This is a genomic window from Polaromonas sp., from assembly GCF_029945925.1.
Lineage (GTDB): Bacteria > Pseudomonadota > Gammaproteobacteria > Burkholderiales > Burkholderiaceae_C > Polaromonas.
In genome coordinates, this window is sequence record NZ_JAQSDN010000061.1 from 1 (window position 1) to 112,066 (window position 112,066).

Here is a 112,066-nt window from a genome sequence, read left to right on the forward strand (position 1 = left end):
AGGGTGCTGCAGCGGCAAAAAGGACGTGAGCTTCTAAGTTAGCGCTTATGGGATCGAGTCCGGGATGACATCCAAGGTGTGACTCGCCCGCGAATTTTTTTCGGCGGCTTGCCTTATTCCTTCGCGACCCGCAGCACCAGCTTGCCGAAGTTCTCGCCGTTGAAGAGCTTGAGCAGGGTTTCCGGGAAGTTCTCCAGCCCGTCCACCACGTCTTCCTTGCTTTTCATCTTGCCTTCCTTGAGGTAGCCCGCCATCTCGGCAATCGCCTGCGGGTAACGGTCGGCGTAGTCGAACACCACGATGCCTTCCATGCGCGCGCGGTTGACCAGCAGCGACAGGTAGTTGGCCGGTCCTTTGACCGGCGTGGTGTTGTTGTACTGGCTGATGGCGCCGCAGATGATGATGCGGGCGCCGCGCGTGATGCGGGTCAGCACGGCATCCAGGATGTCGCCGCCCACGTTGTCGAAATAGATGTCCACGCCTTTGGGGCAGTGCTCTTTCAGCCCGGCCTTGACGTCGCCGGCCTTGTAGTCGATGCAGGCGTCAAAGCCCAGCTCCTGGACCACCCAGTCGCACTTGGCCTTGCCGCCGGCAATGCCGACCACGCGGCAGCCCTTGAGCCTGGCAATCTGGCCGACGGTCTGGCCGACGGCACCCGCCGCGCCGGAGACCACCACGGTTTCGCCGGGCTTGGGCTGGCCCACGTCCATCAGGCCAAAGTAGCCGGTCATGCCGGGCATGCCCAGCACGTTGAGCCAGGAGGTCAGGCCCATGCGCGCATCGATCTTGAACATGCCGCTGCGCTTGATCTGCGCTTCCGGAATCAGGCAGTACTCCTGCACGTCCAGCCCGGCGTTGACGTAGTCGCCCACGGCAAAGGCCGGGTTGTTCGAGGCGATCACCTTGCCGACGCCGCTGGCGCGCATGACCGCGCCGATTTCCACCGGGGGGATGTAGCTTTTGCCCTCGTTCATCCAGCCGCGCATGGCCGGGTCCAGGGAGAGGAAAAGGGTTTTCACCAGGACGCCGCCGGGGCCGGGCTCGGCGACCGGCTCGGAGGAGAAGCTCCAGTTTGCGCGGGTCGGCAGGCCGACCGGGCGGCTGGCCAGGCGGACCTGGTGGTTGGTGAGGGTGGTGGGGGTGCTCATGGGTGTCTCCTTGGGGTATCCGTTCGGACTGAGCTTGGCTAAGCCTTCTGCCATGTGCGCCGGCACTTCGACAGGCGCAGTGCGAACGGGGAAAAATTGACGCTGTGTAACTTCAGACCGGATGGTAGTGGCGCCTGGCTGGCGGGGCGGTCGCGCAGGCGATTGCGAACCCCGCGCTCAACCAGCGCAGTTGGAAGTAACACCAAGTGCGCGACAGTGAGGATGTATTCAACCAAGCCAGGGCCGCGGAACCGGCTTTGCCGGGCCGCAGGCGCAGCGGCCCCCTCGGGGGGCAGGGAGCGACACGAAGTGCGCGACCGTGGGGGCCATGGTTTATGCTTTCAGCCATGAAACTCCACAACTACTTCCGCTCTTCTGCGTCCTTTCGCGTGCGTATTGCGCTTGAACTCAAGGGTTTGCGCTACGAATACGTTCCCGTCCACATTGCCAGGGGCGACCACCAAAAAGAGGCCTACGCCGCGCTGTCGGCCGACACCCTGGTGCCGCTGCTCGAAGTAGATGGCGAAAAACTCTCGCAGTCCATGGCCATCATCGAATACCTCGATGAAAAACACCCGACGCCGGCGCTGCTGCCGGCCGATGCATTGGGCCGCGCGAAGGTGCGCGCGCTGGCGCAGTCGATTGCCTGCGAGATTCACCCGATCAACAACCTGCGTGTGCTCAAGTACCTGGTGCGCGAGCTCAAGGTCGATGAAGAGGCCAAAAACGCGTGGTACCGCCACTGGTGCCGCGAAGGGCTGGAAGCCTTCGAGCGCCAGCTGGCCCAGTTGCCGCCGTCCACCTACTGTTACGGCGAAACGCCCACCCTGGCCGACTGCTGCCTGGTGCCGCAGATCTTCAACGCGAAACGCTTCAACGTGAACCTGGAGGGCCTGAGCCGCACGATGGCGGCGTTTGACGCCAGCATGGCGCTGCCGGCCTTCCAGAAAGCCCAGCCTTCGGCCTGTCCGGACAACGAGCCCTGATCGCGAGATATCTTGCACCCTGACTGGCTGACTCCCGACTGGCCCGCGCCGCCCGGCGTGCGCGCGGTTTTCACCACCCGGCAGGGAGGGGTGTCCGTCGCGCCCTGGGACAGCATGAACCTCGGCGACCACGTCGGCGATGCGACCGCGCAAGTGGCCGCCAACCGGGCCGTGCTGGGCCAGGCCATGGGTGCGAAGCCGGTGTTCCTGCAGCAGGTGCACGGCACCGGCGTGCTGACCCTCGACGCCGGCACGGCGCAGGGTCAGCCGGCCGACGCCGCCGTCACCACGCAGCCTGGCGTGGCATGCACCATCATGGTGGCCGACTGTCTGCCGGTGTTGCTGAGCACGCGGGACGGGACGGTGGTGGCCGCCGCCCACGCCGGCTGGCGTGGGCTGGCAGGCACGCAGGGGCGCGGCATCCTGGAGTCGGTTTATGAGTCTTTTAGTGCCCTGGCCCTGATGGATCAAGCGCAGACAGCTACAAATACCATAGCGTGGCTGGGCCCCTGCATTGGCCCGACCGCGTTCGAGGTGGGGGCGGAGGTGAGGGCGGCGTTTGTCGAAGGCGACCCTCGGGCAGCCACTTGTTTCACGGCCCTGGCATCGGGCAAATACCTCGCCGATCTGGCCGGCTTGGCCCGCCTGCGTCTGCAGGCCTTGGGCGTCACGCAGATTTACGGCAATGACGGCACACCACCCTGGTGCACGGTGGGCAATGTCTCAAGGTTCTTTTCGCACCGGCGCGACGCTGGCGTCCAGGGCAACGGGTTTCACACCACCGGCCGCATGGCTGCCTGCATCTGGCGTGACTGAGTCCGTCGCGGACGAATCGGGCGCCATTGCGCCGGCTTCGGCCGCTTCGCGCGCCTTGATGGCCTTGCGCCTGGCCGGCGCACGCATCAGGTAAACCACCAATGCCACAGGCCCCACACCGTAGAGTACAAAGGTGACAAGGGCGCCCAGCAATGTGCCGGTGGAATGGGTGGCTTCGGCGACGCTCATCATGAGCACCACGTAGATCCAGGCGATGACAATCAAATACATAAAACGTTGAGGCCTGTCATTGGCGCGAAAGGTTTTTCCGCGATACTAGAAACGACCCATTGTGGGCACAACAGCTCGTTCAAGAGCGCAAAACACATGCCGGTCGGCAGATCGGTGAGACAAGCATGAATTCTGACGCAAACCTCGCGCAAGCAGCCCAGCAGATGCAAGAGACCTTTGCCCAGGGACTGCAGCAGGTCATGGGCGCCATGGCCGGCGCCGGCCTGGGGACTGCGCCCGGCTTTGTTCCCCTGGGCATGACGGACATGCCAACGCCACCGCCGCCCTTGCAGTTTGATCCGGCCAAACTGCAGCAGCTGCAGCAGACCTACCTCAACGACATCAGCGCCCTGTGGAACAGCGGCCTGCAATCGGGTACCGATGCCGGCACGCAGGCCGACCGGCGCTTCTCCGCGGAAGCCTGGCGCAGCAACCCCGTGGCCCGGTTTTCTGCGTCCGCCTACCTGCTTAATGCCCGCACCCTGATGGGGCTGGCCGAAGCGGTAGAGGGCGACGAAAAAACCCGGGCCCGTGTGCGTTTTGCGGTCGAGCAGGCGATGGCGGCATCGGCCCCCAGCAACTTTCTGGCACTCAATGCCGAGGCGCAGAAAAAGGCCATCGAAACACAGGGTGCCAGCATTGCCCAGGGGCTGCAGAACCTGCTGAGCGACATGCAGCAGGGCCATGTGTCCATGACCGACGAAAGTGTGTTCGAGGTCGGCAAGAACGTCGCCACCACCGAGGGTGCGGTGGTCTTCGAAAACGAATTTTTCCAGCTGCTCGAGTACAAGCCACTGACCGCCACAGTGCACGAGCGGCCCTTTCTGCTGGTGCCGCCCTGTATCAACAAGTTCTACATCCTGGACCTGCAGCCCGAGAACTCGCTGATCCGTTATGCCGTGGCCCAGGGCCACCGCACCTTTGTCGTCAGCTGGCGCAACCCCGACGAGTCCATGGCTGAAAAAACCTGGGACGACTACATCGAGAACGCGGCCATCAAGGCGATCGACGTGGTGCAGGACATCACCGGCGCCAAAACCATCAATGCGCTGGGCTTTTGTGTCGGCGGCACGATTCTCGGCACGGCGCTGGCGGTGCTGGCCGCGCGTGGCGAAAAACCGGTGGCCAGCGTCACCTTCCTGACCTCACTGCTGGACTTCAGCGACACCGGCATCCTGGACATCTTCATCGATGAGCAGTCGGTCAAGTACCGCGAGATGCAGATGGGCAAGGGCGGGCTGCTCAAGGGCCAGGACCTGGCCTCGACCTTCAGCTTCCTGCGCCCGAACGACCTGGTGTGGAACTACGTGGTCGGCAACTACCTCAAGGGCGAAACGCCGCCGCCGTTTGACCTGCTTTACTGGAACAGCGACTCGACCAACCTGCCGGGGCCGTTTTACGCCTGGTACCTGCGCAACACTTACCATGAGAACAAGCTCGTCCAGCCCGGCGGCCTGACGGTGTGCGGCGAAAAGATCGACCTGCACGCACTGGATCTGCCGGCCTACATTTACGGCTCGCGCGAAGACCACATCGTGCCCATCGGCGGGGCCTATGCCTCGACGCAGGTGTTGCCGGGCAAGAAGCGGTTTGTCATGGGCGCCTCGGGCCACATCGCCGGCGTGATCAACCCGCCCGCCAAGAAAAAGCGCAGCTACTGGACCAACGACAAGCTGCCGCAAGGCAAGTTTCCGGGGCGCCAGGCCGACTGGCTCCGGGGCGCGACGGAACACCCCGGCAGCTGGTGGACCGACTGGTCGGACTGGCTCAAGGGCCATGCCGGCAAGCAGATCACCGCACCCAAAACTTATGGCAGCCGCAAGTACAAGGCCATCGAGCCGGCGCCGGGGCGTTATGTCAAAGTGAAAGCCTGAATGGAAACCTTGTCATCCCGGGCTTGACCCGGGATCCATGCACCGGATGAAACAGCACACCGGCATGGGATGCGTAAGCTGAAACCCCGGACTTGATCCGGGGCCGCAATGGCAGATAGCTGGGGTCAATTGGAAAGACACATCATGGAAGACATCGTCATCGTTTCTGCGGCCCGCACCGCCGTCGGCAAGTTCGGCGGCAGCCTGGCCAAAATCCCCGCGACCGAGCTCGGTGCGGCCGTCATCAAGGCGGTCGCCGAGCGCGCCGGCCTGTCGGCGGACCTCATCGGCGAAGTCATAATGGGCCAGGTGCTGGCGGCCGGCGTGGGCCAGAACCCGGCGCGCCAGAGCGTGGTGAAAGCGGGTTTCCCTCACGGCATCCCCGGCCTGACCATCAACGCCGTTTGCGGCTCCGGCCTGAAGGCCGTGATGCTGGCCGCGCAGTCGGTGGCCACGGGCGACAGCGAGATCGTGATTGCCGGCGGCCAGGAGAACATGAGCGCCGCGCCGCACGTGCTCAACGGCTCGCGCGAAGGCCAGCGCATGGGCGACTGGAAAATGATCGACTCCATGATCGTCGATGGCCTGTGGGACGTCTACAACCAGTACCACATGGGCATCACCGCCGAAAACGTCGCGAAGAAATACAGCATCAGCCGCGAGATGCAGGACGAACTCGCCCTGGCCAGCCAGACCAAGGCCATGGCGGCGCAAGACGCCGGCAAGTTCAAGGATGAAATCGTGCCGTTTTCCATCCCGCAGAAAAAAGGCGACGCCGTCGTGTTTGCAGCTGATGAGTTCATCAACCGCAAGAGCAGCGCCGAAGGCCTGGCCGGCTTGCGCCCCGCCTTCGACAAGGCCGGCGGCGTGACGGCGGGCAATGCCTCGGGCATCAACGACGGCGCGGCCGCTGTCATGGTGATGACGGCCAAAAAGGCGGCGGCGCTGGGCCTCAAGCCCCTGGCCCGCATCGCCAGCTACGCGACCAGCGGGCTCGACCCGGCTTTCATGGGCATGGGCCCGGTGCCGGCGTCCACCAAGGCGCTGGCCCGCGCCGGCTGGAAGGCGCAGGACCTGGACCTGCTGGAGATCAACGAAGCCTTCGCGGCGCAGGCCTGCGCCGTCAACAAGGAAATGGGCTGGGACACCAGCAAGGTCAATGTCAACGGCGGTGCCATCGCCATCGGTCACCCGATTGGTGCATCCGGTTGCCGCATTCTGGTGACGCTGATCCACGAGATGGTCAGGCGTGATGCGAAAAAAGGCATTGCCAGCCTGTGTATCGGCGGCGGCATGGGGGTTGCCCTCACACTGGAACGGTAAATATGAGGTAAAAGAGCTTGTGACCCTTGCAGAGTGCGCGCGACCAGCTATTTATTTGATAGCAAGTCTCACCCACCGGGAAGGTCACCAAAGCTTCTTTCCAACGACTTTCAGAACCAATAAATCAAGGAGCAAGACATGGCAAAACGAATTGCATACGTGACAGGCGGCATGGGTGGCATCGGGACCGCCATCTGCCAGCGCCTGCACAAGGACGGCTTCACCGTGGTGGCCGGTTGCGGCCCGACGCGTGACTTCACCAAATGGATTGACGAGCAGAAAGCGCTGGGCTACACCTTCTACACCTCGGTCGGCAATGTCGGCGACTGGGACTCCACCGTCGCGGCCTTTGACAAGGTCAAGGCCGACCACGGCCCGGTCAGTGTGCTGGTCAACAACGCCGGCATCACGCGCGACGGCCAGTTCCGCAAGATGAGCAAGGCCGACTGGGACGCGGTGATTTCCACCAACCTCGACAGCATGTTCAATGTCACCAAGCAGGTGATCGAAGGCATGATCGAGTCGGGCTTTGGCCGCATCATCAACATCTCGTCGGTCAACGGCCAGAAGGGCCAGTTCGGCCAGGTCAACTACTCGACCGCCAAGGCCGGCCTGCACGGCTTCACCATGGCGCTGGCACAAGAGGTGGCCGCCAAGGGCGTGACCGTCAACACCGTGAGCCCGGGCTACATCGGCACCGACATGGTCAAGGCCATACGCCCCGACGTGCTGGAGAAAATCGTTGCCGGTGTGCCGGCCAAACGCCTCGGTACCCCGGAAGAAATCGCCTCCATCATTTCATGGATCGCCTCGGACGAAGGCGGTTACGCGACGGGTGCGGATTTCTCGCTCAATGGTGGCTTGCACATGGGTTGAGGCCTCCGGCCTGAAACCCTCCAAAGGAAAACCCGCTTCGGCGGGTTTTTTGTTTTCTGTTTTTATAATGAAAATGGGCTGAAAAGCCTTGAAACCCTTATTCGTTCTGCGGCAGGCGCCTGTCCTTGGCAAGTGCTCACGCAGGGTCCCTCCGCCGTCTCTCTCTGAAGGAGCCCCTCCCGCATGCCGCACAGCGTCTCCCTCATCAGCACCATTGCCGCCGGCCTGGGCCTCGCCCTGATCTTCGGTTTTATTGCCGCGCGGCTCAAGTTGCCGTCGCTGGTGGGCTACCTGCTGGCCGGGGTGCTGATCGGCCCCTTCACGCCCGGCTTCGTGGCCGATGCCGCGATTGCGAGCCAGCTGGCCGAAATCGGCGTGATGCTGCTGATGTTCGGCGTGGGCCTGCACTTCTCGCTCGACGACCTGCTGGCGGTGCGCAAGATCGCCGTGCCCGGCGCGGTGGTGCAGATGACGGTGGCCACGGCGCTCGGCATGGGCTTGGCGCACTGGTGGGGCTGGAACCTGGGCGGGGCGCTGGTGTTTGGCCTGTCGCTGTCGGTGGCCAGCACCGTCGTGCTGTTGCGCGCGCTGGAAGCCCGCGGCGTGCTGGATTCGGCCAACGGCCGTATTGCCGTCGGCTGGCTGGTGGTCGAGGACCTGGCCATGGTGCTGGTGCTGGTGTTGCTGCCGCCCCTGGCTGAGTGGCTGTCGGGCCGGGGCGAAGCCGATGTCGATTCGCTGTGGAAGTCGCTGGGGCTCACGCTGCTGCAGGTCGGTGGCTTTGTCGCGCTGATGCTGGTGGTCGGGCGTCGTTTCTTTCCCTGGGTGCTGTGGCAGGTGCAGCGCACCGGCTCGCGCGAGCTGTTCACCCTGTGTGTGGTGTCTGCGGCCGTCGGCATTGCCTTCGGCGCGACGGCGCTGTTTGGCGTGTCGTTTGCCCTCGGTGCTTTTTTTGCCGGCATGGTGATGCGCGAGTCGGAGTTCAGTCACCGCGCGGCTGAAGAATCATTGCCGCTGCGTGATGCGTTTGCCGTGCTGTTTTTTGTCTCGGTCGGCATGTTGTTCGATCCCTGGGTCATCGTCGAGCGGCCGCTGCAGGTGCTGGCCGTCGTTGCCATCATCGTGGTCGGCAAGTCGCTGGCCGCAGCGGCGCTGGTGCTGGGCTTTCGCTACCCGCTCAACACCGCACTCACGGTATCAGCCAGCCTGGCGCAGATTGGCGAGTTTTCCTTCATTCTTGTGGCCATGGGGGCCTCGCTCGGCTTGCTTCCTCCCGAGGGCCAGAGCCTGGTGCTGGCCGGCGCGCTGATCTCGATAGCGCTGAACCAGCTGGTGTTTAAAACAGTCGAACCGCTGCAGCGCTGGATCCTGGCCCGATCGCCGCTGGCCCGCAAGCTCGAGGCGCGCGACGACCCCATGGCCGAGCTGCCCGCCAGCACCGAAGAAAAATACCTGTCGCGCCAGGTCGTGCTGGTCGGTTACGGCCGGGTAGGGCGGCGCATCGCCGACGCACTGACGGCGCAGCACCTGCCCTTTGTGGTGGTCGAGCAGAACCGCGAGGTGGTCGAAAGATTGCGATCAGAGGGCCTGATGGCCGTGTCGGGTGATGCGGCGGAACCGGTGGTGCTGGTCCAGGCCCATATCGCCAACGCCCGCATGCTGGTGATCGCCACGCCCGACACCCTGAACGTGCGGCAGATGGTCAACACCGCGCGCACGCTCAACCCCGAGATCGAAATCGTGGCGCGTACCCACAGCGAGGCCGAAGCGAAATTGCTGGAGAGCGAAAACGCCGGCAAGATCTTTCTTGGCGAGGAAGAGCTGGCGCAGGCCATGACGCGTCATGTTCTGGAGCGCTCGACTTTCGCGCAACGTCACACGTGATCTCGCCCTGGACCATCTACTCCGACGGCAGCGCGGTGCCCAACCCCGGCCGCATGGGCCTGGGTGCGGTGCTGGTGGCGCCTGACGGAACGCGGCACGCGCTCTCGATGGCAACGGATGCGCGGGGCTGCAACAACGAGGCGGAGGCGCGGGCGCTGATGGCGGCGCTGCGCGACGCCCACGCGCGCGGGGCAACGGCGCTGCTGATTTACAGCGACAGCAGCTTGCTGGTGGCGCAACTGGGCGCTGTGGACGTGCCGCCTGTGCTGCGGCTGGCCGCGCTGTATGAAGAGGTGAGTGCCTTGTTGGCGACTTTCACCCACACCTCCCTGCACTGGATACCGCGGCACCGCAATGGTGAGGCGGATACGCTGGCCCGCGCTGCCTTGGGGCTCCTGCCAAAGAGGTCTGTGAAGTCTCCGAAGAAGAGGCGACGATAGGCCCCGGCAGCCTGTCCGTGCTGTCAATACGCCGGCGTCAGAGCACCTCGCTGGCGAAGTCGGCCAGGCGTGAACGTTCGCCGCGCGCCAGCGTGATGTGCCCGCCATGCGGCCAGCCCTTGAAGCGGTCCACGGCGTAGGTCATGCCGGACGAACCTTCGGTCAGGTAAGGCGTGTCGATCTGCGCGAGGTTGCCCATGCAGATGATCTTGGTACCGGGTCCGGCGCGGGTGATCAGGGTCTTCATCTGCTTGGGCGTCAGGTTTTGCGCCTCGTCGATGATCACGTACTTGTTCAAAAAGGTGCGACCGCGCATGAAGTTCATGCTCTTGACCTTGATGCGCGAGCGGATCAGTTCGTTGGTGGCCGCGCGGCCCCATTCGCCGGAGCCGCTGTCGTTTTTGCCCAGCACTTCGAGGTTGTCGTCGAGTGCGCCCATCCACGGGCCCATTTTTTCTTCCTCGGTGCCCGGCAGGAAACCGATGTCTTCACCGACGGAAACCGTCGCGCGGGTCATGATGATCTCGGTGTAGCGGCGGTCGTCCAGTACCTGGGTCAGGCCGCTGGCCAGGGCCATCAGCGTCTTGCCGGTGCCTGCCGTGCCGGCCAGCGTGACGAAGTCGACCTCCGGGTCCATCAGCAGGTTCATCGCGAAGTTCTGCTCGCGGTTGCGCGTGGTGATGCCCCAGACCGCGTTTTTCAGGTGGGTGTAGTCCTTCAGCGTCTTGAGGACGGCGGTCTTGGCGCGGATCTCGGTCACGCGCGCATACAGAGGCGGCTCGCCGGGCGCCTCGAAAAACACAAACTGGTTGATCAGCAGGCTGCCGACGATGGGGCCGGTGATGCGGTAGAAGGTGTGGCTGCCTTGCTGCCAGCTTTCGATGGTCTTGCTCTGGCGCGTCCAGAAGTCGGCCGGCAGGGCCAGCGAGCCGGCATACAGCATGTCGCCGTCTTCCAGCGTCTTGTCGTTCTGGTAGTCGTCGGTGGCCAGGCCCAAGGCCCGGGCCTTGACGCGCATGTTGATGTCCTTGGACACCAGCACCACTTCGCGGGGTGCGTATTCCTTGCGCAGCGCCTCAACCACACCGAGGATCTGGTTGTCGGCCTTGCCCTGCGGCAGGCTCATCGGCAGCGAGTAGTCCAGCGGCTTGGTCTGGAAGAACAGGCAGCCACCGGCTTCCTTGTGCCCGGTGGTGTCGAGCTTGAGGCCTTTGGCAATGTCGGCGCCGGTGGTGCCTGCCAGCGCGTCCAGGGTGCGGCTGGTCTGGCGGGCATTGCGCGCCACTTCGGTCATGCCTTTTTTGTGGCCGTCGAGCTCTTCGAGCACGATCATGGGCAGGAAGATGTCGTGTTCCTCGAAGCGGAACAGGCACATCGGGTCGTGCATCAGCACATTGGTGTCGAGCACAAACAGCTTGGCCGGGCCCGTGTGCCGAGGCTTCTTCGCCTTGGCCGCAGGTTCTGGGCGGACGGCCGCCTGCTGCTCCTTGTGGTAACTGTCGGTATCTTTCGCCTGGCGCGCGGGCTCCTTGGGCAGATAGGCTGCCGGGTGCCTGGCCTCGCCACCGCCGGAACGGCTGTCAAAAAGGTCCAGGGCCACCGTTTTGTGCGCCGGCTCGGCGTGCTCCGTCTTTCGCGTCGTCTTGGCGTGCGTACGGACCGGCGCTTCCAGGGCGTCGGCAGAGAGCAAGGCGGCACGTTTGGTCGGGGCGGGTGGCAAGGGCATGGTGCTTGAAGCTCACAGTGTTAAGGAGACGTCTGTAAATCCGGTTCTCGGGCGCATGGCAGCGTTGCGCGGTGCTCGGAATCCTCATGCACCCAGGTGCATTCCGGTTCCTGCGCTCCGTGCGCCTCGCCCTGCATCCCGACAATCGAATTTCAAGAGGCCTCCCAAGGTTCAAAAAGCGAAAAAGCCGCCTGGAGGCCAGGGCGGCTTTTTCGGTGGGCGCAGTCGCTAAGGTCAACAGCATGAAGTCACTATACACGACTCGCGTTACGGGAACACAAGCTGTTGAAGCGACTTTTTCGCGGTGTTTTCAGGCCGCCTTTTTCAGTGCCTTGACGGCCTTGAGCACATCGTCCACATGGCCGGGCACTTTCAGCCCGCGCCACTCTTCCTTGAGCATGCCGTCGGCGCCCACGAGGAAGGTGCTGCGCTCGATGCCCTTGACCTTTTTGCCGTACATGATCTTGTTCTTGACCACGCCGAACATGTGGCACATTTTTTCTTCCGTATCGGCAATCAGCTCGAAGGGCAGCTCCAGCTTGGCCTTGAACTCGTCGTGCGACTTCATGTTGTCGCGCGAGACGCCGAACACGGTGGCGCCGGCCTTGACGAAATCCTTGTAGCGATCGCGGAACTGCATGGCCTCGGTGGTGCAGCCGGGCGTGTTGTCCTTGGGGTAAAAATACAGGACGACCACATGACCCAAGTGGGTTTGGTTGGAGACTTTGACGCCGCTTGTGGCGTTGGCTTCAAATTCCGGGAGTGGTTTGTTGACGACGACTGCCATACTGCGTGGACCCCTGACAAAAGTAATTGTGATAAGTCGTTGGCTTTGACCGCAAAATTTGGGCCAAACCCCCGACGTTGCACCAAATGCAACCCTAGATTTTACCCTGAAAGCAGGTTGCTCACTGGTGGGCGCGATCTGGCGGTTCAATCAGCAGGGCGGTCAGCACGATCCGGCCTTCGCCGGCGAGGATGTTGTAGGTGCGGCAGGCTGCCAGCGTGTCCATGGTCTCGATGCCGATGCGCGCAGCCATCAGGCTGCGCAAAAAGGCCGGCGGCGCAAAACGCAGGCGGCTGCCGCTGCCGAAAATCACCAATTCGGGCCGGGTCTCGGCCAGACGTTCGAAGTGCGCTGGCGTGAGGTCTTCGAAACGGGCGCAGTCCCAGGCGAACTTTTCGCCGCGTGAGCCGATCACGATGCTCTGCTCTATTTTTTCAGCCGTCCCCTGGTTGCCCAGCCCTATCCATCCGGGCCCGTAGCCAAGAATGGATTGAACGTCGAGGCGGTCGGGCTGTAATTTCATGCGGTGTTCAGGAGGGGTGGTGGGTGCTGGCGGCCAGCAAAATCGCGGTTTTATGTGGTCAAATTATAGATTCCGTCCCAATTTCCGCTTACCCCTGCGTCCCTTGCGCCTTTGCAGGCTTTGCGTTTGCTGAAGAACGACCACAGACCATGAAATTGATCACCAAATCGGCCAAACTGGCCAATGTGCTTTATGACATCCGCGGTCCCATCATGGATGCTGCCAAGCAGATGGAGGAAGAAGGGCAAAAGCTCATCAAGCTCAACCTCGGCAATCTCGCGGTGTTCGGTTTTGACGCGCCTGAAGAAGTCCAGCAGGACATGATCCGCAACCTGCCGGCCTCGGCAGGTTATTCGGACAGCAAGGGCATTTTTGCGGCGCGCAAGGCCGTGATGCACGAAACCCAGCGGCAGGGCATCAAGGGCGTGACGCTGGACGACATCTATCTGGGCAACGGCGCGAGCGAGCTGATTTCCATGGCGACCAACGCGCTACTGGACAACGGCGACGAGCTGCTGCTGCCGTCCCCCGACTACCCCCTGTGGACGGCTTCCACCAGCCTGGCGGGCGGCACGCCGGTGCATTACTTGTGCGACGAGGCCAACGGCTGGATGCCCAACCTCGATGACATCCGCGCCAAGATCACGCCCAAGACCAAGGGCATCGTGGTCATCAACCCGAACAACCCGACCGGTGTACTGTATTCCGATGAACTGCTGCGCGGCATCATCGACATCGCGCGCGAACACGGCCTGGTGATCCTGGCCGACGAGGTGTACGACAAGGTGCTGTACGACGGTGTCAAACACACGGCGATCGCCAGCCTGTCCACCGATGTGCTGACGCTGACCTTCAACTCGCTGTCCAAGAGTTACCGCTCCTGCGGCTACCGCGCCGGCTGGCTGGTGGTGTCCGGGCCGAAAAAGCAGGCGCAGGACTACATCGAGGGTCTGAACATGCTGGCCAACATGAAGCTGTGCTCCAACGTGCCGGGCCAGTGGGCCATCCAGACGGCGCTGGGCGGTTACCAGAGCATTAACGACCTGACCGGCGAGGGCGGCCGCCTGCGCCGCCAGCGCGACCTGGCCTACGAGCTGATCACCGCGATTCCCGGCGTGAGTTGCGTCAAGCCGAGCGCGGCACTCTACATGTTCCCCCGGCTGGACCCCAAGGTCTACCCGATCACCGACGACCGCCAGTTTTTCCTGGAACTGCTCAAGGAAACCAAGGTGATGCTGGTGCAGGGCACCGGTTTCAACTGGGCGGCGCCGGACCATTTCCGCATCGTCTTTCTGCCGCATGAGGAAGACCTGCGCGAGGCGATTGGCCGCATTGCCAAATTCCTCGAAAGCCGCCGAAAAAGCATGCAGCCGGCCAGCGTGCCGGTCGCCGAATCCCTTCTGAAATGACCCGAAGCACATGACATCAACGAATCTGAAACCGATCAAGGTAGGCCTTCTGGGCATGGGCACCGTGGGCAGCGGTGTGTTCACCGTTTTGAAGCGCAACCAGGAAGAAATTTTCCGCCGCGCCGGCCGCAGCATCGAGATCGCCATGGTGGCCGACCTCGACACCGCACGCGCGCAGGCGGCCGCCGGTGCCGGCGTGACGGTGGTGGCCGATGCCAGAGCCGTGATTGCCAACCCCGAGATCGACATCATCATCGAGTTGATCGGCGGTTATGGCATTGCCCGGCAACTGGTGCTGGAGGCGATCGCGGCGGGCAAACACGTGGTCACCGCCAACAAGGCCCTGCTGGCAGTGCATGGCACCGAGATTTTTGCGGCCGCGCACCAACACGGCGTGATGGTGGCGTTCGAAGCCGCCGTCGCCGGTGGCATTCCCATCATCAAGGCGCTGCGCGAGGGCCTGACAGCCAACCGCATCGAGTGGATTGCCGGCATCATCAACGGCACGACCAATTTCATCCTCAGCGAGATGCGCGACAAGGGTCTGGACTTCGACGTCGTGCTGAAGGAAGCGCAGCGCCTCGGTTACGCCGAAGCCGACCCGACCTTCGACATCGAAGGCGTGGACGCGGCGCACAAGGCCACGCTGATGTCGGCGATTGCCTTCGGCATCCCGGTGCAATTCGACAAGGCCTACGTCGAGGGCATCACCAAGCTGGGCGCGCAGGACATCAAGTATGCCGAGCAGCTCGGTTACCGCATCAAGCTGCTGGGCATCACCAAGCGCACGGCCAAAGGGATCGAGCTGCGGGTGCACCCCAGCCTGGTGCCGGCCAAGCGCCTGATCGCCAATGTCGAGGGCGCCATGAACGCGGTGATGGTGCAGGGCGATGCCGTCGGCACCACGCTGTATTACGGCAAGGGCGCCGGCAGCGAGCCGACCGCCAGCGCAGTGATTGCCGACCTGGTGGACATCGCGCGCCTGCACGGCGCCGAGGCCGCGCAGCGCGTGCCGCACCTGGCCTTCCAGCCGCAGTCCATGAGCGACATGCCGGTGCTGCCCATGAGCGAGGTGGTCACGAGTTATTACCTGCGCCTGAACGTGGCCGACGAAGCCGGCGTGCTGGCCAAAGTCACCGGCATCCTGGCCGAAGCCGGCATCAGCATCGACGCGATGCTGCAGCGCGAAGCCGACGAGGTCGGCGGCGAGGGCTCGACCCAAACCGACCTGATCATCCTGACGCACGACTGTGTCGAGGCGAAGATGAACGAGGCGATGGCGCAGATGCAGGCGCTGCCAACCGTGCTGTCGCCCATCACGCGCATCCGCAAGGAAGAACTCGCCTGACATGAAAAGCCCCCACGTTCACTCCGTTCTCTGCCCCCCGAGGGGGCGCTCATTGCCCTACGGGCGGCCGGGCGAGCAATGAAGTACCTCTCCACCCGCGGCCATGCGGACCGCAAGCAGTTCTGCGAAATCCTGCTCGAGGGCCTGGCGCCCGACGGCGGGCTCTACCTGCCCGAAACCTACCCGCAGGTCGACACCGCCACGCTGGAGAAGTGGCGCGCCGTCTACCGCGACTCGGGGTATGCCGACCTGGCTTTTGAAGTGCTGTCGCTCTACATCGACGACATTCCTGCCGCCGACCTGAAAGCCCTCTGCCGCAAGACCTACACCGAAGAAGTTTTCGGCACGACCGAAATTGTTCCGTTGCGCCAGCTCGAGCCTGGCCTCTACCTCGAGGCCCTGTCCAACGGCCCGACCCTGGCCTTCAAGGACATGGCCATGCAGTTGCTGGGCAACTTGTTCGAGTACGAACTGGCGCGCCGCGGCGAGGAGCTCAACATCCTGGGCGCGACCAGTGGCGACACCGGCAGCGCCGCCGAATACGCGATGCGCGGCAAAAAGGGAGTGCGCGTCTTCATGACCTCGCCGCAGGGCCGCATGAGCCCCTTCCAGCAGGCCCAGATGTTCAGCCTGCAGGACGCCAACATCCACAACATTGCCATCGAAGGTGTGTTCGACGATTGCCAGGACATTGTGAAGGCCGTGTCCAACGACCTGGCCTTCAAGCGCAAGTACAAGATCGGCACCGTCAACTCGATCAACTGGGCCAGGCTGCTGGCGCAGGTCGTCTACTACTTCGCCGGTTACTTCCAGGCAACCGGCCCTCACCCCAACCCTCTCCCAGAGGGAGAGGGGGGCAAAAAAGGGGGCGCGGGCTTACTCCCTCTCCCGCCGGGAGAGGGCAGGGGTGAGGGCTCCCCGGTGCCAAAGGTCAGCTTCACCGTGCCATCAGGAAACTTCGGCAACGTCTGCGCCGGCCATGTGGCGCGCATGATGGGCCTGCCTATCGACAAGCTGGTCGTCGCGACCAACGAAAACGATGTGCTCGACGAGTTCTTCCGCACCGGCGTGTACCGCGTGCGCGCCAGCGCCGACACGCATGAAACCTCCAGCCCGTCGATGGACATTTCCAAGGCCTCGAACTTCGAGCGTTTTGTGTTCGACCTGCTGGGCCGCGACGCCACACGCGTGGCTGACCTGTTCGGTACGCAGCTGTCAACGCAGGGCCGTTTTGACCTGAGCGGCGACACCACCTACCAGTCGGCCGCCCGGCACTATGGCTTTGCCAGCGGCAAAAGCACCCACGCCGACAGGCTGCAGACGATTCGCGACACCTTTGCGCGTTTCGGCACCATGATCGACACCCACACCGCGGACGGCCTGAAGGTCGCGCGCGAACAGCTCTCGGCCGGCGTGCCCATGATCGTGCTGGAGACGGCCTTGCCGATCAAGTTTGCCGCCACCATCGAGGAGGCGCTGGGCCGGTTGCCGCCGCGGCCCGCCCGCTTTGAAGGCATCGAGGCCCTGCCCAAACGTGTGCAGCTCCTGCCGGCCGACGCGGCCGCGGTGAAGGCCTACATTGCCAGCCATGTGGACGATTGAGCGTTTCAAAACATGACCGTCGGAACGCTCCATCCCTCACCCCAGCCCTCTCCCGGAGGGCGAGGGTGAAGACAGCCGCAATCACTGTCGTGTATTCGGAAAATATCGATAGACTGGCCTCCAGCCCTTTGCTGGTGAGTGCAGGCAGCTATGGTATTGGTAGCAAACCAGGATCGGCCCAAGGCAGTTTATGAACGTTGTTGCATTTGCCGGCTATTCCGGCTCCGGCAAGACCACCCTGGTGGAGAGCCTGATTCCCGCGCTCAAGCTGCGCGGCCTGCGGGTCTCGGTCGTCAAACATGCCCACCACAGCTTCGACATCGACCAGCCGGGCAAGGACACGTACCGCCACCGGCAGGCCGGGGCCTTCGAGGTGGTGGTGGCGTCGGACAAGCGCCTGGCGCTGATCCGCGAGTTCGAGCAGCCGAGGGCACTCTCGGTGCACCACCTGATCGCCGAGCTGTACGAGGGTGTGGACTGGGTGCTGGTGGAAGGTTTCAAAAGCAGCGACCTGCTCAAGGTCGAGGTCTGGCGCGCCGACTCGGGCAAACCGGCACGTTACCCGGACGACGATTTTGTGGTCGCGATAGCCACCGACTCGCCGGACCGGCTGCCCGAAACCACCCTCAGGCCGGTGCTGGATTTGAACGACGCCGATGCCGTCGCGGACTGGTTGGTCGAGAATCACGAACGATTTGTCTATTGCGCCGAGTTGTATGCATGAATACTTCCGCCTCCATTTCCCCTTCCACGCAGCCTGCCACGCGTCCGCCGCTTAAAGCCCTCGACGAGGCGCTGGCCGAGCTGCTGGGCCGCGCCACGCCGCTGGCAGGCAGCGACACCGTGTCCACGTTTGACGCCGACGGCCGGGTGCTGGCCGAAGAGGTGGTTTCGGCGCTGCAGGTGCCGCCCGAAGACAACAGTGCCATGGACGGTTATGCCGTGCGTAGCGCCGAGTTGGCCGACGAGGGTGTGGTGCTGCGCGTGTCGCAGCGCATTGCGGCCGGCAGCAGCGGCAGCGCGCTGGAGCCCGGCACGGTCGCCCGCATTTTTACCGGCGCGCCGATCCCGGCCGGGGCCGATGCGGTGGTGATGCAGGAAGACTGCGAGCCGCTCGCGGATCGCGAAGGGTATGTCAGCGTCCGGCAGCTGCCGCGCCCCGGCCAGTGGGTACGCCGCGCCGGTGAAGACGTCACGCGCGGCGCCACCGTGCTCTCAAAAGGTGAGCGCCTCACGCCCGCTGCGCTTGGGCTGGCGGCCAGTATTGGCATTGACCGGCTGCAGGTGGCGCGGCGCCCGCGGGTGGCGCTGTTTTCCACCGGCGACGAACTGGTGATGCCCGGCGAGGTGGCCCCCGCGCAGATGCGCCCCGGCGCCATCTATAACTCCAACCGTTTCTTTCTGCGCGCCTTGCTGCTGCGTCTGGGCTGCGAGGTCAGCGACCTGGGCATCGTGCCGGACCAGCGTGAAGCCACGCTGGACGCGCTGCGCAGCGCCAGCCAGGCCCATGACCTGATCCTGACCAGCGGCGGCGTGTCGGTCGGGGAAGAGGACCACATCAAGCCGGCCGTGCAACAGCTCGGCTCACTGGACCTCTGGCAGATTGCCATGAAGCCGGGCAAGCCTTTTGCCTATGGCCGGGTCGGTGCGGCGCACTTCATGGGACTGCCGGGCAACCCGGTCTCCAGCTTCCTGACCTTTCTGTTGCTGGTGCGCCCCTTTCTGCTCAGGCTCCAGGGGGTGACTGACGTTGCTCCAAAATCAATAGCGGCTACCGCCCATTTCACCTGGCCCCGGGCCGATAAACGCCGTGAATTTTTGCGGGTGCGGCGCAACGATGCCGGCGGGCTGGACCTGTTTCCCAACCAGAGTTCGGGCGTGCTGACCTCGGCGGTCTGGGGCGACGGCGTGGTGGACAACCCGTCGGGCCAGACCATCGCGCATGGCGACACCGTGCGTTTCATCGCTTTTTCGGAATGGCTGGCATGAACATCACCGTCAGGTATTTTGCGTCCGTGCGTGAAGCCATCGGACAGGGCAGCGAGCAGGTCGACACCGCAGCAGCCAGCCTGGCCGCTCTGCGCGACGAACTGATGACGCGCGGCCCGGCCTATGCCGAGGCGCTGGCGCGCGGCAAGTCGGTGCGCATGGCACTCAACCAGGTCATGAGCGACGAATCGGCGGCGCTCACGGACGGCTGTGAAGTCGCCTTCTTTCCGCCGGTGACGGGGGGCTGAGATGACTGATCGCGTGAGCATCCAGACCGGCGACTTCAATCTCGCCGAGGAGATCGCCGCGCTGCGCGCGAACGACAAACGCGTCGGCGCCGTCTGCAGTTTCATCGGAACGGTCAGAGACCGCAATGACGGTAGTGACGTGAGCTCCATGGAGCTTGAGCACTACCCCGGCATGACCGAAAAAGCCATCGAGGCCATGATTGACGAAGCCATGGTGCGCTTCGATATTTTCGGTGCGCGCGTGATCCACCGTGTCGGGCTGCTGCAGCCGCTGGACCAGGTGGTGATGGTGGCGGTGACCTCGGCGCATCGCGGCGAGAGTTTCCAGGCCTGCGAGTTCCTGATGGACTACCTCAAGACCCAGGCCCCGTTCTGGAAAAAAGAGCAGACGCCGGACGGCGCGCGCTGGGTCGATGCGCGGGTCAGCGACGACGCGGCGCTGGCCAAGTGGGGCATCCAGGCCTCCAACGCCTAGAACAGTCCTCAGGCTTCAGGCTTGCGCTTCGTCTTCCTGGTCCGGCGGCACAAAGGCGGCGCGGGCGTCGTTTTCCAGCCCCGTCGTCAGCAGTTGCAGCAGCTCCAGCAGCTGGCCCTGTTGCGCCTTGTTCAGCGGTGCCATCAGGCGGTCATAGGCCCGGTCGGCCGGTTGCTGCGCCTGCTTGAGCAGGTCCATCCCCGCAGCTGACAGGAATACCGCCAGATTGCGCCGGCTGGCCGGCGCCGGCGCCCGTTCTATCAGGCCCCGCGTTTCCAGGCCGCGCAGCACACGCAGCACCGTCACCTTGTCGAAACCCAGCGCACGCGCCAGTGTGGACTGGTCCAGCCCCGGCGTGGCGCGCAGCACGCTGAGCACGCCGAACTGTGCCGGCGTCAGCCCCACGCTGCGGCATTCGTCCTCGAAAACCGCGGTCGAGATCTGATGCGCCCGGCGCAGCAGGAAGCCGGGGCGGGCGTAAAGTTGGGTCAGTTTGTGAAGGGCGTGCACGGCAGTTAAAAGTTCTCGTCGACTTGGGCTCTAGGGGAATTCATGGATTGTGCCTTGTCGTTTCAGACCAATAATGGTTAGCATGCAAACCAAAAAGGATGTTTGATGCAGATCAGTATTTCTTCACGCCGTCGGCTGGCGGTCAAGCTGGGGCTCCTGCTTGTCGCGGCTGGCGCCAGCGCGGGCGCCCTGGCCCAGAGCGCCCAGGCGCCGGTCCTGCCGCAGGCGCCGATTCGCCTGATCGTGCCCTTCACGCCGGGCACCGGCATTGACCTGATTGCCCGCACGCTGGGCCCCCGGCTGTCCGAGCGCCTGGGGCGGCCGGTGGTGGTGGACAACCGTGCCGGCGCGTCCGGCAACATCGGCACCGAGGCCGTGGTGCGTGCTGCGCCCAACGGCAGCACCTTGCTGGTGACGGTCAACACGCTGGTGATGAATGCCAGCCTGTACCCGCAGCTGACCTTCGACCCGGTGAAAGACCTGACCCCGGTGACGCTGACCAGCTGGGGCCAGCTGCTGCTGGTGGCCAACCCCAAGACCGGTTTCAAAAGCGCCTCGGACCTGATGGCGGCGGCGCGCCAGAAGCCCGGCCGCATCAACTACGGTTCGCCCGGGGTGGGCACGCCGCACCACCTGGCGATGGAACTGTTCAAAAGCACGGCGGGCGTGTTTGTCACGCACATCCCTTACCGCGGCACGGGGCCGGCGCTGACCGACCTGCTCGGCGGCCAGATCGAAACCATGTTCCTGCCCATTCACGTGGCCTTGCCGCATGTGAAGTCCGGCCGGCTGGTGGCGCTGGGTATCGGCAGCGACAATCGCCACGCGCTGTTGCCCGAAGTGCCGACGCTGGCCGAGGCCAAAGCCGGTAAGGTCAATGTGGACATGTGGTACGGCATCTTTGCGCCACCGGGCACCTCGCCCGACCTGGTCGCTTTGTACAACCGCGAGATCCGGGAGATGTTGCTGAGTGACGAGGTCAAAAAGGCCTTCCAGACCCAGGGCATGGACCCGAGCGGCAGCACGCCGGAAGAGTTCAAAGGCCTGGTCGAGCTTGATTCGAAGCGCTGGGCCCGGTTGATCCAGGCCCAGGGCATCACCGCGAACTGATTTGCTATTGAATAGATAGCTGGTGGCGCACGTCTGTAAAGGGCTGGCGGCCATTTTGATGTTAATTATTTATATCCCCCGTCATCCCGGACGTGATCCGGGATCCATGCTGCATGAACCGTGACTGCGGCGTGCCTGCATGGATTGCGGATCACGTCCGCAATGACAGTCCAGTTGAAACCATCGAAGAAAACACCATGAAAATTGCCATCGTCGGCGGCGGCATAGGCGGGCTGAGCCTGGCACTTGCGCTGCATCAGCGCGGCATCCAGAGCGAGGTTTTTGAAACCGTGCCTGAAGTGAAGGAACTCGGCGTCGGCATCACGCTGCTGCCGCACGCCATGCGCGAGCTGGCGGCACTGGGCCTGCAGCCGCAGCTCGAAGCCGTCGGCATCGAAAACGAGGAGAGCGTGTTTTTCAACCGCTTCGGCCAGTTCATCTACAAGGAGCCGCGCGGTCGCCATGCCGGCTACGCCTTGCCCGAGATCGGCATTCCGCGTGGCAAGCTGCACCGCCTGCTTTACGATGCTGCGCTCGAGCGCCTGAGCCCTGACGCCATCCACACCAACCGCCGCTGCGTGCGTGTGGAGCAGGACGACAGCGGCGCCACCCTGCATTTCACGCAGACCTCCAGCGGCATGAGCCTGCCGCCGGTGAAAGCCGACGTGGTGATTGCCTGCGACGGCGTCAACTCCACGCTGCGGCGCCAGTTCTACCCCGACGAAAAAGTCGCGTTTGCCGGCATCAACACCTGGCGCGGCGTGACGCGGCACAAACCCATCCTGACCGGCCGCAGCTACATGCGTGTGGGTTCCATCGACACCGGCAAGATGGTGATTTACCCCATCGTCGACAAGCTGGACGACGAGGGCCACCAGCTGATCAACTGGGTCGCCGAGATCCAGCGGGACAACGCTGCCATGAACGACTGGAACCAGAAAGGCGATCCCCAGGATTTCCAGGGCATCTTCAAGGACTGGCGTTTCCCGTGGCTGGACGTTCCCGCGCTGATCGCCAACGCCGAGCAGATCCTTGAGTACCCCATGGTCGACAAGGACCCGGTGCCGCAGTGGACCTTCGGCCGCGTGACCCTGCTCGGTGACGCGGCACACCCCATGTACCCGCGCGGCTCCAACGGTTCGGCCCAGGCCCTGATCGACGCGCGCGTGCTGGCCGAACAGCTGGCGCTGCATGCCGGCGCTGATGCACGGGCCGCGCTGCAGGCCTACGAGCAACTGCGGCTGGCCCCCACCGCGAACATCGTGCTGACGAACCGCTCGGTGCCGCCCGATTTCATCAACATCAAGGTGGACGAGCTCAGCGGCGGCAAGCCTTTTGCGGACATCGACGCGCTGATCAGCCAGCAGGAGTTGCGCGCGATATCGGACCACTACAAACAGGTGGCCGGCTTCTCGCTGGAGGCTGCCACGAAGTAGGACGGGCCGGAGCCGGAGCGGGCGCCGTCCGGAGCCCGCGAACGCATCAGTTCAGGTACTTGGGCCGCGGAAGGTCTGCGGACAGGTCGGCAGGCTCGGCGTCGGACACGGCGTCTTGCACCACGACGTCATCAGGTGCGGCCGCTGCGGCTGCCGGCACCGTGAGCCACTGCGAGAGCTTCACGCTCTGGTGCAGCAAATGCAGCAGGCCGTTGCTCAGCTGCGGTTCCATCATCACCTGGAAATCACGCACCGTGGCTTGCCCGGGCAGCTTTTCAAACAGCTGCAGGCGCAGCTGGCCGTTGCCCATCAGGGTGACCTTGACCTCGGTCAGCAGCAAGGGTTCGGGGCCCACCTCCACGTCGGCGGGCGGACCGGGCTGGTCGCGGTAAGGGGTTTCAAAATCTCCGCTGCGCAGCGTCGCTTCTTTCTGAAAGGTCGTCAGCAACTGGTCGCGCTGCTCGTCCAGGCTGGTGGCCGCTTCCGGCGGGGCCGCCACCTTGCGGGTCTGGTCGGCCGCGGTTTTATCGAGCACGGGCAGCAAGGCCAGCGCCAGGCGCCGGGTGAGCCAGGCGCGCAACTCGCCGCCGTCCCGGCCGTTGATGCGAATCATCAGGCGGTCCTGCTCCTGGACGTAACTGATCGACACCTGGTGAATGTTCATGGTTTCATTTTAGTCCGCCGCCTGTTCCCCGGGTGCTTGATCTCTGTCAAGCCGCACCCGGGCCAGGCTGTGCATAAAGGGAAGCGCTTCCAAAGGAGCCATCAACCCGGTTGTGAGCAGGGACTATTGAAAAGCCCCGGGTTCAGCCCCAGATCTTCAGCAATCCAATTCACCAAGGGACGCCATGCGCCAGGACAAACTCACCACCAAATTCCAGGAAGCGCTCAGCGACGCACAGTCGCTCGCACTGGGCAACGACAACGCCTACATCGAGCCGGTGCACCTGCTGGCCGCCATGCTGGGCCAGGAAGACGGCCCGAAAGCGCTGCTGCAGCGCGCCGGTGTCAACGTGGCGGCCTTGCAGGCCGCTGCTGACGCCGCTGTCAAAAAGCTGCCGACGGTGTCGGGCCAGGAGCAGATCCAGGTCGGCCCCGAGCTCGGCAAGCTGTTGCAGGCCACCGAAAAGGAATCCATCAAGCGCGGTGACCAGTTCATCGCCGGCGAGCTGTATTTGCTGGCGGTCGCCGACAGCAAGGCCGAGGTCGGCAAGCTCGCCAAAGAGGCGGGCCTGACCCGCAAGGCGCTGGAGGCGGCCATCGATGCCGTTCGCGGCGGCCAGGGCGTGGACAGCCCCGAAGCCGAAGGCCAGCGCGAAGCGCTCAAGAAATACACCATGGACCTGACCGAGCGCGCCCGCATGGGCAAGCTGGACCCGGTGATCGGCCGCGACGACGAGATTCGCCGCGCCATCCAGGTGCTGCAGCGCCGCACCAAGAACAACCCGGTGCTGATCGGCGAGCCGGGCGTTGGCAAGACCGCCATCGTCGAAGGCCTGGCCCAGCGTATCGTCGCCGGCGAGGTGCCGGATTCACTCAAGGGCAAACGCGTGCTGAGCCTGGACATGGCCGCGCTGCTGGCCGGTGCCAAGTTTCGCGGCGAGTTTGAGGAGCGCCTCAAAACCGTGCTGAAAGAACTGGCCAAGGACGAGGGCCAGACCATTGTGTTCATCGACGAGCTGCACACCATGGTCGGCGCCGGCAAGGCCGAAGGCGCGATGGACGCCGGCAACATGCTCAAGCCCGCGCTGGCGCGTGGCGAGCTGCATTGCGTAGGCGCGACCACACTCGACGAATACCGCAAGTACATCGAAAAAGACGCCGCGCTCGAGCGCCGTTTCCAGAAAATCCTGGTCGGCGAGCCAACGGTGGAGGCGACGATTGCCATCCTGCGCGGCCTGCAGGAAAAATACGAAGTGCACCATGGCGTGCAGATCACCGACCCGGCCATCGTGGCCGCGGCCGAACTGAGCCACCGCTACATCACCGACCGCTTCCTGCCCGACAAGGCGATCGACCTGATCGACGAGGCGGCGGCCAAGATCAAGATCGAGATGGACTCCAAGCCCGAGGTCATGGACAAGCTGGACCGCCGGCTGATCCAGCTGCAGATCGAGCGCGAGGCCGTGCGCCGCGAAAAAGACGAGTCCTCGCAGAAACGTTTCGGGCTGATCGAGGAAGAAATCACCAAGCTGCAAAAGGAAATTTCCGACCTCGATGAAATCTGGCAAGCCGAAAAGGCCCAGGCGCTCGGCTCCAAGGACGTGATGGAAGAAATCGACCGCATCCGCTTCCAGATTGAGGAGTTCACGCGCAAGGGTGACTTCAACAAGGTGGCCGAGCTGCAGTACGGCAAGCTGCCCGAGCTGGAAAAACGCCTGAAGGAAGCGCAGGACACCGAAGACAAGAAGGGCACCACCAGTGCGCCCACCTTGCTGCGCACCCAGGTCGGCGCCGAAGAGATCGCCGAGGTCGTGGCGCGCGCCACCGGCATTCCCGTCAGCAAACTGATGCAGGGCGAGCGCGACAAACTGTTGCTGATGGAAGGCAAGCTGCACGAACGGGTGGTCGGCCAGGACGAAGCCATCGGTGCGGTCGCCAACGCGATCCGCCGCTCGCGCTCGGGCCTGAGTGACCCGAACCGCCCGACCGGTTCCTTCCTGTTCCTCGGCCCCACCGGTGTCGGCAAGACCGAACTCTGCAAGGCACTGGCCGGCTTTTTGTTCGACAGCGAAGACCACCTGATTCGTGTCGACATGAGCGAGTTCATGGAAAAACACTCGGTGGCCCGCCTGATCGGCGCGCCTCCGGGTTATGTGGGTTACGAAGAGGGCGGCTACCTGACCGAAGCCGTGCGGCGCAAGCCCTACAGCGTGCTGCTGCTCGACGAGGTGGAAAAAGCCCACCCCGATGTGTTCAACGTGCTGCTGCAGGTGCTCGACGACGGCCGCCTGACCGACGGCCAGGGCCGCACCGTGGACTTCAAGAACACCGTCATCGTCATGACCAGCAACATCGGCTCACCCATCATCCAGTCCATGGTGGGCCAGCCGTATGAAGACGTCAAGGAAGCGGTGGAGGGCGAGCTGAAGAACTACTTCCGCCCCGAGTTCTTGAACCGCATCGACGAGACCGTGGTGTTCCATTCGCTCGACGCGAAAAACATCGAGTCCATCGCGCGCATCCAGCTCAAGGTGCTGATGGAGCGCCTGCAGAAGATGGACCTCACGATGGAGGTGTCGGAAGCAGCCATTGCCGAACTCGCCAAGGTCGGCTTCGACCCGGTGTTCGGTGCCCGGCCGCTCAAGCGTGCGATCCAGCAGCGGATTGAAAACCCGCTGTCCAAGCTGCTGCTCGAGGGGCGTTTCCTGCCCAAGAGCACGATTCCGGTGGATGTGGATCCGGTGCGCGAACCCGGCGTGTTCAAGTTCGACCGCGCCACGCAATGAGCCCTCACTGAGCCCCGGAAGCGGCGCAGGTTGCTATTTAATCAGTAGCAGCTTGCGCCCATCCAGTAAGGGATGAAGGCCTGTTTTATGCATGAAAACCCGCTTTTGCCTGCGCAAGAGCGGGTTTTCTTTTGGGGGAGATGTCCGCACAGTCGGCGTCCGGGTTGATTTTCCGGATCGGCGTTAAGCTCTTGGCTTTTCCGACGGGAAGGTGCGTGCGATGTTGTCGATAAGGAAAGCGGTTTCGGCCGACGAAGATGATCTCTGGCGTATCCTGGAGCCGATTATTCGCGCGGGCGAAACCTACGATTTCCCGCGGCAGACCAGCCGGCAGGATGCCCTTCTGGCCTGGCTGGCGCCCGACAACCAGTGTTTTGTGGCCTGCGAGGGCGACACGCTTCTGGGCACCTATGTGTTGCATCCCAACCGCAAGGGCGGTGGGGCGCATGTGGCGAACTGCGGCTACATGACCGCAAGCGATGCCAACGGCAAAGGGGTGGCACGCGCCATGTGCGCACACTCGCTCGAAGTCGCCCGCGCAGCAGGATTCCGCGCCATGCAGTTCAACTTCGTGATCGCCAGCAACCACCGAGCCGTCAAGCTCTGGACGGGAATGGGCTTCGAGACCGTCGGTCGCGTGCCGGAGGCTTTCCTCCACCCTGTGCACGGCTACACCGACGCGCTGGTAATGTACCGGCGCCTGTAAAGTCACGTCATGTTTCGCGGCGTCAGTCCGCACTTTTCACCGGATATATCGAAGGCGTCTGAAAAGATGTTCACCGACCCCTGGCTCAACCGATGGCTTCCCCTTGTGCTTGAGCGGGCGGACTCCGGCCCCGTGCTTGAGATTGGATGTGGCCACGGAGACGACACGGCTGTCCTCGCCGGCGCCGGGTTGAAGGTCCACGCCTTCGATCTTTCCAGTGTCTCAGCCGGCATCACGAAGGTTCGTGTGCCTGCGGCGGTGGTTGAGTGCCGAGACGTGCGAGAACCTTTCCCCGAAGTGGCAAGTGAGCTGGGGGTCGTCGTCGCCAGCCTGTCGATTCACTATTTCCCCTGGGCCGAGACGCAGGCCCTGGCAGGGCGCATCCGTTCAGCCTTGCGCCCTGGAGGTGTCTTTCTTTGCCGGCTCAACTCGGACCAGGACCACAACTTCGGCGCCAGCGGTCACCCCGAAATCGAGCCCAACTTTTTCATGGTCAAGGGTGAACCCAAACGCTTTTTCGATGAAGCCGCGATCACTTCACTTTTTGCAGAAGGCTGGAACACGCTTTCGCTTGAGCACTTTGTCACCAAGAAGTACGTCAGGTCCAAAGCGCTTTGGGAAGTGGTTCTTGAGCGTACGGATGCCTGAGCTTTCGCAGGTGCGCTTCATTGGTGGGCCGACCTGAGCGCGGGCAGGTCAATCGCCCAGAAGCTTGTGCAGGAAGTGCCTGTCGTGTAGCTTGTCGATGCCCCGGTAACCATGCAGAACACCTACTTCTTCGTATCCGACCTTCGGATAGAAATCGGGAGCCTGAAAGCTGAACGTGTTCAGCACAGCGTGCTTGCATCCTCGTTGAATGGCCTCCGACTCGGCCGCAGCCAGAATTTTTGACCCAAGGCCCGTCCCCCGATGCTCGGGTGCCACCCACAGGAAATACACGTCCAGGTAGTCCCAGTAGGTTTTGCCCGTCAGGCCACCGATGAGCGTGCCGTCATCCGCGCGCGCGAAGACGCAGAGCGTCCTGAAGACGGCTTCCGTGTGCGCGCGGTTATGTGCACGGACTTGAGCCGCGACGAGTTCCTCGTCTGCGGGTATCGGTGACTCGGTCACTTCCAGATTCATTTGCACTGATGTCTCGCTTTCAAATTGAATGTGTAGGCACGCGAAGCACGCTAGAGACCACTCGTCCGATGGGTGGATTAAGCGTCTCTCGGCACATATAGCGGAGAAACCCAGTTGTTTTCTTCCAACCACCGACGAAAGCCGTCATTCTCTCTACAGCCCAAGTTCAGGACCATCTCAATGCCGAAAATGGAGACAGCGAGGCATGCCTCTGAGGAGCGAGTAAGCAAGATGTCGAACTCATGCAGCAGTTCGAAGGACTGATTCCCGTCGCTAAAGATGGCGTTCACCGGATGCAGCGATCGAACCGTGAAAGGCCAATCCGGGCCTTCGTTGTAGCGTGCAAACCTGCGCAACTCTTCGAGGGCTGGCTGATCTACAAGCTCATTGTTCCACCCAGGCACGGATAGCGTTTTGAAAGCAAGCACTTCGAGACCTACTTTGGCCAAGAACCGTCCCATCTGCCGGTAGTCGGGTCGGTCTGTCCCATCCGTGGGCACCCAGGGAGGAATGCGACCCCGCTTGTTCGGAATCGCCATATCTGCCCGTAGAAGCCGAAACATCGGGGACTCAAGGAGCTGACGCTCTACCTTCCGCGCGAAATACTGGTTGCAGCCATCGCATACGGCTCCGACTGGTAACACATGATCAATGTTCCCCAGCGACTCTGGAATGATGTGCTCCACGGACACGCTGGTTGAGGAATCCTGTTTGCAGAAGATGCAGCGCATAGCGCTAAAGCCTAGACGCCACCATTTGGATACCTATGAATGAGTTGGAGGTATGCGCGATTCAAGAATAAAGCCAACTCAGCCATCATCGCCATCTCCTTCGCGAAGGATTCGCTGGTGAGGATCTCTTGCTCGAACAGTACATCTCCAGACTCCTCATCGACCTGAAGTTTTGAATCGCCCCGGGTTTCATGGAGGCTGTTTGGTTTAAGTCATGCCTCCACCGTGGAGACTTGACTGGCGAGTTGCCGGTAGTAGTTTGCCTCAGCTTCTGCCGGAGGGATATACCCGATGGGTCCGAGCAGCCGTTGATGGTTAAACCAGGACACCCATTCCAGCGTGGCCAGCTCCACCGACTCCCGGGTTGGCCAGGAGCGGCGGTGAATCAGCTCGGCCTTGTACAGCCCGTTGATCGTCTCGGCCAAAGCGTTGTCATAGCTGTCGCCCTTGCTGCCCACCGAAGGCTCTATGCCAGCCTCGGCCAAGCGCTCGGAGTAGCGAATGGAGACGTACTGGCTACCCCGGTCAGAATGGTGAATCAAGGCATCCTCGCGGCCCGGTTGGCGGTCGTACAGGGCCTGCTCCAGCGCATCGAGCACGAAGTCCGTGCGCATGGAGCTGCTGACCCGCCAGCCCACGATGCGCCGGGCAAACACGTCAATGACGAAGGCCACGTACAGCCAGCCCTGCCAGGTCGAGACATAGGTGAAGTCCGACACCCAAAGCTGATTGGGCCGATCAGCCAAGAACCGCCGGTTGACCCGATCCAGCGGGCACGGCGCCTTCATGTCGCTGATGGTGGTGCGCACCACCTTGCCACGGCGCACACCCTGCAAGCCCAGCCGTTTCATCAACCGCTCGACCGTGCACCGGGCAATGGCGACTCCCTCCCGATTCATCTGCTTCCAGACCTTGTCGGCGCCGTAGACACATTTGTTGGCCTGCCAGACGCGCTGGATATCTGACTTGAGGGTGTCGTCCGCCTTGGCGCGTGCACAGCGTAAATCCGGGTTGCGCTTGTGCGCGGCGTGGCGGCGGTAGCCCGAAGGGGCGATCTGCAAGACTTTGCAAATCGGCTCGACCCCGTGGGCAGCGCGATGCTGATCGATGAAGTCCCTCAGGACTTGAGTCGGCGGTCGAGCTCCGCCTGGGCAAAAAAAGCACTCGCCAGCTTCAAAATTTCGTTGGCCCGGCGCAGCTCCTTGACCTCTCGCTCCAGTTCCTTCACACGCTGCGCCTCGGCGGTAGTGACACCGTCTCGTACGCCGGTATCGACTTCTACGCGTTTGACCCATTCCAGCAACGTCTGCGGCACACAGCCGATCTTGGGGGCAATGGATTCGACCGCAGCCCACAGCGAGGGGTACTCCCCACGGTGCTCCTGCACCATCCTCACAGCGCGCTCGCGCACCTCGGGTGAAAACTTGTTTGATTTCTTCATGGCTCAATCCTCTCAGAGATTTGAGCCTCCTCAAAATCCGGGGCGATTCAGTTTCGGGTTCGATCGAAGGATACCTTGAACCTCACCTCCTGCCCGAAGTTCAATGAACGCGGAGTGCAGGATGCGATTTCTGTCACGACGCAGTTGATGCAAGAGTTTGGCTGAGGATTCGAATAGTTCCTTGAAATCGGATTCCAACTCCTGCGGTAGCTGACACTTTGGTAGGGCCTGGACGAATAGCCCGTGAACCTGGTCAATGAGCTTCTCGTTGGTTAGGTTTCGCAGGTCAGCCGGTGGCCAGTTCAAGCGAACCGGATCGAGGATGAACCATCCGATTTCACGAAGCTTGTTTTCTATCCATTGGAACGAGACGGTGAACTCGCCAATGCGCTGGTATATGAGTTCTTCGTGGTTCATAGGGTTGACTCTGAGGCGCCAAGCCGTTGCAGGCAAGTCTCCATCTCCTGGGGGCTCGGCATGTCGAGTATCACTATTGGAATATTCAAAGCTCTAGCAACGTGGGTTCCGTGTTCTTCCTCGGCCTCGCTGAATATGGCAAGCTCAGCTTCGCTCCAACTCATATCTTTTCTAGCTTGGAGGCGCTCCAGTAGCACGAGCACCGGGCAGCGAATCAACAATACTGCCGTGCAGCCGAGAGCGCGGAAAACTTCAGTGGACAGACGCTCATGGTCTCCAGCCGCACGTCGAAGAACGAAGTGCCCGTCCAGGACCAGCTTTGCGCCGCTCTCCCGAACCCGCCGCGCTGCCGAGACGAGCGCCAACTGGTTCTGCTCTACATCTGACACCACCTTTGCAGCGTCCCACGACGCCTGCCCACGTTCCTCACGGATGAGCTGGCTGGCAGTAGCGTGAATCAATCCAAGCTTCTCGCAGGCGGGTTTCGCGGCAAAGGTCTTCCCGGCGCCGTGGACGCCGGCGACGAGGATCGTCATCGCGCCTCCTCGATCAGACCAAATTGCTTGCCAACTCGACGCAGCTCGGTCGTACTCAGGTATCGGTACGACTGGGGTGGCCGGAAGCTTTTGAACAACGACTTCGGTGGAACGGGCTTGGGAGGGAGCGTCACTTCTCCCAGCAAGACTCCGTATGCCTCATCCTTTCCGGCGAAGTACTCCATGAGCTCCTTGCGCTGGAGGCCCGGACCGAGAGGAAGGCACTTGGTCCAAACCTTGGACGGTGATGCTACAAACGTGCCGTTGATGCCAACGATCCCGACGATTCGTTGGACTGGCGAGCTCGAATAGATGACAGCCAGACCTACGGGCTTCGCAGCCCATGTCCGGCGGAATTCGACCTTCTTGGCTCCCGACAGAATTAGTTCTGCAAACCGGGGCTTCACCGATAGCAGGATCGCTCTAGGACCCTCCGGCTGCAAGCACTCTTGAAAAGTTGTCATCGGAAATATTGGTAATTGATTGGATGGGGCCTGTAACGACACCATCATTCTGAAGCTGCTGGTAGGACACCGGCTTGGGCAAGTGTTTCACTAGCCTGAAGAGGATAACCTTGGTAGGTCGGGAAGCCATGCCTTCGATCTCTTTGATGCTGTACACGGTACGCCGACTGACCAGGGCTGCGATCTTAGCTGCATCGTCGAGTACTGCGAACTGGTCCACTACGCCCAGCGAGGTGACGGCTTGCTCGTCCTCTGTCCTGTAGAAGAGGAGCACGTCTCCCGGACGAATATTCTTCGCCGCCGCATGGCAGAGGTAGGCCAGCTTGATGGCATTGCCGACGCTTCCGCCGGCTACGAACAGGAGCGATTGGACCGCATCATAGTCAGGAAAGAGAATTCGATGATAGCCCTGCTGAATGGGCACCAAGAACTTGCGCACGTTGGTCCCGGCCTGGTAGTGGGGATAGAAGCGCTGGACGTACTCGTGAGGTGGTATCCCAGCATCGTCCGGAGCGGCAATGGGATGCCGCTTGACGAAAACACGGTCCGATCCGTAGTCGCCGCGGTCTTCGAAACCGAAGTCGATAAGCAGATTCACCAAGTAGTTGTGTTTATCCACGTCAGCATGGATGAAGATGTGCTCGCAGGCATTCTCTGTTCCATAGCGGAAGGCAGCCTTTAAGAAGAGCTCACCAATCTTTCGCCCTCGAACGCCCTGGCCAACCTTGAATGTGCACAGCTTCAGGGCTTTGCCGGCAAGTTTTGCACTGTTGTCGGTAATAGCTTCGTCGGTCTGAACGTCATAGATGCATATTGCGCCCAGAACTCCTGCGTCATCGCGATAGACCCACGCCTTCCTGTTCTCTCGGGCTTTCTTGCGGAACCAGTCGTCAAAACCAGCGTAGCCGTCACGTAAGCTGTTGTAGAACGCATGGGACAACTCCGGAGTCAGGCTATGCAGAGGCACATCATTGATGTTTGGCAGCGAGACATCGTGTGGCAGATGAAGCCGACGTAGCCAATCTTCTGCCGTTTGGATGTTGTAGGTGCGATTGCCAAGACCGCGCTCCCTGGCCTTGGTCAGAAGCCCTTTGTCCTCCGTGATCAACGCATGAGCCGCATCACACTCCAGCGCATACAGAATCTCGTTATCGCACGCGTCGTTTGGGCTCGTTGCGGGCGTGTTCCACGGACACTTGGCAGGTTGAACCAAGGCAGGGTATCGGCGGATGTGCTGGAGGTTTCTCACGCGCCGATCGAGGTCAGAATCCCGCTCGAAGTCAGCAATGCTTGCTGGGTGGTACCGCAATTGATGGCCGCCGACGAGCGCAAGCCGGTGGAAGCTGGCCAGATTTTCGCTGAGGACCGCATACGAGTCCTGAAGCGGAATCAGGACATTGGTATCGAGTAGAAGCGTGAGTTGCTTCGTCACCATTTTCCTCCCCTACATATTTTCGATAGCCAGTCGTGACAGAGTACAAAGAAACCATGCCTGACGCATCCTTCGAATGGAGGATGTGCGCAGTTGCCTATGCGTTTCGAAAGCGCCACGGTTAACGATGCGCACGGTGCACAACACTTGCTGCACGATATGAGCTGGAAGTTACTCGCGTTCGTTGACAAGTCCACCAGGAGTCAAGCATGACCTCCGCGCCGACACTCAGCTTCACCGTCAAGCACATTGACCACATCGTGCTTCAACATACCCACCCACGGGCCGGCTGCCGTGAACTTCGGGGCCGAGGGGGAGGGCTTGTCGCTTTACCTCTCTGACCCGGACGGCAATGCGGTTGAGTTGAAGGGCCCTGCGGAAGCCTGAAACCTCTGGGGGTTGAGCATTTGCTATTGAATCAGTAGCTGCTCGCGCCCGAATCCATTGGGCTGCAGCACGATCTGATGCGTCATTTGCAGCCGGATTGGTTAAAACTCAGGTTTTTGGATCTGCCGCCCGCCCCAGTGCAGCAACCAGGTCAGGCTGGGTGATCATGCCAACCAGCCGCTCGCCGCTGACTTCTTACTTGTAAAACGACTCGACCTTGCCCTTGAGCTTGATCATCAGCGGTTGGCCCTTGCGGTCCAGCGCCTTGCCGGCGGGCACCTTGATCCAGCGTTCGCTGATGCAGTACTCCTCGACATCGGTGCGCTCCTTGTCGTTGAAGCGGATACCGATGTCGTGTTCAAACACGGCGGCGACGTGGTGCGGGCTGCGTGGGTCCGCGGACAGGTGGTCGGGCAGAGGGGGGCGTTCAATGGTGTCGGTCATGGATATATTTTTGGTTAGCGCGAATCGTCAGCCATTTTCCCTGATTTGGGATTGGCATCCGCTTCAACCCCCCAGGCCCGCAAACACATTCTGCACATCGTCGTTGGCATCGATGGCGGCCAGGAAGGCTTCCACTTCTTCCAGATCCGCGGCGCTCAGGCTGGCCGGGTCCACAGGGTTTTTGGCCTTGTAGCCGAGCTTGGCCGATAGCACGGTAAAGCCCTGGGCCGGCAGCGCGCGGCTGACGATGTCGAGGTCGCTCGCGTCGGTCAGAAACATCGTGGTGCCTTCTTCATCGCCGGGCTCGAAGTCCTGGGCGCCCGCTTCGATGGCGGCGAGTTCGGGGTCTGCGCCCGCTGCCGTGGGTTCGGCCTCGATCATGCCGACATGGTCGAAATCCCAGGACACCGAGCCGGAGGTGCCGAGCTGCCCCTTGCGGAACAACACGCGCATTTCAGGGGCGGTGCGGTTCAGGTTGTCGGTCAGGCATTCGACCATGACGGGGACGCGGTGCGGTGCGAAACCTTCGTAAATCACGTGTTCATAATGAACCGTGTCCCCCGTGAGGCCGGCGCCTTTCTTGATGGCGCGCTCCAGGGTGTCCTTGGGCATGGACACCTTGCGGGCCTGCTCGACCACCAGCCGCAGGCGTGCGTTCGACGCTGGGTCGGCGCCGTTGCGTGCCGCGATCATGATGTCCTTGGCCAGCCGGCCAAACAGTTTGCCCTTGGCATTGGCTGCCAGTTCCTTGCCTTTTGCTTTCCACTGCGCGCCCATGCTTGAAATTCCTTGGTGTTGCGGCGCTTGCATGCGCCTGGCTGGTTCGGGGTGAGGGGGTCTGCGCGCTGTTTGAAACGCCGCGGCACATCACCCGAGGGTTCCGGTTATACACCCATCCCCGGGCGGTTCCGGCCGTTTGCGCAGGGTCAGGCGAGTACGCGACCCTTTCCCCGCCCGGTCGAGCGCTGTCTCGTCTACCATCAGAAAAAGGGAGCCAGGCCGTCATGGCCGCAACTCTCCCAACCCTGGACCAAAAAAAATGGCCATGCCCACGCCTTCACCTCACCGGCCCCAGTCCCCCAGAGGGATGCCCGAGGCATTCGCCCGCCAGGGCCTGAGTGCCAGCGAGGCCGCACGCCGCCTCGCCGATCAGGGGCCCAACCTGCTGCCCGGCAGCGAACCCAAGTCCACCGCGGCCATCGTGCGCGAAGTGGTCACCGAACCGATGTTCCTGATGCTGCTGGCCGCCGGCGGCATTTACCTGGCGCTGGGCGACCGGGGCGAGGCGCTGTTCCTGCTGAGCTTTGTGTTCGTGGTCATCGGCATCACGCTGGTGCAAGAGCGCAAAACGCAGCGCGCACTGGAGTCGCTGCGCGACCTCTCGGCCCCGCGCGCCCTGGTGATACGGGACGGGCAGGAGCAGCGCATTGCCGGACGCGAGGTGGTGCTGGGCGATCTGCTGGTGCTGCACGAGGGTGACCGCATAGCCGCCGATGCGCTGCTGGTGGACGGCCAGCTGGAGGTTGATGAATCGTTGCTCACGGGCGAGGCCGTGCCCGTGAGCAAGCTGCCCGCGACGACGGGCGAGCAGCCGTTGGCACACGAAGTGGCAAGCGTGGGGGCATCGGCCGCCAGCGCCGGGCCGCCCCAAGCAAGGCCAGCCCCCTCGGGGGGCAGCGCAGCACACGAAGTGGCAAGCGTGGGGGCCCTATTCGCCAGCACCGTGGTCACGCGCGGCGTGGGCCTGGCCGAGGTCTGCGCCATCGCCGCCCACACGGCGGTCGGGCGCATCGGCGCCGACCTGGCTGCCACCACCGAGCCGCCTTCGACGCTTCAGCAGCGTTCGCGCAAGCTGGTGCGCCAGCTCGGCGTGGCCGCACTGCTGCTGGCCAGCGCCCAGGTCCTGCTGGGCTGGTGGTGGAACGACCAGCCATTGCTGGAGAGCCTGCTCTCCGGCATTGCGCTGGCCATGGCCATCCTGCCCGAGGAGATCCCGGTCATCCTCACCGTTTTCCTGGCCCTGGGCGCGTGGCGCATCTCCCGGCACAAGGTGCTGACGCGGCGCGTCACCGCCGTCGAGGCGCTGGGCGCCATCACCGTGCTCGCGGTGGACAAGACCGGCACGCTGACGGTGAACCGCATGGCTGTGGCCGAGCTCGCCACCACTGATGCGCACTTTCAGCCGGAGGGTGCGGACCGCCTGGCTGAGGAATTTCATCCGCTGCTGGAATTTGCCATGCTGGCCACGCCCGGTGACCCGTTCGACCCGATGGAAAAGGCGATCCAGCACTTTGGCCACCACTGGCTGGCCGGCACCGAGCATGTGCACGAGGGCCGCGAGCCCGAGTTTGAGTACGCGCTGTCGGGCGAGATTCTGGCCATGACACGCGTGTTTGCCAGTGACCATCCTTCGCAACACCTGCTGGCCACCAAGGGCGCGCCTGAGGCGGTGGCCGACCTGTGCCACCTCGACGTGGCTCAGCGTGATGCCATCGGCCGGCAGGTGGAAAACATGGCAGAACGCGGTCTGCGCGTGCTCGGCGTGGCGCGTGGGCGCTGGAGCGGGCAGGCTGCCGAGCCGGCCGCGGCTCCGCCCTGGCCGCAAAGCCAGCACGACTTCGATTTCGAGTTTCTCGGCCTGGTCGCCCTGGCCGACCCGCCGCGCCCCGAGGTGCCTGCCGCGTTGGCCGAGTGCCGGCAGGCCGGCGTGCGCGTGATCATGATGACCGGCGACCACCCCGCCACGGCCCTGGCCATCGCGCGCCAGGTTGGCCTGTCGGAGCGCCCGGACGTGATCACCGGCGCCGAGATCGAGGCCCTGGACGATGCCACCCTGCGCCAGCGGCTGCGCCATGTGGACCTGTGTGCACGCCTGAAGCCCCAGCACAAGCTGCGCCTGGTGCAACTGCTGCGCGCCGATGGCGAGGTGGTGGCCATGACCGGCGACGGCGTCAACGACGCGCCCGCGCTCAAGGCCGCCGATGTGGGCATTGCCATGGGCGAGCGCGGCACCGACGTGGCGCGCGAGGCCGCCGCGCTGGTGCTGCTCGACGACAGCTTTGCCCGCATCGTGGCCGCGATCCGCCAGGGCCGGCGCATTGACGACAACATCCGCAAGGCCACGCGGTTTGTGTTTGCCGTGCACGTGCCCATCATCGCGCTGGCGCTGGTGCCCACGCTGCTGCAATGGCCCGCGTTGCTGCTGCCGGTGCATATCGTGCTGCTACAGCTATTGATCGACCCGACTTGTGCGGTGGTTCTGGAGGCTGAGCCTGAAGCCCCCGGCCTGATGGAGCGTCCGCCCCGCCCGGCGAGCGACTCCCCCTTTGCGCCGGCTGCGCTGGCCTACGCGGTGTTGCAGGGCGCGGGCATCGCGGCAGTGCTGCTTCTGTGCACCGCGTGGTTGAGCGCCCATGGCGGGAGTGCTGCGCAGATCCGGACAGTTGTGTTTGGCACGCTGATGCTGAATGTGCTGCTACTGATTTTGGCCAACCGCGACCTGGCCCGACCTGCTTTTCTGTCGGCAATGGCGCCCACGACCTGGTTATGGCGCATTGCCTTTGCGATGGTCACGCTATTGGTGGCGGTGCTCGGCCTGCCGTGGTTGCGGGAACTGATGGGCCTGGCCCTGCCGGGCGCCCGGGAGCTGACACTCGCCGCCGGGCTGGTGGCTCTGTGTCTGGTCTGGCTGGAGTTGGTACGGATGCTGGGGCAGCGCCTGGGACTTAAGCCGCGAATACCAGGAAACCTGCCAGTCGGGATGACAGGCGGGGACGTGGATGACGCCTGAAGTTGTCATTGCGGACTTGATCCGCAATCCATGCCTCGCGGGCCTGCCCGGTGGAACATGCGGCATGGATCCCGGCTCAAGGCCGGGATGACAGACTTTTTGGCTTATGTAAGTGCCATTCTCCTTAATCCTGATTCATGCCTGTGGTCTTTGCCCGCAGGCATCACGGTCATGTCCGCGCGGGAATGCCCAGGCCTTTGACAACCGCCGGCCGCGCCACAAACGTTTCCAGCACACGCAGCACGTTAGGAAAGTCGGTGATGCCGACCAGCTCACCGGCCTCATAGAACCCGATCAGGTTGCGCACCCAGCCGAAGGTGGCGATGTCGGCGATGGTGTAGTCGTCGCCCATGATCCAGGTCCGGCCGGCGAGCCGCCGTTCCAGCACCCCGAGCAGCCGTTTCGTTTCAGCCAGGTAGCGGTCGCGCGGACGCTTGTCGTCGTAGTCCTTGCCGGCGAACTTGTGGAAGAAACCGAGCTGGCCGAACATCGGGCCGATGCCGCCCATCTGGAACATCAGCCACTGGATGGTTTCATAACGGCCGGCGGCGTCGGGTGGCAGGAATTTTCCGGTTTTTTCAGCCAGGTAGATCAGGATGGCGCCGGACTCGAACAGGCCCAGCGGCTTGCCGCCCGGGCCGTTCGGGTCGAGGATGGCCGGGATCTTGTTGTTGGGGCTCAGCGAGATGAATTCCGGCGACATCTGGTCGTGGGTCTCGAAGCTCACGAGGTGCGGCTCGTAAGGCAGGCCGGTCTCTTCCAGCATGATCGAGACCTTGACGCCGTTGGGCGTGGGCAGTGAATAAAGCTGGATGCGCTCGGGATGCAGCGCAGGCCATTTCCGGGTGATGGGGAAGGCAGAGAGATCGTTCATGGCGGGGTGGTGCGGTGCGGAGTGGACGGTTGTTGGAACGGCAACTGTAGACCAAGCCCGCGGCCTGCGTATTCCGCGCGGCGGCGAGGCCGCAGGCCGACCATCACGCCGCAGTCGCCGAGCGGACGGGCCGCGAGCCGCGCGCCGGTTAGCATCCGGAATGCCTGAAACCACCTCTGCCTCTTCGTCCGCCATCCCCGATGGTTTTGTTCCTGTTCGTGTCGGTGGCCCCTTTATCGAGGTCAATGGCCCGTTCTACGCGCGGCTGGAAGGCCAGCGTCTGCTGCTGGGCTTTCGTGTCGAGGAACGGCACAGCAACCCGCTGCAGATGTGCCACGGCGGTATGCTGGCGTCGTTTGCGGACATGATGCTGCCCTGCGCGGCGATGTACCAGACCGACACCGACAGGCGTTTCCTGCCGACCATCAGCCTGCAAATCGATTACCTGGCGCCGGCCAGGCTGGGGGCGTGGGTGCAAGGCCAGGCCGACATCCTGCGCAGCACGCGCAACATTATTTTCATCCAGGGCCTGGTGACGGCCGACGGTGAGCCGGCCTTGCGCATCAGCGGCATTTTCAAGCAGGGACCGCTGATCGGCGACGGCAAAGACCACGATCCGTTTTTGCTACGAAGTTGATAGCTGCTGGCGCAAGCAGATCAAGGGCTGGAGCCGTTTTTTTCTTGAAAGTGTTCAGGCAGCCCCGGTCAGCAGACCGGCGGCACGCTGCACCTCGATGCGGATCTCTTCAGTCAGGCGCGCCTTCAACTCCATGAACACCGGCGTGGTCTTGACCGAGTAGTGGCGCGGGTGGGCAATGTCTACCTTCAGGTCGCACTTGATGCGGCCGGGGCGCGCGCTCATCACCACCACGCGGTTGCCCATGAAGATGGCCTCGTCGATGTCGTGGGTCACAAACAGCACGGTTTTGCGTTCGGCCTCCCAGATGCCCTGCAGCAGTTCCTGCATCAGCTCGCGGGTCTGGTGGTCCAGCGCGCCGAAGGGCTCGTCCATCAGCAACATGCGCGGGTTGTTGGCCAGCGCGCGCGCCAGTGCGGTGCGCTGCTGCATGCCGCCCGAGAGCTGCTTGGGGAAATGGTTCTCGAAACCCTTCAGGCCCACCTTGTTGATGAAGGGACGCGCAATCGCATGCTGTTCGGCCAGCGGCAGGCCTTTTTCGCGCAGGCCAAAACAGACGTTCTCGAGAATGCTGAGCCAGGGGAACAGGGTGTAGCTCTGGAACACCATGCCGCGGTCAGCGCCCGGACCGGTGACCGGCCGGCCGTCCAGCGTGATGCTGCCGGTGCTCGGGGTGTCCAGCCCGGCCACCATGCGCAGCAGCGTGCTTTTGCCGCAGCCCGAGGGGCCGAGGATGGTGATGAAGTCGTTCTCGGCCACACTGAGGTCGGTGGCCTGCAGTGCGACCGTGCCGCCGTTGGCGCCGGCGAATGTCTTGGAGACCTGGGAAATTTCAAGAATGGTCATGGATAAGCAATGCAGTGGGACGAGTCTGGACGCTGTCTTTTCAAGCCGGGGCCGCGGAACCGGCTTTGCCGGGCCGCAGGCGCAGCGCCCCCCCGGGGGGCAGCGCAGCACACGAAGTGGCAAGCGTGGGGGCTCACAATCTTGCCCACGGGAACAACTTTCGGTTCAGGGCTTTAAATGCAAAGTCGGTGACCAGGCCAATCACGCCGATCACGATGATGCCGAAGATGATCTGGTCGGTGGCCAGCAGCGCCTGGCTGTCGGTGATCATGTGGCCGATGCCGCTGGACGCGCCTATCAGCTCGGCGACGATCACGTAGGTCCAGGCCCAGCCCAGCACCATGCGCAGCGTTTCGGCAATCTCGGGCGCGCTGCTGGGCAGCAGCACCCGCGTGACGATGCCGCGGTCGCCCGCGCCCAGCGTGTAGGCGGCTTCGACCAGGTCGCGCCGCGTGTTGCCCACACTGACCGCGAACATCAGCACCAGCTGGAAAAACGAGCCGATAAAAATAACCGCCAGCTTTTGCGCTTCACCAATGCCGGCCCAGAGGATCAGCAGCGGAATGAAGGCCGAGGCCGGCAGGTAACGCGCAAAACTCACAAAGGGTTCAAAAAAGGCTTCGATAGGTTTGTAGGCGCCCATCAGCACACCCAGCGGCACGGCCAGCACGGCAGCGATCAGGAAGCCGCCCAGCACGCGCCACACCGTCATGCCGATGTCCTTGATGAAACCCTGGTTGACCAGCAGGTCGTAACCCGAGCGCACCATGGTCACCGGGTCGGCGAGAAAGGTTTTGGACACGTAGCCGCCGAAAGTGGCAAAGGCCCACACCGCGAAGAAGAGGACGAAGAAAGAAGTGCCCAGCGTGATGCGGACACCGGGGGCGACAGGTTGGAGAGGGCGCATCGTTGTGTGTATTTGGGGCCTATCATCCCGGACTCGATCCGGGATCCATGACCCGGGCGCCGTCAGCAACGGCGCCCGGGCATGAATGACAAGTTGGTTATTTCAGGAATCGCGTGTCAGCCAGCTTGCTCATGTCGGGCAGCGCCTTGATGACACCGGCTTCCAGCAGCAGCTCGGCGGCTTCCTTGCTGAAGGCGGCGTGTTCACCGGCAAAGAACTTCTGGTTGGCGGCGCGGTCCTGCCAGCGCAGGTACTTCTGGCTGGCCTCGAACTTGTCGGCCGGCTGCTTGACGTCGGCGCCCATGATTTCAAAACTCTTCTGCGGGTCCTTCTTGATCATCTCGAGCGCTTCGAAATAGCTGTCGGCCAGGGCCTTGGCGGCTTTCGGGTTGTCGGCCAGGAACTTGGGCGTGCAGCCCACGGTGTCCATGATCATCGGGTAGTCCAGCGTGGTGGCGATGATCTTGCCGGCTTCCGGTTTGGCACGCACGGCGCCCAGGTAAGGCTCGTAAGTCATGGCCGCGTCGATGCCGTCGGTGCCGGCAATCATCGCGTTGGCGGCGGCTTGCGGCTCGAGGTTGACGATTTTCACGTCTTTCGGGCTCAGGCCGTTTTTCTTGAGCATCCAGGCCAGGGTGAACCAGGGCGCGGTGCCGGGCGCGCTGGCAGCTACGGTTTTGCCCTTGAGGTCGCTGATCTTGCTGATGTTGGGTTTGACCACCATACCGTCGGCGCCGTAACTCTTGTCGAGCTGGAAGATCTGCGTGGTGGCGACGCCGTTGGCGTTCCAGACGATCCAGGTCTCCACCGTGGTGGCGGCGCACTGCACGTCACCGGAGGCAATGGCGAGGTGACGGTCTTTCTGCGGGATCTTCTTGATCGACACGTCCAGGCCGTTCTTCTTGAAGATGCCGGCTTCCTTGGCCAGGGTCAGCGGCGCAAAGCCGGTCCAGCCCGACATGCCCAGCGTGATTTTGGTTTCCTGGGCTTGCGCGCTTGCGCAGGCCAGGGCGACGAGGGACAGGGTCAGCAGCTTCTTCATGGGAACTCCTTGGGTTGACTTGCGAAGGGACGGGTGATCGGAGGGTATGCAGTGTTCATGCCAGGGCCATGGGGGCCGGTGCCGTATTGGCCAAACGCAGGGCATGCAGTTCCGGCATGTCCGCATCCAGTGCGCGTGCAATGTCACCACTTGCCACCAGATGGTGCACGGCCTCCATGTCGCGGGCCAGGCTGCGGTCTTCCATCATGGCCGGCGAAACGATGCGGATCAGGCGCAACACGCGCTCGAGCGGCGCAGAGCTTTTCAACGGGCGTAAAAATTCAATGCCCTGGGCCGCGGCCAGCAACTCGATGCCGACGATATGCGCCGTGTTGCGCAGCATGGGCTGCAGGCGGCGTGCCGCAAAGGTGGCCATGCTGACGTGGTCTTCCTGGTTGGCCGAGGTTGGCAGGCTGTCCACGCTGGCCGGGTGCGCCAGCGACTTGTTCTCGGAGGCCAGCGCGGCCGCCGTGACGTGCACGATCATGAAGCCGGAGTTGAGCCCGGCGTCTGGTGTGAGGAAAGGCGGCAGGCGCGACACCACGGTATCGACCAGCATGGCGATGCGGCGCTCGGTGATGGCGCCGATCTCTGCAATGGCTACGGCCAGCGCGTCGCAGGCCAACGCGACCGGCTCGGCGTGGAAATTCCCGCCGGAGAGCAGGCTGCCTGTGACCGCTCCTACCTTCGTTTCCGTTCGCCCTGAGCCTGTCGAAGGGTCTGCGGCTTCGACAGGCTCAGCCCGAACGGATGGAATGTCGGCAAACACCAGCGGGTTGTCGGTCACGGCATTGGCCTCGATCGCCAGCACCCTGGCGGCGTAACGCATCTGGTCCAGGCAGGCACCCATGACCTGCGGCTGGCAGCGCAGGCAATACGGGTCCTGTACACGGTCGTCGTTGTCCAGGTGCGAGCGGCGAATTTCGCTGCCGACCATCAGCGCGCGGTAGGCGGCCGCGCAGGTGATTTGCCCGGGCTGGCCGCGCACCGCATGGATGCGCGGGTCAAACGGGCCATCGCTGCCGCGCGCGGCGTCCAGCGTCATGGCGCCGGAGATCACCGCCGCTTCAAGCAGACGCTCGGTGGCGAACAGTGCGTCGAGCGCCAGCGCGGTTGAGACCTGCGTGCCGTTGATCAGCGCCAGGCCTTCCTTGGCCGAGAGCTGCAGGGCTTGCAGGCCGGCCTGCTTCAGCGCAGCGGCGGCCGGCAATCGCTGGTCCTTGTAGAAAACTTCGCCTTCGCCGATCAGCGGCAGACACAAATGGGCCAGCGGCGCCAGGTCGCCCGAAGCGCCCACCGAGCCCTGGCAGGGAATGACAGGACAGATGCCGTGGTTGTGCAGTGCCAGCAGGGCGTCGATGACTTCCTCGCGCACACCCGAATAACCCCGCGCCAGGCTGGCCGCCTTGAGCAGCAGGATCAGGTGCACCACGCGGCGAGACAGCGGCTCGCCAACACCGACCGCGTGCGAACGCAGCAGTTTGAGCTGCAAAATGGCCAGGTCTTCCTTTGCGATACGCGTGTTGGCCAGCTTGCCGAAGCCGGTGTTCACGCCATACACCGCCGCGCCACCGCTGGCGGCCTGGTGGACCAGCGACGCGCTGGCACGCACGCCCGGCCGGCAGGCCGCGTCCAGCCGGACGGGTGGCGGCAGGACCGCGCAAAGGCGGCGCAACTGCGCCATGGACAGCTGGCCGGGAATCAGGAGTTCTTTGTCTGGCATGGGTGCTTGCTTATCCGTTCGCCCTGAGCTTGTCGAAGGGTTCCCATGCAGTTCGGGACAGGCTTCGATCCTTCGTCAAGCTCAGGACAGCTTCGGTGGGTTCAGCCGATCATGGGCAGGTTCAAACCGTTTTCTTTCGCACTGGCGATGGCGATCTCGTAGCCGGCATCGGCATGGCGCATCACGCCGGTGGCCGGGTCGTTGAACAGAACGCGTTCGATACGCTCTGCCGCTTCGTCGGTGCCGTCGCAGACGATGACCACCCCCGAGTGCTGCGAATACCCCATGCCGACGCCGCCGCCGTGGTGCAGGCTGACCCAGGTGGCGCCGCTGGCGGTGTTGAGCAGGGCGTTGAGCAGCGGCCAGTCGCTGACCGCGTCGCTGCCGTCCTTCATGGCTTCGGTTTCGCGGTTCGGCGAGGCGACCGATCCGCTGTCGAGGTGGTCGCGGCCGATCACGATGGGTGCCTTGAGCTCGCCCGACTTCACCATCGCGTTGAAAGCCAGGCCCGCCAAATGCCGTTCGCCCAGGCCTATCCAGCAGATGCGTGCCGGCAGGCCCTGGAAGCTGATGCGTTCCTCGGCCATGTCCAGCCAGCGGTGCAGCGGCTTGTTGTCGGGGAAGAGTTCCTTCATCTTCGCGTCGGTCTTGCGGATGTCTTCGGGGTCACCACTGAGCGCCACCCAGCGGAAGGGGCCAACGCCGCGGCAGAACAGCGGCCGGATGTAGGCGGGCACAAAGCCCGGGTAGTCAAACGCGTTGGCGACGCCGAAGTCCTTGGCGACCTGGCGCAGGTTGTTGCCGTAGTCCACGGTGGGGATGCCCATGGCGTGAAATTCGAGCATGGCCTTGACATGGGTGGCGCAGGATTCGCCGGCTGCTTTCGTCAGCGCCGCATGTTGTGCCGGGTCTTTCTGCGCGGCCTGCCATTGCGCGACGCTCCAGCCCGCAGGCAGGTAGCCGTTGATGATGTCGTGCGCCGAGGTCTGGTCCGTCACCAGGTCGGGGCGCATGCCGCCGGCCGCGGCGCGGCGAGCCAGCTCGGGCACGATCTCGGCCGCGTTGCCGCACAGGGCAATCGACACCGCTTCCTTGCGGCTGGTGTGATGCTTGATCAACTCCAGCGCTTCGTCGAGGTCTTTGGCCTGCTTGTCGACGTATCGGGTGCGCAGACGGAAATCGATGCGCGACTGCTGGCACTCGATGTTGAGCGAACAGGCGCCGGCGAAGGTGGCCGCCAGCGGCTGCGCACCGCCCATGCCGCCCAGGCCGGCGGTCAGCACCCAGCGGCCGGCTAAATCTCCGTTGAAATGCTGGCGGCCGGCTTCGACAAAGGTTTCGTAGGTGCCCTGGACGATGCCCTGCGTGCCGATGTAGATCCAGCTGCCGGCTGTCATCTGGCCGTACATCATCAGGCCGGCGCGGTCGAGCTCGTTGAAGTGTTCCCAGGTAGCCCATTTGGGCACCAGGTTGGAGTTGGCGATCAGCACGCGTGGCGCGCCAGGGTGGGTGCGGAACACGCCGACCGGTTTGCCTGATTGCACCAGCAGGGTTTCGTCGGGCTTGAGTTTTCGCAGCGAGTCGAGGATGGCATCGAAAGCCGGCCAATTGCGCGCTGCCTTGCCGATGCCGCCATAGACCACGAGCTCGTCGGGGTTCTCGGCAACTTCCGGGTCCAGGTTGTTCTGGATCATGCGGTAGGCCGCTTCGATCTGCCAGTTGGCGCAGCTCAGGGTGCTGCCGCGCGGCGCACGCACCGGCCTGGCCTGGCTGTCGAGGAAAGGGGTTTGTGAAAGGTCTGACACGGCTGGCTCCTTCATGGCTGTCTTGGCGGGCCGGATGGGACACGCAAGATTCGTTCCGGCAAATCCTAGTTGTCTATACAACTTGTGTCAACTGGGGTAATCTACGGCTTATGGCAAAAACCCTGTTGCCTGCCTACGAGCAGGTCAAGGCCTTCATCAAGACGCGGATCAGCGCCGGTACCTGGAAGCCCGGCGACCCGGTGCCCAGTGAGGCGACGCTGGCGGCGCAGTTCGGCATCAGCCGCATGACGGCCAACCGTGCCCTGCGCGAGTTGACCGCCGAGGGCATGGTGACGCGTGTGCAGGGCTCCGGCACACGCGTGGCCGAGCTGCACCGCATCTCCTCCCGACTCACGATTCGCGACATTCATGAAGAAGTGGTCGAGCGCGGCCATGTGCACACCACCCGGGTGCTGATGGTGGAGGCCGAAAAGGCCAGCGCCGACCTCGCCAGGACGCTGGGCCTGCGCACGGGTGCCCGGATTTTTCACACCATGCTGGTGCATCTTGAAAACGGCGTTCCCATCCAGTACGAAGACCGCTACGTCAATCCGGCGGCGGCGCCCGATTTCCTGGAAACCGACTTCACGCTGACCACACCCACCCACCACCTGCTGCAACACGCACCGCTGACCGAGGCCAGTTATTCGATCGAGGCCTGCCTGCCCACGGCGCAGGAGGCCAGACAACTGGGCATCAAGCGCGGCGAGCCCTGCCTGGCCATGATGCGGCGCACCGTCAGCGGGGCCCATGTGGCCAGCGTGGCCCGGCTGATTTATCCCGGCACGCGTTACAGCTTTGCAGGACAATTTCAGGCATGAATGGTCACCTATTCCCAATGTGCACCCGTCAAGCGGAGGTCCCCCCATGAGCTGGCAAATCATCCCCCTGGAAGAGGTGGCGCCCACCGCCTGGCGCAACGGCGGCGGCATCACGCGCGAGCTGCTGGCCTGGCCTGTCGCGCAGGACTGGGACTGGCGCATCTCGGTGGCCGAGGTCGAAAAAAGCGGACCGTTTTCGCCTTATGAAGGGGTGCAGCGCTGGTTCGCCGTGCTGGGCGGTGCCGGCGTGCGGCTCACGCTGGACGGGCAAACGCGGGAGTTGACGCCGCAAGGTGAGCCGCTGTGTTTTGACGGCGCCCTGGCCTGCCATTGCGAACTGATCGACGGGCCCACCGAAGACTTCAACCTCATGATCAGGAAGGGGCGTGGCAGCGCGCGCCTGGTCCGCGTTCTGGGTGCGCTGGATGTGGAGGTCAAACCCGGCACACGCGTCGCCGTGTATGCCTGGGACGAGCCGGTGACCGTGCAGGTCAACAGGAAGTTTGTGACGGTGCCGCCGCACACCCTGGCCTGGCGTGTGCTGGCCGATGGGGCCTCGGTGCGCATCGAAGCAACAAGCGCGCTCTGGATGGAAATGGCCCGATGACGGTGCAGCTCTGGCGGCATTGCCGCGTGGCCACCTTGCAGCCCGCGCATCCTGCGCCTTACGGCCTGATCGAAGACGCAGCCCTGGTGCTGGAGGACGAACGCATCGCCTGGGTCGGTCCGCACCGCGAGTTGCCGGCGGACCTGGCGGCACGCTGCACGCGCGAGCATGATGCCGGCGGCGCGCTGGTCACGCCGGGCCTGATCGATTGCCACACCCATCTGGTCTACGGCGGCGACCGTGCGCAGGAATTCGAGTTGCGGCTGCAGGGCGCGAGTTACGAAGACATCGCGCGTGCCGGCGGCGGCATCGCCTCGACGGTGAAAGCCACACGTGCGGCGAGCGAGGATGAGCTGGAGGCGCAAAGCCGCAAACGCCTGTTGGCCCTGCTGGCTGAAGGTGTGACCACGCTGGAGATCAAGTCGGGGTACGGCCTCGCGCTCGAACATGAACGCAAGGCCTTGCGCGTGGCGCGTGCGCTGGGCCGCAGCCAGCCGGTCGAGGTGCGCACCACCTTTCTGGGCGCGCACGCGCTGCCGCCCGAATTCGCCGGCCGGCAGGATGCCTATGTGGACGAGGTGGTGCGCATGCTGCCGCTGCTGCATGCCGAAGGCCTGGTCGATGCGGTCGATGTATTTTGTGAACGGATTGCCTTCAACACGGCCCAGACCGAACGGGTGTTTCAGGCTGCGCATGCGCTGGGCTTGCCGGTCAAGCTGCACGCCGAGCAACTCAGCGACAGCGGCGGTGCGCAGCTCGCGGCGCGTTATGGCGCGCTCAGTTGCGATCACCTGGAGTGGCTGAGCGAGGCGGGTGCGGAGGCGATGGCCCAGGCTGGTAGCGTGGCGGTGCTGCTGCCGGGCGCGTTTTATTTCCTGCGCGAAACAAAAGTGCCGCCGGTGGCCCTGCTGCGCCAGCATGGCGTGGCGATGGCGATCTCGACCGACTGCAACCCCGGCAGCTCGCCCTGCACCTCGCTGCTGCTGATGCTCAACATGGCCTGCACGCTGTTCCGCCTGACGCCCGAGGAGGCGCTGGCCGGCGTGACACGCCACGCGGCGAAGGCGTTGGGGCTGTCCGACCGCGGCGTGCTTGCCCCCGGCTTGCGGGCCGACTTCGTGTTGTGGGATGTGGCTCATCCCGCGCAACTGGCCTATGCCATGGGCGCGAATCCGCGCCTGCAGACGGTGTTCAAGGGTGAGCTGGTATGAGTTTTGCGGCGCACCGCAGCACAAGGACGGCGTCAGGATAGTCGTGATGTCCGCCATCCTGACGGCGGACCCTGGTCACTGGATGATGAAACCGGGGTTGCGCTTTGCCAAAACTCAAAAAAGAGAGGGCTATTCCCAGCCAATGAGAAATTGTGTTTTACGCGTGCAGGCAAGAACCGGATACTGAAACGATGTCGCCTGATTCCCATGCTTCCCATGCTGTCTCCGCGGTTGATCGCGCGCTGGTGGTGCTTGCCACACTGGCGCAGCAAGGGCATCCATTGACAGCGACGGAGTTGGTGCGCAAGACGGGCCTGAGCCAGAGCACGCTTTACCGCCAGCTCCATGCCCTCAAACGCTGGGGTTTTGTTCTTGAAGTGGAGGGGCGGTACGCCCCCGGCCCGCTGAGCCTCCAACTGGCGCTGGGTTTCGACATGGCGTCCCACCTGGCCCAGCAGGCACGCCAGGACATGCAGGTGCTGGCGCAGCAGTCCCAGGAAAGTGTGGGTCTGATCGTCGCGGTGAACGGCCAGGCCATTTGCATCGAGATGGTCGAGAGCCGGCAAGCCCTGCGCTGCTCTTTTGAAAAAGGCCGCAGCGTCCCCCTGGAAAAAGGCGCTTCGGCGAAATGCCTGCTGGCGCACCTGCCCGAGGTGGCCCGGGACGCGGCTTTGGGTGCCACACGCGCCGGCCTGCCGCAGCCCGAACTGCTGGCCGAGCTGGACGCGATCCGCAAGGCCGGCTTTGCCGTCAGCCACGGGGAGGTGGATGCCGGTGTCTGGGGCGTCAGCGCACCCTTGTTCGCTATGGGACAACAAGCCGTCGGCGCCTTGACGCTCATGGCACCGAGCGTGCGCATCCAGGACAAACATTCCCCCCTGATTCAGATGACGGTGGTGACCGCCGCCCGCATTTCCCGAAGCTTGAGTACCTTGATTCATTAACCCCTGGAGAAAATCCCATGAACTTCCGCCGTCAATTTCTGCTTTCCTGCTTTGCCGTCCTTGGCCTGGGTGCTGTGAGCGCCCATGCGCAAGACGTCTTGCGCGTCGGTACCGATGCCACCTTCCCGCCCATGGAATACGTCGAGGCCGGCAAGCGCACCGGCTTCGACATCGAGCTGGTCGAGGCGGTGGGCAAGGTATTGAACAAGCGCGTCGAATGGGTCGATATCGATTTCAAGGGCCTGATCCCTGGGCTCATTTCCAAGCGTTTTGACATGGCGGTGTCAGCCATCTACATCACGGATGACCGCAAGAAGGTCGTCGATTTCACGGACTCGTACTACGCGGGTGGTCTGGTGGCCATGGTCAAGGAGGGCAACACCGGCATCAAGACGCTGGCAGACCTCAATGGCAAAAAGGTGGCCGTGCAGGTCGGCACCAAGTCGGTGTCCTACCTGGCCGCCAATCACCCGCAGGTGCAACTGGTGGAGGTTGAAAAAAACCAGGAGATGTTCAACCTGGTCGAGATCGGCCGCGCCGATGCTGCCGTGACCGGCAAGCCCGCAGCGTTCCAGTATGTGCGCACGCGCGGCGGCCAGCGCGTGCTGGAGCAACAGATCACGACCGAAGAGTACGGCATGGCGCTGCGCAAGGACAGCCCCGAGCTGACCCGGGCCGTCAACGGCGCACTGGCCAAACTCAAGGCCGATGGCACCTATGCACAGATCGTCAAAAAGTGGTTTAGCGGCACCACCAAGTAAACAGTAAGCCGTCAACCGCGGAGCGCATCAGATGGAACTTGATTTCTCCCCCGTGTGGGCTGGCTGGCGCAACCTGCTTCAGGGCGGTCTGGTCACCGTGGAAATTACCGCGGTGTCCCTGGCGCTCGGTTGCGTCATGGGGCTGCTGGTGGGGATAGGGCGTCTCAACCCGAAAAGGCGCGTGGTGTATGCGCTGTGCACCAGTTACGTGGCCGCGATTCGGGGGACGCCCTTGCTGGTGCAACTGTTCCTGCTGTTTTTCGGCTTGCCGCAGTTCGGCATCCTGCTGCCGGCCTTTGTCTGTGGCGTGATCGGCCTGGGCATTTACTCAGGCGCCTATGTGTCGGAGATCGTGCGCGGGGCCATCCAGTCGATTGACCGGGGCCAGATGGAAGCTGCGCGGTCCGTGGGCATGTCGTATGGCACGGCCATGCGCAGCATCATCCTGCCGCAGGCGCTGGTGCGCATGATTCCGCCGCTGGGCAACGAGTTCATTGCGCTGATCAAGAATTCGGCGCTGGTGTCCCTGCTGACCATTCACGACCTGATGCATGAGGGGCAGAAAATCATCAGCGTGTCCTACCGCTCGCTGGAGGTTTACCTCGCCATCGCGGTGATGTATTTTGTTCTGACCGGGCTGACCACGCTGGCGCTGCGCCACATCGAACAGCGACTGCGTGCGGGAGGCATGGTGCAATGAAAAACGAACAGGCGATTGTCAGCATACGCGGCTTGCGCAAGTCTTTTGGCGACCACGCCGTGTTGAAGGGCATCGATTTCGATGTCCAGCCCTCGCAGGTGGTGGTGGTCATCGGGCCCAGCGGGTCGGGGAAAAGCACTTTTTTGCGCTGTTGCAACGGGCTGGAGACACCCGAGCAGGGCCGTGTCGAGATCTGCGGGCGCACGCTGGTCGACGACGGCCGGATGCTAGGCGAGGTGGCGCTCAACCATTTGCGGGAAGACGTCGGCATGGTGTTCCAGTCTTTCAACCTGTTTCCCCACCTGCCGGTGATTGACAACATCACCGTCGGCCCGCGCAAGGTGCGCGGTGTTTCCAGGAAAGAGGCGGAGTCCGAAGCCATGGCGCTGCTCGAGAAGGTGGGCCTGGCCGAAAAGGCCCATGCCATGCCCGCCAGCCTGTCCGGCGGGCAAAAGCAGCGGGTGGCCATTGCCCGGGCGCTGGCCATGCAGCCCAAGGTCATGCTGTTTGACGAGCCCACTTCCGCGCTGGACCCCGAGCTGGTGGGGGAGGTGTTGCAGGTCATGAAGCTGCTGGCGAGCGAGGGCATGACGATGATGGTCGTGACCCATGAAATGGACTTTGCGCGCGAGGTGGGCGACGTCGTGGTGGTGATGGATGGCGGTGTGGTGATCGAAGCAGGGCCACCCGATATCATTTTCACCAACCCGGCGCAAACCCGAACGCGTGATTTCCTGCGTGCGGTCCTGTCCCGGAGCTGATCTTTTTTTTGTTCGTTGCCGCCCGGACTGGTTCCCTGTCGGCTTGGTGCCCTCGGTGCCCTGGGCGGCTTCGACTTGTTTTGAATGGTGAGCCTGTATGAGTTTTACCCTGCAACGCGGCAAGGTCCCCTTGCTGGTCAGCATGCCGCACACCGGTACCGACATTCCGCCGGAGCTGCAAGGCGACTACGCCGAACGCGCACTGGGCATGGAAGACACCGACTGGCATCTGCCGCGGCTGTACGACTTCCTGCCTGCGCTGGGCGCCAGCGTGATCACGCCGCGGTATTCGCGTTATGTGATTGACCTGAACCGCCCGCCCGACGATGCGCCCATGTACCCCGGTGCCTCGAACACCGAGCTGTGCCCGACGCATTTCTTCAACGGCGATCTCCTCTACAAGGAGGGCCGGGCACCCGACCCGGCCGAGCGCCTGCGCCGACGCGAAACGTACTGGCAGCCCTACCATGCGGCGCTGGCCGCAGAGCTGGCACGCCTGAAGGCGCAGCACGGTTTTGTGCTGCTGTGGGACGCACACAGCATCCGTTCCGAAATCCCCTGGCTGTTCGAGGGCCGCCTGCCGGACTTGAACATCGGCACGGCCAATGGCGCGGCGGCGGATGTATCCATCACCGACGCCGCGGCTGCCGCCTGCGCCGGGGTCGGCGGTGTGAGCAGCATCGTCAACGGCCGTTTCAAGGGCGGCTACATCACGCGGCAATACGGCCGGCCTGCCGAGCATGCGCACGCGGTCCAGCTCGAAAAATGCCAGAGCCTGTACATGCAGGAAGTGGCACCGTTTGCCTATGACGAAGCGCTGGCGCAAAAAATCCAGCCGGTGCTCAGGAACATGGTGGCGGGCAGCCTGGCCGCTGCCTGCAAGCTGTATGGCCGCTGAGGTGACACGTTATTTCGCACCCCAGGCCTGGGTGGACGGCGCCTGGACGCAGGATGTGCTGCTGGCGGTGGCGGCCGACGGCACCTGGGCCAGCATCGAGCCCAACGCGGTGGAGGAAGCGCAGCGCGGGGCGGTGCGCCTGGCCGGGCCGGTGTTGCCGGGGCTGGTCAACGCCCACAGCCATGCTTTCCAGCGCGCCATCGCCGGGCTGACCGAGCGGTCCATGGGCGGCGACGATGATTTCTGGAGTTGGCGCGACCGCATGTACAGCGCCGCGCTGCGCATCACGCCCGGGCAGCTTGAAGCCGTGGCGGCGCTGCTGTATGCCGAGCTGCTGCAGGCCGGCTACACGCAGGTCTGCGAGTTCCACTACCTGCACAACCATACCGATGGCCAGCCTTATGCCGACCCGCCGGCCATGTCGCTGGCGCTGGTGCGTGCCGCGCAGCGCGTGGGCATGGGCCTGACCCTGCTGCCCACGCTGTACATGCGTTCGGGTTTTGCGGCACACGGCCTGCGTGAGGACCAGCGGCGTTTTGCCTCCACGCCCGATTCGGTGCTGCGCCTGGCCGAGGAGGTGTTGCGCCAGGGCGGTCGCCATGTCAACACCGGCCTGGCCATCCATTCGCTGCGCGCCGTGGACGAGTCGGCGCTGCACGAGGTGGCAGCAGCGGCCCATGCACGAGGCATGGCGGTGCACATCCACATTGCCGAGCAGATGCAGGAGGTGCAGGATTGCGTCGCCGCACTGAGCGCACGGCCTGTCGAGTGGCTGCTTGCCCACGCACCGGTCGATGCACGCTGGAACCTGGTGCACGCCACCCAGTCCACCCCGGCCGAGCTGCAGGCTGTGCAAAAAAGCGGAGCGGCGATCGTGATTTGCCCCAGCACCGAGGCCAACCTGGGTGACGGTGTGTTTGACCTGCCAGCCTATGCGGCGGCGGGCGGCCACTGGTCCATAGGCTCCGACAGCCATGTCACACGCAGCTGGCAGGAAGAGCTGCGCCTGCTCGAATATTCACAGCGCCTGAGCCTGCGCCGGCGCAACATCGCGGGCCGCCTGCCGGCCAGCTCAAGCACGGCGGACAACCTGTTCAACGCTGCGCTGGCCGGCGGGCACGCCGCCACCTCGCTGCCGCTGGGCGGCATCGCGCCCGGCCAGCGTGCGGATTTTGTCGTCGTCGATACCGCGTCGCCGGCGCTGCTGGGCATTCCGGCCGATCACCTGCTGGACGCCATGGTGTTCTCCAGCCCCGATGCGCGTTTCAGCGAGGTGTTTGTGGCGGGGCGGCGCGTGGTCAGCGGCGGGCAGGTGGCCGGCTGGCCCGGGCTGGCCGCGGATTTCTCGCAGGCGATGAAGGCCTTGTGGGCTTGAGGTTTGTCATCCCGGACGCGATCAGGGATCCATGCCTGCAAACCAGAGCCGCCTGATTGTCACCATGGATTGCGGCTCAAGGCCGCAATGACAAGTCAGACAGGGTTGAGCAGCCCTTCCACCGCCGCGCCCAGCGCCAGCAGCTCGCGGTCGGCGCCGCGTTTGCCGACCAGCATGAGCCCCACCGCCAGCCCGCCGCCGCGCGGCAGCGGCAAGGTCAACGCCGGCAGGTCAAAGAAGTTGAAGACCGAGGGGTTGCGCAGCAGCAAGGCATTGGTGCGCAAAAACACGTCTTCGGCCAACACGTCGTTGATGCGCGGCGCCAGCAGCGGCACGGTGGGCAGCACCAGTGCATCGAGATCTGTCAAGCGCGCGTCGAGTGCAGGCAGCAGCGCGGCACGGGCCTGCTGGATGCCGACATAAGTCGCCGCATCCAGCGTCTGGCCGCGGCGGATGCGCCCCAGCACGATGGGGTCGTAGTCGTCGGGCTGGCTATCGACCCAGTCACGGTGAATCCACGCCGCCTCGGCGGCCACCAGGGTGCCGCGCTCCTGCAGGCGAAAGGGTTCGCCAAGCAAGTCGTCGAGGGCTTCATCGCGGACCTGGGCGCCAGCGCCCGCGAGTTGCGCCAGGGCTTGTTCCACGGCGGCCAGCACCTCGTCCTGCGCCTGGCTGAACAGAAGGCCGCGCGGTACGCCCAGGCGCAGGCCGCGTACATCGCGCTGCGGCAGGGGTTCATTCGCGATGCCGGCCAGCACGCTGTCGGTGGCGGCGGCGTCCGCCACGCTGCGGCACAGCGGTCCCAAGGTGTCCAGGGTGAAGGACAGCGGAAAAGCGCCTTCGCGCGTGACCCGCGCCTGGGTCGGCTTGAAACCCACCAGGCCGTTGAGCGCCGAGGGGATACGCACCGAGCCGCCGGTGTCCGAGCCGATGGCGATCTCGGCCATGCCGCGCGCCACCGACACGCCCGCGCCCGAGGACGAGCCGCCCGGGATTCGGCTGATGTCCAGTGCGTTGCCGGGTGTGCCGTAATGCGGGTTGATGCCGACGCCCGAGAAGGCGAACTCGGTCATGTTGGTTTTGCCGATGATGACGGCGCCGGCCGCACGCAGGCGGCTGACCACCACGGCATCTTTGGTCGCCGGCGCGGCATCGCGCAGCAGGGCCGAGCCGGCGGTGGTGGCTTCGCCGGCCACGTCGAACAAGTCCTTGATCGAGACGATGCGGCCGTCCAGCGGGCCCAGCGGCTGGCCGCTGGCGGCACGCCGGTCGGCGGCCAGCGCGGCCGTGCGGGCGGCGTCGGCGTACAGCCGCGTGTAAATGCGCCGGCCTTCATCGCCGGCGGCTGCAATTGCGGCCAGCGCCGCCTCGAGTTTCTGGGTGGAAGTGGTCGTGTTCATGGGGCCTTACCTTAACCCATTGCGGTGGTGCTTGCCGTGCGGGGCGGACTGCGCAGTACTGTCGGTTGCTATGAAAGTGATAGCTTCTAGCGTCCGTGTATACGGGGCTGGAGGCACTTTTTGCTTGCAAAAATCGGCCGCCAGCCCTGATACTGTTCATATACCGTTCGGGCTGAGCCTGTCGAAGCCTTGCAGCCCTTCGACAGGCTCAGCGTGAACGGAGCTAACTGAGCAGCATTGCTGCCAGCCGCGAAAGGGTAGATCCGGACCACCCCGGAAAGCGTATTGCGGCCTATCATCGCCGGATGAACGCCTTCACCCCCTCTGCCGCCGTCACCGAACTTTCCCTTCGTTCCCTGTTTGACGCCCAGCACCGCGCCAGCCGCGCCCAGGTCGAGGTGCCGCTGGCCTTGCGCCGGGACAGGCTGCAACGCATGCGCCGCCTGCTCGATGAGCACGGCGCGGCGCTGGCGCTGGCCGTGCAGGCCGACTTCGGCGTGCGTTCGCCGCAGCTGACCGAAATTGCCGACATGTTTGTGCTGCGCACCTTGCTGTCGCACACGCTGAAACATCTGCCGAAGTGGGTCAAGCCGGTGAAGGTGTCCACGCCGATCTACCTGCAGCCGTCGAGCGCCTGGTTGCAGCGCCAGCCCCTGGGCGTGGTCGGGGTGATCTCGCCCTGGAACTACCCGGTGCAACTGGCGCTGGCGCCGGCCATCACGGCCCTGGCGGCGGGCAACCGCGTCATGCTCAAGCCGAGCGAGCTGACGCCGCGCACCTCGGCCCTCATGGGGCAGCTGATTGGCCAGGCGTTTGCGGCCGACGAGTTCTGTGTGGTCGAGGGCGACGCCGCGCTGGCGGCGGCCTTCACCCACCTGCCTTTTGACCACTTGGTGTTCACCGGCTCCACCGCCACCGGGCGCAAGGTGGCCGAGGCCGCCGCCGCCAACCTGACGCCCACCACGCTGGAGTTGGGCGGCAAGTCGCCGTGTATCGTCGACGCGTCCAGCGACTTCGACAGCGTGGCCCTGAAAATTGCGCACGGCAAGCTGCTCAACGCCGGGCAGACCTGCATTGCGCCCGACTATGTACTGGTGCCCGAGGGCAGGGAAGCCGCTTTTGGCGAAGCCTTTGCCGGCGCCGTTGCCAGGCTGTTTCCCACCATCGCCGGCAACCCCGACTACGCGGCCATCATCAGCCCGCGCCACCACGAGCGCCTGCAGGCGCTGCTGGCCCAGGCCGAAGGCGAGGGCGCGCGGCTGCAGGTGCTGAACCCGGGCGGCGGGGTCGCCGACCAAGCCTCGCGCCAGATGGCGCCGGTGCTGGTGTTCGGCACCACACTGGCCATGAAGCTGATGGACGAGGAAATTTTCGGCCCGGTGCTGCCGGTGCTGCCGTATGCCACGCTGGACGAAGCCATCGGCTACATCAACGACCGGCCACGTCCGCTGGCCCTGTACTGGTTCGGCACCGACACGGCCGCGCGGGACGCGGTGCTGGCGCGCACCGTGAGCGGCGGCGTGACGGTCAACGACACGCTGATGCACATCGCCCATGACAACCTGCCCTTTGGCGGCGTTGGCGACAGCGGCTGGGGTGCCTACCACGGCGAAACCGGCTTCCTGCGTTTCACCCAGCAAAAACCGGTGCTGGTGTCGTCAAAGTGGGCGCGCGGCGACTTGTTCTACCCGCCGTATGGCAAACGTTTCGACCAGATCATGGGGCTGCTCAAACGCTGGTTGTAAAGCGTTCGTCGGCCCTTGTCTTTTTCGGCAGGCGGGAAGGGATAATCAAACGATGTTTCTGAAAGCGTTCATCACGACCCTGTGGCTCAGTGCCGCCATGGGCCTGGGTGGCCTGCCGGGCCGCGCGCAGGCGCAGCCCGTGATCGTGGCGGCGTCGGACCTGAAGTTCGCGCTGGAGGAAGTGGCTGTTCTGTTCGAGAAGGAAAAAAAGCACAAGCTTCGCCTGGTATTCGGCTCGTCGGGCAACTTCTATTCGCAGATCCTGCAGGGCGCGCCTTTCCAGATGTTTCTCTCGGCCGACGAGGATTTTGTGTTCAAACTGGCGGACGCCGGCAGGACGCGTGACCGCGGCAGGCTGTATGCGCTGGGCCGCATCGGTATCTTGGTGCCGCATGGTTCGGTCCTGAAGGCCGACAGTGAACTGAAGGACCTGGCGGCGGCGCTGAAAGACGGGCGGCTGCAGAAATTCGCCATCGCCAACCCCGATCACGCCCCTTATGGCGCCCGGGCCAGAGAGGCGCTGCAACACGCCGGCCTGTGGAGCCAGGTGCAGCCGCGGCTGGTGCTCGGTGAAAACATCTCCCAGGCCGCGCAGTTTGCCTCTTCGGGGGGAGCCCAGGGCGGCATCATCGCGCAGTCGCTGGCGTTGGCGCCCAGTGTGGGCAGGCTGGGCACGTTTGCGCTGATTCCCGACAGCTGGCACCAGCCGCTGCGCCAGCGCATGGTGCTGCTGAAAAATGCCGAGCCGGCCGCGCAGGCGTTTTACGACTTCATCGGCACGCCGGCCGCGCAGGCGGTGATGGGCCGCTACGGCTTTGTCATGTCCAAAGAGTAGGCATGGACTGGTCCGCCCTTTTTCTCTCGCTCAAGCTGGCGGCCGTCACGCTGGTGATCCTGCTGCCCGCCGGCGTGCTGACCGGACGCTGGCTGGCCTACACCGGCTTTCGCGGCAAGGCCTGGGTGGAGGCCGTGGTGGTCTTGCCGCTGGTGCTGCCGCCTACCGTGCTGGGTTATTACCTGCTGGTGTCGCTGGGTGGCGCCTCGCCCATCGGGCAGTGGGCGCGGCAGTGGCTGGGGGTCGAGCTGACCTTCAACTTCCTGGGGCTGCTGATCGCCTCGCTCGTGTTCAACATTCCCTTCATGGTGCAGCCGGTGCAGCGCGCCTTCGAGGCTGTGCCCCGCAACCTGGCTGAAGCCGCCGCCGTCAGCGGCCTGGGCGGCTGGCAGACCTTTCGCCTGGTGGAGCTGCCGCTGGTCTGGCCCGGCGTGTTGTCGGCCATGGTGCTGACCTTTGTGCACACGCTGGGTGAGTTCGGCGTGGTGCTGATGGTGGGCGGCAGCATTCCGGGTGAAACCCGCACGATCGCCATTGCCATCTACGACCAGGTGCAGGGGTTCAACCTGGCGGCGGCCAACCAGATGTCGCTGGCCTTGCTGCTGCTGTCGCTGCTGGCGGTCGGTTTTTCCTTTGTCGCGTCGGCCCGGCTGGTGCGTCGTCCATGAGCGCCCCGGCAAGCAGGGCACTGGTGGTTGAGGTGGAACAGGCCCAGCCCATGGTCCTGTCGGCGCAGTTTCGCTGCGCGCCCGGCGAGATGCTGGCGCTGGTGGGGCCGTCGGGTGCGGGAAAAACATCCATGCTGCGCATCATGGCCGGACTCATGCGTCCGGCGCACGGGCGCGTGCTGGTGGGCGAGCAGGTCTGGTGCGACACCGCCGGTGGCGTGTTTGTGCCGCCGCAACAACGCCATGTCGGCCTGGTGTTCCAGAACTATGCGTTGATGCCGCACCTGAGCGCCCTGGACAACGTGGCGCTGGCGCTGCTGCACTTGCCGCGCGAGCAGCGCCGCGAGCGCGCGCGGCACTGGCTCGACCATGTGCGCCTGACGCCCGGGCAGCAGGCGCGCCGGCCCGCGCACCTGTCGGGCGGCGAGCAGCAGCGTGTGGCGGTGGCGCGGGCGCTGGCACGCGAGCCGGCACTGCTGCTGCTGGACGAGCCTTTTTCCGCGGTGGACCAGATGAGCCGCCACGGCCTGTATGCCTTGCTGGCCGAACTGCGGCGCGAGCTGGACATCCCCATCGTGCTGGTCACGCACGATCTCAACGAGGCGCGCCTGCTGTGCGACCAGCTGGTGGTGATCGACGCCGGGCGCGTGTTGCAGCAGGGCGCGCCGGCCAGCATCCACCGCGCGCCGCGCAACGCCCGGGTGGCCGACCTGGTGGGTATCCAGAACCGCTTTCACGGCGTGTGGCTGGGGCCGGACGAAACATCGGGCGAAACATCGGGTGAGGGGGGCTGGGGCCTGCTGCGCTGGACCGACGGCACGCCAGGCGGCGCTAAGGAAGAAGGGCGCAGCACCGTGCTGCGCGTGCGCGACAAGGGCCGCCTGGATCCGGGCCAGGCCGTGAGCTGGGTGATTCACGGCGAAGGCATTCACCTGCCGGGCGCCCCGTCGCAGGCACCCGGCGACTTCTGCGCCACCGTGGCCGAGCTGCGCCATCTGGGGGAGATCACGCTGGTGACGCTGTTGCTGGAGCCGGCCCCCGGCGCGTCGCTGCGGCTCACCTTGTCCGGACCGCAAGCGGCGCCTCTCGCTCCCGGGCAGCGCACCTGTGTGCGGCTCGACCTGGCGCTGGTGCATGTGATGCCGGTGCGCAACGCCGGGTAAGCGAAATCACGGGGCGAGGCTGGCCCCGGACTGCTACGCTTCGCTTCTGGCAGACAACTGAAAGGACGCCATGTCCCCCGCCGAACTTGAAACCTATCTCCACGCGCACATCCCGCTGTCCCGGGCCATGCAGGTCAGCGTGGTGCAGGCCGCGCCGCAAGCGGTGGTGCTCAGCGCGCCGCTGGCGCCCAACATCAACCACCGCGACACCGTGTTCGGCGGCAGTGCGTCGGCCGTTGCCATCCTGGCCGCCTGGTCGCTGCTGCACACGCGCCTGAGCGCCGAAGGCCTGGCCAGCCGCCTGGTGATCCAGCGCAACACCATGTCCTACGAGCAGCCCATAGCGGGCACTTTCACCGCGACGGCCGCCGCGCCGGACGCTGAAGCCTGGCAGCAGTTCCTGCGCGTGTTCCGGCGCAAGGGCAAGGCGCGCATCACGGTGGTGTCGGTGCTGCATTTTGCGGGCGAGGTGGCGGGGCGCCTCGAGGGCGAGTTTGTGGCGCTGGGGATGGATCAGCCGGCCTGAGCTGTTGAGTTGCCCCATGCGCGCCGACATTCCCTACGCCTTGCTCGCCGACATCGTGCTCACGCTGCATGTCGCCGTCGTGGCCTTTGTGGTGGGCGGCCTGGTGCTGGTGCTTGCCGGCAACCTGCGGGGCTGGCGCTGGGTCAACGCCCTCTGGTTCCGGCTGGCGCACCTGGCGGCGATCGGGGTCGTGGTGGCCGAAACCTGGCTGGGCACGTTGTGTCCGCTGACCACGCTGGAGATGTGGCTGCGTGAGCAGGCCGGTGTGGCCGGCTACGGCGGCGGCTTCATCGAACACTGGTTGCAGCGTGTCCTGTACTACGAAGCGCCGTGGTGGGTGTTTGCCGTCGGCTACTCGCTGTTTGGCCTGCTGGTTGTGGCGACATGGATTCGTTTTCCACCGGAGCGCCGCCGGGACAAGCGGTGTTAGCTCTTCTTTTGATAGCTGCCGGCGCTTGCTGCGTAAGGGCTGAGGCCTATTTTTCTGTGCAATGCCGGATGAACACCGCCGGTGGCCGACTCGTCCGCTATCTGGCCGTCCCGAACACCTTCACCCAGTAGATGCCCGCGCTGCTGCTGTTGTTCACCGCAAAGGCACTACCCATCTCGGTGTAGTCCGGCGACATCACGTTGGCGCAATGCTCGGGGCTACCGAGCCAGTCCTGCATGGCGGCTTCGGCCTGGGTGTGGCCGGCGGCGATGTTTTCGCCAATGTGGCGCCAGCGGTAGCCGCCGCTGCTGGCGCGTTCTTCCACATGGTTGCCATCGCGGCCGGCGTGGTCGAAGTAGTTGTGGCGGGCCATGTCGGCGGCGTGGGTGGCGGCGATGGCCTGCAGTCTGGGGCTGAGATGCACCGGGCGCGTTGCGGGGAAAGACTCGGAGCCGCAGCGGCGCGGCTTGGCGCGGGCTTCGTTGACCAGGGCCAGTACACGCGACTCCACGTCAGCGGCCTGCGCAGCGCTGGGGGGCAGGAAGGGCGCGGCCACAACGATCCAGGTTTGGGCGGCATGCTGGTGAAAGCCGGCTTCGGTCAAATCGGCCTGGGTGAGCACGCTGCATGAGGTGCCCAGGCTGGCCCGCGTCAGCAGGGTGGCGCCCGCACCGCGCAGGATGATTTGCGCCCCGCTCACCGCGCGGTAACCGGCGGCTTTCAGCGCTTCGTCCAGCCTGTCACCGCTGGACAGGCGGGTAGCGGCGGCCGACAGCGCGGCGTTCTCGCGCAGGGGGGCTGCCTTGCCGGGTTGCCCTTCGCAGCCTTGCTGCCGCACCGCGTTGATGTCGCGCAGCAGGCCCGGTTGACCGGCGCTGTCTGCATGCGCCTGGGCGTGCGCCTGCCCGGTGGCGGCCAGCAGGACCAGCGCCAGAGCCCTTGCGGCGTTACGCCATGTTTCACGTGTTTTCACCAGGGTGCAGACAGAGTTCATTCGCGCATGGTAGCGGTTTACCGTTGCCCGGCGCGCCGCAGGGGGCTTCAGGCTCAGTCTGCTATTGATTCAATAGCTTCTAGCGTAGGCTTGACAAGGGCTAGAGCCCGCTTTTGTTTTGAAAATGGCTCGGCGACTGGCCCATGGCCGCCTTGAACATGGCTGAAAACGCGCTGTCGCTGGCGTAGCCGCTGGCGGCGGCCACCTGGCTGACGGACTGGCCGCGCGCCAGCAGGGGCAGGGCGTGGGCCAGCACGGCCTGCTGGCGCCACTGCTGGTAACTCAGGCCCAGCTCATCGCGAAACAGCCGCGCCACTGTGCGTTCGCTGGCGCCTATGTCCGCGGCCCACTCGGCCAGCGTGGCGCGTTCGGACGGTGCGCGCAGCACCGCTTCGCACAGGGCGCGCAGGCGCTTGTCGCCGGTTTGCGCATTCGGCAGGGGCACGCCCAGCACCTGGGTGTCGGCGTGCAGGAGTTCGTCCAGCACCAGGCGGGTCAGCAATTGCTCACGCGGCAGGTTCAGGGGGACGGTTTTTCCGCCGGGCCGCCCCAAGGAAAAATGCGCCCCCTCGGGGGGCAGCGAAGCGTGGGGGCCGGTGTTGTCCAGTGCATGGATGGTTTCACGCAGCAAGGCAGAGACAACGATCACGCGGCAGTCTTGCCAGTTCTCCGGCGTGGCACTGGCGTCGATGTACAGCGTGCGGAACTCCGCAGCTTCGAGCACGGTGATGTGGTGCTGCGCGCCCGGCGCAATCCACACCGCGCGCGAGGGCGGCACGATGTAGGCGACTTCATCGGCCTTGTGGCGGCTCTGCCCGGCCGTGACCTGCACGATGCCGCTGGCGCAGTAGGCCAGTTGCGCCCAGGCATGGGCATGCGGCTCGAAGTGCGAATCCACCGGCATGGAACGCGCCCGCACGCGCACCGGGCGTTCGCGGCTGGGCGTGAAGGGGTCGGTGTCGCCGACCGGCATGAAGTGAAGACGCGGCTTGCGGGTCATGGGCTAAAGGGTGGTCGGCGTGTTTTGTCTGAAATTCGCTGAATGATGGCTTTTTGTCGCATTTCAGAAGCCTGCGCCGATACTACGATGGCGCCATGAATACATCAAGCACCCTCCCGGGCTCCGGCATTGTTCCCTTGCGCAGCGATGCCAGCGTCATTGGCCTGGTCGGGCTGGCGCACTTGATCAGCCATTTCAGCCAGCTGCTGCTGGCGCCGCTGTTTCCCTGGCTCAAGGACGAGTTCAACGTCAGTTATGCCGAGCTGGGGTTTTTGATGACGATTTTTTTCGTGGTGTCCTGCGCCGTTCAGGCCCTGTCCGGGTTCTGGGTGGACCGCTTCGGCCCGCGGCCAATTCTGTTCGCCGGCCTGAGCCTGCTGGGCATCGCGGCCTTCGGTTATTCGGTCAGCACCAGCTACTGGATGATGGCCGGCTTCGCGGTGCTGGCCGGTGTCGGAAACGGCGTGTTTCACCCGGTGGACTACACGCTGCTCAACCGCAAGGTCAGCGCGCCGCGCCTGGGCCACGCCTACAGCGTGCACGGCATCACCGGCAGCCTGGGCTGGGCGCTGGCGCCGGCCCTGGTGGTGTCCCTGACGTTTGCGTATTCCTGGCGGGTGGCACTGGCGGCCGCCGGCGTGCTGGCTTTTGCCGTGCTGGCCGTGTTGCTGCTGCATCGCGACAAGCTGACGATCAGGATAGCCCCGCCCGTCAAGGGCGCGCCGGCGGCCGACAGCTCGCTGGGCTTTCTGAAGATTCCGGCGGTGTGGATGTGTTTCGCCTTTTTCTTCTGGTACGCCATCGTGCTCAGCGTGGTGCAGGCCTTCGCGCCCGAAGCCGCACGGCAACTGCACAACGTGCCGCTGGGCCTGGTGGCCATGTGCCTGACGATTTACATGGTGTGCAGCGCGGGCGGCATGGTGCTGGGCGGCTTCCTCGCGTCGGACCCGGCGCGCTGCGAGCGCATCGTGGGCGCCGGCTTCGGGCTCGCGGCGGTGGTGGCGCTGTTGCTGGCCCTGGGCAGTTTTCCGGCGTGGATGGTGCCGGTGCTGTTTGGCGCCATGGGGTTTGCCTCGGGCATCGCCGGGCCGTCGCGCGACCTGCTGGTCAAACGTTCGACGCCCGACAACGCCTCGGGCCGCGTCTACGGCGTGGTCTACGCGGGCCTGGACATCGGGCAGGCGGTCTCGCCGCTGATCTTCGGCGTGATGATGGACCACGGGCAGTTCCGCGGCGTGTTGCTGGGCCTGGCGCTGATGCAGGGTGTGCTGATTGCCAGCGCCTTCAATGTGCGGCGGGTGCGGCGCACGCCGCTGATGGTGGCGTGAGTCCTACCTGAAGGGCCGGCTCAGAAAGGGCGAGCCGGCCAGGCCGAAACGCCAGGGCTGGTCCACCGCTTTGGAAATGCCTATGCGCGGGCCGCTGACCACCTTGACCTTCGGCGGCGCGGGCAGCCACTCGAACGGCGGCGCGGTCACCGGCAGGCCGTTGTGTTCCCGCGTGATGCCCAGCGCCTGGCCCACGCGGCCGGGCCCGGCGCAGAGCAGCCGCACATCGCCCAGCCCGCGCCGCGCACGCATGGTGTCCAGCCCGGCCACGGGTTCGATGGCGCGTACCAGCACCCCCGCGCCGTGGCCTGCTTCGCGGCAGACGATGTTTATGCACCAGTGGATGCCGTAGGAGCGGTAGACATAGGCATGGCCGGGCGGGCCGAACATGGCGGCGTTGCGCGGTGTCGGGCCGGCAAAGCTGTGCGAGGCCGGGTCGTCGCGGTCGTAGGCCTCGGTCTCAACGATGATCCCGCCCACGCCATCGACCAGCAGCGTGACGCCTATCAGCCGGCGCGCGACCGACGGCGAGGAGGCCATGAAATCGATGGATGTGCTGCTGCCCATGCCGTCCTCAGTCCGGCGGTGCCGCAGCGGCGGCCGCGGGCAAACGCCGTTTCTCGCTGACCAGCACATACAGGCCCGAGCCGATCAGCAGCGCGATGCCGAACCAGGCCAGTGTGTTCGGCACCTCGCCCCACACCGCGTAGCCCAGCACCAGCGCAAACAGCAGGCCGCTGTAACGAAAGGGCGCGACCAGCGTCATCTCGCCGTGGCGCATGCTGCTGATGATGAAGTAGTAGCCGCCGGTCAGGAACACGCTGGCCAGGCCCAGGAGACCGAACTCGAACAGGCCGAAGGGCCGCCAGCCCTGCAGCAGCGAGCCCACGCCCGACACCACGGTGACCGCCACCGCAGTGGCCAGCGTGATCAGGATGGACGGGATGCCGGCGTGAATGCGGCGCGTCATCAGGTCGCGCGCCGCATGGAACAGCGTGCCCAGCAGGCAGACCAGCGCCCAGCTGTTGAAACCCTGGGCACGCGGCTGGATCACCAGCAGGACACCGAGAAAGCCGGCACCGACGGCCAGCCAGCGTGCGCCGCGCACCCGCTCGGCCATGAAGAGCGCGGCAAACATGGTCATGAACAGCGGCGCCGCCAGGTTGATGGCGGTGGCGTTGCCGATGGGCAGGTGAAACAGCGACCCGAGGTACAGCATGGTGGCGGTCGCATCGACCAGGGCACGGACGGCGACCCAGCCGCGTGTGGCCTCGCGCAGGCGGGTGGTGGCGCCCAGCGCATGGGCGACGGCCAGCACCAGCAGCACCGACATGGCGCCGCGGACGAAGATCAGCTGCGCGCTGGGCATGCTCTGGCTGGCGAACTTGACCAGCGCGTCGTTGGTGACGAAGCAGCCCATGGCGCCGACCATGCAGACAATGCCGCGTCGGTTGGCGGCGGCGGAAGTGCTCAGGGTCATGGCGGGGGTGTTCAATTCACAAAAGTCCAGGCTGTCGCCGCACCCAGCAACAGGCAAAGCAGGGGAATGGGGAAAAGCAGGGCGCGGCCCGTCCGCGAGGCCGGTCGTCCGCTGAGCAGCAGCAGGCCCAGCGTGAGCGGCGCGGTCGGCTCGGGTGCCATGCCGAAGGTTTCGGCCTGCTCCCAGGGGCGGCCGGCGGCCAGTCCCCACAAGGGATACAACAGGCCGGCCACAGCGAGCAGCCCGCCCAGGCCAAGCGCGGCCGGTCCCGGGGATGCAGCCGTGTGCTTGCGCATCAGGCCCATGCCGGCCAGCAACACCGCCTGCACAGCAAAGGCCAGCGCCACATACTGCGCCGCCCAGTTGATGGTGGCGTAACGCTCCCAGAGGAAAGCCCAGCCCACCCACAACCAGATGGCTGAGAGTCCAAAGGCGACCCAGCGAAAGGCGTGCGTGCGACGGGTGGCGGTCAGCCAGAGCGCGGCCAGGCCGGCCGCCAGCAGCGGCAGATGCAAGGGCCAGAAGTCGCGGTTGTAGAGCTCGACGAGACGCCAGTAGGTCCTGGGCGAAAACATCAGGAAGTCCGACAGCGTGTAGGTCCACCACTCCGACATGGTTCAGAGCCTGGCCACATGGTCGGCCATGCGCTGGCGCAAGGCCGCGTCCGGCAGGCGGCCGCGCGACGCGCCCATGTTCTCGCGGAGGTGGGCAGGATTGCCGGTGGCCGGAATGGCGCAGGTGACCGCCGGGTGCGAAACGATGAACTTCAGCGCGAACTGCGCCCAGCTCGTGCAGTCGATCTCGCCGGCCCAGGCCGGCAGCGGGTGGCGCTGCAACTGGCGCAGCAGCGCGCCTTCGCGAAACGGCCGGTTCACCAGCACCGCGATGCCGCGCTCGCGCGCCAGCGGCAGCAGGCGCTGCTCGGCCTCGCGGTCCAGCAGGTTGTAGCTGAGCTGCACAAAGTCGATGCGCTGGCTGCGCATGATCTGTTCGAACTCGCCGTGGCGCCTTCCCTCGGAGGTGGTGATGCCGACATAACGCAACTGCCCGGCGGCTTTCATGGCCTGCAGCAGCGCCAGCTGTTTCTCCCAGGCCAGCAGGTTGTGCACCTGCAGCAGGTCGAAACGCGGCACCTGCCAGAGCTTGCGCGAGGTTTCGATCTGCGCGGCGCCGTCCGAAGAGGTCCAGACCTTGTCGGCCGAAAACACGGTGGATTGGGCTCGGAGCTTCTGCAGGGCCTCGCCGATCACGCCCTGCGAGGAGCCGTACATCGGCGAGGAATCGATCAGCTTGCCGCCGGCTGCAAAAAACTGCCGCATGACCTCGATGCACTGCTCGCGTGCCTGTCTGTCGTTGCCGACATTGAACGTGATCCAGCTGCCGAGTCCGATCACCGGAATCTGCTCGCCCGAGGAAGGAATGGGCCTCGTCAGGGGCTGCGGCTGGGCAGGGGTTTGTGCGAACGCGCCTGCCGCGCCGAGGGCGGGAACAAGCTGCAGCAAAAGGTCGCGGCGTCTCATGGGCTTACCGTATCACATGGGGCGCCGCGTGGCGGGTCGGTGGCGCCCAAACCCTGAAGCGAAGCCGGGCTTCAGACGGCGCTGCGGTGCCGGGCGATGCAGGTGTCCAGCACCTCGGCCGACTCGCGCTGCCACCAGTTGCCGGACGAAAAAATCTCGACCTCGCTGTAGCCGGCAAAACCCTGGTCCTCCATCCATCCGCGAATCTTCGGGATCTCAATCACGCCGTCGCCCATCATGCCGCGGTCGTTGAGCAGGTCGGTGGTCGGGGTCAGCCAGTCGCAGACATGGAAGGCCATCAGGCGGTCCTTGCCGGCGCGCTGGATCTGCGCTTCAAGCTTGGGGTCCCACCAGACGTGGTACACGTCCACCGCCACACCCAACGCGGCTTGCTGCGTTTTCCCGTCTTCGCCGGTGCGGATCGGGTCGAGTGCGTCGCAGACGTCCAGTGCCTGCTCCATGGTGTTGATGCAGGCGCGGTCGGCGGCGTACATCGGGTGCAGCGGCTCGATGGCCAGCGGCATCTTGCTGGCTTTGGCGTACTCCAGCAGTTCGGCAATGCCGTCGCTGACCTGGCTGCGCGACAGCGCGATGTCCTTGTGCGCGGCCTGGCCGGCCAGCGCGCCGGGCAGGGCGCCGACCACCAGCACCAGGCAGGCGGCGTTGAGTTCGCAGGCTTCGTCCACTGCGCGGCGGTTGTCCTCACGCGCGGCTTTGAGGCCTGCGGCGTCTGCGGCCGGAAACATGCCGCCGCGGCAATAGCCCGACAGTTCCAGGCCATGGGTCTTGACCAGTTTCGAGATGGCCGGCAGGCCGGCAGCCGCCACCTGGTCGCGCCACGGCGAGATCGCCCGGATACCGCGTTGTGCGCAGGCCTCGATGATGTCGGTCAGCGGCTGCTCGACACCGCGGCTTTTGCGGACGGTCGCGGTGTTGATGGAGAGCCAGCGGTGGTCGGTGGAGAAGTCGCGCATTGTGTTCCTGGTGTTTGTCATTCCGGGCTCGACCCGGAATCCATCGGGTCGCCACCATGGATGCCGGATCAAGTCCGGCATGACAGCTTGGGGCTTAGGGTTCGACGCCATGCAGCGCCAGCAGCGTTTTCATGCGCCGCACGGCCAGCTCCGGTTGCTCCAGCAGGTTTGCCGCATCGGCCAGCCGGAACAGCTCGGCGAAGTGCTGCAGCGAGCGCGTGCTTTGCTGGCCGCCGACCATGGTGAAGTGACTCTGGTGGCCGTTGAGCCAGGCCATGAAAACGACACCGGTTTTGTAGAAGCGTGTGGGCGCGGCAAAGATGTGGCGCGACAGCGGCACGGTGGGGCCGAGGATGGCGTGGAATTTCTCTACATTGCCCTGTGCGAGTTCGCCCAGCGCGGCGCTGGCTGCCGGTGCAATCGCGTCGAAGATGCCCAGCAGTGCGTCGCTCTGGCCGTGGAACAGCTCGCTGCCCTGGCCGTCGCCGGCGATCAGCTCGGCGTAGTTGAAGTCGTCGCCGGTGTACATGCGCACGCCGGCTGGCAGGCGCCGGCGCATGGCGATTTCCTTGTCCTTGTCGAGCAGGGAGATCTTGATGCCGTCTACCTTGTCGGGGTGCGCGGCGATGATGCCCAGCGCGGTGTCCATGGCGGCATCGACGTCCTTCGTTCCCCAGTAGCCCGCCAGCGCCGGGTCGAACATCTCGCCCAGCCAGTGCAGCACCACCGGCTGTTTCGCCTGGCTCAGGATGCGGTCATACACGCGTTCATAGTCGGCCGGGCTTTTGGCAACCCGGGCCAGCGCGCGGCTGGCCATCACGATGAGTTTGCCGCCGAGTTTTTCGATCGCGGCCATCTGCTCCTCGTAGCCGGCAATCACTTCGTCCACGGTCTTCACGTTGTCCAGCACCAGGTGGTCGGTGCCGCAGCCGGAAGCCACCAACGCGCCCGGCACGTCTTTGGCGGCTTCCAGCGAGCGCCGGATCAGCTCCAGCGAGGTCGGCCAGTCCAGGCCCATGCCGCGCTGCGCGGTGTCCATGGCCTCGGCCACGCCCAGGCCCAGCGACCACAGATGGCGGCGGTAGGCGATGGTCGCGTCCCAATCCACGGCGCAAGTGATCCAGGGATCGACCACGGCCAGCGGGTCGGCCACCACGTGGGCGGCCGAATAGGCGATGCGGTTGAACTTGACGCCTGCAGGAGGACTGACGGGTGGGGTGCCGCGCAGCGTGTAAGGCTGCAGGCCGCCCGCGACGACGGGCAAGTGAAGGGCTAAAGCCATAAATCTACCTCGTTATGTAAGTACTCAGATCTTGTCCCCTCTCCCTCCGGGAGAGGGTTAGGGTGAGGGTCGGCGGCTCTACTGACATTCCATGCACACGCTGCAGCCCTCACCCCTGCCCTCTCCCGGAGGGAGAGGGTGTAAACCGGTGCAGGCAATGATCCATGAATGAAATATGCCTCCAGCCCTTATCTGGCGGGCGCAAGCAGCTATCAAACCTGTAGCGTCGGAACATCCACCCAACGGCGTTCCTTCCAGCTTTCGAGAGCGGCTTCAACCAGCTGCACGCCCTTGGCGCCTTCGGGCAAGGTCCATTTGTAGGGCTCGTTTTCCACCACGTGGCGGATGAAATGCTCCCACTGGATCTTGAAGCCGTTGTCGTAGACCTGCGAGTCCGGGATCTCCTGCCACTGGTCCATGAAGTTCATGGTCTGCTTCTCGTCGGGGTTCCAGACCGGGCGCGGCGTGGCCACGCGCGACTGGGCGCGGCAGGAGGACAGGCCGGCAACGGCCGAGCCGTGGGTGCCGTCCACGTGGAAGGTGACCAGGTCGTCGCGGCGCACGCGGGTGGCCCAGGACATGTTCATCTGCGCAATCACCGGCTCGCCGTTGTGGCCGATCAGCTCGGCCGTGGCGTAGGCCGCGTCGTCGGCCGTCGCCTTGTAGGGTTTGCCGGCTTCGTCCCAGCGCTCGGGGATGTGGGTTGCGCCTATGCAGGAGATCGACTTGACCTCGCCGAACAGGTTGTCCAGCACGTAGCGCCAGTGGCACATCATGTCCAGGATCATGCCGCCGCCGTCTTCGGTGCGGTAGTTCCAGCTCGGGCGCTGGATGGGCTGCAGGTCGCCTTCGAAGACCCAGTAGCCGAACTCCAGTCGCACCGACAGCATCTTGCCGAAGAAGCCGGCGCGGCGCAGCATGTCGAGCTTGCGCAGGCCGGGCAGGAAAAGCTTGTCCTGCACCGCGCCGTGTTTCAGGCCCGAGCTTTCGGCCAGGCGCGCAATCTCGACGGCTTCGTTGAGGTTGGTGGCAATCGGTTTTTCGCAGTACACATGTTTGCCGGCGCGTATCGCCTTGGCCAGCAACGTGGGGCGCATCTGCGTGGTGCCGGCGTCAAAGAAGATCGTGTCGTCCTTGTTTTTCAGCGCTTCATCGAGGTCGGTGCCCCAGCGTTCGATGTTCCAGGTTTTGGCCAGGGCTTCGATTTTTTCGGCATTGCGGCCGATCAGGATCGGGTCCGGCATCACCTTGTCGCCATTGGAGAGCAGCACGCCGCCCTGCTTGCGGATCGCGACGATGGAGCGGATCAGATGCTGGTTCATGCCCATGCGTCCGGTGACGCCGTGCATGATGAGTCCTAGTCGTTGGGTGGCCATGGGGGTCCTTGTGGTGGCGGTAAAAATGCGGCGGCCGCACCCTGGGTCCGGCGCGGTATCAGGGCAGGTCCGGATCCAGGCCGGGCGCGGCAGTCGCGGGGGTTAAGACTTACTGGGCCGGGGAGAGGCCGGCGGCCTTGACCAGCACGGCGTTGGTCTTGATTTCATCGCGGAGGTAGGCGTCGAACTGCTCGGGCTTCATGGTCCAGGCTTCGGCGCCCAGCGCGGCAAAACGCTCCTTGACTTCAGGCGTGGCCAGGGCCTTGACGACTTCGTCGTGCAGGCGGTTGACGATGTCGCGCGGTGTCTTGCTTGGGGCCATCATGCCGATCCAGAAGTTGAACTCGGAACCGGGAACGCCGGCCTCGGCGGTGGTCGGCACCTGGGGCAGGGCGCTGGCGCGTTTGGGCGAACCGACTGCCAGTGCCACCAGCTGGCCGTTGCGGATCTGGCCGATCACCGGCGCGATCGGCGAGAAGTAGTAGTCCACCCGGCCGGACATGACTTCGGTCACGGCTTCTCCTGAGCCTTTGAACGGGATGTTGGTGGCTTCGATTTTGGCCGCGAGCTTGAATTTTTCGGCGTTCAGGTGGGTGGCGCTGCCCTGTCCGGCCGAGGCGAAGTTCATGCTGCCGGGTTTGGCGCGGGCGGCGGCCAGCAGTTCCTGCAGCGTCTTGATGTTTTTGGATGGCGACATGACCAACACGTTGGGGGTGCTGGAAATCGGCGTCACGCCGGCGAAGTCGCCCAAGGTGTCGAAGGGCAGCTTCGCAAAAGTGGAGGGGCTGACCGTGTGCGAGGACGAATGGACCATGATGGTGTAGCCGTCCGGTGCGGCCTGGGCCACCGCCGCCTGACCTATCGTCCCGCTGGCGCCGCCGCGGTTGTCGATCACCAGGGTCTGGCCCATGCTCTGTCCCATCTTGTCGGCAATGGCGCGGGCAATGATGTCGGTCGTGCTGCCGGCGGCAAAGGGCACGATCACACGGATCGGCTTGTTCGGGTAGGCGCCCTGGGCGCTGGCGGCCAGCGGCGAAAGCGCGGCCAGCACGGTGAGGGAAGTGAGCGAAGCCAGGGCGGCGCGGCGTGCAAAGGTCATGGTTGTCTCCTGAAGGGCATTTGGAAGAAACGGAAGTCCGGCAACACAAGCAGGCCGGAGTTTACGCCTAATTCACCATTAAGTGAATTAGGAATTGTAAAAACAATGCCGACCGTGCGTCAATGCGGTGTCGCTTCAGTTTCTAAGGACATACCCTAGGATCACCTCGCACATGTGCGAGAGGCGCTCATGGCGGGCCTTGGGCGTCATCAGGTCGCGCCCGAAAATCGCCGACAGCGTGTGGTTGTTGGAGAGGTAGAAATACGCCATGCCGGCAATCGACACGTAGAGCTGCACCGGGTCGATGCCGCCGCGGAACAGGCCTTCGGCGCGCCCGCGTTCCAGGATTTCGGCGAGTGTCTCGATCAGCGGCGAGTTGGTTTCCCGGGCCCGGCTGGACATCGCCAGATGCCGGCCCTGGTGCAGGTTCTCACTGTTGAGAAGGGTCAGAAACTCCGGGTGTTCGAGGTAATACTCCCAGGTGAATTCGGTGAGCCGCCGGATCGCCTGGGCCGGCGGCATGTCGCGCAGGTGCAGCTTTGTTTCCGCCTCGCGGATGTGCGCGTAGGCGTGCTCAAGCACCGCCAGAAACAGCTCGTCCTTGCTCTTGAAGTAGTAGTAGATCAGCCGTTTGTTGATGTCGGCGCGCTCGGCAATGCGGTCCACCCGCGCTCCGCCCAGGCCGTGCTGGGCGAACTCGTCGCGGGCGGCCAGCAGGATGGCCTGCTGCGAGCGGTCGGCATCGCGCGAGCGGGTTTCGGCAGGTTTTGCTGTTTTGCTTTTGGGGCTTGGCATGGCGGATAATTTAACTGTTTGGTGAATTAAATCAAGATTCGCAGGTGATGGGTGATAGGCTGACACCGCTGCGCCAAGCGTACCTCCATAATGAAGCAGGGACCGGCCAGCCGCGCCGGTGCCGACATGCAAGGAGATGGTCATGACGAATTCGGACACCCCCAAAGACGGTGACTTCACACAATGGGTTGATGAGAAGGCCGAGGCGCTGAAATTCACGCTGGGCGAAAAATTCCCGGTGCCCCCGACCGAGCTGCATTCACCTTCCGTGCATGTGGAGACCGGCCGGCAGAAACTGGAAGAAGTGTTGCTCGAGCACGAGCCGCCCACGCCGGAGTTCCTGGAGGAGCTGCGGGCGCTGGAGGAGGCGCCGCCGCTGAGCGAGGAAGAGCTGGCCCGCCAGGCGCTGGAGGCCGGCGGCGCCGACGGCGACAACACCACGCCCGAATAACCGCAACGCCTCGCCCTTGGGGGCGAGGCGTTGCGCGCAGTGACAAGCGCGCGGGCTCCCCTTCAAGCAGGGGCCGCGGGTCCGGCTCCGCCGGCCCGCAGGCGCAGCGGCCCCCTCGGGGGGCAGCGACCCGCACGAAGTGGGGGAGCGTGGGGGCACAATAGTCAGATGACACAACAACTTGCCGGCCATCTTCTTGTTCAATGCCTTGTGGCCCAGGGCGTCACCCACGCTTTCGGCGTGCCGGGTGAAAGTTACCTCGCGGTGCTCGACGGCTTTCATGCCTGTCGTGACCAGATCAGTTTCATCACCAACCGGCAGGAGGGCGGTGCCGCCTTCATGGCCGAAGCCCACGGCAAGCTGACCGGGCGGCCCGGCATCTGTTTCGTGACGCGAGGTCCCGGCGCCACCAACGCCTCCATCGGTGTGCACACCGCCTTCCAGGACTCCACGCCGATGATCCTGTTTGTCGGCGACGTGGCCAGCGACACGCGCGACCGCGAAGCTTTCCAGGAACTGGACTACAGCAGCTTCTTCGGACCTTCCACCAAAGGCATGGCCAAGCGGGTGGAGCGCATCGACGATGCGCGGCGCATTCCCGAGTACGTGGCGCGTGCGTTTGCGACCGCCATGAACGGCCGGCCCGGCCCGGTGGTGCTGGTGCTGCCGGAAGACATGCTGACGCAGATGGTGGATGCCCAGCCGCTCCCGCGCGTCGAGGCGGTCGAGGCCTGGAGCGACCCCGGCTCGCTGCGCAAGCTGCGCGAGCTGCTGCTGCAGTCCGAGCGCCCGCTGGTGATTGCCGGTGGCGGTGGCTGGACGCCGCAGGCCGCGCAGGCCCTGCAGCGTTTTGCCGAGAACTGGTCGCTGCCGGTGGGCAATGCCTTCCGTTTCCAGGACACCTTCGACAACCACCACCCGCTCTACGCCGGCGACGTTGGTATCGGCCTGAATCCCAAGCTCGCCGCGCGCATCAAACAGGCCGACCTGATCCTGGCCATCGGCCCGCGCCTGGGCGAGATGACCACCGGCGGCTACACGCTGATCGAAGCGCCGCGGCCGAAGCAGAAGCTGGTGCACATTCATGCCAGCGCCGAGGAACTCAACCGCGTCTTCCAGGCCGACCTCGCGATCAACGCCACCATGAATGCCGCGGCACGCTCGCTGGAAGTGCTGACCGCGCCCGTGTCCGTGCCTTGGCAGGCCTGGGCCGGGTCCGCCAACGCGGACTACCTCGCCAACATCGATCCGGCCAACGGCGGCGTGGTGCTGCCCGGCAGCATCGACATGCCGGCCATCGTCGCCACGCTGAAGAATCTGCTGCCGCAAGACGCCGTGCTGACCAACGGCGCCGGCAACTTTGCGAGCTGGGTGCACCGCTTCTTCCCGCACCACGGGCTGGTCAAGGGCCTGAAAACGCAGCTCGCACCGACCGTGGGCGCCATGGGTTACGGCGTGCCGGCCGGCATCGCGGCCAACATCGTGTCGGGCCGCACCGCCTTCACGATTGCCGGCGACGGCGACTTCCTGATGAACGGCCAGGAGCTGGCAACGGCGGTGCAGCATGGCGCCAAAAGCATCATCGTGCTGCTCAACAACGGCATGTACGGCACCATCCGCATGCACCAGGAGCGCGAGTACCCGCGCCATGTGAGCGGCTCGCATCTGCAGAACCCCGACTTCTGCGCACTGGCGCGCGCCTACGGCTACAGCGCGACACGCATCACGCGCACCGACGAGTTCGAAGCCGCACTGCGCCAGGCGCTGGAGGGTAAACAAGGCGCGCTGATCGAGATCATGCTGGACCCCGAAGTCATCAGCACGCGCGGTACGCTGTCGGCGATCACGAACGCGACAAGGCGCTGACGCCGGCAGGTCGAGCTCGGGACGACCGGAGGTCAGTGAGCGACCGCAAGGGCATCTCTATTCAAGCAGGGGCCGCGGGTCCGGCTTTGCCGGCCCGCAGGCGCAGCGCCCCCTCGGGGGGCAGGGCGCTACGCGAAGCGAGCGAACGTGGGGGCTATAAGCAGGCATAAAAAAAGGGCCACTTGCGTGGCCCTTTTTACCGGGTCCTGTCCCGCGCGAACGCGGGGCAAGCCCCTCGCGTCGTTTACTTGACGTGCTTGCCGATCAGGCCAGCCATCTCGAACATCGACACTTGCGCCTTGCCGAAAACGGCACGCAATTTTTCGTCGGCGTTGACCATGCGCTTGTTGACCTTGTCCTGCAGACCCTTGGCCTTGATGTAGACCCAGAGCTTGCGCACGATCTCGGTGCGGGGCAGCGCAGCAGCGCCAACCACGGCCGACAAGGCGGGGCTCAGTGTCAGTGGCTTCATGAACGCTGCGTTGGGCGTACGCTTTTTGGCGGGCGCTTTTTTTGCAGGCGCTTTTTTCGCCACTACTTTTTTTGCAGGAGCCGCTTTCTTTGCTGCTACCTTTTTAGCCGGCGCTGCTTTTTTCGCAGGAGCCGCCTTCTTCGCAGGAGCTGCTTTTTTCGCAGCTACTTTTTTTGCCGGTGCAGCCTTTTTAGCGGGCGCTTTTTTTGCCGGTGCTTTTTTTGCAGTTGCCATGATTGATTTTCCTTCTAGAAGTTGATAAATCACCAATGCAGATAACTACTCTTCACTGGCAAGGGGGATGCTACTGGAGAAAACAGTGGTTTCATAGGGAAAACGCAATTTTTTTGGGTCTGGATGTTGCAGATTTACTTCGACAGGATCGAAAACGCTGCACCCGGGGCAACGCAGCGTGCGCGCAAGGTCGCGTTGCGGCGGATGTCAGAGGCGACAAAGCAGTCGGCAAAGGCTGCGCCGCAGGCAGCGGCACGTGCTCACCCAGCACCGGAGGAAGCCGGCTTAACACCGCGCCAGCACACGGCATTTGCCCCGTAAGGTCCCCGGCTGCACGGTATGCTTGCGCAGTTTTCCTTCCGCATGTTCGCCGCAGCCCGCCCCCTGAAAGGACACCGCCCATGACCAGCCCCTCCGCTACTGCGCGCTTTGCCACCTGTGATTTGTGCGACGCTCATAAAAACGACAGCTCGGGACGATTGCGCGTCCTGCCCCCGGTGTTCCTGCCTTTTGGCGGTGTTTCCCGCTTCTGCGGGCCGGTCGTCACCCTCAAGTGTTTTGAAGACAATTCGCTGGTCAAGGCCGCGGTCGATGGCAGCGGCCTTGTGGAAACATCCGCGGGTCGTGTGCCCGCCGTGCTGGTGGTCGACGGCGGCGCCTCGCTGCGCCGCGCCCTGCTGGGCGGCAACCTCGGTGCAGCGGCTGCCAACAACGGCTGGGCCGGCGTGGTGATCGACGGCTGCGTGCGCGATGTTGCCGAGCTCGCGCAGTGCCAGGTCGGCATACGCGCACTCGCCGCCATGCCGCTGCCCACGGAAAAACGAAACGAGGGCCAGCGCGGCGTGGCGGTGCAGATCCAGGGGGTGTGGGTGTACCCCGGCGACTGGCTGTATGCCGATGAGGACGGCATCGTCGTGATGCCGGCGCCGCTGCAGGCCTGAGAGGTTGAGCGTCCGGACGTTTTTTCAGCCGGACAGCTTGAGGCCCAGGCGGCTCAAGCGCGCCGTGCCTTCGGTCGTGACCTGCACCACGCGCGAGTGTTTCTTGCGCGTGATCCAGCCCTGCTGCGTGAAATGGCTTGCCAGCGCCGCTCCGAGCGCGCCACCCAGGTGGTCCCGGCGTTCCGACCAGTCCAGGCAGGCGCAGGCAAACTGCCGGCGCCTGCTGCGCAGTTCGGGCAGGTCCAGGCCGAGGGCCTGCAGGGCTTTTTCGCCCGTTGCCGTCACCAGCAACTGCCGGGCATCATTGGTGTCGCCCGCCAGCCAGCGTTTGCGCAGCAGCATGGCCAGCAAGCCGGTGCCCAGGCTGCCGGCGAGGTGGTCGTAGCAGAAGCGGGCCTGGCGTATCGGCTCATTCACCGCCGGAGACTTTTCGCTTTTGCGTTTCGGCGCGACGCGCATCAGCGACTCGACCAGCTGCGCCACTTCGGCGGAGGCAAAGCGGAAATACTTGTGACGGCCCTGCGCGGTGGCGGCCAGCAGGCCGTCGTCGAGCAGGCGCTGCAGGTGGGAGGTGGCCGTGCCCGGTGCGATGCCCGCACCCAGCGCGAGCTCCTTGGCTGTCAGCGCGCGGCCTTCCATCAGCAGCACCAGCATGCGGATGCGGCTGGCGTCGCCGATGGTGGCGGCGATGCGGGTGATGTCGGGTTCCACGGGCATGGTTCGATGATAGCCAAACTGTTGGCGCTGGACAAAGGACGCGCCGCTGGGGACACTGGGTTCATGCTTTTTCCCCTTGATGCCGCCCGTGATGCAGCCTTTCCCCGTGATGCGGTGGAGGCGGTGACCCACCCCGACCCCTTTCCCTTCTACCGCCGCCTGCGACAGGAGCGTCCGCTGTTTTTCGACAGGCACCTCGGCCTCTGGGTGGCCAGCAGCCATGCCGCCGTCAGCGCGGCGCTGGGGCATCCGGCGCTGCGTGTGCGTCCGCCGGCCGAGCCGGTGCCGCCGGCGCTGCAGGGCCGGGCCGCCGGCGAGGTCTTCGCGCAACTGGTGCGCATGACGGACGGCCCCTTCCATGCCGTCCACAAGCCCGATGTGGAGCGGGTTGCGCGGCGCTGGACGCTGGCCGACGTGGCTTGCGCCGCCGAAGACGCGGCGCGCGACCTGCGGCCGCGCCTGCCCGCCAACGCGTTCATCGCCGCGTTGCCGGTGCAGACCATGGCACGGCTGCTCGGCGTGCCTGCCGGCGAACGTGAGGCCACCTGCCGCTGGGCCGCGCAGTTCACGCAAGGCATCGCGCCCGGCGCCGACGCGCAGGCCGTGGCGCAGGCCGACGCGGCGGCCGCGGCCCTGATGGCGCAGGGTCGGGCGCTGGGCCTGTCTGAGGTGCAGGCGGCCAACCGTATCGCCTTCATGCAGCAGGCCCTCGATGCGGGCAGTGGCCTGCTCGGCCATGTCGCGCTGCAGCTCGCGCAGGACCCGCGGCAGGCGGCGGCGGCCGACGCGTCACGGGACGCCATGCGCGCCCTGGTGCGCGAGGTCGAGCGCTGGGCCGCGCCCATCCAGAACACCCGGCGCTTCGCGGCCGAAGCGCTGACACTGCTGGGCCAGCCGATAGCGGCGGGCCAGGCCCTGTTGCTGGTGCTGGCCAGCGCCAACCGCGACGAAGCCTTCAACACGCAGCCCGACCGTTTGGATGTACACCGTGAAGGCGGACGGAGCACGGGGTTCGGCGCCGGACCCCATGCCTGCCCCGGCGCTTTGATTGCTATTGAAATGGTAGCTGCCAGCGCAGCATGGATGAGGGCTGCAGGCCAATTTGATCACTATTTCGGGCGCTGCACCGGGTTCCGGCCGCTGCCCAATGCGCGCATTCCTGTCTTTGAGCATTGAAGGAGAAATCACATGGTGTCGGTTATTTTTGAAGTCTGGCCCGATCCAGCGCACCGCGAGGGTTACCTGAACTGGGCTGCCGAGCTCAAGGCCGAGCTGCTGAAGATGGACGGGTTCATCTCGATCGAACGCTTCCAGAGCCTGAGCGATCCCGACAAGCTGCTGTCGCTGCAGTTCTGGCGCGACGAGTCCTGCCTGCAGGCCTGGCGCAACCTGGAGGCGCACCGCGCCGCGCAGGCGGCCGGCCGGTCCACCATGTTCAGGGATTACCGCCTGCGGATCGCCGAGGTGATCCGCGACTACGGGCTGAGCGAGAGGGGCGAGGCGCCGGCCGATTCACGCCGCGCGCATGGTTGAGCCGCAGCTACAGGCTGCTCAGGCCCTTCCAGAGCATGTAGGCCGCCAGCACGTAGAGGATGCTGGCAAAAACGCGCTTGAGCTTGCTCACCGGCAGCTTGTGCGCGAGCCTGGCGCCCAGCGGTGCGACAAAAAAACTGCAGGCGGCGATGACCACCAGCGCCGGCAGCCAGATGTAGCCGAAGGAAGCGGGCGGCAGACCCTGCACCGACTGCCCGCTGATCACGTAGCCGAGCACATTGGCCACGGCAATCGGAAAGCCCAGCGCGGCCGAGGTGGCCACCGCGTTGTGGATGGCGACGTTGCACCAGGTCATGAACGGCACGCTGATGAAGCCGCCGCCCGCACCCACCAGCCCCGAGAGGAAACCGATGCCGCCGCCGGCCGCAAACTGGCCGGCCGCACCCGGCATCTGGCGCGTGGGTTTGGGCTTCTTGTCCAGAAACATCTGGGTGGCCGAGAAGCTCACGAACAGGCCGAAGAAGATCGCCAGGTAAGAGCCCTTGAGCAGTGCAAACACGCCCAGGCTGCCGATGATGCTGCCGACCACAATGCCGGGGGCCAGGCGCCGGACGATGTCCCAGCGCACCGCGCCGCGCTTGTGGTGGGCGCGCACGCTGGAGATGGAGGTGAAGATGATGGTGGCCATCGAGGTGGCAATCGCCATCTTCACGGCCAGGTCCGGCGCCACGCCGCGCTGCGCCATGATGATGGTGATGAAAGGCACCATCAGCATGCCGCCGCCTATGCCCAGCAGGCCCGCGAGAAAGCCGGTGCCGACGCCCAGCAGGGCAAGTTCAAGAATGAGCAGGGGTTCGAAGGTCATGCGGCGTAGGGGCAGGCTGCTCGCCGGGGCAAGCGGGTTGGACGGGGACGGCGGCGGGGGTGTCGACGGGTGAAAAGAGGTGTCTGCGAATACCACCGGACCGTCATCCTGAACCAGGGTTCAGGTGGGCGAGGGCAGTCAGGTTTCGGGTTCGTCTAACGCGAGACGATCACGCCTGCCTGACAATTTACCAAGCCCGTGCTCTAAGAGCATTGGTACAAGGAAATATAAAGCCCGGTGTGTACCGCAGACGGTTTGATTGTAGGCGTTTGGCGCGCGCCGCGCTGGCCTGGGGGGCCGCTTTACAGCAGGCGGCCGTCCACGCCCAGCGCGTTGTCCAGGCGTTGCAGCAAGGCCGCCAGTTGCGGCTGCGACGCGGCCTCTGCAGCCGACACGCCCGCGCCGTAGGACCTGGCTGGAGCAGCGGCCGGCGCCGGGGTGCTGTGCGCCGCCTTCAGCGCATTGGCCTCCAGCTCGGACAGCTCGAAAGCCAGGTTCAGCGCGGCCAGAACGGCGATGCGGTCACGCGCCTTGATTTTTCCGGCGTCGCGGATCTTGCACATGGCCGCGTCGACCTTTTCCACGGCGTCGAGCAGCCTGGCCTCGCCGCCCTCGGGGCAGCCGAGCAGGTAGCTCTGGCCCATGATCTGTACGTCAAGCTGCTTCATGAGTCCGATCCCACGGGTGTCCTGCCACGGGCCGGACCGGCCGCCGACATCGGCGCCGTCGAATCCGGCAGGCGTTCGAGCAGGGCATCGACCCGGGCGCGGGCGGCGCTCAGGCGCGAGCGCAGCGAATCGCGTTCCTGCGTGAGTTCGTGCACCTGCTCGGTGAGCAGGGCATTGGTGCGCTGCAACTCCTCGTAGCGCAAGAGGAGCCGCTCGACGCGTTCGGCAATCTGGTCGATGTGGGTTGGGTTCGACATGGCAGCGCCAATTGTAGGGTTTGCACAGTTTTGGCGCGTAGAATCTTGCCTGTTGGTGCTCGCGGTGTGGTTCACACGCTGCAGTTCAACGGGAAGCAGGAGTGAATCAAGACCATCCGCACCGGGTCAGCCCGGGCCGATTGCGCCTGGATTTTTAACCTGCGCTGCCCCCGCAACGGTAAACGGACGAATTTCGCTCCCCTGACTCAGACTCGGGGCACATTCAGCTTTCATCATCAGCCACTGAGCGTTCTGAACACGCGCTTGGGAAGGCGATGAGAGCAGTTCCGTCAGCCCGGATACCGGCCAACAAGGTGAACGCGCGCGTCTTTTTCTGGACCGGGCGTTTGTAACGCTCATGCACTGGCGGGGAAGCTGGTGAGGGCCTTTTGTTGAATGTTTCTCCTCATGAAAACCTGTGTATCACATGCACGCTCCGCCGTGCTTTCGCTGACGGTCGCCGCCGCATGGCCTGCTTTTTCCCAAACCGCTTCATCCCCGCAACTGCGGGAGACCGTGGTCACCGCGACACGCACGGCGCAACCGCTGTCCGACCTGCTCGCCGACGTGACGGTGGTTGACCGCGACACCATCGAACGCAGCGGCGCCACCGGGCTGGCCGATGTGCTGGCGCGTTTACCGGGCGTCGAGTTCCAGCGCAACGGCGGACCCGGCACCACCACCGGCGTGTTCCTGCGCGGTTCGGAATCGCGTTTCACGGCGGTCTACATCGACGGCGTGCGCATCGACTCGCAGGCCACCGGCGGGGCGGCCTGGGAGAGCATCCCGCTCGGCCAGATCGATCGCATCGAAGTCCTGCGCGGACCGGCTGCCGCGGTGTACGGCTCCGATGCACTGGGCGGCGTCGTGCAGATCTTCACGAAACGCGGGGAGGGCCCGTTTGCGCCTTTTGTCGGCATCGGGTTTGGTTCGCACGGCACGCGCAAGGCCGACGCGGGCTTCAGCGGCTCCCAGGGGGCTTTCGACTATTCGCTCGGTCTGGTCGATGAACGCAGCGAGGGCTTCAATTCGCGCACGGCGGCCGGACAGAACCCGGATCTCGACGGTTACCGCAGCCGCTCGGCCAACGCCAAGCTGGGCTTCCAGCTCAACCGCGCGCACCGGCTGGAGGCCTCCGTGCTGGCCAACGATGTCAACTCCCAGTACGACAGCGCCAGCACGCGCGACGACCGCAACCTGCGCGAGCTGAACACGCTGGGCCTGAACTGGCAGGCACGCTGGACAGAGGCCTACAGCACCCGGCTGAGCATTTCCGATTCGCGGGACCGCTACCAGACGACACCCTCGCCCTACCTGTCGGTGACCGATCTGCGCAGCTACCTCCTGCACAACGAGTTCCGCCTGGGCAGCCACCTGTTCACGGCGGCCCTGGAGCGCAAGGAAGACCACCTGCAGAACGCGCCCATAGACCGTGGCCGCTCGCAGGACGCGCTGGCACTGGGCTACGGCTGGAAAAACGGGCCGCACGCGGTCCAGCTCAATGTGCGGCACGACGACGACAGCGAGTTCGGCGCGAAAAAAACCGGCAGCGCTGGTTACGGATTTGCCATCACCCCGCAGTGGCGCGTCACCGCATCGACTGGCACGGCTTTCCGCGCGCCCACGCTGTACCACCGTTTCAGCATCTACGGCGTCTCCACGTTGCAGCCTGAAAGCAGTCGCAACAAAGAGATCGGCTTGCGTTACGAAGACGGCGGCAGCAGCTTTGGCATCGTGGCCTACCAGAACAAGGTGTCCAACCTGATCACGTTCACCACCGGCTCCGGCCCCTGCACCAACGGCCGCGCGCCGGTGGCGCTGGCGAACCGGGCCTGCTACAGCAACACCGCGCAGGCAGAATATTCGGGGGTCACGCTGACGGGCGGCTACAAACTCGGCAACACCCGCCTGTCGGCGTCGCTCGACCTCCAGAATCCGCGTGATCTCGGTACCGGCCGGACCCTGGCGCGGCGCGCCCGCCAGCATGCCGTGCTGGCGGTCGACACGCGTGTGGGTCCCTGGTCGCTGGGCGCGGAAGCGCAGCTCTCGGGACGCCGCAACGACAGTGCCACCAATACCGTGGTGCTGGGAGGTTATGGCCTGATCAATTTGAGCGCTAGCACCCTGGTGGCCCGCGACTGGACCTTCCTGGCCCGCGTCGATAATCTGGCCGACAAATCCTATGAGCTGGCCCAGACCTACGCGACCGGAGGACGGACGGTGTACGTTGGACTGAAATGGGCTCCCCTGTAAACAGCGCCAAGGGCCGCCACATGATCGAACCCACCCGCTGTCCCGCAATTCTCATCGCCGCCCCCGCTTCTGGCCAGGGCAAGACCACGGTCGCGTGTGCGCTGGCGCGTCTGCACACGCGCCAGGGACGGCGTGTGCGGGTCTTCAAGTGCGGGCCGGATTTTCTGGACCCCTACTGGCTGGCGCTGGCCAGCGGCGCGCCGGTGCACCAGCTCGACCTGTGGATGACCGGCGAGGACGACTGTGCCCGGCGCCTGCAGGCCGCCGCGCAGGAGGCCGACCTGATCATTGTCGAAGGCGTGATGGGGTTGTTCGACGGGCAGCCGAGCGCGGCCGATCTGGCGCAGCGTTTCGGCCTGCCGGTGCTGGCTGTCATCGACGCCGGCTCCATGGCCGGCACGTTTGGCGCGCTGGCCTGGGGCCTGCAGCATTACCGGGACGGCCTGCGGTTTGCCGGCGTGCTGGCCAACCGGGTGGCCTCCGACAGCCATGCGCTGATGCTCCAGGAAAGCCTGCGTGAGCCGGATCACTGGCTGGGCGCCCTCATGCGTAGCAGCGCCATGACGCTGCCCGAGCGGCATCTGGGCCTGGTGATGTCCGATGAACTCGGCGACGCCATGCAGCGGCTGGATGCTGCGGCCGATGCGCTGGCCGCCACCCCGCTGGGGCAGATGGCCGGCGGCGACTTGCTGGCCTGGGCGGTTCCGTTCAAGGCGCCGGATCTGCCGGGGTTTCCGGCTGGTGCATTACAGGGCCGGACCGTTGCGGTGGCACGGGATGCCGCCTTCTGTTTTATCTACGCGGCCAACCTGGATTGCCTGCGCGAGTTGGGCGCGCAGCTGGTGTTTTTTTCGCCGCTGGCCGACGCCGCCCTGCCGGACTGCGACGCGCTCTGGCTGCCCGGCGGTTACCCCGAGTTGCATCTGGGGGCCCTGGCGGCCAACAGCGCCATGAAGGACAGCCTGGCTGCGCATGTGCGCGCCGGCAAGCCGGTCTGGGCCGAGTGCGGCGGCATGATGGCGCTGTTTGAAGAGCTGCACACCGTCGATGGCCATCGCCACCCAATGTGGGGTCTGCTGCCCGGCAGCGTCAGCATGCAAAAACGCCTGGCCGCGCTGGGCCCGCAGCAGCTGGGCGTGGACGGCGGGACCCTGCGCGGCCACACCTTCCACTACTCGACCTGCACCACGCCGCTGCAGCCCGCCACCCGCACCGAAGCGGCGCCGGGACGCCAGCTGCGCGGCGAGGGCGAGGCGTTGTATGTCTCGGGGTCGGTGCGGGCCAGTTATTTCCACGCCTGGTTCGCCTCCAGTCCGGCAGCGACAGCCCGGCTTTTTTCAGCGGAGCCGCAGCCATGAGCTACGGCCCGCAGCGCATTGTCTGCATGACCGAGGAAACCACCGAGTGGCTGTACCTGCTCGGGGAAGAGCGCCGCATCGTCGGCATCTCTGGCTACACCGTCCGCCCGCCGCGCGCCCGTGCCGAGAAGCCCCGGGTCAGTGCTTTTCTCAGCGCCAAAATCGACAAGATATTGGCGCTCAGGCCAGACTGCGTGTTCGGCTTCTCGGACCTGCAGGCCGACATTGCGGCCGAGCTGATCCGCAAGGGCGTGCAGGTCACGGTGTTCAACCAGCGCAGCATCGCGGAAATTTTCTCCATGATGTACCAGGTGGCGGCGATGGTCGGGCAGGGCGAGCGCGGCTTGCAGCTGATGCAGGCCATGCAGGACAGGCTGGCCGCCATTGCCCGGGTTGCGGCTGGCCTGAAGCGACGGCCCCGCGTGTTTTTTGAGGAGTGGGACGAGCCGCACATCAGCGCCATCGCCTGGGTCTCCGAGCTGCTGGGCGTGGCCGGCGGCGACGACTGTTTTCCCGAACTGGCCCGCATGCCCATGGGCAAGGACCGCATCATTGCCGACAGCGCGCAGATCATCGCGCGCAACCCCGACATCATCATCGGCTCCTGGTGCGGCAAGAAGTTCCGGCCCGAAAAAGTCGCGGCGCGGCCGGGGTGGGAAAACGTCAACGCCGTCCAAAACGGCCAGTTGTTCGAGATCAAGTCGGCCGACATCCTGCAGCCCGGGCCGGCCGCGCTGACCGACGGGGTGGAGCAGTTGCACCGCATCGTTCTGGACTGGAGTGCGACCCATGAATAGCCCGTCCCTGGTTCGCAGTGAACTGATCCTCGGCGGTCAGCGCAGCGGCAAATCGCGCCGTGCCGAAAGGCTGGCGCAGGGCTGGCTCGCGCAATCACCCGCGCATCGTGCGGTGCTGATCGCCACCGGCCAGCCCTGGGACGACGAGATGCGTCAACGCATCGCGCGCCACCAGCAGGACAGGGCCGAGCGGGTTCCCGGCATGCGCACGGTCGAAGAGCCGCTGCAGCTTGCGCAGGCGATCACGGCGCACGGCAGCGCGCAGACACTGGTGGTGGTGGACTGCCTGACGCTGTGGCTGACCAACTGGCTCATGCCTGTCGAAGTCTTGGATAAAAATACGACTGCAGCCCAATACCCACGGGCGCAGGCAGCTATGCTTTTGGAAGCAATCGAAAGTTGCCCCGGGCCGCTGGTGCTGGTTGGCAACGAGATCGGGCTGGGCGTGATTCCGCTCGGGCGCGAGGTGCGCGCCTTTGTTGATGCGCTGGGCCGGCTCAACCAGGACGTGGCGCAGGCCTGTGAACGCGTGACCCTGATGGCTGCCGGCTTGCCGCTGGTTTTGAAAGGCCGGCCATGAACTTTCTTTCTTGCTCCCTCGCCCTCTGGGAGAGGGTTGGGGTGAGGGCGGCGCTGCTGCTTTTTATGGCTTTCCTGGCCGTGGCGCCAGCCCACGCCCTGCAACTGATCGACGACCGCGGTGTCAGCGTGAGTTTTGCGCAAAGCCCGCAGCGCATTGTCAGCCTGCTGCCTTCGCTGACTGAAAGTGTCTGCGCGATGGAGCAGTGCCAGCGCCTGGTCGGTGTGGACCGGTATTCGAATTACCCCGCCAGCGTGCGCAGCCTGCCGGTACTGGGCGGCGGGCTGGACCCCAACATCGAAGGCATCGTGGCGCTGCGGCCCGACGTGGTGCTGCTGGCCACGTCGTCACGCGCCAGCCAGCGCCTGGAGTCGCTCGGCATCAAGGTGGTTGCGCTGGAGCCCAGGAGCCATGCTGACGTCAGGCGTGTGCTCGGGAAAATCGGTGTCCTGCTCGATATCCCCGAGGCAGCCGGTGCCGCACGGTTGTGGCGCACCATCGACGCCAGCGTCGAGGCGGCGGCGCAGTCGCTGTCACCCCGGGCCAAACGCGCTCGGGTGTATTTTGAAGTCAACCGCGGTCCTTATGCCGCGGGCGAGTCCTCCTTCATCGGCGAGACACTCACGCGCCTGGGTGTCAAAAACGTGGTGCCGGCGTCGCTCGGCCCCTTCCCGCGGCTCAACCCCGAGTTCGTGGTGCGCGCCAACCCCGACGTGATCATGGCCGGCAACCGCAGCATGCAGGGCATGGCGTCTTATCCCGGCTGGGGCAGCATCAAGGCCGTGAAGGAGCAGCGCATCTGCGCGTTCGGTGTGGACGAGTCCGACGTGGTCGTGCGTCCGGGCCCGCGCATGGCCGAGGCGGCCCGCCTGATGGCCCGCTGCCTCGAAGACAAGGCGCCGGGCGCACCATGAGCCCGGGTTTTTCCAACCAGCACCGCCAGGCCCTGCTGCTGGCCGGCGGCCTGCTGCTGGCCAGCGCGGCCCTGCTGCTGCTGGGCGTCAGTGTGGGCAGCACCGGTGTCGAGAGTGTGCGCAGCATGTGGCATGACGCGCAGGCCCTGCAGATCGTCCGCGAGATCCGCTTGCCGCGCACGGTGGGCGCCTGGCTGGCCGGTGCCTTGCTGGGCCTGGCCGGCGCGGTGGCGCAAGGCCTGTTTCGCAACCCGCTGGCCGACCCCTACCTGCTGGGCAGCGCCTCGGGCGCTTCGCTGGGGGTGGCCCTCGCCATGGCGCTGTTCGGTGTGTCGCCGCTGGCCATGCACTGGCTGGCGCGCATCGGGCTCACTGGCGCGGCCTTTGTCGGCGCCGTGCTGGCCGTGCTGCTGACCCTGCTGCTGGCCAAGGGCGTGCAGCACACGCTGCGCCTGCTGCTGGCCGGCGTGATTGTCGGGGTGGTGCTGGGCGCCTTCACCTCGTTGATTTTGCTGCTCACGCCCGAGATCATGCAGGCCATGCAGTCCTTCATGCTGGGCAGCACAGGTTTTGTCGGCTGGACTGCCTGCGCCGTGATGGCGGCGGTGCTCGCCTTCAGCGTGCTGGCCGCCTGGATGATGAGCCATGTGCTCGACGGCCTGGCGCTGGGCGAAGCCACCGCGCAAAGCCTGGGCCTGCGCCTGCCGCAGATGCGGGTGGCGCTGGTGGCGGTGCTGGCGCTCGCCACCGGCACCGCCGTGGCGCAGACCGGGCTGATTGCGTTTGTGGGCCTGGCCGCGCCGCATCTGGTGCGCTCCGTCGTCAAGACCACCCACGGCCGCCTGACCGTGCTGGCCGCCCTGATGGGTGCGGTGCTGCTCACGGCCGCCGACATTCTGGCGCGCTGGCTGGTGGCGCCGCAGGAGTTGCCGGTGGGCGTGCTGACGGCGGTGCTGGGCGGCGGCTACCTGCTCTGGCTGATGCACCGGCATACCGGAAGAGGGGCGGGGTTGTGATGCCAAACACCGCTTCAGTTGCTATGGATTCAGTAGCTATTGACGCCCGCTGCATCAGGGCCAGTCTCGGAAATGTCGAGGTATTGCACGGCATGTCCCTGGTGCTGCCGGCCGCGCGCTGGACCAGCATCGTCGGCCCCAACGGCGCCGGCAAGTCCACCCTGCTCAAGGTGCTGGCGGGCCTGCTGCCGCATCACGGCGAGGTGGCCTTGCTGGGCCAGCCGCTGGCCAGCCTGCGCGGGCGCCAGCGTGCGCAGCAGCTGTCCTGGCTGGGCCAGAACGAAAGTTCGGCCGACGACCTGACGGTTTACGACGTGGCCATGCTGGGCCGCCTGCCGCACCAGGCCTGGCTGGCGCCGCCCAGCGCCGCCGACCATGCCGCCGTCGAACGCGCCCTGCGTGCCACGCAGGCCTGGGACTGGCGCGCCCGCGCCCTCGGCCAGCTCTCGGGTGGCGAGCGCCAGCGCGTGTTGCTCGCGCGTGCGCTGGCGGTGGAGGCCCAGGTGCTGCTGATGGACGAACCGCTGGCCAACCTCGATCCGCCGCACCAGACCGACTGGCTGCTGATGGTGCGCGCCCTGGTGGCCGAGGGGAAAACCGTGGTCAGTGTGCTGCATGAAATCTCGTTTGCACTGCAGGCCGATGAGCTGGTGCTCATGGACCAGGGCCGCATCGTTCACCAGGGGGCCTGCGGCGACGCGGCCACGCATCGCGCGCTGGAAGCCGTGTTTGACCACCGCATCGCGGTGCACCCGCTGGCCGGCCAGTGGCTGGCCGTGCCCAGGATTTAGATGGCCATGCACCCCACCCCGTTCACCCTGAGCTTGTCGAAGGGCCCTTGGTCCTTGCTCGGGAGAGGCTTCGACAAGCTCAGCCCGAACGGATTTGAAACCTGATTTTCAATGAGACAACCCCATGCACATCGAAACTCCCCCGACCGACAAGCCCTACGACAAGCCCGAGGGCGAACGCCGCGGTCTGCTGATCGTCAACACCGGCGACGGCAAGGGTAAAAGCACGGCCGCGTTTGGCTTGGCGCTGCGCGCGCACGGCCGCCACCATGTGCACGGCAAGGCGGTGAAGATTTTCCAGTTCATGAAGGTGCCGAGTGCACGTTTCGGCGAACACCGCATGTTCGAGCAGCTGGGCATTCCGATCGAAGGCCTGGGCGACGGCTTCAGCTGGAAAAGCCAGGACCTGGAGCATTCGGCCCAGCTGGCACGCACCGGCTGGGAAAAAGCCAAAGCCGCCATGTTGAGCGGCGACAACTTCATGGTGGTTCTCGACGAGCTGACCTACCCGCTGATCTACGGCTGGATGCCGTTGGACGATGTGCTGCAGACCCTGAAGGACAGGCCGAAGGACGTGCATGTGGTCATCACCGGCCGGCGCTGCCCGCCGGAAATCATCGACCTGGCCGACACCGTGACCGAGATGACCTTGGTCAAACATGCGTTCAAGGCCGGCATTCCCGCGCAGCGCGGGATAGAAGATTGAGCAATCCGCCTTCCAGTCACGCCTTTTCCGTGCCCGAAATCGCTGCGGTCTACCGCGCCATTGATGAACGGCGCGACATGCGTCATTTCTCGGGCGGCGCGGTCGCGCCCGAACTGATGCAGCGGCTGCTGCAGGCGGCGCACCACGCGCCCAGCGTGGGCTTCATGCAACCCTGGCGTTTCATTCGTATCTCGACGCGTCCGCTGCGCGAGGCGCTGCATGCACTGGTGGAGCAGGAGCGTGTCTTGACGGCGCGCGCCCTTGGCGAGCGCGAGGGCGAGTTCATGCGGCTCAAGGTGGAAGGCCTGCTCAGCGCGGCGGAGGTCTGGGTGGTGGCGCTGGCCGATGGCCGCGAGAAACACGTGTTTGGCCGCCGCACCCTGCCGCAGATGGACCTGGCTTCCACCGCCTGCGCCATCCAGAACCTCTGGCTGGCCGCCCGCGCCGAAGGCCTGGGAATGGGCTGGGTGTCGCTGTTTGAGCCGGCGGCTGTCAGTGCGCTGCTGCAGATGCCGGCCGGTGCCGAACCGATAGCCCTGCTGTGCCTCGGGCCGGTGGATGGCTTCTACGAAGAACCCATGCTGCAGCAGGAGCGCTGGGCCCGGCGTTGCGCGCTGGAAGACCTGGTTTTTGAGAGCAGCTGGGGTCAGCCGATGGCTCCGGCTTTACCTGTGGCCGTGAGTCCGGTGCTGCTGCAGTCCCGCTGATGCTGCTCGCCCTGTCTGCCCCGCACGACCCGATGGGTCTGGCCGTTCTGGCCGCCGGTTCGCTGCTCGCCCTGTGGCTGGCGTTGGGCTTCGATTGGCGCTGGGGCGAGCCCGCTGCGGCCTGGCACCCGGTGGTCTGGATGGGGCGTTACCTCGGCGCCTGCGGCAAGCACCTGACGGCCTGGCCGCCGGCTGCGGCTTTTGCCGGCGGAGCGCTGGCCTGGTGCGCGGGTGCGGCTGCCGTGGGCGGGCTTGCGTTCGGGCTGCAATGGCTGTTCGTGCGCCAGTTGCTGCGCCTTGACATCGCTGCGGTCGGGGACGGGCTTCCGGGCGCCGCGCTGGTGCTGCTGCTGGCATTGCTGCTCAAACCGCTGCTGGCCTGGCGCATGCTGCGCGATGAGGTGCAGGCCGTGGAAGCCGCCTTGCAGACCTCGCTTGCGGCGGGGCGTGAGCGCCTGTCGTGGCTGGTCAGCCGCGATGTCAGCCAACTCACGGAAGGCGAGGTGCGTGAAAGCGCGATCGAGTCGCTCGCCGAAAACCTCAACGACTCGGTGGTGGCGCCGGTCTTCTGGTTTGTGCTGCTGGGTCTGCCCGGGGCGGCCGTTTACCGCTTTGCCAACACGGCCGACGCGATGTGGGGCTACCGGGGTGAATGGGAATGGGCGGGCAAGTGGGCCGCGCGCGCCGACGATGTCTTGTCCTGGCTGCCCGCGCGCCTGACGGCCTGGCTGCTGGCCGGGGTGGCGCGCGGCCTGCCGACCGGTGCGCTGCGCCGGGAAGCGGCCAAAACCCCGTCGCCCAACAGCGGCTGGCCGATGGCGGCCATGGCGCTGGCCCTCGGGGTGTCGCTGCGCAAGCCGGGAGTCTATGTTCTGAACAAGGCGGGCAGGGCAGCCCAGGGCGCCGACACCCTGCAGGCCCTTCGTATGGCATCAAAAGTGGTGATGGCCCTTGCTGCATGTGCGCTACCAGCTACTGTATTGATAGCATTTGGAGTTGCCTGATGGCCGAAAGCCCTGCCTTCCCGACGCGCAGCCACGGCGGCCCCGACAGCGAGGGCGTGCCGCTGCATGACTTCTCCACCAACGGCAATACCTGCGGCCCGTGCCCGGCAGCGCTGGCGATGGTGCAGCTTGCCGATGCAAGCCACTACCCCGATGCCGGGTATGCCGCCTTGCGCCGGCAGCTCGCCGCCTTCCATGAGGTTGATGCGCAGCGTGTGCTGCTGGCCGGCAGCGCCAGCGAGTTCATCTTCCGCATCACCGCGCTGGCGGTGCAGCGCGGCGCCACAGCGGTCTGGTTGCCGCCGCACAGCTACGGCGACTACGCGCAGGCGGCGCAGGCGTGGAAGCTGCCGGTGGCCGCACATGCGCAACACGCGCAACTGCGCTGGGCCTGTGACCCGTCGAGTCCGCTGGGCGCGGCGCAGTCTCGGCTGGCGGAACTCGCTGAAGGGGCGGCGCTGTGTGTGCTCGACCGGGCGTACGAACCGCTGCGGCTTGAAAGCGCCTTGGCGCTGTCCGGCGCGGCCCTGCAAGCCTTCTGGCAACTCTGGACACCGAACAAGGCGCTGGGCCTGACGGGTGTACGTGCAGCCTATGTGATTGCGCCACCGCATGCCGGCGATGCGGTGGTGCAGCTCGACAACCTGGCGCCGTCGTGGCCGGTGGGTGCGCACGGCGTGGCCATGCTGCAGGCCTGGACCACGCCGGAGGTGCAAGCCTGGCTGGCCGCCAGCCTGGCCACGCTGCGCGAATGGAAAGCGCGGCAGATCGCGCTGTGTGAAGCGATGGGCTGGACCTGCCTGCCCAGTGCCGCCAATTTTTTCTGCGCGCGGCCGCTGCTGCCGCACGGCATGAGTCTGCCGCAGTTGCTGGCCGAACTGCGGGGGCAGGGCATCAAGCTGCGCGACACCACGTCCTTCGGTTTGCCGGGGCAGGTACGCCTGGGCGTGCTGGCGCCGGCGGCGCAGGACGCATTGCACAATGCGTGGCAACACATCATCAGGAAAGCAACATGACCGGCAAAAGCGTGATGGTTCTGGGCACCACCAGCGGCGCCGGCAAAAGCTGGCTGACCACCGCGCTGTGCCGCTACTACGCCAACCAGGGCCTCAAGGTCGCGCCCTTCAAGGCGCAGAACATGAGCAACAACGCCAGGGTGGTGGCAGGGCGAGAATTTTCCGCCGGGCCGCCCCAAGGAAAATTAGCCCCTCTCCCCGGTGAAAGGGGCAGCGAGTCGCCGGAGGCTCACGCAGTGACAAGCGTGGGGGGCGAGATAGGCAGCGCCCAATATTTTCAATCGCTGGCGGCAAAAGCTGTACCTGAAGTCCGCATGAATCCGCTGCTGCTCAAGCCCGAGAAAGACACGCACAGCCAGGTGATCCTGATGGGCCAGGTCAACGCCGAGCTTTCACGCATGGCCTGGCGCGGCCGCAGTGCCTCGGTCTGGCCGGTGATAACGCAGGCCCTCGACGAACTGCTGGAAGAAAACGACGTCGTCGTGATCGAAGGCGCGGGTTCGCCGGCCGAGATCAACCTCAAGGCCAGCGACATCGTCAACATGCGGATCGCGCAACACGCGAACGCGGCCTGCCTGCTGGTCACCGACATTGACCGCGGCGGCGCCTTTGCGCACCTCTATGGCACCTGGGCCATGCTCGACGAGTCGGAACGCCGGTTGATCAGGGGGTTCGTGCTCAACAAGTTCCGCGGCGACGCCAGCCTGCTCGCCCCCGGCCCGCAGATGCTGCAGGACCTGACCGGTGTGCCCACGGTGGCGACCTTGCCGATGTGGTGGCAACACGGGCTGCCCGAAGAGGATGGTTTTTTTCACCCTCTCCCCCTGGGAGAGGGCAGGGGTGAGGGCTCCCCGGGCGCACGGTCCCTGACCATCGCCGTCGTCGCTTACCCACGCATCAGCAACCTCGACGAATTCCAGCCGCTCAAGAATGTGCCGGGCATTCACCTGAAGTGGGTGCGCAGCCCGGGCGAGCTGGCTGGTCTCGCGGCTTCCGACTGGATCATCCTGCCCGGCTCCAAACACACGAGCGGCGACCTGGCCTGGCTGCGCACGCAGGGACTGGACAGCGCGATTGCCGCGCATGCCGGCCGCGGCGGGGCGGTGCTCGGCATTTGCGGCGGGCTGCAGATGCTGGGCGAAGCACTGATCGATCCGTACGGCATCGACGGCAACGGGCCGGGCCTGGGCTTGCTGCCGGTGGTCACGCTGTTTGAAGCCGACAAGACCGTGCGGCACCGGCAGGCGCGTTTTGCATCGGTCGGTGGTCCGTGGGCGGCCTTGTCCGGTGTGGAGGTGCAGGGCTACGAAATCCACCACGGCCAGACCGCGCCGCACAGCGCCATGGCCGCGGCCGGCGATGGGGCGCACGCCGTGCTGCCCGGCGGGCTGGCCTGGCAAAACGGCAGCGGTAATGTGTTGGGCGTCTACCTGCACGGACTGTTTGAAGACCCGGCCGTGTTGCACGCGCTGTTCGGGGCCAGCACGCCGACGCTGGAGTCGGTGTTTGAAGGTCTGGCCGACTACATCACGCAGCATTTCCAGCCCGGGGTGCTGGATGCGCTGATTGGCTGACTGGCTGAGGCGGGGCTATAGTTCTCTCCGGCGCACGGCTTGCGTCCAACGCCGGCGCGTCAGCCGCGCAGTCTCCACCTACCCTTTGCAGGTTCCATGTGATCACCATCGTTCTGGTAAATCTTGTCGTTGTCATGCTGGCCGTGGTCATTCACTACGAATTTCTTTTCCGGCTCACGCTGTGGCTGCCCCAGGTGAAAATCAGGCACCGCCCCCGGGTGCTGCTGGGCGTGGGCGGCGCACTGGTGGCCCACGCGGTCGAAGTCTGGCTGTTTGCCGCCGTCTATTACCTGATGCACCATGCAAAGGGCTGGGGCCGCCTGACGGGAAGCTTCGATGGCAGCTTCATGGACTGCGTTTATTTTTCCTTCACGACCTTCACCACGCTGGGCTTCGGCGACATCCAGCCCACCGGTGACCTGCGCTTCCTGACGGGCATCGAGTCATTGACCGGCCTGGTGCTGATCACCTGGACGGCATCCTTTCTTTTTGTCGAGATGCAGAAGTTCTGGATCTCCAAGTAATTCCCGAAGGTGCGCCTCCAGGGCGCCACCCGGCCGCGGCGCCATCCCTCGCGGGCGCTGGCCACAATGGTTATTCAGGCTTTGAGTTTTGTATCCAATCGAATACAATCACCGGGCGATGAATGCGTTTCTGCGCTCCGAAGAATTCGACGTCTGGCTGATTGCATTGAAAGACTCTGTCGGACGCGCACGAATCATTCACCGTATTCGCGCAGCTGAGACGGGCAACTTTGGAGATTGCGAGCCTGTGGGAGGCGGCGTGTCGGAAATGCGTATTCACGTCGGTCCAGGCTATCGTGTTTACTACACCCGGCGGGGAAGGTGGTCTATTTGCTCTTGCTGGGTGGTGACAAGGCTGGACAAAAACGCGATATCAAACGCGCACTGGAAATGGCGCGTACTTTGAAGCAGGAGAAATGATCATGACCAGATTTGCACCGTTTGATGCCGCAGACTATCTGACCGACGAGGCGAGTATTGCCGAGTACCTCAGCGCTGCGTTGGAGGACCCCAATCCGGACCTGTTTCTGGTGGCAGTGCGTGATGTCGCGCGCGTGCGCGGCATGACACAACTGGCAAAAGACGCCGGGGTAGGACGCGAGAGTCTCTACAAAGCACTCACGCCGGGCTCCAAACCCCGCTACGACACGGTGGTAAAAATCATGCACGCGCTCGGGGTCAAGCTGACGGCGACGCCACTTCAGGCGTGAGCCAGATGATGCATTTTCCCTCTTGGTACGGTGATGCCGTTTGCCGCGAGGTTCACGACACGCGGATTGGTTGGGATGGGGACGTTTCTTAAGAAGTTCCTACATGCGTACGCTTATCTCCCAAACGCGAAAGACAGTTGAGTCAGAGCTGTACTACGTTGCCCTAATGAGCGCATTGGCCATTCCGGACATGGCTGCAGCCCTGAGTTCGGAAAATGGAAGGTCAAAAAGGGGAGAGTTGGGTGAGCGCTATGCCGCTTGGTACGAGAAATGGATTCGCCCGAGGCTTGCAGAGAATCGAGCCAGAGAAAATCCGCTCTCCGGCGTGTCCTGCTGGAAGTTTCGTTGCGCTCTGCTGCATCAGGGTCGTAGTCAAGGTCCAAATGACGAATACAGCAAGATCATGTTCATTGAGCCTGGACATCAGAACTACAGCATCCACTATTGCTTGATCGGTGACAAAGCACTTCTAATTCAGCTCGACAAATTCGTCGAAGAAGTTCTGCGCGGTTGTGAACTGTGGCTGGAGTCCGTTGAGGGCACAGAGTCGTTTGAGAAGAACTACAGTCTTTTCGCTAGGCGTCACCCGCAAGGCTTGGCACCGTAGTAATTGGGGTGCCAGTAATTGGCTGAGCAGCCTATCCCAGTCCATCTGAACTGAGTCCCTTGTATTGTGAGAAATGACTGCCGGTCTTTTTTGACCCGCTGGGTTCTATTTGGACGATCGTCTTCAAATGCGATCAGCACCATCGCCGGCTGGCTACAATGCTGGATATTCATACAGCCCCTAGCCAGCAAGCCCGCCCATGACCGCCGCCGCCCACACGGACAAGCCTTATGTCGTGGCCGTGCGTGCGCTGTGTGAATTCACGGCCAAGCTGGGCGACCTCGATGTGCGCTTCACGCCCTCACCGTCGGCCCTCGAAGGCATGGCGGGCCACCGCATGGTGGCAATGCGCCGGCCGGCACACTACCAGACCGAAGTCAGCCTGAGCGGGGTCTACAAGGGCTTGCTGGTGCGTGGCCGCGCCGACGGCTACGACCCCGAACTCGGCCAGCTCGAAGAGGTCAAGACCTTTCGCGGCGACCTGGAGGCCATGCGCGCCAACCACCGGCATCTGCACTGGGCGCAGCTCAAGGTTTACGGCCACCTGCTTTGCCAGAAAGAAGGCCTGTCGCAGGTCAAGCTCGCATTGGTGTATTTCGATATCGCCACGCAGGACGAAACCCTGCTGACCGAAGCCTTCAGCGCTGCCCAGCTGGAAGTATTCTTTGAAGAACAGTGCGACCATTTCCTCGACTGGGCCCGCCAGGAGATGGCCCACCGCGCGGCGCGCAACGAAGCGCTGCAGACCCTGGCGTTTCCGCACGAGAGTTTTCGCCCCGGCCAGCGCGACCTGGCCGAAGCCGTCTACAAGTCGGCCAGCAGCGGGCGCTGCCTGATGGCGCAGGCGCCCACCGGCATCGGCAAAACCGTGGGCACGCTGTTTCCGCTGCTCAAGGCCTGCCCGACGCAGCAGCTCGACAAGGTGTTTTTCCTCGCGGCCAAGACGCCGGGCCGCCAGCTGGCGCTGGACGCCGTGGCCCGCATCCAGCGCAGCGCGCCGGCGCTGCCGCTGCGTGTGCTGGAACTGGTGGCCAAGGGCAAGGCCTGCGAACACCCGGACAAGGCCTGCCACGGCGACGCCTGCCCGCTGGCCAAAGGTTTTTACGACCGCCTGCCGGCAGCGCGCCGTGCCGCCGTGGCCATGGCCGGCCCGCTCGACAAGGGCGCGCTGCGCGAGGTGGCGCTGGCGCACGGGGTCTGCCCGTATTACCTCGGTCAGGACCTGCTGCACTGGAGCGATGTGGTCATCGGCGACTACAACTACTACTTCGACATCAACGCCATGCTGTACGCGCAGACGCTGGCCAACCAGTGGCGCGTCAGCGTGCTGGTCGACGAGGCGCACAACCTGGTCGAGCGCGCGCGCAAGATGTATTCGGCCGAGCTGGACCCGGCCCGCCTGGCGCTGGCGCGGCAGGGTGCGCCCGTGGCCATCAAACGTGTGCTGGACCGCCTCCAGCGCAGCTGGTACGAGCTGCACCAGGACCAGGCCGAGGCTTACCAGGTGTACGACGAGGTGCCGCAGGCCTTTCGCGGCGCGCTGCAGCAGACGGCCAGCGCCATCCTGGACCACCTGGCCGATCACCCGGCCGGCATCGACGGCAGGCTGCAGGATTTTTTCTTCGAGGTGCTGCATTTTTTGCGCATGGCCGAACTGCTCGATACCCATTCGCTGTTCGACATCACCGATGCCGGGCACAGCGGGGGCGGCGCCGTGTTGTGCCTGCGAAACGTCGTGCCGGCGGGTTTCCTGTCCCAGCGGTTTGCGGCGGCACGTTCGGCGGCGCTGTTCTCGGCCACCCTGAGCCCCGCGCACTACTACAGCGACATGCTGGGCCTGCCCGAGGACACCGCCTGGATCGATGTGGCCTCGCCGTTCCGGGCCGAGCAGCTGTCGGTGCAGGTGGTGGACGACGTGTCCACGCGTTTCCAGCACCGCGGGCATTCGCTGTCACCCATGGTCGACCTGATGGCCCGGCAATACACCGCGGCACCCGGCAACTACCTGAGTTTTGTCAGCAGCTTCGACTACCTGCAGCAACTGGCCGAATTGTTCAAGGCGCGTTACCCGGCCATTCCGGTCTGGGAGCAGTCGCGCGGCATGGAGGAAAGCGCCAAGCGCGGCTTTCTCGAACGCTTCACGCCGGCTTCGCGCGGCATCGGCTTTGCGGTGCTCGGCGGCGCGTTTGCCGAGGGCATCGACCTGCCGGGCAAACGCCTGATCGGCGCTTTTGTCGCCACCTTGGGCCTGCCCCAGATCAATCCGGTCAACGAGCAGATCAAGCAACGCATGGAGGCCAGCTTCGGCAAGGGCTACGACTACACCTACCTGTACCCGGGCCTGCAAAAAGTGGTGCAGGCCGCGGGCCGGGTGATCCGCACCGAGTCCGACCGCGGCGTGGTTTTCCTGATTGACGACCGTTATGCGCAGGCGCAGGTGCGTGAGCTTTTTCCCGGCTGGTGGAAGGTGGAGCGCTTGCAGGCGCGCTTGCCGCGGGCGGCTGCGGGGGCTGCTGCATCTGCAAAGAGGCAAGGCTTGCCTTCTGTCGACGTTGTTTGAGTGTTCCTGGTGTGGCCGCTGGCCGGATCTCGCGACTCATTCCTTCGCACCAGAGCCGGCGCAGAACCCAAGTCACTGCGCCTGGAATCCGCTGGCTTTGATGATGCGTGTCCATGTCCGTGTGTAGGTGCGTTCACGCGCTGCGAGTTGTTGCGGCGGCATGTAGCCCACGCTCAGGCCCATGGCCGTGAGCCTGTCGCGCACGTCGGGCATGGCGATGACCTTGGCCACGGCTTCGGCAAAGCGGTCCATGGTGGCCCGGGGTGTGCCGGCCGGCGCGAAGATGCCGTAGTAGGGCACGTCTTCAAACCCGGCCAGGCCCAGCTCGGCGAAGGTCGGCACATCGGGCAGGGCGGCCTGGCGCTTGCCGCCGAGCACGGCCACCACGCGGATCTTGCCGGCCTTGTGGTTCTCAATGAAGTCGGGGACCGAGCCGACACCGGCACCAATCTGGTTGCCCAGCATGTCGGCCATCATGGGCGCGCTGCCCCGGTACGGGGCGGCCTGCAGGTCCAGCGCGTACTTCTGGCCGATCAGCTTGACCAGAAATTCCGGCACCGAGGCGGGCGCGGGCACGCCCACGTTGCCCTTGCTGCCCTGCGTGCGAACCCAGGCCACGTACTCGTTCATGGAGGCGGCGGGGGTGCCGCCCGACACGGCGAAGGCATTCACAAATGTGGCAAAGCCGGCCACCGCGACAAAATCCTTCGCCGGGTCGAAGCCGGGGTTTTTGGTCACCAGCGGCAGGATGGAAATGGTGTGGTCGTGCGAGAGGAAAAAAGTCGTGCCGTCCGCCGGCGCCGCCTTCAGGGCCTGGGCCGCAATCTGTCCGCCCGCACCCGCACGGTTCTCGACAATCACGTTGCTGCCCAGCTGGTCCTTGAGCTTGTCGGCCAGCGTGCGGGCAATCACGTCGGTGCCGCCGCCGGCCGGAAAACCGACCAGCAGCCGGATGGTGCCGGTTTGAGCCTGTGCGATGCCCGCGAGCAGAAGGGCGCCGACGGCGACGGTGTTGCGCAGCGTGTTCAGGACACGCCGGCTTGTTGAGCTGGCCATGGAAGACTCCGGTTCGGGGGTAAAACAAAGCTGGGTATTTTGGCGCAATTACAGTGCCAGCCGCGGGCCGGGACCTGGCGCGTTTCCGGGGCGGGCCGCAAGCGGCAGTGCGGCCTTCAGGCAGATCAAGTCACGAAGGTGCGCACGAAGTCGAGCGAAGGCACGACACCACGGATGTCATTGCCCTCGGCCCCCACCACGTGGTGAATGCCGGAGTCGACCATTAGCGCGGCCCGGTATGTCCCCGAGGCGATTGTCCATGCGCCAGACCTGGTGGGTGTGACTTGTCATGCATTGAACTTCCCCCAGTCCAGTCCAGTCCAGTCCAACCCGCATTCGTACCGGGAGCCCAGCCTTTCGTGCCATGCAGGATCCGCCTTGGTCAGGGACGATTTGAGTTATGTCAGTAAATGCTCATTCAGTGACGAGACGCGCAGTTACGCTGGCAATGGTGGATGCAGTGCACAGTGAACTGGTTTAAACTAAAGTATTAAATTGTAACAAATCGTGCAATTTTTGTCGGGAGAAATGTGAGTCAAATCTTATGAAACTCAGTGGCTGCGACGCTTCGCCTGGCGGGTCTGTCGAGAAGGTCGTTGCAGGTTTTGATGCCAGCCCATTGCTGCCCGGAAAATGCGGCAACTGTGCCTCGTATGAGTTTTGCATCACGCGCGGTCTGTCCCTGAAAGATTCAGTCGATGGCGGAGTACTGATCGAAGAACACAGCTTCAGGAAGGGCGAAATATTAGCGCGGGAAGGCGAGCATGTGCGTCACCTGAGGGTCGTCAAGGTCGGGAGCGTGTGTCTGGGCCGCAGTAGCCCCGGCGGACATATCGATCCAGTCGCCATTTTGGGACGTGGCGCGGTCGTTGGTCTTTGCAGTTACTTCGGGCAACCGAACCAACTGGGAAGCGTTGCCCTGAGCAGCGGCCGGTATTGTGAAATGTCAACGGAGGCGCTGGCCTGTCTGGCGCGCAGTGACCAGAAGATCTGGGATCAGGTCGGCCGAGCCTGCAGCGTCGCTTTTGGAATGATCGCCGGTTGGACGCAGGCCACCAGTCGTCCGCAGATAGCAGGACGGGTCGCCCATAGCCTGCTCATGCTGATGGAGGTTCACCACAGTCCGACCGTGACCCTGCCGTCGCACGTTGCGCTGGCGCAGCTGCTGGGCACGACCCGCGAATCGGTAGCGCGTGCGTTGGCCTTGCTCGAAGCCCAAGGCTGTATCGCTCGGCGCGGAAGCCGGGTCTGCGAGATCCTGCCCGAGCCCTTGTCGCAATGGGTGTTCCGGCAACCATGAGCATGAAATTACCCATCGACAACCCTGACTCCTGGGGCAGTGACCCGGCCAACGCGGCCGCAATGCTGGCAGGCGTGCTGAACTCGGCCATGGACGCCATCGTCACGGTCGATGAGCAGCAAAGGATCGTTTTGTACAACCGTGCAGCCGAGGAAATATTCGGCTGGCCCCGGCACGCCGTCCTGCTGCAACCCCTCGAGAAACTGCTTCCCGGACGTTTTCGCTCAAGCCACGCAGAGAAGGTCAAACGCTACGGCAACACGGGCGTGACGTCGCGCCGCATGGGCGGACGCAGTGTCGTCTACGGGTTGCGCGCGAGCGGGGAGGAGTTTCCCCTGGAGGTTTCCATCTCCCATTTCGACACTTCAGAAGGCAGGCTTTTTACGGCGATCGTGCGCGATGTCTCCGAAATGGAGCGGCTGGCGCGCGAACAGGCCGAAAGCCACGCGCGCTTGCAGGAGAGCCAGCGCAGGCTGCTGAAGGCGCAGCGCATCGGCCGCATTGGCTATTACCAGGTCGACTTCACGACCGGCCTGATGTGGTGGTGCGACGAATCCTGCGACGTGCTCGGTGTTGATCGCAGCGTTTTCGACAGCAGCTATGACGGTTTTCTCCGGCTGATTCATCCGGCGGACCGCGCTGCTTTCGAAGCCGCGTGCGACGCGGCCGTTCAGGCCGGCCTGGCCATGGACATCGAGTTCCGGGTCGTCCCGTCTGTGGGCGAGGTGCGCTGGATTCATCTGCTTGGCCAGACCGATGGCGACGGCGAGAGCGGGCTGCGCAAGCGCCGGACCGGAATGATCCAGGAAATCACGGGCCACAAGCTCGCAGAGCTGGCCATGGTCACCAGCGCCGCGCTGTTGAAGCGCACCGGCGCGCTGGCCAGAGTGGGCGGGTGGGAAGTGGACGTGGAGACCATGGCGCCTCATTGGTCCGAGGAGATTTACCGCATCTGCGAGATGGATTCAGCAACAGACCTGGCGCTTGAAAAACTGGCAGGCCTTTACGCGCCGGAGGCGCAGCCCGTGATACGGGCGGCCTTCATGGCGGCGCTCGAAGAGGGCGCCCCCTGGGACCTCGATCTTCCCCTGGTGACGGCAAGAGGGCGGCGCATCTGGGTCCGTACACAGGGTCGCGCGCTGTTGCAGGACGGCAAGGTGGTACGGCTCGTGGGTGCACTGCAGGACATCACTGAAATCAAGGGGGTTGAAAACAAGTTGAAATTTTCGAATCAGGAGCTTGAAGCCTTCTCCTATTCGGTTTCGCACGATTTGCGTTCGCCGCTCAACACCATTCATGGCTTTAGCCATTTACTGGCGAAACAGCTCGGTAAGCATGCAGATGAGAAGGCTCAGCACTACCTGTCGCGTATTCAGGCCGGCGCCATGCAGATGGGGCAGTTGATTGAAGGCCTGCTGTCGCTCTCGCAGATGTTGCGCGTGCAGCTTCGCAGCGAGCGGGTCGACCTGTCGATGCTGGCGCGAAATAGCCTGGACGCCCGGCAGGCGTTCGAGCCCGAGCGTCAGGTGACGCTTCACATTGAAAGTGGGCTGGTGGCCCATGGTGATGAGCGCCTGCTCCGGGTGGTGATGGAAAATCTGTTGGGCAACGCGTGGAAGTTCAGCGGGCAACGGGCGCAGGCCGAGATCAGGGTCGGCCAGAGCAGCGACGCCGCAGGAGAGCCGGTGTTTTTTGTGTGCGACAACGGTGCCGGATTCGATATGGCTTATGTGGACAAGCTTTTCGAGCCCTTCCAGCGCCTGCACGGGGTCTCGGAGTTTCCCGGAACCGGCATCGGGCTGGCCACGGTGCGCCGCATCATCGGGCGGCACGGTGGCCGGATATGGGCTGAATCCTCCCCCGGAATAGGGGCCTGCTTCTTCTTTACTTTGCCGGCAGAATCCGCAGGCCAGCAAGCATGACCCCTAAACCACAAAAGTCCGCACGAAGTCGAGTGAGGAGACCACGCCCTTGAGGTCCGGGCCCTCGGCCACCACCACGTGGTGGATGTTGCCCTCAGTCATCAACCTGGCCACCTCGCTTAGCGGGGCGTCCGGGCCCACGGTGACCGGCTTGTAGGTGCACAGTTGCCACGCGCTGACCTTGGGGGCTGGTGTGCCCTCGGCATGCGCGCGTATCAGGTCGGTGCTGCTGATCACCCCCATCACCACGCCGCTGGCATCGACCACTGGCACCCACGACAGGCCTTGGGCCACCAGTTTCGCCTCGACGGCCTGCAGCGTGTCGTCGGGACCGACCTGGGTCACCTCGCGGTGCATCAATGACGAAATGGTCTGGCTCATGAGAGGCTCCTGGCTGCAGTGGTGGGTGTGGGTGGTGTAGCGGGTGTGGAAGAGGGCCGCGCCGCGCTGCGGGGTGCACGCCCCAGCCGCGCTTCCACGGCCAGCACGTCCACCGTGATTTTCAGCAGGGTATCGGGCGTGACGCTCATGGCGTCGATGCCGAGCTCCACCAGGTATTGCGCGATCTCGGGATAGTCCGAGGGCGCCTGGCCGCAGATGCCCACGTGGCGGTGGTTGCGGTGCGCGCCTTCTATGGTCTGGCGGATCATCTCCTTGACACCCGGGTCGCGTTCGTCGAAGTCGAAGGCCACGATGTCCGAGTCGCGGTCCACGCCCAGCACCAGCTGCGTCAGGTCGTTGGAGCCGATGGAGAAGCCATCGAACAGGCGGGCAAAGGCGTCGATCTGGATCACGTTGTTGGGAATCTCGCACATCACGTAGATCTCCAGGCCATTGACACCGCGCGTCAGACCGTGTGTTGCCATGGCCTGCAGCACACGCTCGCCTTCCTCGACACGGCGGCAAAACGGGATCATCAGCTTGACGTTGACCAAGCCCATCTCGCCCCGCACGCGTTTCATCGCCGCGCACTCGAGCGCGAAACCCTCGGCATAGGCCGGGTGCGCATAGCGCGAGGCGCCGCGAAAACCGATCATGGGGTTGGCCTCGTCCGGCTCGAACCAGCGCCCGCCGAGCAGGCTGGCGTATTCGTTGGTCTTGAAGTCGGACATGCGCACGATCACCGGCTTGGGATAGAAGGCCGCGGCGATGGTCGCCACACCTTCGGACAACTGCCGCACGAAATAGTCGGCCGGCCTGGCATACGAACGCGTGAGGCGGGCGATCTCCTCGCGCACCGCCGCGTCGTCGATTTTCTCCGGGTGCACCAGCGCCATCGGGTGCGCGCGTATGTGTTCGGCAACGATGAACTCCATGCGCGCCAGGCCCACGCCGTCATTGGGCAGCAGCGCGGTCTGGAAGGCCGTGTCGGGGTTGGCGATGTTGACCATCAGGTGTGTCTGCGGCCGCGCCATGCCGGCCACGTCAATGCTGCGTTTCGTGAACGGCAGCAGGCCGGCGTAGACCCGGCCCTCGCTGCCTTCGGCGCAGGACACCGTGATCTCGTCGCCGGTGCGGATGGCCGTGGTTGCATGGCCGCAGCCGACCACGGCCGGAATGCCCATCTCTCGCGCCACGATGGCCGCATGGCAGGTGCGTCCGCCGCGGTTGGTCACGACAGCGGACGCGATCTTCAGCACCGTGCCCCAGTCCGGCATGGTGGTGTCCGCCACCAGCACCTCCCCGGGCTGGAACTGGTTGAGCTCGCTGATGTCGTTGATCACGCGCGCGCGGCCCGTGGTGATTGCGCCGCCCACGGCGCGGCCGCTGATGCAGAGCTTGCCCCTGGCGTCCAGCCGCCAAGTGTCCACCGTGCCGGGCGGCTTGCGTGAGGCCACGGTTTCGGGCCGGGCCTGGAGGATGTAGAGCTTGCCGTCGATGCCGTCCCGGGCCCATTCGATGTCCATCGGCATGGCATGCCCGGCCTTGCGGCTGTAGTGGTCCTCGATCCGGACGGTGGCGTCGGCCAGTTCCAGCACCTCCTCGTCGCTGATGCAATAACGTGCCTGGTCTTCGGGCGAGGTCGGCAGGTTGTGCGTGGTCTCGCTGCCTTCGGCCTGCGTGTAGACCATGCGGATTTCCTTGCCGCCGAGCTTGCGCCTGAGCACCGCGCGGTGTCCCTGCTTCAGCGTGGGTTTGAACACATAGAACTCATCCGGGTCGACCGTGCCCTGCACCACGTTTTCGCCCAGGCCCCAGGCGCCGGTGATGAACACGACGTCGCGAAAGCCGGTTTCGGTGTCGATCGAAAAGATGACGCCGCTGGAGGCGCGATCCGCGCGCACCATCTTCATCACGCCGACCGATTGCAGGACACTGAAATGATCGATGCCGTTTTCAACGCGGTAGGCGATGGCGCGGTCATTGAACAGGCTGGCAAAACACCGACGGATCGCTTCGAGCAGGCTGGCCAGGCCGGCCACGTTCAGAAAAGTGTCGTGCTGGCCGGCAAAGCTGGCGGTGGGCAGGTCTTCGGCGGTGGCTGAACTGCGCACCGCCAGCGTCAACTGCTCACCATAGTCGGACTGCAGGCGCTCATGCGCGGCGGCGATCTCCGCCACAAGATCGTCCGGCAACACGGCGCCGAGGATGATCTCGCGCGCCCGCCGCGCACGGCGCGCGAGGTCATCGACATCCTGCACGTCCAGGCCGTCGAGGGCCTCATGCAGGCGCGGCATGGCGCCGGATTGCGCCAGCACATAACGGTAGGCCTGCGCCGTGACGGCAAAACCGTTAGGCACCCGCACGCCCTGCGCGCCGAGCTCGCGCACCATTTCGCCCAGCGAGGCATTCTTGCCGCCCACCAGGGGAACATCGGCAATGCCCAACTCCGAAAACCAGCGTATGTAAGGTGTGGTGGTTGTGGTCATATTCCGGGCGCGCGCGCCGTCTCCTGTGCCTGTCTTGTGCATACGGTAGACGCCGGTCGCCGCTACCGCCTTGCGCCAGATCAAGCGCCGGCCGGTGTGACGATCACTTCCCTGGCAAGGCGTTCGACATCGGCCGGCTGGCACAGCGCGGTTCCTGCAGACAACAGCGCGGCCGCGGCGGACCCCATGGCGTAACGAAAGGCCTGCGCCAGATCGGTCTGCCGGCTCAGTGCCCAGACCAGCCCGCCGACAAAACTGTCGCCCGCGCCTATGGTGCTGGCCACGTTGACCGGCACGGCGCTGGCCCGCAGTGCCTGGTCTGCCGTGACGAGCAGGGCGCCGTCCTCGCCGAGCGACAGCGCCACGATCTGCACCTGCCCGGCCTCGATGATGGTCCGGGCCGCGGCCAGCCGCTGCGTGTCGGTCTCCAGCGGCAGGCCGGTGAGCTCGCGCAATTCCCGCAGGCTGGGCTTGATCAGGTACACGCCTTCAGCGAGCGCCGCTGCGAGCGCCGGCCCCGAGCTGTCCAGCACCACGCGGCTGCCGCGCGTACGCGCCAGCCGCGTGAGCTGCGCATAGAAGTCAGCCGGCACGCCGGGTGGCAGGCTGCCGCTGGCCACCAGCCAGGACGGCGGCGGCGCCAGGGCGCTGAAAAAATCGAGGCAGGCCTGCCACTCGGTCGCGCTCAGGGCAGGGCCGGGCAGGACAAAACGAAAGTCCTGCCCGCTGGCCGTTTCGTGGACATGAAAACTCTCGCGCGTCTCGCCTGCAATGGCCAGGCACTGGCTGGACACCTGCTCCTGGTCCAGCAACTGGCGCAGCCTTTGCCCGTTCATGCCGCCGGCCGGGTACAGCGCCAGGCAGTTGCTGCCGAGTCGCTGCAACACGCGGGCCACGTTGATGCCGCCACCGCCGGGATGGTATTGCGCGGCGGCGCAGCGCAGCTTGTGCGTGTCCGTGACCTTGTCCGTGGACGTTGACACGTCCAGGGCGGGGTTCATGGTGAGGGTCAGAATGTCAGTGGTGCGCATCGCCGCAACTGTACTCCGGCCGTGCCATGCCCCCGCAGCCGGCGTCAGGCCCGCAACTGCTGCGCCATCAACACCGCCACGTGTATGGCTTCGCGCTGCGCGCCATCGCGGATCTGGTGCCGGCAACTGGTGCCGTCGGCCACCACGATGGCATCGGGCTGCCGGCGCACGGCGGGCAGCAGGCTCAGTTCGGCCATCTGCATGGACACCTCGTAATGGTTGCTTTCGTAGCCGAAGCTGCCGGCCATGCCGCAGCAACTGGACTCGATCAGCTCGGGCTTCGCGCCGGGGATCAGCCTGAGCACATCGATGATGGGGCTGACCGCACCAAACGCCTTCTGGTGGCAGTGGCCATGCAGCAGGATGGCCTGCTCCACCGGCTGCAGTCTGGCTTTGAGCTGGTCGAGCTTGCCGGCTGCGGCCTCGCGCGCCAGAAATTCTTCAAACAGCAGGGCCTGGTCACTGATGGTTTGAGCCGCTTCACCCAGGCCCATCACCAGCATCTCGTCGCGCATCGTCAGCAGGCAGGACGGTTCCAGCCCGACGATGGCGATGCCGCGCTCGGCAAAGGGCAGCAACGCGGCAACCAGCTCCCTGGCCTTGGCCTTCGCTTCATCGACCATGCCGCTGGCCAGGTAGGTCCGGCCGCAGCACAGGTGTTTTCCATCTGCTACATTTTTGATAGCTACATGCGCCGTGTATCCGGCGGCTTGCAGTACTTTTAATGCTGAAGCCGCATTGTCCGACTCGAAGTGGCCATTGAAGGTGTCGACAAACAGCACCACGGGCCTGCTGGCGGCCAGCACCTCCTCGCGCGTGGCGCTCACCGGGGGACGGTTGAAAAAGGTGTGCCTTTTCCATTGCGGCAAGCTGCGTTTTGCCGAAAAACCGGTGAACTTCTCGCTGAGCGCAGCCAGGCCGGGGATTTTGTCGCGCAGGTTCAGCAGCGGCGCCAGGCGGCTGGCCCAGTGCGCGTAGTCGGGCAGGTACGCGACCAGCTTGTCTTTCAGCGTGTAGCCATGCTTTGCCTTGTAGTGGTGCAAAAACTCCACTTTCATTTTGGCCATGTCCACGCCGGTCGGGCAGTCGCGCTTGCAGCCCTTGCAGCCGACGCAGAGGTCGAGCGCGTCGCGCACGGCTTCGAGCGCGCCCTCACCCCAGCCCTCTCCCAGAGGGAGAGGGGGAGATTCGGACCGACTCCCTCTCCCTTTGGGAGAGGGTTGGGGTGAGGGTTCCCCTGCACGAGGTGCCTCCAACTGCCCCGACAGTGCCAGGCGCAAGGTGTTGGCGCGGCCGCGTGTCAGGTGTTGCTCGTCGCGCGTGACGCGGTAGCTGGGGCACATGGTGCCAGCGTCAAACTTGCGGCAGTGGCCGTTGTTGTTGCACATCTCCACGGCCTTGGCCAGGCCCTGGGCCGGGTCGCCGCCGCTGCCCGGTGCGCTGGTCAGCTCGGTGACCGGGTCGTTCTGCACGTCCCAGGCGCGCCAGTCGAGCGCGGTCTGGATCGGGATGACCTTGTAGCCCGGTGCGAAACGCATCAGCCGCGTGTCGTCCATCTTGGGAGGGTTGATCATGCGGCCCGGGCTCAGCAGGTTGATCGGGTCCATGGCCTGCTTGATGGCCGCAAACGCTTCGTTGATCTGCGGGCCGAACTGCCACTGGATCCACTCGCCGCGGCACAGTCCGTCGCCGTGTTCGCCACTGTAGGCACCTTTGAACTTGCGTACCAGCTCGGACGCTTCCTCGGCAATCGCGCGCATCTTGGGCGCGCCCTCGCGCCGCATGTCCAGAATGGGCCGCACATGCAGCGTGCCGACCGAGGCGTGGGCATACCAGGTGCCCTTGCTTCCGTATTTGCGGAAGACCTCGGTCAATGCGTCGGTGTATTCGGCCAAGTGCTCCAGCGGCACGGCGCAGTCCTCGATAAAACTCACCGGCTTGCCGTCACCCTTGAGGCTCATCATGATGTTGAGCCCGGCCTTGCGCACCTCCCACAGGTTTTTCTGCGGGGCGTCGTCCACCATCTCGACGACCGAGTCGGGCAGCAGCAGATCGCCCATCAGTTCGCCCAGGCGCTTCAGGTGGGGCAGCAGGTCGGCTTTGCTCGCGCCCGAAAATTCGACCAGCAAAATGGCGGCAGGCTGGCCGATCAGCGCGCTGCGTATGGTGGGCGCGAAGGCCGGGTTCTGCAGCGACAGGTCAATCATGGTGCGGTCCACCAGCTCGACGGCTGTCAGGCTGCCGTTGCCGAGTTTGACGATGTGCTGCGCGGCATCCATGGCCCGGTAAAAGGTCGGGAAGTTCACCACGCCCAGCACCTTGGCCCTGGGCAGTTCGCTGAGCTGCAGCGTCAGTGATTTGGTCAGGGCCAGCGTGCCCTCGCTGCCGATCAGCAGGTGCGCCAGGTTGACCGAGCCGTCGCTCGTGTAGGGGCGCTCGCTCTGCGGGTCGAAGATGTCCAGGTTGTAGCCGCCCACGCGGCGCATGACCTTGGGCCACATCCGGTTGATGGCCGGGTGCAGCTCCTCGGCCAGCGAGCGAACGTGGTTACCCAGTTCACGTGCCTTGCCGCTGCTGGCAGCGTAGGGCCCCAGCTGCAGCAACTGGCTGTCCGAAGTCCAGGCCTGCGCGCCCAGCACGTTGTGCACCATGTTGCCGTAGGCAATGCTGCGGCTGCCGCAGGAGTTGTTGCCGGCCATGCCGCCCAGCGTCGCCTGCGCGCTGGTGGAGACGTCGACCGGGTACCAGAGGCCGTGCTTTTTCAGCGCGGCGTTCAGGTGGTCCAGCACGATGCCGGGCTCGACCTCGGCGGTCCGCTTGTCCACATCCACATCGATGATGTTGCGTATGTGTTTCGCATGGTCGATGACCAGCCCGGCGCCCACGGTCTGGCCACACTGGCTGGTGCCGCCGCCGCGCGGAACTATGGGCACGCCCATGTCGCGGCAGATGTCGAGCGCGGTTTTGATGTCAGGCGCGCTGCGCGGCACAAAAACACCGACCGGCATCACCTGGTAAATCGATGCGTCGGTAGCGTAGCGGCCGCGGTCTGCGGCGGAAAAAAGCACCTCGCCACGGGTTTCACTGGCAAGCCGGGCGGCCAGCCGGCCGGCCACTTCGTTACTGATCCGGGCGACGTTGTCGTAGGCGTGGGCTGCAGTGTCCTGCGTGATTTTCAGGGGCGGAGGGGCGTTCATGGGGCGTTCATGGGGCGTTCATGCCTTGGCAGGTGTCTGGCGTGCCGATTGGGCCGCGCGCAATTGTTCGATGACCACGCTGAGCTTGTTGCCCAGGTGGCTGGCCAGCACGGCGCGCATGGCGACCGGGTCGCGTGCACTGAGCGCTTCAATCATCATTTCATGTTCTTTCACGGCGGCGCGCCATTTGTCGCCGTCCTGGTTGGAGCGAAAGCGCAGGGCCTGCAGGCGCGCATTGACCTGCTGGTAGGTGGCCGTGAGCACCGGGTTTTTGGCCGCGGCATTGATGGCCGCGTGGATGGCGGCATTGAGCCGGTAATAGGCGGGCAGGTCGCGGCGGGTGTACGCGGCCAGCATCTCGTAATGCATGGCCTTGATCTCGGCCAGCTCGGCATCGGTGATGCGCTTGGCCGCCAGCTCGCCCGACTGTGCTTCCAGGCCGGCCATGACTTCAAAGGTGTGGAGCACATCGTCTTCGGTCAATTCCACCGCAATCGCGCCGCGATTGGGCAGCAGCTCCACCAGGCCCTCGGCGGCCAGCATCTTGATGGCTTCCCGCAGCGGCGTGCGTGACACGTTAAGCACTTCCGCGAGCTCGCGCTCATTGAGCTTGGCGCCCGGTGCGATGCGGTTTTCGACCAGCATCTGGCGCAGGCGGTGCGCCACCTGCTCATGCAGGGCGGCACGCGGGATGGCAAAAATTTCAGCAGTCATGGGTAAATTTTGTATGCAAAAAGAAGGCGTGTCAAATTGAAATATAGGGATAAAGCGGTTGACAAATGAATTTTGTATGCAAAAAATGGTGGTTATTCATGGAGCCCCCGAAATATGTTGACGCTTGACTTCCATCCCACCGGCCGCCACTTCCTGCAAATCCCCGGGCCTTCGCCCGTGCCGGACCGCATTTTGCGCGCCATGAGCCTGCCCACCATCGACCACCGCGGCCCCGAGTTCGGCGCGCTGGGCCTGAAGGTGCTGGCAGATATCCGGAAAATCTTCCAGACCAAACAGCCGGTCATCATTTATCCGGCCTCGGGCACGGGCGCCTGGGAAGCAGCCCTGGTCAACACGCTGAGCGCCGGCGACCACGTGCTGATGTACGAAACCGGCCACTTTGCCGCCCTGTGGCAAAAGCTGGCCACGCGCATCGGCCTGAAAACCGAGGTGATGACCGACCCCGGCGCCGAAGTCTGGCGCCACGGCGTGCGCGCCGACCTGATCGAAGAGCGGCTCAAGGCTGACACCCAGCACAGCATCAAGGCCGTGTGTGTGGTGCACAACGAAACCTCCACCGGCGTGACCAGCAACATCGCCGCCGTGCGCAAGGCGATTGATGCCGCCAGACACCCGGCGCTGCTGCTGGTGGACACCATTTCCGGCCTGGCCTCGGCCGAGTACAAACACGACGAGTGGGGCGTGGACGTCAGCATCAGTGGTTCGCAGAAGGGCCTGATGCTGCCACCCGGCATCAGCTTCAACGCTGTATCAAGCAAGGCGCTGGAGGCCAGCAAGACCGCCAAACTGTCCAAGGCTTTCTGGGCCTGGGACGAGATCATCGAGATGAACAAGACCGGCTACTGGCCGTCCACGCCCAACACCAACCTGCTTTACGGCCTCAACGAAGCCTGCGACATGTTGCTCGAGCACGGCCTGGACGTGGTGTTTGCGCGGCATCAGCGCTGGGCCGAAGGCGTGCGTGCCGCGGTCAGGGCCTGGGGCCTGCAGATCCAGTGCGCCGATGCATCGGTGTATTCGCCCATCCTGACCGGCGTGATGACGCCCGAAGGCGTGGACGCCGACGCCGTGCGCAAGATCATTTACGAACGTTTCGACTGCTCGCTGGGCACCGGCCTGGGCAAGGTCAAGGGCAAGATGTTCCGCATTGGCCACCTCGGCGACTGCAACGACCTGACGCTGATGGCCGCACTGTCGGGCTGCGAGATGGGCCTCAAGCTCGCCGGCGTCAAGCTGGCCGGCTCGGGGGTGCAGGCCGCGATGGACCATTTTTCCAGCCATGCCGCCGTCGTGCCGCTGCGCAAGGCGGCCTGACAGCCGCCGATCGCTGTTTCCCTTTCCTGCTGTCCCTTGCTTTTCCTTCCTTTTCTGCTTTCCCGCGCATCCGCTTCCTTCTGACGATTTCAAAAACACCACTGGAGACAAACCATGCAACGCAGAACCCTTGTGACCGCCGGCGCCGCAGCCCTGGCCTTTCCCTCCCTGATCCTGGCGCAGAACCTGCCCACCGGGCCGGTGCGCATCATCGTCGGCTTCGCACCCGGCGGCGGCACCGACATCCTGGCGCGTGTCATCGGCCAGAAGCTCGGTGAGATGTGGAAGACGCAGGTCATCGTCGAGAACAAGGCAGGCGCGTCGGGAACCATTGCCGCCGACTACGTGGCCAAGCAACCGGGTGACGGCGCCACGCTGCTGATGGCCCACATCAACAGCCAGGCGATCACGCCGGCCCTGCAGAAGGTGAACTACGACGCCGCCAGGGACTTCCAGCCGGTCGTGCTGGTCGGCGTCACGCCCAACCTGCTGATCTGCAACGAAAACCAGCCGGCCAAGACCGTCAAGGACCTGGTCGAGTTGTGCCGCGCCAACCCCGGCAAGATCAGCTTCGGCTCGGCCGGCACCGGCAGTGCGCAGCACCTGGCGCTGGAGATGTTCATGCTGGCCGCCAAGGTCAAGGCCATCCACGTGCCCTACAAGGGTTCGGGCCCCATGCTCACCGACCTGATAGGCGGCACCATCCAGTACAGCTTCGACACCATGACGGCCGCCACGCCGCATGTGAAAAGCGGCAAGGCGATTGCGATTGCGCAAACGCGCCAGCAGCGTGTGCCTGCTTATGCCAACGTGCCGACCATGGCAGAGTCGGGCTTCCCGGGCTTCGAGGCCACCACCTGGTACGGCCTGGCCGGTCCTGCAAAGATGCCGCTGGCCATGGCCAAACGCATGAACGAGGACATCAACAAGGTCATGCTGATGCCCGACGTGATGGAAAAGCTGGCCGCCTCGGGCGCCCAGGACGGCGGCGGCTCAACCGAGAAGTTCGGCGACTTCATGCGCGCCGAGCAGATCAAGTGGGCCAAGATCATCAAGGACGGCGGCGTCAAGGCCGACGCCTGAGCCATGTCGTGGGCGGCGGGGGGCGCTGAGCGGCCCCGCGCGCCTTGCTGTCCTGCCGGCCCGCGCGCCGGCATTTCCGTTGCTCCTCCCATGCCGACGGGGGAGTATTCCCTTTCCGCAAGCCGCGCAACAGCTATCAACAAGGACTACTGAGTGAAAGAAGCGTCAACCAACGAACAGGCGAACAAGGCGGCGCGGCCCCTGCCGCTGGCCGGTGTCCGCGTGCTGGACATCAGCCAGGTGATGGCCGGCCCCTACGCCTGCATGCTGCTGGCGGACATGGGTGCTG

Annotated in this window: 108 protein-coding genes, 3 pseudogenes, 1 riboswitch and 1 other annotated feature (1 of these 113 cut by a window edge); of the genes and pseudogenes, 66 read left to right on the top strand and 45 right to left on the bottom strand. The window is 64.8% G+C overall.

Annotation, left to right across the window (positions count from 1 at the left end; all coding sequences use genetic code 11):
- Positions 1-113: 113 nt before the first annotated feature.
- The gene (locus PSV40_RS19775; RefSeq protein WP_300541097.1) at positions 114-1,148 is read right to left on the bottom strand and encodes an NADP-dependent oxidoreductase; all 1,035 of its coding nucleotides are present in this window, start codon (positions 1,146-1,148) and stop codon (positions 114-116) included.
- Positions 1,149-1,495: 347 nt separating this feature from the next.
- On the opposite strand from PSV40_RS19775, the gene maiA reads away from it, so the two are divergent.
- Together maiA and pgeF are read left to right on the top strand one after the other, a co-directional pair.
- Entirely contained in the window at positions 1,496-2,134 is a 639-nt protein-coding gene (maiA, locus tag PSV40_RS19780; RefSeq protein ID WP_300541099.1) for a maleylacetoacetate isomerase, read from the top strand.
- A 12-nt stretch (positions 2,135-2,146) separates the two neighbouring features.
- Complete coding sequence (gene pgeF / locus PSV40_RS19785; RefSeq protein ID WP_300541101.1) at positions 2,147-2,950, top strand: peptidoglycan editing factor PgeF; 804 nt, start codon at positions 2,147-2,149, stop codon at positions 2,948-2,950.
- Here the strand turns inward: pgeF and PSV40_RS19790 are convergent.
- Positions 2,858-3,181: a hypothetical protein gene (locus PSV40_RS19790; RefSeq protein WP_300541103.1), complete on the bottom strand. Its 324-nt coding sequence runs from the start codon at positions 3,179-3,181 to the stop codon at positions 2,858-2,860. The two genes, pgeF and PSV40_RS19790, sit on opposite strands and share 93 nt — an antisense overlap.
- A 125-nt stretch (positions 3,182-3,306) precedes the next feature.
- On the opposite strand from PSV40_RS19790, the gene phaC reads away from it, so the two are divergent.
- The 5 genes from phaC to PSV40_RS19815 all read left to right on the top strand — a co-directional run bounded on the left by phaC (position 3,307) and on the right by PSV40_RS19815 (position 9,578).
- Positions 3,307-5,055 (top strand): class I poly(R)-hydroxyalkanoic acid synthase, encoded by a 1,749-nt coding sequence (gene phaC / locus PSV40_RS19795; RefSeq protein WP_300541105.1) that lies wholly within the window; start codon positions 3,307-3,309, stop codon positions 5,053-5,055.
- A 144-nt stretch (positions 5,056-5,199) separates the two neighbouring features.
- On the top strand, positions 5,200-6,378 hold the full coding sequence (locus PSV40_RS19800) for an acetyl-CoA C-acetyltransferase (RefSeq protein ID WP_300541107.1): 1,179 nt from the start codon (positions 5,200-5,202) through the stop codon (positions 6,376-6,378).
- Positions 6,379-6,516: 138 nt separating this feature from the next.
- Entirely contained in the window at positions 6,517-7,254 is a 738-nt protein-coding gene (gene phbB, locus PSV40_RS19805; protein WP_300541109.1) for an acetoacetyl-CoA reductase, read from the top strand.
- A gap of 183 nt (positions 7,255-7,437) precedes the next feature.
- Positions 7,438-9,138 carry a YbaL family putative K(+) efflux transporter gene (ybaL, locus tag PSV40_RS19810; protein WP_300541111.1) on the top strand — a complete coding sequence of 567 codons (1,701 nt, stop codon included), beginning with the start codon at positions 7,438-7,440 and terminating at the stop codon, positions 9,136-9,138.
- Positions 9,138-9,578 (top strand): ribonuclease HI family protein, encoded by a 441-nt coding sequence (locus tag PSV40_RS19815; protein WP_300541321.1) that lies wholly within the window; start codon positions 9,138-9,140, stop codon positions 9,576-9,578. The genes ybaL and PSV40_RS19815 overlap by 1 nt, the downstream gene beginning before the upstream one ends.
- 37 nt (positions 9,579-9,615) lie before the next feature.
- Here the strand turns inward: PSV40_RS19815 and PSV40_RS19820 are convergent, their stop codons facing one another.
- From PSV40_RS19820 to PSV40_RS19830, 3 genes are all read right to left on the bottom strand, one after another.
- Positions 9,616-11,304: a PhoH family protein gene (locus PSV40_RS19820; RefSeq protein WP_300541113.1), complete on the bottom strand. Its 1,689-nt coding sequence runs from the start codon at positions 11,302-11,304 to the stop codon at positions 9,616-9,618.
- Positions 11,305-11,614: 310 nt separating this feature from the next.
- Entirely contained in the window at positions 11,615-12,091 is a 477-nt protein-coding gene (locus PSV40_RS19825; RefSeq protein ID WP_096668322.1) for a peroxiredoxin, read from the bottom strand.
- 121 nt (positions 12,092-12,212) lie between these two features.
- Positions 12,213-12,614, bottom strand: a complete 402-nt coding sequence (locus PSV40_RS19830) for an Mth938-like domain-containing protein (RefSeq protein WP_300541115.1) — start codon at positions 12,612-12,614, stop codon at positions 12,213-12,215.
- A gap of 149 nt (positions 12,615-12,763) precedes the next feature.
- Here PSV40_RS19830 and PSV40_RS19835 point away from each other — a divergent pair, with 149 nt between their 5' ends.
- The 7 genes from PSV40_RS19835 to PSV40_RS19865 all read left to right on the top strand — a co-directional run bounded on the left by PSV40_RS19835 (position 12,764) and on the right by PSV40_RS19865 (position 19,685).
- Positions 12,764-14,023 (top strand): pyridoxal phosphate-dependent aminotransferase, encoded by a 1,260-nt coding sequence (locus PSV40_RS19835; protein WP_300541117.1) that lies wholly within the window; start codon positions 12,764-12,766, stop codon positions 14,021-14,023.
- 25 nt (positions 14,024-14,048) lie between these two features.
- On the top strand, positions 14,049-15,371 hold the full coding sequence (locus tag PSV40_RS19840) for a homoserine dehydrogenase (RefSeq protein ID WP_300541323.1): 1,323 nt from the start codon (positions 14,049-14,051) through the stop codon (positions 15,369-15,371).
- A gap of 78 nt (positions 15,372-15,449) precedes the next feature.
- Positions 15,450-16,973, top strand: coding sequence for a threonine synthase (locus PSV40_RS19845; protein WP_300541119.1), 1,524 nt, complete (start codon positions 15,450-15,452; stop codon positions 16,971-16,973).
- Positions 16,974-17,163: 190 nt separating this feature from the next.
- Entirely contained in the window at positions 17,164-17,697 is a 534-nt protein-coding gene (gene mobB / locus PSV40_RS19850) for a molybdopterin-guanine dinucleotide biosynthesis protein B (RefSeq protein ID WP_300541121.1), read from the top strand.
- Positions 17,694-18,962, top strand: a complete 1,269-nt coding sequence (gene glp / locus PSV40_RS19855) for a gephyrin-like molybdotransferase Glp (protein WP_300541123.1) — start codon at positions 17,694-17,696, stop codon at positions 18,960-18,962. The genes mobB and glp overlap by 4 nt, the downstream gene beginning before the upstream one ends.
- Positions 18,959-19,210, top strand: coding sequence for a molybdopterin converting factor subunit 1 (moaD, locus tag PSV40_RS19860; protein WP_300541125.1), 252 nt, complete (start codon positions 18,959-18,961; stop codon positions 19,208-19,210). The genes glp and moaD overlap by 4 nt, the downstream gene beginning before the upstream one ends.
- A gap of 1 nt (position 19,211) precedes the next feature.
- Entirely contained in the window at positions 19,212-19,685 is a 474-nt protein-coding gene (locus PSV40_RS19865) for a molybdenum cofactor biosynthesis protein MoaE (RefSeq protein ID WP_300541127.1), read from the top strand.
- Between the two features lie 15 nt (positions 19,686-19,700).
- Here the strand turns inward: PSV40_RS19865 and PSV40_RS19870 are convergent, their stop codons facing one another.
- Positions 19,701-20,195 carry a MarR family transcriptional regulator gene (locus tag PSV40_RS19870; RefSeq protein ID WP_300541129.1) on the bottom strand — a complete coding sequence of 165 codons (495 nt, stop codon included), beginning with the start codon at positions 20,193-20,195 and terminating at the stop codon, positions 19,701-19,703.
- A gap of 105 nt (positions 20,196-20,300) precedes the next feature.
- Between PSV40_RS19870 and PSV40_RS19875 the strand changes: the two genes are divergently transcribed.
- A complete protein-coding gene (locus PSV40_RS19875; RefSeq protein ID WP_300541131.1) occupies positions 20,301-21,305 on the top strand; it encodes a tripartite tricarboxylate transporter substrate binding protein in 1,005 nt (334 codons plus the stop codon).
- 197 nt (positions 21,306-21,502) lie between these two features.
- Entirely contained in the window at positions 21,503-22,741 is a 1,239-nt protein-coding gene (locus PSV40_RS19880) for a flavin-dependent oxidoreductase (protein WP_300541325.1), read from the top strand.
- A 46-nt stretch (positions 22,742-22,787) separates the two neighbouring features.
- Here the strand turns inward: PSV40_RS19880 and PSV40_RS19885 are convergent, their stop codons facing one another.
- Complete coding sequence (locus PSV40_RS19885; RefSeq protein ID WP_300541133.1) at positions 22,788-23,405, bottom strand: hypothetical protein; 618 nt, start codon at positions 23,403-23,405, stop codon at positions 22,788-22,790.
- Positions 23,406-23,589: 184 nt separating this feature from the next.
- Between PSV40_RS19885 and clpB the strand changes: the two genes are divergently transcribed.
- From clpB to PSV40_RS19900, 3 genes are all read left to right on the top strand, one after another.
- Positions 23,590-26,190 (top strand): ATP-dependent chaperone ClpB, encoded by a 2,601-nt coding sequence (clpB, locus tag PSV40_RS19890; protein WP_300541135.1) that lies wholly within the window; start codon positions 23,590-23,592, stop codon positions 26,188-26,190.
- Positions 26,191-26,410: 220 nt separating this feature from the next.
- A complete protein-coding gene (locus tag PSV40_RS19895; protein ID WP_300541137.1) occupies positions 26,411-26,896 on the top strand; it encodes a GNAT family N-acetyltransferase in 486 nt (161 codons plus the stop codon).
- A gap of 9 nt (positions 26,897-26,905) precedes the next feature.
- A complete protein-coding gene (locus PSV40_RS19900) occupies positions 26,906-27,544 on the top strand; it encodes a class I SAM-dependent methyltransferase (RefSeq protein WP_300541139.1) in 639 nt (212 codons plus the stop codon).
- Positions 27,545-27,592: 48 nt separating this feature from the next.
- Here PSV40_RS19900 and PSV40_RS19905 read toward each other — a convergent pair whose 3' ends face one another.
- The 7 genes and pseudogenes from PSV40_RS19905 to PSV40_RS19930 form a co-directional block, all read right to left on the bottom strand.
- Positions 27,593-28,018 (bottom strand): GNAT family N-acetyltransferase, encoded by a 426-nt coding sequence (locus PSV40_RS19905; protein WP_300541141.1) that lies wholly within the window; start codon positions 28,016-28,018, stop codon positions 27,593-27,595.
- A gap of 77 nt (positions 28,019-28,095) precedes the next feature.
- Positions 28,096-28,467, bottom strand: a complete 372-nt coding sequence (locus PSV40_RS19910) for a hypothetical protein (protein ID WP_300541143.1) — start codon at positions 28,465-28,467, stop codon at positions 28,096-28,098.
- A 132-nt stretch (positions 28,468-28,599) separates the two neighbouring features.
- A pseudogene (locus tag PSV40_RS22900) lies at positions 28,600-28,749 on the bottom strand (HNH endonuclease); the annotation flags it as partial.
- Between the two features lie 212 nt (positions 28,750-28,961).
- Positions 28,962-30,190, bottom strand: a protein-coding gene (locus tag PSV40_RS19915) for an IS3 family transposase (protein ID WP_300541145.1) whose coding sequence is annotated in 2 segments (ribosomal slippage) — positions 28,962-29,902 and positions 29,902-30,190 — 1,230 coding nt in all. Because the reading frame shifts where the segments join, the coding sequence is not laid out codon by codon here.
- Positions 29,796-29,912 (bottom strand) — a sequence feature (AL1L pseudoknot). It overlaps the preceding gene by 117 nt.
- Before the next feature lie 30 nt (positions 30,191-30,220).
- Positions 30,221-30,607 carry a hypothetical protein gene (locus PSV40_RS19920; RefSeq protein ID WP_300541147.1) on the bottom strand — a complete coding sequence of 129 codons (387 nt, stop codon included), beginning with the start codon at positions 30,605-30,607 and terminating at the stop codon, positions 30,221-30,223.
- Positions 30,604-31,143 (bottom strand): ATP-binding protein, encoded by a 540-nt coding sequence (locus PSV40_RS19925; protein WP_300541149.1) that lies wholly within the window; start codon positions 31,141-31,143, stop codon positions 30,604-30,606. The genes PSV40_RS19920 and PSV40_RS19925 overlap by 4 nt, the downstream gene beginning before the upstream one ends.
- Positions 31,144-31,566: 423 nt before the next feature.
- Complete coding sequence (locus tag PSV40_RS19930) at positions 31,567-33,042, bottom strand: GNAT family N-acetyltransferase (RefSeq protein ID WP_300541151.1); 1,476 nt, start codon at positions 33,040-33,042, stop codon at positions 31,567-31,569.
- Between the two features lie 297 nt (positions 33,043-33,339).
- Between PSV40_RS19930 and PSV40_RS19935 the strand changes: the two are divergent.
- A pseudogene (locus tag PSV40_RS19935) lies at positions 33,340-33,426 on the top strand (VOC family protein); the annotation flags it as partial.
- 195 nt (positions 33,427-33,621) lie between these two features.
- On the opposite strand, the gene PSV40_RS19940 reads toward PSV40_RS19935, so the two are convergent.
- Both PSV40_RS19940 and PSV40_RS19945 read right to left on the bottom strand, forming a co-directional pair.
- Positions 33,622-33,870 carry a DUF3297 family protein gene (locus tag PSV40_RS19940; protein WP_300541153.1) on the bottom strand — a complete coding sequence of 83 codons (249 nt, stop codon included), beginning with the start codon at positions 33,868-33,870 and terminating at the stop codon, positions 33,622-33,624.
- A gap of 63 nt (positions 33,871-33,933) precedes the next feature.
- Positions 33,934-34,647 carry a YebC/PmpR family DNA-binding transcriptional regulator gene (locus PSV40_RS19945; protein WP_300541155.1) on the bottom strand — a complete coding sequence of 238 codons (714 nt, stop codon included), beginning with the start codon at positions 34,645-34,647 and terminating at the stop codon, positions 33,934-33,936.
- Positions 34,648-34,915: 268 nt separating this feature from the next.
- On the opposite strand from PSV40_RS19945, the gene PSV40_RS19950 reads away from it, so the two are divergent.
- A complete protein-coding gene (locus PSV40_RS19950; RefSeq protein ID WP_300541157.1) occupies positions 34,916-37,660 on the top strand; it encodes a cation-translocating P-type ATPase in 2,745 nt (914 codons plus the stop codon).
- A 169-nt stretch (positions 37,661-37,829) separates the two neighbouring features.
- Here the strand turns inward: PSV40_RS19950 and PSV40_RS19955 are convergent, their stop codons facing one another.
- Positions 37,830-38,534: a glutathione binding-like protein gene (locus tag PSV40_RS19955; protein WP_300541159.1), complete on the bottom strand. Its 705-nt coding sequence runs from the start codon at positions 38,532-38,534 to the stop codon at positions 37,830-37,832.
- 160 nt (positions 38,535-38,694) lie between these two features.
- Between PSV40_RS19955 and PSV40_RS19960 the strand changes: the two genes are divergently transcribed.
- On the top strand, positions 38,695-39,171 hold the full coding sequence (locus PSV40_RS19960) for a PaaI family thioesterase (RefSeq protein WP_300541161.1): 477 nt from the start codon (positions 38,695-38,697) through the stop codon (positions 39,169-39,171).
- A gap of 54 nt (positions 39,172-39,225) precedes the next feature.
- Here the strand turns inward: PSV40_RS19960 and PSV40_RS19965 are convergent, their stop codons facing one another.
- From PSV40_RS19965 to hutU, 5 genes are all read right to left on the bottom strand, one after another.
- Positions 39,226-40,017, bottom strand: coding sequence for an ABC transporter ATP-binding protein (locus PSV40_RS19965; protein WP_300541163.1), 792 nt, complete (start codon positions 40,015-40,017; stop codon positions 39,226-39,228).
- A gap of 133 nt (positions 40,018-40,150) precedes the next feature.
- Positions 40,151-40,924, bottom strand: coding sequence for an ABC transporter permease (locus PSV40_RS19970; RefSeq protein ID WP_300541165.1), 774 nt, complete (start codon positions 40,922-40,924; stop codon positions 40,151-40,153).
- 97 nt (positions 40,925-41,021) lie between these two features.
- Positions 41,022-41,966 carry an ABC transporter substrate-binding protein gene (locus PSV40_RS19975; protein WP_300541167.1) on the bottom strand — a complete coding sequence of 315 codons (945 nt, stop codon included), beginning with the start codon at positions 41,964-41,966 and terminating at the stop codon, positions 41,022-41,024.
- A 55-nt stretch (positions 41,967-42,021) separates the two neighbouring features.
- Positions 42,022-43,689 carry a histidine ammonia-lyase gene (gene hutH / locus PSV40_RS19980; RefSeq protein WP_300541169.1) on the bottom strand — a complete coding sequence of 556 codons (1,668 nt, stop codon included), beginning with the start codon at positions 43,687-43,689 and terminating at the stop codon, positions 42,022-42,024.
- Positions 43,690-43,790: 101 nt separating this feature from the next.
- Positions 43,791-45,509: a urocanate hydratase gene (gene hutU / locus PSV40_RS19985; protein ID WP_300541171.1), complete on the bottom strand. Its 1,719-nt coding sequence runs from the start codon at positions 45,507-45,509 to the stop codon at positions 43,791-43,793.
- Between the two features lie 95 nt (positions 45,510-45,604).
- Here hutU and hutC point away from each other — a divergent pair, with 95 nt between their 5' ends.
- From hutC to PSV40_RS20035, 10 genes are all read left to right on the top strand, one after another.
- On the top strand, positions 45,605-46,315 hold the full coding sequence (gene hutC, locus PSV40_RS19990) for a histidine utilization repressor (RefSeq protein WP_300541173.1): 711 nt from the start codon (positions 45,605-45,607) through the stop codon (positions 46,313-46,315).
- Between the two features lie 46 nt (positions 46,316-46,361).
- Positions 46,362-46,922 carry a HutD family protein gene (locus tag PSV40_RS19995; protein WP_300541175.1) on the top strand — a complete coding sequence of 187 codons (561 nt, stop codon included), beginning with the start codon at positions 46,362-46,364 and terminating at the stop codon, positions 46,920-46,922.
- Positions 46,919-48,133, top strand: a complete 1,215-nt coding sequence (gene hutI / locus PSV40_RS20000) for an imidazolonepropionase (RefSeq protein ID WP_300541176.1) — start codon at positions 46,919-46,921, stop codon at positions 48,131-48,133. The genes PSV40_RS19995 and hutI overlap by 4 nt, the downstream gene beginning before the upstream one ends.
- 46 nt (positions 48,134-48,179) lie before the next feature.
- On the top strand, positions 48,180-48,320 hold the full coding sequence (locus tag PSV40_RS20005) for a hypothetical protein (protein ID WP_300541178.1): 141 nt from the start codon (positions 48,180-48,182) through the stop codon (positions 48,318-48,320).
- A gap of 4 nt (positions 48,321-48,324) precedes the next feature.
- On the top strand, positions 48,325-49,077 hold the full coding sequence (locus PSV40_RS20010; RefSeq protein ID WP_300541180.1) for an IclR family transcriptional regulator: 753 nt from the start codon (positions 48,325-48,327) through the stop codon (positions 49,075-49,077).
- 17 nt (positions 49,078-49,094) lie between these two features.
- Positions 49,095-49,838, top strand: a complete 744-nt coding sequence (locus PSV40_RS20015; protein ID WP_300541182.1) for a transporter substrate-binding domain-containing protein — start codon at positions 49,095-49,097, stop codon at positions 49,836-49,838.
- Between the two features lie 31 nt (positions 49,839-49,869).
- Complete coding sequence (locus PSV40_RS20020; RefSeq protein WP_300541184.1) at positions 49,870-50,538, top strand: amino acid ABC transporter permease; 669 nt, start codon at positions 49,870-49,872, stop codon at positions 50,536-50,538.
- A complete protein-coding gene (locus tag PSV40_RS20025) occupies positions 50,535-51,299 on the top strand; it encodes an amino acid ABC transporter ATP-binding protein (RefSeq protein ID WP_300541186.1) in 765 nt (254 codons plus the stop codon). Before PSV40_RS20020 ends, PSV40_RS20025 begins: the two co-directional genes overlap by 4 nt.
- Positions 51,300-51,396: 97 nt before the next feature.
- On the top strand, positions 51,397-52,197 hold the full coding sequence (gene hutG / locus PSV40_RS20030) for an N-formylglutamate deformylase (protein ID WP_300541188.1): 801 nt from the start codon (positions 51,397-51,399) through the stop codon (positions 52,195-52,197).
- Positions 52,187-53,572, top strand: a complete 1,386-nt coding sequence (locus tag PSV40_RS20035) for a formimidoylglutamate deiminase (protein ID WP_300541190.1) — start codon at positions 52,187-52,189, stop codon at positions 53,570-53,572. The genes hutG and PSV40_RS20035 overlap by 11 nt, the downstream gene beginning before the upstream one ends.
- Positions 53,573-53,667: 95 nt before the next feature.
- On the opposite strand, the gene PSV40_RS20040 is transcribed toward PSV40_RS20035, so the two are convergent.
- The gene (locus tag PSV40_RS20040) at positions 53,668-54,972 is read right to left on the bottom strand and encodes an amidase (RefSeq protein ID WP_300541192.1); all 1,305 of its coding nucleotides are present in this window, start codon (positions 54,970-54,972) and stop codon (positions 53,668-53,670) included.
- Positions 54,973-55,277: 305 nt separating this feature from the next.
- On the opposite strand from PSV40_RS20040, the gene PSV40_RS20045 reads away from it, so the two are divergent.
- From PSV40_RS20045 to PSV40_RS20070, 6 genes are all read left to right on the top strand, one after another.
- Entirely contained in the window at positions 55,278-56,717 is a 1,440-nt protein-coding gene (locus PSV40_RS20045) for a coniferyl aldehyde dehydrogenase (protein ID WP_300541194.1), read from the top strand.
- Between the two features lie 52 nt (positions 56,718-56,769).
- Positions 56,770-57,552: a molybdate ABC transporter substrate-binding protein gene (gene modA / locus PSV40_RS20050; protein ID WP_300541195.1), complete on the top strand. Its 783-nt coding sequence runs from the start codon at positions 56,770-56,772 to the stop codon at positions 57,550-57,552.
- A gap of 2 nt (positions 57,553-57,554) precedes the next feature.
- Complete coding sequence (gene modB, locus PSV40_RS20055; RefSeq protein ID WP_300541196.1) at positions 57,555-58,220, top strand: molybdate ABC transporter permease subunit; 666 nt, start codon at positions 57,555-57,557, stop codon at positions 58,218-58,220.
- Positions 58,217-59,383, top strand: coding sequence for an ABC transporter ATP-binding protein (locus tag PSV40_RS20060; protein WP_300541197.1), 1,167 nt, complete (start codon positions 58,217-58,219; stop codon positions 59,381-59,383). The genes modB and PSV40_RS20060 overlap by 4 nt, the downstream gene beginning before the upstream one ends.
- Positions 59,384-59,453: 70 nt before the next feature.
- Positions 59,454-59,909, top strand: coding sequence for a YiiD C-terminal domain-containing protein (locus tag PSV40_RS20065; RefSeq protein WP_300541198.1), 456 nt, complete (start codon positions 59,454-59,456; stop codon positions 59,907-59,909).
- Between the two features lie 16 nt (positions 59,910-59,925).
- Complete coding sequence (locus PSV40_RS20070; protein WP_300541199.1) at positions 59,926-60,339, top strand: DUF2784 domain-containing protein; 414 nt, start codon at positions 59,926-59,928, stop codon at positions 60,337-60,339.
- A gap of 97 nt (positions 60,340-60,436) precedes the next feature.
- On the opposite strand, the gene PSV40_RS20075 is transcribed toward PSV40_RS20070, so the two are convergent.
- Both PSV40_RS20075 and PSV40_RS20080 read right to left on the bottom strand, forming a co-directional pair.
- Complete coding sequence (locus PSV40_RS20075) at positions 60,437-61,333, bottom strand: CAP domain-containing protein (protein WP_300541200.1); 897 nt, start codon at positions 61,331-61,333, stop codon at positions 60,437-60,439.
- Positions 61,334-61,433: 100 nt separating this feature from the next.
- Positions 61,434-62,333 carry a helix-turn-helix transcriptional regulator gene (locus PSV40_RS20080; RefSeq protein WP_300541201.1) on the bottom strand — a complete coding sequence of 300 codons (900 nt, stop codon included), beginning with the start codon at positions 62,331-62,333 and terminating at the stop codon, positions 61,434-61,436.
- A gap of 95 nt (positions 62,334-62,428) precedes the next feature.
- Between PSV40_RS20080 and PSV40_RS20085 the strand changes: the two genes are divergently transcribed.
- Positions 62,429-63,661, top strand: a complete 1,233-nt coding sequence (locus PSV40_RS20085) for an MFS transporter (RefSeq protein ID WP_300541202.1) — start codon at positions 62,429-62,431, stop codon at positions 63,659-63,661.
- A gap of 3 nt (positions 63,662-63,664) precedes the next feature.
- Here the strand turns inward: PSV40_RS20085 and PSV40_RS20090 are convergent, their stop codons facing one another.
- The 9 genes from PSV40_RS20090 to PSV40_RS20130 form a co-directional block, all read right to left on the bottom strand.
- Entirely contained in the window at positions 63,665-64,228 is a 564-nt protein-coding gene (locus PSV40_RS20090) for a DNA-3-methyladenine glycosylase (protein WP_300541203.1), read from the bottom strand.
- A gap of 7 nt (positions 64,229-64,235) precedes the next feature.
- Positions 64,236-65,141, bottom strand: a complete 906-nt coding sequence (locus PSV40_RS20095) for a DMT family transporter (protein WP_300541204.1) — start codon at positions 65,139-65,141, stop codon at positions 64,236-64,238.
- Positions 65,142-65,152: 11 nt separating this feature from the next.
- Positions 65,153-65,755 (bottom strand): DUF6064 family protein, encoded by a 603-nt coding sequence (locus tag PSV40_RS20100; RefSeq protein WP_300541205.1) that lies wholly within the window; start codon positions 65,753-65,755, stop codon positions 65,153-65,155.
- Positions 65,756-65,758: 3 nt separating this feature from the next.
- Positions 65,759-66,661, bottom strand: coding sequence for an aldo/keto reductase (locus PSV40_RS20105; protein WP_300541207.1), 903 nt, complete (start codon positions 66,659-66,661; stop codon positions 65,759-65,761).
- 71 nt (positions 66,662-66,732) lie between these two features.
- Entirely contained in the window at positions 66,733-67,635 is a 903-nt protein-coding gene (locus PSV40_RS20110) for a sugar phosphate isomerase/epimerase family protein (protein ID WP_300541208.1), read from the bottom strand.
- A 94-nt stretch (positions 67,636-67,729) separates the two neighbouring features.
- Entirely contained in the window at positions 67,730-68,917 is a 1,188-nt protein-coding gene (locus tag PSV40_RS20115; RefSeq protein ID WP_300541210.1) for a dihydrodipicolinate synthase family protein, read from the bottom strand.
- 212 nt (positions 68,918-69,129) lie between these two features.
- On the bottom strand, positions 69,130-70,293 hold the full coding sequence (locus PSV40_RS20120) for a Gfo/Idh/MocA family oxidoreductase (protein ID WP_300541212.1): 1,164 nt from the start codon (positions 70,291-70,293) through the stop codon (positions 69,130-69,132).
- Positions 70,294-70,402: 109 nt separating this feature from the next.
- Positions 70,403-71,392 (bottom strand): tripartite tricarboxylate transporter substrate binding protein, encoded by a 990-nt coding sequence (locus tag PSV40_RS20125; RefSeq protein WP_300541214.1) that lies wholly within the window; start codon positions 71,390-71,392, stop codon positions 70,403-70,405.
- Positions 71,393-71,527: 135 nt separating this feature from the next.
- On the bottom strand, positions 71,528-72,187 hold the full coding sequence (locus tag PSV40_RS20130; protein WP_300541216.1) for a TetR family transcriptional regulator: 660 nt from the start codon (positions 72,185-72,187) through the stop codon (positions 71,528-71,530).
- Between the two features lie 142 nt (positions 72,188-72,329).
- On the opposite strand from PSV40_RS20130, the gene PSV40_RS20135 reads away from it, so the two are divergent.
- Both PSV40_RS20135 and PSV40_RS20140 read left to right on the top strand, forming a co-directional pair.
- Positions 72,330-72,638, top strand: coding sequence for a hypothetical protein (locus PSV40_RS20135; protein ID WP_300541218.1), 309 nt, complete (start codon positions 72,330-72,332; stop codon positions 72,636-72,638).
- Between the two features lie 168 nt (positions 72,639-72,806).
- Positions 72,807-74,504: a thiamine pyrophosphate-binding protein gene (locus PSV40_RS20140; protein ID WP_300541220.1), complete on the top strand. Its 1,698-nt coding sequence runs from the start codon at positions 72,807-72,809 to the stop codon at positions 74,502-74,504.
- A 244-nt stretch (positions 74,505-74,748) separates the two neighbouring features.
- Here PSV40_RS20140 and PSV40_RS20145 read toward each other — a convergent pair whose 3' ends face one another.
- Positions 74,749-75,210: an SWIB/MDM2 domain-containing protein gene (locus PSV40_RS20145; protein WP_300541327.1), complete on the bottom strand. Its 462-nt coding sequence runs from the start codon at positions 75,208-75,210 to the stop codon at positions 74,749-74,751.
- A gap of 401 nt (positions 75,211-75,611) precedes the next feature.
- On the opposite strand from PSV40_RS20145, the gene rraA reads away from it, so the two are divergent.
- Positions 75,612-76,151 carry a ribonuclease E activity regulator RraA gene (rraA, locus tag PSV40_RS20150; protein WP_300541223.1) on the top strand — a complete coding sequence of 180 codons (540 nt, stop codon included), beginning with the start codon at positions 75,612-75,614 and terminating at the stop codon, positions 76,149-76,151.
- Positions 76,152-76,175: 24 nt separating this feature from the next.
- Here the strand turns inward: rraA and PSV40_RS20155 are convergent, their stop codons facing one another.
- A complete protein-coding gene (locus PSV40_RS20155; RefSeq protein ID WP_300541225.1) occupies positions 76,176-76,868 on the bottom strand; it encodes a winged helix-turn-helix domain-containing protein in 693 nt (230 codons plus the stop codon).
- Between the two features lie 63 nt (positions 76,869-76,931).
- Between PSV40_RS20155 and PSV40_RS20160 the strand changes: the two genes are divergently transcribed.
- Entirely contained in the window at positions 76,932-78,044 is a 1,113-nt protein-coding gene (locus PSV40_RS20160) for a cytochrome P450 (protein ID WP_300541227.1), read from the top strand.
- A gap of 12 nt (positions 78,045-78,056) precedes the next feature.
- Positions 78,057-78,401: an antibiotic biosynthesis monooxygenase gene (locus PSV40_RS20165; RefSeq protein WP_300541229.1), complete on the top strand. Its 345-nt coding sequence runs from the start codon at positions 78,057-78,059 to the stop codon at positions 78,399-78,401.
- A 7-nt stretch (positions 78,402-78,408) separates the two neighbouring features.
- On the opposite strand, the gene PSV40_RS20170 is transcribed toward PSV40_RS20165, so the two are convergent.
- The 3 genes from PSV40_RS20170 to PSV40_RS20180 form a co-directional block, all read right to left on the bottom strand.
- The gene (locus PSV40_RS20170; RefSeq protein ID WP_300541232.1) at positions 78,409-79,227 is read right to left on the bottom strand and encodes a sulfite exporter TauE/SafE family protein; all 819 of its coding nucleotides are present in this window, start codon (positions 79,225-79,227) and stop codon (positions 78,409-78,411) included.
- Between the two features lie 302 nt (positions 79,228-79,529).
- Positions 79,530-79,895 carry a cell division protein ZapA gene (locus PSV40_RS20175; RefSeq protein ID WP_300541234.1) on the bottom strand — a complete coding sequence of 122 codons (366 nt, stop codon included), beginning with the start codon at positions 79,893-79,895 and terminating at the stop codon, positions 79,530-79,532.
- Entirely contained in the window at positions 79,892-80,152 is a 261-nt protein-coding gene (locus PSV40_RS20180) for a cell division protein ZapB (RefSeq protein ID WP_300541236.1), read from the bottom strand. The genes PSV40_RS20175 and PSV40_RS20180 overlap by 4 nt, the downstream gene beginning before the upstream one ends.
- A gap of 36 nt (positions 80,153-80,188) precedes the next feature.
- Positions 80,189-80,478: riboswitch (cobalamin riboswitch) on the top strand.
- Positions 80,479-80,560: 82 nt separating this feature from the next.
- Here PSV40_RS20180 and PSV40_RS20185 point away from each other — a divergent pair.
- The 17 genes and pseudogenes from PSV40_RS20185 (at position 80,561) to PSV40_RS20265 (ending at position 97,269) form a co-directional block, all read left to right on the top strand.
- Entirely contained in the window at positions 80,561-82,405 is a 1,845-nt protein-coding gene (locus PSV40_RS20185; RefSeq protein ID WP_300541238.1) for a TonB-dependent receptor, read from the top strand.
- 20 nt (positions 82,406-82,425) lie between these two features.
- Positions 82,426-83,763 carry a cobyrinate a,c-diamide synthase gene (locus PSV40_RS20190; protein WP_300541240.1) on the top strand — a complete coding sequence of 446 codons (1,338 nt, stop codon included), beginning with the start codon at positions 82,426-82,428 and terminating at the stop codon, positions 83,761-83,763.
- Complete coding sequence (locus tag PSV40_RS20195; protein WP_300541242.1) at positions 83,760-84,560, top strand: cobalamin-binding protein; 801 nt, start codon at positions 83,760-83,762, stop codon at positions 84,558-84,560. The genes PSV40_RS20190 and PSV40_RS20195 overlap by 4 nt, the downstream gene beginning before the upstream one ends.
- Positions 84,553-85,140, top strand: a complete 588-nt coding sequence (gene cobU, locus PSV40_RS20200; protein WP_300541244.1) for a bifunctional adenosylcobinamide kinase/adenosylcobinamide-phosphate guanylyltransferase — start codon at positions 84,553-84,555, stop codon at positions 85,138-85,140. Before PSV40_RS20195 ends, cobU begins: the two co-directional genes overlap by 8 nt.
- A gap of 65 nt (positions 85,141-85,205) precedes the next feature.
- Complete coding sequence (locus PSV40_RS20205) at positions 85,206-86,054, top strand: ABC transporter substrate-binding protein (protein WP_300541329.1); 849 nt, start codon at positions 85,206-85,208, stop codon at positions 86,052-86,054.
- Positions 86,051-87,070 (top strand): iron ABC transporter permease, encoded by a 1,020-nt coding sequence (locus PSV40_RS20210; protein WP_300541246.1) that lies wholly within the window; start codon positions 86,051-86,053, stop codon positions 87,068-87,070. Before PSV40_RS20205 ends, PSV40_RS20210 begins: the two co-directional genes overlap by 4 nt.
- 23 nt (positions 87,071-87,093) lie before the next feature.
- A complete protein-coding gene (locus PSV40_RS20215; RefSeq protein ID WP_300541248.1) occupies positions 87,094-87,861 on the top strand; it encodes an ABC transporter ATP-binding protein in 768 nt (255 codons plus the stop codon).
- Between the two features lie 124 nt (positions 87,862-87,985).
- The gene (gene cobO, locus PSV40_RS20220) at positions 87,986-88,567 is read left to right on the top strand and encodes a cob(I)yrinic acid a,c-diamide adenosyltransferase (RefSeq protein WP_300541250.1); all 582 of its coding nucleotides are present in this window, start codon (positions 87,986-87,988) and stop codon (positions 88,565-88,567) included.
- Positions 88,564-89,274, top strand: coding sequence for a 5,6-dimethylbenzimidazole synthase (bluB, locus tag PSV40_RS20225; protein ID WP_300541253.1), 711 nt, complete (start codon positions 88,564-88,566; stop codon positions 89,272-89,274). The genes cobO and bluB overlap by 4 nt, the downstream gene beginning before the upstream one ends.
- A gap of 32 nt (positions 89,275-89,306) precedes the next feature.
- Complete coding sequence (gene cbiB, locus PSV40_RS20230; protein WP_300541331.1) at positions 89,307-90,278, top strand: adenosylcobinamide-phosphate synthase CbiB; 972 nt, start codon at positions 89,307-89,309, stop codon at positions 90,276-90,278.
- Positions 90,278-91,294 (top strand): aminotransferase class I/II-fold pyridoxal phosphate-dependent enzyme, encoded by a 1,017-nt coding sequence (locus PSV40_RS20235; protein ID WP_300541255.1) that lies wholly within the window; start codon positions 90,278-90,280, stop codon positions 91,292-91,294. Before cbiB ends, PSV40_RS20235 begins: the two co-directional genes overlap by 1 nt.
- Positions 91,291-92,868, top strand: coding sequence for a cobyric acid synthase (locus tag PSV40_RS20240; RefSeq protein ID WP_300541257.1), 1,578 nt, complete (start codon positions 91,291-91,293; stop codon positions 92,866-92,868). The genes PSV40_RS20235 and PSV40_RS20240 overlap by 4 nt, the downstream gene beginning before the upstream one ends.
- A gap of 98 nt (positions 92,869-92,966) precedes the next feature.
- Positions 92,967-93,392, top strand: coding sequence for a potassium channel family protein (locus tag PSV40_RS20245; RefSeq protein WP_300541259.1), 426 nt, complete (start codon positions 92,967-92,969; stop codon positions 93,390-93,392).
- Between the two features lie 118 nt (positions 93,393-93,510).
- Positions 93,511-93,812 (top strand): annotated as a pseudogene (locus PSV40_RS20250) (type II toxin-antitoxin system RelE/ParE family toxin).
- 2 nt (positions 93,813-93,814) lie between these two features.
- Positions 93,815-94,102: an addiction module antidote protein gene (locus PSV40_RS20255; RefSeq protein ID WP_300541261.1), complete on the top strand. Its 288-nt coding sequence runs from the start codon at positions 93,815-93,817 to the stop codon at positions 94,100-94,102.
- A 103-nt stretch (positions 94,103-94,205) separates the two neighbouring features.
- Positions 94,206-94,709: a hypothetical protein gene (locus tag PSV40_RS20260; RefSeq protein WP_300541263.1), complete on the top strand. Its 504-nt coding sequence runs from the start codon at positions 94,206-94,208 to the stop codon at positions 94,707-94,709.
- A 199-nt stretch (positions 94,710-94,908) separates the two neighbouring features.
- Positions 94,909-97,269 (top strand): ATP-dependent DNA helicase, encoded by a 2,361-nt coding sequence (locus tag PSV40_RS20265; protein WP_300541265.1) that lies wholly within the window; start codon positions 94,909-94,911, stop codon positions 97,267-97,269.
- A gap of 72 nt (positions 97,270-97,341) precedes the next feature.
- Here the strand turns inward: PSV40_RS20265 and PSV40_RS20270 are convergent, their stop codons facing one another.
- On the bottom strand, positions 97,342-98,325 hold the full coding sequence (locus PSV40_RS20270; protein WP_300541267.1) for a Bug family tripartite tricarboxylate transporter substrate binding protein: 984 nt from the start codon (positions 98,323-98,325) through the stop codon (positions 97,342-97,344).
- A gap of 544 nt (positions 98,326-98,869) precedes the next feature.
- On the opposite strand from PSV40_RS20270, the gene PSV40_RS20275 reads away from it, so the two are divergent.
- Both PSV40_RS20275 and PSV40_RS20280 read left to right on the top strand, forming a co-directional pair.
- Positions 98,870-99,625 carry a Crp/Fnr family transcriptional regulator gene (locus tag PSV40_RS20275; protein WP_300541269.1) on the top strand — a complete coding sequence of 252 codons (756 nt, stop codon included), beginning with the start codon at positions 98,870-98,872 and terminating at the stop codon, positions 99,623-99,625.
- A gap of 2 nt (positions 99,626-99,627) precedes the next feature.
- Positions 99,628-101,547, top strand: coding sequence for a PAS domain S-box protein (locus tag PSV40_RS20280; protein WP_300541272.1), 1,920 nt, complete (start codon positions 99,628-99,630; stop codon positions 101,545-101,547).
- 3 nt (positions 101,548-101,550) lie between these two features.
- On the opposite strand, the gene PSV40_RS20285 is transcribed toward PSV40_RS20280, so the two are convergent.
- From PSV40_RS20285 to PSV40_RS20305, 5 genes are all read right to left on the bottom strand, one after another.
- A complete protein-coding gene (locus PSV40_RS20285) occupies positions 101,551-101,928 on the bottom strand; it encodes a CBS domain-containing protein (RefSeq protein WP_300541274.1) in 378 nt (125 codons plus the stop codon).
- A complete protein-coding gene (gene ppsA / locus PSV40_RS20290; protein WP_300541276.1) occupies positions 101,925-104,417 on the bottom strand; it encodes a phosphoenolpyruvate synthase in 2,493 nt (830 codons plus the stop codon). The genes PSV40_RS20285 and ppsA overlap by 4 nt, the downstream gene beginning before the upstream one ends.
- 80 nt (positions 104,418-104,497) lie before the next feature.
- Complete coding sequence (locus tag PSV40_RS20295) at positions 104,498-105,448, bottom strand: 1-phosphofructokinase family hexose kinase (RefSeq protein ID WP_300541278.1); 951 nt, start codon at positions 105,446-105,448, stop codon at positions 104,498-104,500.
- Between the two features lie 44 nt (positions 105,449-105,492).
- Positions 105,493-108,645, bottom strand: coding sequence for an FAD-binding and (Fe-S)-binding domain-containing protein (locus PSV40_RS20300; RefSeq protein ID WP_300541280.1), 3,153 nt, complete (start codon positions 108,643-108,645; stop codon positions 105,493-105,495).
- An 18-nt stretch (positions 108,646-108,663) separates the two neighbouring features.
- Positions 108,664-109,359: a GntR family transcriptional regulator gene (locus PSV40_RS20305; protein WP_300541282.1), complete on the bottom strand. Its 696-nt coding sequence runs from the start codon at positions 109,357-109,359 to the stop codon at positions 108,664-108,666.
- Between the two features lie 114 nt (positions 109,360-109,473).
- On the opposite strand from PSV40_RS20305, the gene PSV40_RS20310 reads away from it, so the two are divergent.
- The 3 genes from PSV40_RS20310 to PSV40_RS20320 all read left to right on the top strand — a co-directional run.
- A complete protein-coding gene (locus PSV40_RS20310; protein ID WP_300541284.1) occupies positions 109,474-110,694 on the top strand; it encodes an aminotransferase class V-fold PLP-dependent enzyme in 1,221 nt (406 codons plus the stop codon).
- 114 nt (positions 110,695-110,808) lie between these two features.
- On the top strand, positions 110,809-111,777 hold the full coding sequence (locus PSV40_RS20315; RefSeq protein ID WP_300541286.1) for a tripartite tricarboxylate transporter substrate binding protein: 969 nt from the start codon (positions 110,809-110,811) through the stop codon (positions 111,775-111,777).
- Positions 111,778-111,930: 153 nt separating this feature from the next.
- Positions 111,931-112,066: the 5' portion of a CoA transferase gene (locus PSV40_RS20320; RefSeq protein WP_300541288.1), read on the top strand. It continues 1,103 nt past the right edge of the window; 136 of the gene's 1,239 nt are visible here — the first part of the coding sequence; the start codon lies at positions 111,931-111,933; its stop codon lies beyond the right edge, outside the window.

Bases quoted from the DNA above. Each gene is read 5' to 3' on its own strand.
- PSV40_RS19775 (WP_300541097.1), bottom strand. From the start codon at position 1,148: ATGAGCACCCCCACCACCCTCACCAACCACCAGGTCCGCCTGGCCAGC.
- maiA (WP_300541099.1), top strand. From the start codon at position 1,496: ATGAAACTCCACAACTACTTCCGCTCTTCTGCGTCCTTTCGCGTGCGT.
- PSV40_RS19790 (WP_300541103.1), bottom strand. From the start codon at position 3,181: ATGTATTTGATTGTCATCGCCTGGATCTACGTGGTGCTCATGATGAGC.
- phaC (WP_300541105.1), top strand. From the start codon at position 3,307: ATGAATTCTGACGCAAACCTCGCGCAAGCAGCCCAGCAGATGCAAGAG.
- PSV40_RS19800 (WP_300541107.1), top strand. From the start codon at position 5,200: ATGGAAGACATCGTCATCGTTTCTGCGGCCCGCACCGCCGTCGGCAAG.
- phbB (WP_300541109.1), top strand. From the start codon at position 6,517: ATGGCAAAACGAATTGCATACGTGACAGGCGGCATGGGTGGCATCGGG.
- ybaL (WP_300541111.1), top strand. From the start codon at position 7,438: ATGCCGCACAGCGTCTCCCTCATCAGCACCATTGCCGCCGGCCTGGGC.
- PSV40_RS19820 (WP_300541113.1), bottom strand. From the start codon at position 11,304: ATGCCCTTGCCACCCGCCCCGACCAAACGTGCCGCCTTGCTCTCTGCC.
- PSV40_RS19825 (WP_096668322.1), bottom strand. From the start codon at position 12,091: ATGGCAGTCGTCGTCAACAAACCACTCCCGGAATTTGAAGCCAACGCC.
- PSV40_RS19830 (WP_300541115.1), bottom strand. From the start codon at position 12,614: ATGAAATTACAGCCCGACCGCCTCGACGTTCAATCCATTCTTGGCTAC.
- PSV40_RS19835 (WP_300541117.1), top strand. From the start codon at position 12,764: ATGAAATTGATCACCAAATCGGCCAAACTGGCCAATGTGCTTTATGAC.
- PSV40_RS19845 (WP_300541119.1), top strand. From the start codon at position 15,450: ATGAAGTACCTCTCCACCCGCGGCCATGCGGACCGCAAGCAGTTCTGC.
- mobB (WP_300541121.1), top strand. From the start codon at position 17,164: ATGAACGTTGTTGCATTTGCCGGCTATTCCGGCTCCGGCAAGACCACC.
- glp (WP_300541123.1), top strand. From the start codon at position 17,694: ATGAATACTTCCGCCTCCATTTCCCCTTCCACGCAGCCTGCCACGCGT.
- moaD (WP_300541125.1), top strand. From the start codon at position 18,959: ATGAACATCACCGTCAGGTATTTTGCGTCCGTGCGTGAAGCCATCGGA.
- PSV40_RS19865 (WP_300541127.1), top strand. From the start codon at position 19,212: ATGACTGATCGCGTGAGCATCCAGACCGGCGACTTCAATCTCGCCGAG.
- PSV40_RS19875 (WP_300541131.1), top strand. From the start codon at position 20,301: ATGCAGATCAGTATTTCTTCACGCCGTCGGCTGGCGGTCAAGCTGGGG.
- PSV40_RS19880 (WP_300541325.1), top strand. From the start codon at position 21,503: ATGAAAATTGCCATCGTCGGCGGCGGCATAGGCGGGCTGAGCCTGGCA.
- PSV40_RS19885 (WP_300541133.1), bottom strand. From the start codon at position 23,405: ATGAACATTCACCAGGTGTCGATCAGTTACGTCCAGGAGCAGGACCGC.
- clpB (WP_300541135.1), top strand. From the start codon at position 23,590: ATGCGCCAGGACAAACTCACCACCAAATTCCAGGAAGCGCTCAGCGAC.
- PSV40_RS19895 (WP_300541137.1), top strand. From the start codon at position 26,411: ATGTTGTCGATAAGGAAAGCGGTTTCGGCCGACGAAGATGATCTCTGG.
- PSV40_RS19900 (WP_300541139.1), top strand. From the start codon at position 26,906: ATGTTTCGCGGCGTCAGTCCGCACTTTTCACCGGATATATCGAAGGCG.
- PSV40_RS19905 (WP_300541141.1), bottom strand. From the start codon at position 28,018: ATGAATCTGGAAGTGACCGAGTCACCGATACCCGCAGACGAGGAACTC.
- PSV40_RS19920 (WP_300541147.1), bottom strand. From the start codon at position 30,607: ATGAACCACGAAGAACTCATATACCAGCGCATTGGCGAGTTCACCGTC.
- PSV40_RS19925 (WP_300541149.1), bottom strand. From the start codon at position 31,143: ATGACGATCCTCGTCGCCGGCGTCCACGGCGCCGGGAAGACCTTTGCC.
- PSV40_RS19930 (WP_300541151.1), bottom strand. From the start codon at position 33,042: ATGGTGACGAAGCAACTCACGCTTCTACTCGATACCAATGTCCTGATT.
- PSV40_RS19940 (WP_300541153.1), bottom strand. From the start codon at position 33,870: ATGACCGACACCATTGAACGCCCCCCTCTGCCCGACCACCTGTCCGCG.
- PSV40_RS19945 (WP_300541155.1), bottom strand. From the start codon at position 34,647: ATGGGCGCGCAGTGGAAAGCAAAAGGCAAGGAACTGGCAGCCAATGCC.
- PSV40_RS19950 (WP_300541157.1), top strand. From the start codon at position 34,916: ATGCCCACGCCTTCACCTCACCGGCCCCAGTCCCCCAGAGGGATGCCC.
- PSV40_RS19955 (WP_300541159.1), bottom strand. From the start codon at position 38,534: ATGAACGATCTCTCTGCCTTCCCCATCACCCGGAAATGGCCTGCGCTG.
- PSV40_RS19960 (WP_300541161.1), top strand. From the start codon at position 38,695: ATGCCTGAAACCACCTCTGCCTCTTCGTCCGCCATCCCCGATGGTTTT.
- PSV40_RS19965 (WP_300541163.1), bottom strand. From the start codon at position 40,017: ATGACCATTCTTGAAATTTCCCAGGTCTCCAAGACATTCGCCGGCGCC.
- PSV40_RS19970 (WP_300541165.1), bottom strand. From the start codon at position 40,924: ATGCGCCCTCTCCAACCTGTCGCCCCCGGTGTCCGCATCACGCTGGGC.
- PSV40_RS19975 (WP_300541167.1), bottom strand. From the start codon at position 41,966: ATGAAGAAGCTGCTGACCCTGTCCCTCGTCGCCCTGGCCTGCGCAAGC.
- hutH (WP_300541169.1), bottom strand. From the start codon at position 43,689: ATGCCAGACAAAGAACTCCTGATTCCCGGCCAGCTGTCCATGGCGCAG.
- hutU (WP_300541171.1), bottom strand. From the start codon at position 45,509: ATGAAGGAGCCAGCCGTGTCAGACCTTTCACAAACCCCTTTCCTCGAC.
- hutC (WP_300541173.1), top strand. From the start codon at position 45,605: ATGGCAAAAACCCTGTTGCCTGCCTACGAGCAGGTCAAGGCCTTCATC.
- PSV40_RS19995 (WP_300541175.1), top strand. From the start codon at position 46,362: ATGAGCTGGCAAATCATCCCCCTGGAAGAGGTGGCGCCCACCGCCTGG.
- hutI (WP_300541176.1), top strand. From the start codon at position 46,919: ATGACGGTGCAGCTCTGGCGGCATTGCCGCGTGGCCACCTTGCAGCCC.
- PSV40_RS20005 (WP_300541178.1), top strand. From the start codon at position 48,180: ATGTCCGCCATCCTGACGGCGGACCCTGGTCACTGGATGATGAAACCG.
- PSV40_RS20010 (WP_300541180.1), top strand. From the start codon at position 48,325: ATGTCGCCTGATTCCCATGCTTCCCATGCTGTCTCCGCGGTTGATCGC.
- PSV40_RS20015 (WP_300541182.1), top strand. From the start codon at position 49,095: ATGAACTTCCGCCGTCAATTTCTGCTTTCCTGCTTTGCCGTCCTTGGC.
- PSV40_RS20020 (WP_300541184.1), top strand. From the start codon at position 49,870: ATGGAACTTGATTTCTCCCCCGTGTGGGCTGGCTGGCGCAACCTGCTT.
- PSV40_RS20025 (WP_300541186.1), top strand. From the start codon at position 50,535: ATGAAAAACGAACAGGCGATTGTCAGCATACGCGGCTTGCGCAAGTCT.
- hutG (WP_300541188.1), top strand. From the start codon at position 51,397: ATGAGTTTTACCCTGCAACGCGGCAAGGTCCCCTTGCTGGTCAGCATG.
- PSV40_RS20035 (WP_300541190.1), top strand. From the start codon at position 52,187: ATGGCCGCTGAGGTGACACGTTATTTCGCACCCCAGGCCTGGGTGGAC.
- PSV40_RS20040 (WP_300541192.1), bottom strand. From the start codon at position 54,972: ATGAACACGACCACTTCCACCCAGAAACTCGAGGCGGCGCTGGCCGCA.
- PSV40_RS20045 (WP_300541194.1), top strand. From the start codon at position 55,278: ATGAACGCCTTCACCCCCTCTGCCGCCGTCACCGAACTTTCCCTTCGT.
- modA (WP_300541195.1), top strand. From the start codon at position 56,770: ATGTTTCTGAAAGCGTTCATCACGACCCTGTGGCTCAGTGCCGCCATG.
- modB (WP_300541196.1), top strand. From the start codon at position 57,555: ATGGACTGGTCCGCCCTTTTTCTCTCGCTCAAGCTGGCGGCCGTCACG.
- PSV40_RS20060 (WP_300541197.1), top strand. From the start codon at position 58,217: ATGAGCGCCCCGGCAAGCAGGGCACTGGTGGTTGAGGTGGAACAGGCC.
- PSV40_RS20065 (WP_300541198.1), top strand. From the start codon at position 59,454: ATGTCCCCCGCCGAACTTGAAACCTATCTCCACGCGCACATCCCGCTG.
- PSV40_RS20070 (WP_300541199.1), top strand. From the start codon at position 59,926: ATGCGCGCCGACATTCCCTACGCCTTGCTCGCCGACATCGTGCTCACG.
- PSV40_RS20075 (WP_300541200.1), bottom strand. From the start codon at position 61,333: ATGAACTCTGTCTGCACCCTGGTGAAAACACGTGAAACATGGCGTAAC.
- PSV40_RS20080 (WP_300541201.1), bottom strand. From the start codon at position 62,333: ATGACCCGCAAGCCGCGTCTTCACTTCATGCCGGTCGGCGACACCGAC.
- PSV40_RS20085 (WP_300541202.1), top strand. From the start codon at position 62,429: ATGAATACATCAAGCACCCTCCCGGGCTCCGGCATTGTTCCCTTGCGC.
- PSV40_RS20090 (WP_300541203.1), bottom strand. From the start codon at position 64,228: ATGGGCAGCAGCACATCCATCGATTTCATGGCCTCCTCGCCGTCGGTC.
- PSV40_RS20095 (WP_300541204.1), bottom strand. From the start codon at position 65,141: ATGACCCTGAGCACTTCCGCCGCCGCCAACCGACGCGGCATTGTCTGC.
- PSV40_RS20100 (WP_300541205.1), bottom strand. From the start codon at position 65,755: ATGTCGGAGTGGTGGACCTACACGCTGTCGGACTTCCTGATGTTTTCG.
- PSV40_RS20105 (WP_300541207.1), bottom strand. From the start codon at position 66,661: ATGAGACGCCGCGACCTTTTGCTGCAGCTTGTTCCCGCCCTCGGCGCG.
- PSV40_RS20110 (WP_300541208.1), bottom strand. From the start codon at position 67,635: ATGCGCGACTTCTCCACCGACCACCGCTGGCTCTCCATCAACACCGCG.
- PSV40_RS20115 (WP_300541210.1), bottom strand. From the start codon at position 68,917: ATGGCTTTAGCCCTTCACTTGCCCGTCGTCGCGGGCGGCCTGCAGCCT.
- PSV40_RS20120 (WP_300541212.1), bottom strand. From the start codon at position 70,293: ATGGCCACCCAACGACTAGGACTCATCATGCACGGCGTCACCGGACGC.
- PSV40_RS20125 (WP_300541214.1), bottom strand. From the start codon at position 71,392: ATGACCTTTGCACGCCGCGCCGCCCTGGCTTCGCTCACTTCCCTCACC.
- PSV40_RS20130 (WP_300541216.1), bottom strand. From the start codon at position 72,187: ATGCCAAGCCCCAAAAGCAAAACAGCAAAACCTGCCGAAACCCGCTCG.
- PSV40_RS20135 (WP_300541218.1), top strand. From the start codon at position 72,330: ATGACGAATTCGGACACCCCCAAAGACGGTGACTTCACACAATGGGTT.
- PSV40_RS20140 (WP_300541220.1), top strand. From the start codon at position 72,807: ATGACACAACAACTTGCCGGCCATCTTCTTGTTCAATGCCTTGTGGCC.
- PSV40_RS20145 (WP_300541327.1), bottom strand. From the start codon at position 75,210: ATGGCAACTGCAAAAAAAGCACCGGCAAAAAAAGCGCCCGCTAAAAAG.
- rraA (WP_300541223.1), top strand. From the start codon at position 75,612: ATGACCAGCCCCTCCGCTACTGCGCGCTTTGCCACCTGTGATTTGTGC.
- PSV40_RS20155 (WP_300541225.1), bottom strand. From the start codon at position 76,868: ATGCCCGTGGAACCCGACATCACCCGCATCGCCGCCACCATCGGCGAC.
- PSV40_RS20160 (WP_300541227.1), top strand. From the start codon at position 76,932: ATGCTTTTTCCCCTTGATGCCGCCCGTGATGCAGCCTTTCCCCGTGAT.
- PSV40_RS20165 (WP_300541229.1), top strand. From the start codon at position 78,057: ATGGTGTCGGTTATTTTTGAAGTCTGGCCCGATCCAGCGCACCGCGAG.
- PSV40_RS20170 (WP_300541232.1), bottom strand. From the start codon at position 79,227: ATGACCTTCGAACCCCTGCTCATTCTTGAACTTGCCCTGCTGGGCGTC.
- PSV40_RS20175 (WP_300541234.1), bottom strand. From the start codon at position 79,895: ATGAAGCAGCTTGACGTACAGATCATGGGCCAGAGCTACCTGCTCGGC.
- PSV40_RS20180 (WP_300541236.1), bottom strand. From the start codon at position 80,152: ATGTCGAACCCAACCCACATCGACCAGATTGCCGAACGCGTCGAGCGG.
- PSV40_RS20185 (WP_300541238.1), top strand. From the start codon at position 80,561: ATGAAAACCTGTGTATCACATGCACGCTCCGCCGTGCTTTCGCTGACG.
- PSV40_RS20190 (WP_300541240.1), top strand. From the start codon at position 82,426: ATGATCGAACCCACCCGCTGTCCCGCAATTCTCATCGCCGCCCCCGCT.
- PSV40_RS20195 (WP_300541242.1), top strand. From the start codon at position 83,760: ATGAGCTACGGCCCGCAGCGCATTGTCTGCATGACCGAGGAAACCACC.
- cobU (WP_300541244.1), top strand. From the start codon at position 84,553: ATGAATAGCCCGTCCCTGGTTCGCAGTGAACTGATCCTCGGCGGTCAG.
- PSV40_RS20205 (WP_300541329.1), top strand. From the start codon at position 85,206: ATGGCTTTCCTGGCCGTGGCGCCAGCCCACGCCCTGCAACTGATCGAC.
- PSV40_RS20210 (WP_300541246.1), top strand. From the start codon at position 86,051: ATGAGCCCGGGTTTTTCCAACCAGCACCGCCAGGCCCTGCTGCTGGCC.
- PSV40_RS20215 (WP_300541248.1), top strand. From the start codon at position 87,094: ATGGATTCAGTAGCTATTGACGCCCGCTGCATCAGGGCCAGTCTCGGA.
- cobO (WP_300541250.1), top strand. From the start codon at position 87,986: ATGCACATCGAAACTCCCCCGACCGACAAGCCCTACGACAAGCCCGAG.
- cbiB (WP_300541331.1), top strand. From the start codon at position 89,307: ATGGGTCTGGCCGTTCTGGCCGCCGGTTCGCTGCTCGCCCTGTGGCTG.
- PSV40_RS20235 (WP_300541255.1), top strand. From the start codon at position 90,278: ATGGCCGAAAGCCCTGCCTTCCCGACGCGCAGCCACGGCGGCCCCGAC.
- PSV40_RS20240 (WP_300541257.1), top strand. From the start codon at position 91,291: ATGACCGGCAAAAGCGTGATGGTTCTGGGCACCACCAGCGGCGCCGGC.
- PSV40_RS20255 (WP_300541261.1), top strand. From the start codon at position 93,815: ATGACCAGATTTGCACCGTTTGATGCCGCAGACTATCTGACCGACGAG.
- PSV40_RS20260 (WP_300541263.1), top strand. From the start codon at position 94,206: ATGCGTACGCTTATCTCCCAAACGCGAAAGACAGTTGAGTCAGAGCTG.
- PSV40_RS20265 (WP_300541265.1), top strand. From the start codon at position 94,909: ATGACCGCCGCCGCCCACACGGACAAGCCTTATGTCGTGGCCGTGCGT.
- PSV40_RS20270 (WP_300541267.1), bottom strand. From the start codon at position 98,325: ATGGCCAGCTCAACAAGCCGGCGTGTCCTGAACACGCTGCGCAACACC.
- PSV40_RS20275 (WP_300541269.1), top strand. From the start codon at position 98,870: ATGAAACTCAGTGGCTGCGACGCTTCGCCTGGCGGGTCTGTCGAGAAG.
- PSV40_RS20280 (WP_300541272.1), top strand. From the start codon at position 99,628: ATGAAATTACCCATCGACAACCCTGACTCCTGGGGCAGTGACCCGGCC.
- PSV40_RS20285 (WP_300541274.1), bottom strand. From the start codon at position 101,928: ATGAGCCAGACCATTTCGTCATTGATGCACCGCGAGGTGACCCAGGTC.
- ppsA (WP_300541276.1), bottom strand. From the start codon at position 104,417: ATGACCACAACCACCACACCTTACATACGCTGGTTTTCGGAGTTGGGC.
- PSV40_RS20295 (WP_300541278.1), bottom strand. From the start codon at position 105,448: ATGCGCACCACTGACATTCTGACCCTCACCATGAACCCCGCCCTGGAC.
- PSV40_RS20300 (WP_300541280.1), bottom strand. From the start codon at position 108,645: ATGAACGCCCCTCCGCCCCTGAAAATCACGCAGGACACTGCAGCCCAC.
- PSV40_RS20305 (WP_300541282.1), bottom strand. From the start codon at position 109,359: ATGACTGCTGAAATTTTTGCCATCCCGCGTGCCGCCCTGCATGAGCAG.
- PSV40_RS20310 (WP_300541284.1), top strand. From the start codon at position 109,474: ATGTTGACGCTTGACTTCCATCCCACCGGCCGCCACTTCCTGCAAATC.
- PSV40_RS20315 (WP_300541286.1), top strand. From the start codon at position 110,809: ATGCAACGCAGAACCCTTGTGACCGCCGGCGCCGCAGCCCTGGCCTTT.